General features: G+C 37.9%; 115 protein-coding genes, 4 pseudogenes, 1 riboswitch and 1 other annotated feature (2 of these 121 cut by a window edge). Of the genes and pseudogenes, 99 read left to right on the top strand and 20 right to left on the bottom strand.

Features of this window, described 5'->3' with window-relative positions:
* Positions 1–665: the end of a S8 family serine peptidase gene (locus tag NST21_RS19970; protein ID WP_340890864.1), read on the top strand. 1,210 nt of this gene lie to the left of the window's left edge; 665 of the gene's 1,875 nt are visible here — the last part of the coding sequence; the start codon falls outside the window, past its left edge; the stop codon is at positions 663–665.
* A gap of 435 nt (positions 666–1,100) precedes the next feature.
* On the opposite strand, the gene NST21_RS19965 is transcribed toward NST21_RS19970, so the two are convergent.
* On the bottom strand, positions 1,101–1,706 hold the full coding sequence (locus NST21_RS19965) for a polysaccharide deacetylase family protein (protein WP_340890863.1): 606 nt from the start codon (positions 1,704–1,706) through the stop codon (positions 1,101–1,103).
* 546 nt (positions 1,707–2,252) lie between these two features.
* On the opposite strand from NST21_RS19965, the pseudogene NST21_RS28930 reads away from it, so the two are divergent.
* Positions 2,253–2,357: pseudogene (locus NST21_RS28930) on the top strand (hypothetical protein); the annotation flags it as partial.
* A 183-nt stretch (positions 2,358–2,540) separates the two neighbouring features.
* Here the strand turns inward: NST21_RS28930 and NST21_RS19960 are convergent.
* The 3 genes from NST21_RS19960 to NST21_RS19950 all read right to left on the bottom strand — a co-directional run bounded on the left by NST21_RS19960 (position 2,541) and on the right by NST21_RS19950 (position 4,580).
* On the bottom strand, positions 2,541–2,732 hold the full coding sequence (locus NST21_RS19960; RefSeq protein ID WP_244923511.1) for a hypothetical protein: 192 nt from the start codon (positions 2,730–2,732) through the stop codon (positions 2,541–2,543).
* On the bottom strand, positions 2,732–2,923 hold the full coding sequence (locus NST21_RS19955) for a hypothetical protein (RefSeq protein WP_340450892.1): 192 nt from the start codon (positions 2,921–2,923) through the stop codon (positions 2,732–2,734). Before NST21_RS19955 ends, NST21_RS19960 begins: the two co-directional genes overlap by 1 nt.
* Positions 2,924–3,404: 481 nt before the next feature.
* On the bottom strand, positions 3,405–4,580 hold the full coding sequence (locus NST21_RS19950; protein ID WP_340890859.1) for an MFS transporter: 1,176 nt from the start codon (positions 4,578–4,580) through the stop codon (positions 3,405–3,407).
* A gap of 833 nt (positions 4,581–5,413) precedes the next feature.
* Between NST21_RS19950 and NST21_RS19945 the strand changes: the two genes are divergently transcribed.
* The gene (locus tag NST21_RS19945) at positions 5,414–5,638 is read left to right on the top strand and encodes a hypothetical protein (RefSeq protein ID WP_340890857.1); all 225 of its coding nucleotides are present in this window, start codon (positions 5,414–5,416) and stop codon (positions 5,636–5,638) included.
* Between the two features lie 125 nt (positions 5,639–5,763).
* A pseudogene (locus NST21_RS28925) lies at positions 5,764–5,910 on the top strand (Ig-like domain-containing protein); the annotation flags it as partial.
* 494 nt (positions 5,911–6,404) lie between these two features.
* On the opposite strand, the pseudogene NST21_RS19940 reads toward NST21_RS28925, so the two are convergent.
* Positions 6,405–6,617 (bottom strand): annotated as a pseudogene (locus NST21_RS19940) (hypothetical protein); the annotation flags it as partial.
* Positions 6,618–6,851: 234 nt separating this feature from the next.
* Here NST21_RS19940 and NST21_RS19935 point away from each other — a divergent pair.
* The 5 genes and pseudogenes from NST21_RS19935 to NST21_RS19915 form a co-directional block, all read left to right on the top strand.
* Positions 6,852–7,022 (top strand): annotated as a pseudogene (locus NST21_RS19935) (UTP--glucose-1-phosphate uridylyltransferase); the annotation flags it as partial.
* A 233-nt stretch (positions 7,023–7,255) separates the two neighbouring features.
* Positions 7,256–8,752, top strand: coding sequence for a right-handed parallel beta-helix repeat-containing protein (locus NST21_RS19930; RefSeq protein ID WP_340890856.1), 1,497 nt, complete (start codon positions 7,256–7,258; stop codon positions 8,750–8,752).
* Positions 8,753–8,980: 228 nt separating this feature from the next.
* Positions 8,981–10,131, top strand: a protein-coding gene (locus NST21_RS19925; protein ID WP_445670477.1) for an IS3 family transposase whose coding sequence is annotated in 2 segments (ribosomal slippage) — positions 8,981–9,230 and positions 9,230–10,131 — 1,152 coding nt in all. Because the reading frame shifts where the segments join, the coding sequence is not laid out codon by codon here.
* Positions 10,132–10,650: 519 nt separating this feature from the next.
* Positions 10,651–10,803, top strand: coding sequence for a hypothetical protein (locus tag NST21_RS19920; RefSeq protein WP_340890855.1), 153 nt, complete (start codon positions 10,651–10,653; stop codon positions 10,801–10,803).
* A 417-nt stretch (positions 10,804–11,220) separates the two neighbouring features.
* The gene (locus NST21_RS19915; protein ID WP_340890853.1) at positions 11,221–12,060 is read left to right on the top strand and encodes an SGNH/GDSL hydrolase family protein; all 840 of its coding nucleotides are present in this window, start codon (positions 11,221–11,223) and stop codon (positions 12,058–12,060) included.
* Positions 12,061–12,212: 152 nt separating this feature from the next.
* Here the strand turns inward: NST21_RS19915 and NST21_RS19910 are convergent, their stop codons facing one another.
* Positions 12,213–12,524 (bottom strand): helix-turn-helix domain-containing protein, encoded by a 312-nt coding sequence (locus tag NST21_RS19910; protein WP_340890852.1) that lies wholly within the window; start codon positions 12,522–12,524, stop codon positions 12,213–12,215.
* A gap of 500 nt (positions 12,525–13,024) precedes the next feature.
* Here NST21_RS19910 and NST21_RS19905 point away from each other — a divergent pair, with 500 nt between their 5' ends.
* From NST21_RS19905 to NST21_RS19770, 29 genes are all read left to right on the top strand, one after another.
* A complete protein-coding gene (locus tag NST21_RS19905) occupies positions 13,025–13,705 on the top strand; it encodes a YveK family protein (RefSeq protein WP_340890851.1) in 681 nt (226 codons plus the stop codon).
* A 37-nt stretch (positions 13,706–13,742) separates the two neighbouring features.
* Positions 13,743–14,420, top strand: coding sequence for a CpsD/CapB family tyrosine-protein kinase (locus tag NST21_RS19900; protein WP_340890850.1), 678 nt, complete (start codon positions 13,743–13,745; stop codon positions 14,418–14,420).
* 136 nt (positions 14,421–14,556) lie between these two features.
* Positions 14,557–15,321, top strand: a complete 765-nt coding sequence (locus NST21_RS19895; RefSeq protein WP_340890848.1) for a tyrosine-protein phosphatase — start codon at positions 14,557–14,559, stop codon at positions 15,319–15,321.
* A 416-nt stretch (positions 15,322–15,737) separates the two neighbouring features.
* Positions 15,738–17,558, top strand: a complete 1,821-nt coding sequence (locus NST21_RS19890) for a polysaccharide biosynthesis protein (protein ID WP_340890847.1) — start codon at positions 15,738–15,740, stop codon at positions 17,556–17,558.
* A gap of 18 nt (positions 17,559–17,576) precedes the next feature.
* A complete protein-coding gene (gene galU, locus NST21_RS19885; RefSeq protein ID WP_340890846.1) occupies positions 17,577–18,470 on the top strand; it encodes a UTP--glucose-1-phosphate uridylyltransferase GalU in 894 nt (297 codons plus the stop codon).
* A gap of 194 nt (positions 18,471–18,664) precedes the next feature.
* Positions 18,665–19,780 carry a DegT/DnrJ/EryC1/StrS family aminotransferase gene (locus NST21_RS19880; RefSeq protein ID WP_340890844.1) on the top strand — a complete coding sequence of 372 codons (1,116 nt, stop codon included), beginning with the start codon at positions 18,665–18,667 and terminating at the stop codon, positions 19,778–19,780.
* The gene (locus tag NST21_RS19875; protein WP_340890842.1) at positions 19,780–20,424 is read left to right on the top strand and encodes a sugar transferase; all 645 of its coding nucleotides are present in this window, start codon (positions 19,780–19,782) and stop codon (positions 20,422–20,424) included. The genes NST21_RS19880 and NST21_RS19875 overlap by 1 nt, the downstream gene beginning before the upstream one ends.
* A complete protein-coding gene (locus tag NST21_RS19870; RefSeq protein ID WP_340890840.1) occupies positions 20,421–21,065 on the top strand; it encodes an acetyltransferase in 645 nt (214 codons plus the stop codon). The genes NST21_RS19875 and NST21_RS19870 overlap by 4 nt, the downstream gene beginning before the upstream one ends.
* A complete protein-coding gene (locus NST21_RS19865) occupies positions 21,040–22,131 on the top strand; it encodes a glycosyltransferase family 4 protein (RefSeq protein ID WP_340890839.1) in 1,092 nt (363 codons plus the stop codon). Before NST21_RS19870 ends, NST21_RS19865 begins: the two co-directional genes overlap by 26 nt.
* Before the next feature lie 6 nt (positions 22,132–22,137).
* A complete protein-coding gene (locus tag NST21_RS19860; protein WP_340890838.1) occupies positions 22,138–23,034 on the top strand; it encodes an ATP-grasp fold amidoligase family protein in 897 nt (298 codons plus the stop codon).
* Between the two features lie 14 nt (positions 23,035–23,048).
* Positions 23,049–23,930, top strand: coding sequence for a glycosyltransferase family A protein (locus NST21_RS19855; protein ID WP_340890837.1), 882 nt, complete (start codon positions 23,049–23,051; stop codon positions 23,928–23,930).
* Positions 23,931–24,203: 273 nt separating this feature from the next.
* On the top strand, positions 24,204–25,289 hold the full coding sequence (locus NST21_RS19850) for an EpsG family protein (protein ID WP_340890836.1): 1,086 nt from the start codon (positions 24,204–24,206) through the stop codon (positions 25,287–25,289).
* Between the two features lie 190 nt (positions 25,290–25,479).
* Complete coding sequence (locus NST21_RS19845) at positions 25,480–27,000, top strand: lipopolysaccharide biosynthesis protein (RefSeq protein ID WP_340890834.1); 1,521 nt, start codon at positions 25,480–25,482, stop codon at positions 26,998–27,000.
* Between the two features lie 69 nt (positions 27,001–27,069).
* Positions 27,070–28,446 carry a UDP-glucose dehydrogenase family protein gene (locus NST21_RS19840; RefSeq protein WP_340890832.1) on the top strand — a complete coding sequence of 459 codons (1,377 nt, stop codon included), beginning with the start codon at positions 27,070–27,072 and terminating at the stop codon, positions 28,444–28,446.
* Complete coding sequence (locus NST21_RS19835) at positions 28,421–29,449, top strand: GDP-mannose 4,6-dehydratase (protein ID WP_340890831.1); 1,029 nt, start codon at positions 28,421–28,423, stop codon at positions 29,447–29,449. Before NST21_RS19840 ends, NST21_RS19835 begins: the two co-directional genes overlap by 26 nt.
* 906 nt (positions 29,450–30,355) lie before the next feature.
* Positions 30,356–31,576 (top strand): nucleotidyltransferase domain-containing protein, encoded by a 1,221-nt coding sequence (locus NST21_RS19830; RefSeq protein ID WP_340890830.1) that lies wholly within the window; start codon positions 30,356–30,358, stop codon positions 31,574–31,576.
* 645 nt (positions 31,577–32,221) lie between these two features.
* A complete protein-coding gene (locus NST21_RS28920) occupies positions 32,222–32,383 on the top strand; it encodes a transposase (protein ID WP_445670532.1) in 162 nt (53 codons plus the stop codon).
* A gap of 846 nt (positions 32,384–33,229) precedes the next feature.
* The gene (locus NST21_RS19825) at positions 33,230–35,170 is read left to right on the top strand and encodes a lasso peptide isopeptide bond-forming cyclase (RefSeq protein ID WP_340890829.1); all 1,941 of its coding nucleotides are present in this window, start codon (positions 33,230–33,232) and stop codon (positions 35,168–35,170) included.
* Between the two features lie 16 nt (positions 35,171–35,186).
* A complete protein-coding gene (locus NST21_RS19820; protein WP_340890828.1) occupies positions 35,187–35,318 on the top strand; it encodes a paeninodin family lasso peptide in 132 nt (43 codons plus the stop codon).
* A 140-nt stretch (positions 35,319–35,458) separates the two neighbouring features.
* The gene (locus NST21_RS19815; protein ID WP_340890827.1) at positions 35,459–36,397 is read left to right on the top strand and encodes an HPr kinase/phosphorylase; all 939 of its coding nucleotides are present in this window, start codon (positions 35,459–35,461) and stop codon (positions 36,395–36,397) included.
* Positions 36,390–36,695, top strand: coding sequence for a lasso peptide biosynthesis PqqD family chaperone (locus NST21_RS19810; protein ID WP_340890825.1), 306 nt, complete (start codon positions 36,390–36,392; stop codon positions 36,693–36,695). Before NST21_RS19815 ends, NST21_RS19810 begins: the two co-directional genes overlap by 8 nt.
* Before the next feature lie 31 nt (positions 36,696–36,726).
* Entirely contained in the window at positions 36,727–37,209 is a 483-nt protein-coding gene (locus NST21_RS19805; protein ID WP_340890824.1) for a lasso peptide biosynthesis B2 protein, read from the top strand.
* A 277-nt stretch (positions 37,210–37,486) separates the two neighbouring features.
* Positions 37,487–39,286 (top strand): ABC transporter ATP-binding protein, encoded by a 1,800-nt coding sequence (locus NST21_RS19800; protein ID WP_340890823.1) that lies wholly within the window; start codon positions 37,487–37,489, stop codon positions 39,284–39,286.
* Positions 39,287–40,048: 762 nt separating this feature from the next.
* Positions 40,049–40,216 (top strand): hypothetical protein, encoded by a 168-nt coding sequence (locus NST21_RS19795; RefSeq protein WP_340890822.1) that lies wholly within the window; start codon positions 40,049–40,051, stop codon positions 40,214–40,216.
* A gap of 519 nt (positions 40,217–40,735) precedes the next feature.
* Positions 40,736–40,817: riboswitch (cyclic di-GMP riboswitch) on the top strand.
* A gap of 20 nt (positions 40,818–40,837) precedes the next feature.
* Positions 40,838–40,969: an anti-repressor SinI family protein gene (locus tag NST21_RS19790; RefSeq protein ID WP_340890821.1), complete on the top strand. Its 132-nt coding sequence runs from the start codon at positions 40,838–40,840 to the stop codon at positions 40,967–40,969.
* 749 nt (positions 40,970–41,718) lie between these two features.
* Positions 41,719–41,856: a hypothetical protein gene (locus tag NST21_RS19785; protein WP_328114487.1), complete on the top strand. Its 138-nt coding sequence runs from the start codon at positions 41,719–41,721 to the stop codon at positions 41,854–41,856.
* 312 nt (positions 41,857–42,168) lie between these two features.
* Positions 42,169–42,300 carry a hypothetical protein gene (locus NST21_RS19780; RefSeq protein ID WP_328114488.1) on the top strand — a complete coding sequence of 44 codons (132 nt, stop codon included), beginning with the start codon at positions 42,169–42,171 and terminating at the stop codon, positions 42,298–42,300.
* Complete coding sequence (locus NST21_RS19775; protein WP_340890818.1) at positions 42,297–42,788, top strand: VanZ family protein; 492 nt, start codon at positions 42,297–42,299, stop codon at positions 42,786–42,788. The genes NST21_RS19780 and NST21_RS19775 overlap by 4 nt, the downstream gene beginning before the upstream one ends.
* Before the next feature lie 158 nt (positions 42,789–42,946).
* A complete protein-coding gene (locus NST21_RS19770; RefSeq protein ID WP_340890817.1) occupies positions 42,947–43,429 on the top strand; it encodes a hypothetical protein in 483 nt (160 codons plus the stop codon).
* A gap of 430 nt (positions 43,430–43,859) precedes the next feature.
* On the opposite strand, the gene tagU is transcribed toward NST21_RS19770, so the two are convergent.
* Positions 43,860–44,789, bottom strand: a complete 930-nt coding sequence (gene tagU / locus NST21_RS19765) for a polyisoprenyl-teichoic acid--peptidoglycan teichoic acid transferase TagU (RefSeq protein ID WP_340890816.1) — start codon at positions 44,787–44,789, stop codon at positions 43,860–43,862.
* Positions 44,790–44,943: 154 nt separating this feature from the next.
* Between tagU and NST21_RS19760 the strand changes: the two genes are divergently transcribed.
* From NST21_RS19760 to NST21_RS19750, 3 genes are read left to right on the top strand one after another with little or no spacing between them, the layout of a single operon-like run.
* Complete coding sequence (locus NST21_RS19760) at positions 44,944–45,729, top strand: hypothetical protein (protein WP_340890814.1); 786 nt, start codon at positions 44,944–44,946, stop codon at positions 45,727–45,729.
* 3 nt (positions 45,730–45,732) lie between these two features.
* Positions 45,733–46,110 carry a GntR family transcriptional regulator gene (locus NST21_RS19755; protein ID WP_053347067.1) on the top strand — a complete coding sequence of 126 codons (378 nt, stop codon included), beginning with the start codon at positions 45,733–45,735 and terminating at the stop codon, positions 46,108–46,110.
* A complete protein-coding gene (locus NST21_RS19750; protein WP_340892593.1) occupies positions 46,110–46,799 on the top strand; it encodes an ABC transporter ATP-binding protein in 690 nt (229 codons plus the stop codon). Before NST21_RS19755 ends, NST21_RS19750 begins: the two co-directional genes overlap by 1 nt.
* 87 nt (positions 46,800–46,886) lie before the next feature.
* On the opposite strand, the gene NST21_RS19745 is transcribed toward NST21_RS19750, so the two are convergent.
* Positions 46,887–47,258: a hypothetical protein gene (locus NST21_RS19745; RefSeq protein WP_340890811.1), complete on the bottom strand. Its 372-nt coding sequence runs from the start codon at positions 47,256–47,258 to the stop codon at positions 46,887–46,889.
* A 394-nt stretch (positions 47,259–47,652) separates the two neighbouring features.
* On the opposite strand from NST21_RS19745, the gene NST21_RS19740 reads away from it, so the two are divergent.
* Both NST21_RS19740 and NST21_RS19735 read left to right on the top strand, forming a co-directional pair.
* Positions 47,653–49,590, top strand: coding sequence for a hypothetical protein (locus NST21_RS19740; RefSeq protein WP_340890809.1), 1,938 nt, complete (start codon positions 47,653–47,655; stop codon positions 49,588–49,590).
* A gap of 459 nt (positions 49,591–50,049) precedes the next feature.
* Complete coding sequence (locus NST21_RS19735) at positions 50,050–50,697, top strand: DUF2642 domain-containing protein (RefSeq protein WP_340890808.1); 648 nt, start codon at positions 50,050–50,052, stop codon at positions 50,695–50,697.
* Between the two features lie 29 nt (positions 50,698–50,726).
* On the opposite strand, the gene NST21_RS19730 is transcribed toward NST21_RS19735, so the two are convergent.
* The 3 genes from NST21_RS19730 to NST21_RS19720 form a co-directional block, all read right to left on the bottom strand.
* Positions 50,727–51,998: a replication-associated recombination protein A gene (locus NST21_RS19730; protein ID WP_053347063.1), complete on the bottom strand. Its 1,272-nt coding sequence runs from the start codon at positions 51,996–51,998 to the stop codon at positions 50,727–50,729.
* A gap of 330 nt (positions 51,999–52,328) precedes the next feature.
* On the bottom strand, positions 52,329–53,309 hold the full coding sequence (locus NST21_RS19725) for a nuclease-related domain-containing protein (protein WP_340890806.1): 981 nt from the start codon (positions 53,307–53,309) through the stop codon (positions 52,329–52,331).
* Between the two features lie 123 nt (positions 53,310–53,432).
* Complete coding sequence (locus NST21_RS19720; RefSeq protein ID WP_340890805.1) at positions 53,433–53,624, bottom strand: hypothetical protein; 192 nt, start codon at positions 53,622–53,624, stop codon at positions 53,433–53,435.
* A 408-nt stretch (positions 53,625–54,032) separates the two neighbouring features.
* Between NST21_RS19720 and cymR the strand changes: the two genes are divergently transcribed.
* The 14 genes from cymR (at position 54,033) to NST21_RS19650 (ending at position 67,594) form a co-directional block, all read left to right on the top strand.
* Entirely contained in the window at positions 54,033–54,452 is a 420-nt protein-coding gene (gene cymR, locus NST21_RS19715) for a cysteine metabolism transcriptional regulator CymR (protein WP_340890804.1), read from the top strand.
* Positions 54,453–54,512: 60 nt separating this feature from the next.
* Positions 54,513–55,658: a cysteine desulfurase family protein gene (locus tag NST21_RS19710; RefSeq protein WP_340890803.1), complete on the top strand. Its 1,146-nt coding sequence runs from the start codon at positions 54,513–54,515 to the stop codon at positions 55,656–55,658.
* 29 nt (positions 55,659–55,687) lie between these two features.
* The gene (gene mnmA / locus NST21_RS19705; RefSeq protein ID WP_340890801.1) at positions 55,688–56,803 is read left to right on the top strand and encodes a tRNA 2-thiouridine(34) synthase MnmA; all 1,116 of its coding nucleotides are present in this window, start codon (positions 55,688–55,690) and stop codon (positions 56,801–56,803) included.
* A gap of 123 nt (positions 56,804–56,926) precedes the next feature.
* On the top strand, positions 56,927–57,592 hold the full coding sequence (locus NST21_RS19700) for a tetratricopeptide repeat protein (protein ID WP_056528508.1): 666 nt from the start codon (positions 56,927–56,929) through the stop codon (positions 57,590–57,592).
* 36 nt (positions 57,593–57,628) lie between these two features.
* Positions 57,629–60,037 (top strand): SF1B family DNA helicase RecD2, encoded by a 2,409-nt coding sequence (gene recD2 / locus NST21_RS19695; RefSeq protein WP_057219079.1) that lies wholly within the window; start codon positions 57,629–57,631, stop codon positions 60,035–60,037.
* Positions 60,038–60,154: 117 nt separating this feature from the next.
* A complete protein-coding gene (locus NST21_RS19690; RefSeq protein WP_056528511.1) occupies positions 60,155–60,721 on the top strand; it encodes a LemA family protein in 567 nt (188 codons plus the stop codon).
* Positions 60,721–61,488 carry a TPM domain-containing protein gene (locus tag NST21_RS19685; RefSeq protein WP_328114501.1) on the top strand — a complete coding sequence of 256 codons (768 nt, stop codon included), beginning with the start codon at positions 60,721–60,723 and terminating at the stop codon, positions 61,486–61,488. The genes NST21_RS19690 and NST21_RS19685 overlap by 1 nt, the downstream gene beginning before the upstream one ends.
* Before the next feature lie 142 nt (positions 61,489–61,630).
* Complete coding sequence (locus tag NST21_RS19680; protein ID WP_056528520.1) at positions 61,631–62,089, top strand: PRC-barrel domain-containing protein; 459 nt, start codon at positions 61,631–61,633, stop codon at positions 62,087–62,089.
* Positions 62,079–62,294, top strand: a complete 216-nt coding sequence (locus tag NST21_RS19675; protein ID WP_053348138.1) for a hypothetical protein — start codon at positions 62,079–62,081, stop codon at positions 62,292–62,294. Before NST21_RS19680 ends, NST21_RS19675 begins: the two co-directional genes overlap by 11 nt.
* A 216-nt stretch (positions 62,295–62,510) precedes the next feature.
* On the top strand, positions 62,511–63,587 hold the full coding sequence (locus NST21_RS19670) for an AI-2E family transporter (protein WP_340890799.1): 1,077 nt from the start codon (positions 62,511–62,513) through the stop codon (positions 63,585–63,587).
* 29 nt (positions 63,588–63,616) lie between these two features.
* Positions 63,617–63,835, top strand: a binding site (T-box leader).
* Between the two features lie 59 nt (positions 63,836–63,894).
* Complete coding sequence (gene alaS, locus NST21_RS19665) at positions 63,895–66,531, top strand: alanine--tRNA ligase (protein WP_056528526.1); 2,637 nt, start codon at positions 63,895–63,897, stop codon at positions 66,529–66,531.
* Between the two features lie 66 nt (positions 66,532–66,597).
* A complete protein-coding gene (locus NST21_RS19660; RefSeq protein ID WP_034311358.1) occupies positions 66,598–66,867 on the top strand; it encodes an IreB family regulatory phosphoprotein in 270 nt (89 codons plus the stop codon).
* Positions 66,867–67,292 (top strand): Holliday junction resolvase RuvX, encoded by a 426-nt coding sequence (gene ruvX / locus NST21_RS19655; protein ID WP_053347052.1) that lies wholly within the window; start codon positions 66,867–66,869, stop codon positions 67,290–67,292. The genes NST21_RS19660 and ruvX overlap by 1 nt, the downstream gene beginning before the upstream one ends.
* A gap of 11 nt (positions 67,293–67,303) precedes the next feature.
* Positions 67,304–67,594: a DUF1292 domain-containing protein gene (locus NST21_RS19650; RefSeq protein WP_053347051.1), complete on the top strand. Its 291-nt coding sequence runs from the start codon at positions 67,304–67,306 to the stop codon at positions 67,592–67,594.
* Between the two features lie 60 nt (positions 67,595–67,654).
* Here the strand turns inward: NST21_RS19650 and NST21_RS19645 are convergent, their stop codons facing one another.
* Positions 67,655–67,810: a hypothetical protein gene (locus tag NST21_RS19645; protein WP_201223604.1), complete on the bottom strand. Its 156-nt coding sequence runs from the start codon at positions 67,808–67,810 to the stop codon at positions 67,655–67,657.
* Between the two features lie 339 nt (positions 67,811–68,149).
* Here NST21_RS19645 and mltG point away from each other — a divergent pair, with 339 nt between their 5' ends.
* The 8 genes from mltG (at position 68,150) to NST21_RS19605 (ending at position 76,648) form a co-directional block, all read left to right on the top strand.
* On the top strand, positions 68,150–69,292 hold the full coding sequence (gene mltG / locus NST21_RS19640; RefSeq protein WP_340890798.1) for an endolytic transglycosylase MltG: 1,143 nt from the start codon (positions 68,150–68,152) through the stop codon (positions 69,290–69,292).
* 290 nt (positions 69,293–69,582) lie between these two features.
* The gene (locus NST21_RS19635; RefSeq protein WP_201185907.1) at positions 69,583–70,248 is read left to right on the top strand and encodes an O-methyltransferase; all 666 of its coding nucleotides are present in this window, start codon (positions 69,583–69,585) and stop codon (positions 70,246–70,248) included.
* Entirely contained in the window at positions 70,235–71,164 is a 930-nt protein-coding gene (locus NST21_RS19630) for a peptidase U32 family protein (protein WP_053347048.1), read from the top strand. Before NST21_RS19635 ends, NST21_RS19630 begins: the two co-directional genes overlap by 14 nt.
* 32 nt (positions 71,165–71,196) lie before the next feature.
* The gene (locus NST21_RS19625) at positions 71,197–72,468 is read left to right on the top strand and encodes a peptidase U32 family protein (RefSeq protein WP_340890797.1); all 1,272 of its coding nucleotides are present in this window, start codon (positions 71,197–71,199) and stop codon (positions 72,466–72,468) included.
* Between the two features lies 1 nt (position 72,469).
* On the top strand, positions 72,470–73,108 hold the full coding sequence (udk, locus tag NST21_RS19620; protein WP_340890795.1) for a uridine kinase: 639 nt from the start codon (positions 72,470–72,472) through the stop codon (positions 73,106–73,108).
* Positions 73,109–73,415: 307 nt separating this feature from the next.
* Positions 73,416–73,892, top strand: a complete 477-nt coding sequence (gene greA / locus NST21_RS19615; protein WP_056528546.1) for a transcription elongation factor GreA — start codon at positions 73,416–73,418, stop codon at positions 73,890–73,892.
* A 161-nt stretch (positions 73,893–74,053) separates the two neighbouring features.
* On the top strand, positions 74,054–75,793 hold the full coding sequence (locus tag NST21_RS19610; RefSeq protein ID WP_340890794.1) for a peptidoglycan D,D-transpeptidase FtsI family protein: 1,740 nt from the start codon (positions 74,054–74,056) through the stop codon (positions 75,791–75,793).
* 99 nt (positions 75,794–75,892) lie between these two features.
* Positions 75,893–76,648 (top strand): YrrS family protein, encoded by a 756-nt coding sequence (locus NST21_RS19605; RefSeq protein WP_340890793.1) that lies wholly within the window; start codon positions 75,893–75,895, stop codon positions 76,646–76,648.
* Between the two features lie 82 nt (positions 76,649–76,730).
* On the opposite strand, the gene NST21_RS19600 is transcribed toward NST21_RS19605, so the two are convergent.
* Positions 76,731–76,943: a DUF2536 family protein gene (locus tag NST21_RS19600; RefSeq protein WP_053347042.1), complete on the bottom strand. Its 213-nt coding sequence runs from the start codon at positions 76,941–76,943 to the stop codon at positions 76,731–76,733.
* A gap of 159 nt (positions 76,944–77,102) precedes the next feature.
* Here NST21_RS19600 and NST21_RS19595 point away from each other — a divergent pair, with 159 nt between their 5' ends.
* The 6 genes from NST21_RS19595 to NST21_RS19570 all read left to right on the top strand — a co-directional run bounded on the left by NST21_RS19595 (position 77,103) and on the right by NST21_RS19570 (position 81,645).
* Entirely contained in the window at positions 77,103–77,741 is a 639-nt protein-coding gene (locus NST21_RS19595; RefSeq protein WP_340890792.1) for a class I SAM-dependent methyltransferase, read from the top strand.
* A gap of 16 nt (positions 77,742–77,757) precedes the next feature.
* On the top strand, positions 77,758–78,453 hold the full coding sequence (gene mtnN, locus NST21_RS19590; protein ID WP_053347040.1) for a 5'-methylthioadenosine/S-adenosylhomocysteine nucleosidase: 696 nt from the start codon (positions 77,758–77,760) through the stop codon (positions 78,451–78,453).
* 93 nt (positions 78,454–78,546) lie between these two features.
* The gene (locus NST21_RS19585; RefSeq protein WP_340890790.1) at positions 78,547–79,470 is read left to right on the top strand and encodes a PLP-dependent cysteine synthase family protein; all 924 of its coding nucleotides are present in this window, start codon (positions 78,547–78,549) and stop codon (positions 79,468–79,470) included.
* A 1-nt stretch (position 79,471) separates the two neighbouring features.
* The gene (locus NST21_RS19580) at positions 79,472–80,608 is read left to right on the top strand and encodes a bifunctional cystathionine gamma-lyase/homocysteine desulfhydrase (RefSeq protein WP_057218756.1); all 1,137 of its coding nucleotides are present in this window, start codon (positions 79,472–79,474) and stop codon (positions 80,606–80,608) included.
* 114 nt (positions 80,609–80,722) lie between these two features.
* A complete protein-coding gene (locus NST21_RS19575; RefSeq protein WP_053347037.1) occupies positions 80,723–80,989 on the top strand; it encodes a YrhC family protein in 267 nt (88 codons plus the stop codon).
* 515 nt (positions 80,990–81,504) lie between these two features.
* Positions 81,505–81,645 (top strand): YrzI family small protein, encoded by a 141-nt coding sequence (locus tag NST21_RS19570; RefSeq protein ID WP_116820737.1) that lies wholly within the window; start codon positions 81,505–81,507, stop codon positions 81,643–81,645.
* Positions 81,646–82,052: 407 nt separating this feature from the next.
* Here the strand turns inward: NST21_RS19570 and NST21_RS19565 are convergent, their stop codons facing one another.
* Positions 82,053–82,238 (bottom strand): hypothetical protein, encoded by a 186-nt coding sequence (locus NST21_RS19565; protein ID WP_340890788.1) that lies wholly within the window; start codon positions 82,236–82,238, stop codon positions 82,053–82,055.
* A 192-nt stretch (positions 82,239–82,430) separates the two neighbouring features.
* On the opposite strand from NST21_RS19565, the gene sigK reads away from it, so the two are divergent.
* Both sigK and NST21_RS19555 read left to right on the top strand, forming a co-directional pair.
* Positions 82,431–83,153: an RNA polymerase sporulation sigma factor SigK gene (sigK, locus tag NST21_RS19560; RefSeq protein ID WP_053347035.1), complete on the top strand. Its 723-nt coding sequence runs from the start codon at positions 82,431–82,433 to the stop codon at positions 83,151–83,153.
* A 661-nt stretch (positions 83,154–83,814) separates the two neighbouring features.
* Entirely contained in the window at positions 83,815–85,605 is a 1,791-nt protein-coding gene (locus NST21_RS19555; protein ID WP_340890787.1) for a M3 family oligoendopeptidase, read from the top strand.
* Positions 85,606–85,669: 64 nt separating this feature from the next.
* Here NST21_RS19555 and pssA read toward each other — a convergent pair whose 3' ends face one another.
* Positions 85,670–86,209: a CDP-diacylglycerol--serine O-phosphatidyltransferase gene (gene pssA, locus NST21_RS19550; protein WP_056528566.1), complete on the bottom strand. Its 540-nt coding sequence runs from the start codon at positions 86,207–86,209 to the stop codon at positions 85,670–85,672.
* 135 nt (positions 86,210–86,344) lie between these two features.
* Between pssA and NST21_RS19545 the strand changes: the two genes are divergently transcribed.
* A complete protein-coding gene (locus tag NST21_RS19545; protein WP_340890785.1) occupies positions 86,345–87,130 on the top strand; it encodes a phosphatidylserine decarboxylase in 786 nt (261 codons plus the stop codon).
* A gap of 57 nt (positions 87,131–87,187) precedes the next feature.
* Here the strand turns inward: NST21_RS19545 and NST21_RS19540 are convergent, their stop codons facing one another.
* Positions 87,188–87,328, bottom strand: coding sequence for a sporulation histidine kinase inhibitor Sda (locus NST21_RS19540; protein WP_082527682.1), 141 nt, complete (start codon positions 87,326–87,328; stop codon positions 87,188–87,190).
* 464 nt (positions 87,329–87,792) lie between these two features.
* Here NST21_RS19540 and NST21_RS19535 point away from each other — a divergent pair, with 464 nt between their 5' ends.
* Genes NST21_RS19535 through NST21_RS19500 form a run of 8 tightly spaced genes read left to right on the top strand, consistent with a single transcriptional unit; the run spans position 87,793 to position 92,805 of the window.
* Entirely contained in the window at positions 87,793–88,314 is a 522-nt protein-coding gene (locus NST21_RS19535; RefSeq protein WP_056528576.1) for a YqeG family HAD IIIA-type phosphatase, read from the top strand.
* Positions 88,311–89,420: a ribosome biogenesis GTPase YqeH gene (gene yqeH / locus NST21_RS19530; protein WP_376102761.1), complete on the top strand. Its 1,110-nt coding sequence runs from the start codon at positions 88,311–88,313 to the stop codon at positions 89,418–89,420. Before NST21_RS19535 ends, yqeH begins: the two co-directional genes overlap by 4 nt.
* Before the next feature lie 19 nt (positions 89,421–89,439).
* Entirely contained in the window at positions 89,440–90,282 is an 843-nt protein-coding gene (gene aroE, locus NST21_RS19525; RefSeq protein ID WP_098177874.1) for a shikimate dehydrogenase, read from the top strand.
* Positions 90,276–90,566, top strand: a complete 291-nt coding sequence (yhbY, locus tag NST21_RS19520) for a ribosome assembly RNA-binding protein YhbY (protein ID WP_053347027.1) — start codon at positions 90,276–90,278, stop codon at positions 90,564–90,566. Before aroE ends, yhbY begins: the two co-directional genes overlap by 7 nt.
* Positions 90,567–90,577: 11 nt before the next feature.
* Entirely contained in the window at positions 90,578–91,147 is a 570-nt protein-coding gene (locus tag NST21_RS19515; RefSeq protein WP_098177875.1) for a nicotinate-nucleotide adenylyltransferase, read from the top strand.
* Positions 91,137–91,709, top strand: coding sequence for a bis(5'-nucleosyl)-tetraphosphatase (symmetrical) YqeK (yqeK, locus tag NST21_RS19510; protein WP_340890782.1), 573 nt, complete (start codon positions 91,137–91,139; stop codon positions 91,707–91,709). Before NST21_RS19515 ends, yqeK begins: the two co-directional genes overlap by 11 nt.
* On the top strand, positions 91,709–92,065 hold the full coding sequence (gene rsfS, locus NST21_RS19505; RefSeq protein ID WP_053347024.1) for a ribosome silencing factor: 357 nt from the start codon (positions 91,709–91,711) through the stop codon (positions 92,063–92,065). The genes yqeK and rsfS overlap by 1 nt, the downstream gene beginning before the upstream one ends.
* Complete coding sequence (locus tag NST21_RS19500) at positions 92,062–92,805, top strand: class I SAM-dependent DNA methyltransferase (RefSeq protein ID WP_056528588.1); 744 nt, start codon at positions 92,062–92,064, stop codon at positions 92,803–92,805. The genes rsfS and NST21_RS19500 overlap by 4 nt, the downstream gene beginning before the upstream one ends.
* A 102-nt stretch (positions 92,806–92,907) precedes the next feature.
* On the opposite strand, the gene comER is transcribed toward NST21_RS19500, so the two are convergent.
* Positions 92,908–93,738 carry a late competence protein ComER gene (gene comER / locus NST21_RS19495; protein WP_223305467.1) on the bottom strand — a complete coding sequence of 277 codons (831 nt, stop codon included), beginning with the start codon at positions 93,736–93,738 and terminating at the stop codon, positions 92,908–92,910.
* Between the two features lie 105 nt (positions 93,739–93,843).
* On the opposite strand from comER, the gene NST21_RS19490 reads away from it, so the two are divergent.
* From NST21_RS19490 to NST21_RS19480, 3 genes are all read left to right on the top strand, one after another.
* Entirely contained in the window at positions 93,844–94,485 is a 642-nt protein-coding gene (locus NST21_RS19490; RefSeq protein ID WP_340890778.1) for a helix-hairpin-helix domain-containing protein, read from the top strand.
* 83 nt (positions 94,486–94,568) lie between these two features.
* On the top strand, positions 94,569–95,129 hold the full coding sequence (locus NST21_RS19485) for a ComE operon protein 2 (protein ID WP_053347022.1): 561 nt from the start codon (positions 94,569–94,571) through the stop codon (positions 95,127–95,129).
* 17 nt (positions 95,130–95,146) lie between these two features.
* The gene (locus NST21_RS19480; RefSeq protein WP_340890775.1) at positions 95,147–97,453 is read left to right on the top strand and encodes a DNA internalization-related competence protein ComEC/Rec2; all 2,307 of its coding nucleotides are present in this window, start codon (positions 95,147–95,149) and stop codon (positions 97,451–97,453) included.
* Positions 97,454–97,530: 77 nt separating this feature from the next.
* On the opposite strand, the gene NST21_RS19475 is transcribed toward NST21_RS19480, so the two are convergent.
* Positions 97,531–97,665 (bottom strand): YqzM family protein, encoded by a 135-nt coding sequence (locus tag NST21_RS19475; RefSeq protein ID WP_081108861.1) that lies wholly within the window; start codon positions 97,663–97,665, stop codon positions 97,531–97,533.
* Between the two features lie 343 nt (positions 97,666–98,008).
* Here NST21_RS19475 and holA point away from each other — a divergent pair, with 343 nt between their 5' ends.
* Positions 98,009–99,022, top strand: a complete 1,014-nt coding sequence (gene holA, locus NST21_RS19470) for a DNA polymerase III subunit delta (RefSeq protein ID WP_340890773.1) — start codon at positions 98,009–98,011, stop codon at positions 99,020–99,022.
* 81 nt (positions 99,023–99,103) lie between these two features.
* Here the strand turns inward: holA and rpsT are convergent, their stop codons facing one another.
* A complete protein-coding gene (rpsT, locus tag NST21_RS19465) occupies positions 99,104–99,370 on the bottom strand; it encodes a 30S ribosomal protein S20 (RefSeq protein ID WP_034308554.1) in 267 nt (88 codons plus the stop codon).
* Positions 99,371–99,645: 275 nt separating this feature from the next.
* On the opposite strand from rpsT, the gene gpr reads away from it, so the two are divergent.
* The 13 genes from gpr to deoC all read left to right on the top strand — a co-directional run bounded on the left by gpr (position 99,646) and on the right by deoC (position 114,849).
* On the top strand, positions 99,646–100,764 hold the full coding sequence (gpr, locus tag NST21_RS19460) for a GPR endopeptidase (protein WP_340890770.1): 1,119 nt from the start codon (positions 99,646–99,648) through the stop codon (positions 100,762–100,764).
* An 85-nt stretch (positions 100,765–100,849) separates the two neighbouring features.
* Complete coding sequence (spoIIP, locus tag NST21_RS19455; RefSeq protein ID WP_056528608.1) at positions 100,850–102,049, top strand: stage II sporulation protein P; 1,200 nt, start codon at positions 100,850–100,852, stop codon at positions 102,047–102,049.
* Between the two features lie 20 nt (positions 102,050–102,069).
* A complete protein-coding gene (locus NST21_RS19450) occupies positions 102,070–102,393 on the top strand; it encodes a YqxA family protein (protein WP_056528609.1) in 324 nt (107 codons plus the stop codon).
* A 181-nt stretch (positions 102,394–102,574) separates the two neighbouring features.
* The gene (gene lepA, locus NST21_RS19445) at positions 102,575–104,410 is read left to right on the top strand and encodes a translation elongation factor 4 (RefSeq protein WP_056528610.1); all 1,836 of its coding nucleotides are present in this window, start codon (positions 102,575–102,577) and stop codon (positions 104,408–104,410) included.
* A 79-nt stretch (positions 104,411–104,489) separates the two neighbouring features.
* The gene (gene hemW, locus NST21_RS19440; RefSeq protein WP_057218741.1) at positions 104,490–105,641 is read left to right on the top strand and encodes a radical SAM family heme chaperone HemW; all 1,152 of its coding nucleotides are present in this window, start codon (positions 104,490–104,492) and stop codon (positions 105,639–105,641) included.
* 125 nt (positions 105,642–105,766) lie between these two features.
* Positions 105,767–106,795 carry a heat-inducible transcriptional repressor HrcA gene (gene hrcA / locus NST21_RS19435; protein WP_053347014.1) on the top strand — a complete coding sequence of 343 codons (1,029 nt, stop codon included), beginning with the start codon at positions 105,767–105,769 and terminating at the stop codon, positions 106,793–106,795.
* 99 nt (positions 106,796–106,894) lie between these two features.
* Positions 106,895–107,491 (top strand): nucleotide exchange factor GrpE, encoded by a 597-nt coding sequence (grpE, locus tag NST21_RS19430; protein WP_053347013.1) that lies wholly within the window; start codon positions 106,895–106,897, stop codon positions 107,489–107,491.
* A gap of 38 nt (positions 107,492–107,529) precedes the next feature.
* Entirely contained in the window at positions 107,530–109,365 is a 1,836-nt protein-coding gene (gene dnaK, locus NST21_RS19425; RefSeq protein WP_053347012.1) for a molecular chaperone DnaK, read from the top strand.
* Positions 109,366–109,691: 326 nt separating this feature from the next.
* Positions 109,692–110,810 (top strand): molecular chaperone DnaJ, encoded by a 1,119-nt coding sequence (dnaJ, locus tag NST21_RS19420; RefSeq protein ID WP_340890766.1) that lies wholly within the window; start codon positions 109,692–109,694, stop codon positions 110,808–110,810.
* A 32-nt stretch (positions 110,811–110,842) separates the two neighbouring features.
* Positions 110,843–111,784 carry a 50S ribosomal protein L11 methyltransferase gene (prmA, locus tag NST21_RS19415; RefSeq protein WP_340890763.1) on the top strand — a complete coding sequence of 314 codons (942 nt, stop codon included), beginning with the start codon at positions 110,843–110,845 and terminating at the stop codon, positions 111,782–111,784.
* A gap of 144 nt (positions 111,785–111,928) precedes the next feature.
* Complete coding sequence (locus tag NST21_RS19410) at positions 111,929–112,681, top strand: 16S rRNA (uracil(1498)-N(3))-methyltransferase (RefSeq protein ID WP_340890759.1); 753 nt, start codon at positions 111,929–111,931, stop codon at positions 112,679–112,681.
* A 6-nt stretch (positions 112,682–112,687) separates the two neighbouring features.
* Complete coding sequence (mtaB, locus tag NST21_RS19405; protein WP_056528620.1) at positions 112,688–114,025, top strand: tRNA (N(6)-L-threonylcarbamoyladenosine(37)-C(2))-methylthiotransferase MtaB; 1,338 nt, start codon at positions 112,688–112,690, stop codon at positions 114,023–114,025.
* Between the two features lie 152 nt (positions 114,026–114,177).
* Positions 114,178–114,849: a deoxyribose-phosphate aldolase gene (deoC, locus tag NST21_RS19400; protein ID WP_340890755.1), complete on the top strand. Its 672-nt coding sequence runs from the start codon at positions 114,178–114,180 to the stop codon at positions 114,847–114,849.
* Between the two features lie 29 nt (positions 114,850–114,878).
* On the opposite strand, the gene NST21_RS19395 is transcribed toward deoC, so the two are convergent.
* Positions 114,879–115,343, bottom strand: the end of a protein-coding gene (locus NST21_RS19395; protein ID WP_340890753.1) for a Na/Pi symporter. 468 nt of this gene lie beyond the right edge of the window; only the last 465 of its 933 coding nucleotides appear in the window; the start codon falls outside the window, past its right edge; its stop codon occupies positions 114,879–114,881.

Raw genomic sequence — 115,343 nt, 5'->3', positions numbered from 1 at the left:
CCATTTATACCAATGAAAAAACACTCGCCACAGTGAAGATTAACGGGGAAAAGACGTTTTCAGCGACTATCGCTAAACAGACAGCTGGCACGAATATCTATACTAGAGTTGTCGATAATGCGGGAAATAAAAGTGTTCCTGTTTTAGTTAAGGTAGAAGATAAAACAGCACCTACGAAACCGACTGTGAATAGTGTCGGTGACAATACGACAAAAGTAACTGGCAAAGCGGAAGCAGGCTCTACTGTTACTGTCAAAATGGGCAGCACTGTGCTTGGAAAAGCAAAGTCCAATAGCTCAGGGAATTTCACTGTTACGATGACGAAAAAACAAAAGGCCGGTAAAGTTCTATCCGTAACAGCAACCGACAAGGCAGGAAATACGAGTTCGGTCAAAACAGTTACCGTCGCAGACAAAACAGCACCAAGTATACCTTCAGTCAATACAGTAACAACAAAAGCGACAAAAGTAACCGGTAAAGCAGAAGCCAACTCCACTGTATACGTAAAAGCATCTAAGAAAGTCATCGGCTCTGCCAAAGCAACGAGTAAAGGCACATTCTCGATCAAAATCTCTAAGCAAAAAGCCGGGAAAAACCTATATATCTATGCCAAAGATAAAGCGAAAAACGTAAGTCCGTCAAAGAAAGTTACTGTAAAAAAGTGATCAGAACATGAATATGAAAAGCCTCTGAGCGATTATCGGAGGCTTTTTTTATGTAGCTGGTAGTTTTCTAGTGAATTATACTTTGAGAGTGGGGTGGAAGTAGGGGTATAGGAACTATCTCTTCATTGCATGAAAAAAGCCGCCCAAATGGATCGGCCTAACTTCCTTAATCTATCAGGAAGTTTGTGTTATTTAAATCAACCAGTTTAAATTTATGGTAAGCTATTTTTCTTTGAAATTCAGAAATCTGCTACCCTAGGTCGCTAAATACCTTTTGTTAGCCCTCACATATAACATCAATGTATGTTAGTGTTCCATTCTTTTGGTATCCTAAAATCTTTTATCTTCCCAAAAATTCATGACAATATGGTTTTTTGGATTGTAAACCTCTACCTTATACCCTTGTGCTCTTAGATAGTCAATAATCTCCGGAAGCTATTGTGCGGTTCCTTTTGAATCGTGGAAAAGAATGACGATTGGACCTTTTTTTCCTTTCAAACCTGCTTTAACGTTAGACGTTATCTTGCTAGGGTTTGTTTTATTATACTTCCAATCTAGTGTATCAATATTCCAATCCCACATTTTGAACCCCTTTTTGGCTAAGTTATCTCGAAACGGTTTTGTCATATAGGGTTTGCTACCGTATGGAACTCTAGTCAGCTTACTGTCAAACTTTGAAACCTTTAATAACGTTTGTCTTGTCTTCTCCATTTCGATTGCGACATTACTTGAACTCCCTCTATATAATTTTTTTGCATCATGGGAAACACTATGTAACCCAGGATAATTTCCCTCTTTAATCATTCGATTTACGGTTTTTGGATTACGTTTAATATTTCCTTCAATCATAAAAAAGGTCGCTTTTGCTTTTTTCTTTTTTAAGATATCTAAAATTGTTGGCGTGTACTGATTCGGACCATCGTCAAACGTTAAATAGACAACCTTACTTGTTTTATCTTCTGCTGCAGATGCAGAAGAAAAACCCCCAATACTACATACAAGTACGAGTAAAAGAAATAATAGGCTAACTTTTTTTAACACTCACATCATTCCCCCTAAAAAACTCCTAGTATATTAGCCCATAATATTACTCAAGGTTGTAAATGTGCGTCTTAAAAAATATAAAAATTATTGATCCTTCTCAGCATGTTACATACAAATGAAATTCAATATGTCTACAGTAATAAAGTCAAACAATAAAGATAAATTCTCTATGTTAATAATAAATAAGTTGCACTTTATTAAATGTAAATTTGAAACTATTTTATCTCCTCTAAATTTAATAAAATAACATTATAGTTAAATATTACCATATAGTATAATCCGATTTAGTGTTAAGAGCAAGTGGCAGAAAAATAATAGGGTGGAGTTTAATAAACTTCTTGAGAATCTCCAAACTGGGGATACTTTGGTAGTTAGAAAGAATTAGTAAGGAATACGAACAATGAATTGCTTAACCAAAAGGAGGTATAGTCTTGTTGTCATAATTATGGTTGATGATAAGGAAGGGATCTCTACATTCTATAAGTAGGTTAATAATGACTGTACTGCATAGCAGAATTTGAAATCCGTGATCCAATAGTCGATGTCATCGGCTCTGCCAAAGCAACGAGTAAAGGCACATTCACAGTCAAAATTCCTAAACAAAAAGCCGGAAAAAACTTGTATATCTATGCCGATTTTTTTATGTAGCTGGGAGTGTTCTATTGAAGTAAACATTGAGAGTGGGGTGGAAGTGGGGTAGACTGATGAAGTTGTTTTTTTATTATTTGCAACCATATTAGTTGTGGTTGTGTTAAGGCAAGTCGAAACATGAATAAAAAGCCTCCGAGAATCATTCGGTTGCTTAAAAAAAGCCTATACTTTTATATACCATTACTCTTTATTTTCATACATCATTTCAGTACTTCGACTGTAAAGTTCAATAATATTACCGATTGGATCTTCACAATAAATTAAGTAATAAGGATTGTTCTTCCATATATCAGATATTTCACTAGTATAACTGAGATTGATAGCTGTCGGTGAATTAGAGTTGTCGCGAAGTTTCTTCCTATACGAAACCATTAAATTTCACCTTCTTCAATCATCCTATTATACTCCATTTTACTTATTAGCCCTTTTCCATTACACGTAAGACAGTCCGTATATATATCATATGCACCTGTTCCGTCACAGACGTGACATTTATTATGAGTTACTGGTATTTCCTTTTGTATGATTGAAAATAATTTTACAATATACTTCGAAAAATTCATCCCAAGAACCCCCTTTTTTTCAATCATACTACTAAAAGCCACGAAACGAACAAGGATTCCGACAAAATTACGAAATACACATAGATTCATTACAAACTTTACATAGAATCAAAAAAAACTTTACCTGATACGATTCATGGCTTAGTTTATTAAGATGTAAGTAGGGTGAGAGGAACTATCTCTTTATTGCATGAAAAAAGCCGCCCAAATGGAACGGCCTAAACTTCCTTTTAAACTTTCAGGAAGTGTGTCTGCATGCATAATTTAATTCACCCAGTTTAAGTTTATGGTAAGATATTTTTCTTTGAAATTCACATTTCATTTTATGATTTAAACAATCCTTAAAAAGGATTTCATAGTAGCGTATATTAAATGTATGCCATAACTTTTTCATGCGAATTCCCCCCAAATTGTACCCTACAAATATTATCGGTTAATGTGGAAAGATTTTTAGATTTTAGAAATGATCCATAGAATTACTTCATTTTTTTTTCAAAATCCATAGGTAAGCCAAAATGGAGATCAGAACTGAGATTGCTGCCATTATGTAAATACTTCTATACCCAAACAGATAGCCGATTTGTCCGAAGAGGATGGCACCGAAACCGATTCCGAGATCAAAGAAGGAATAGAAAGTGGCATTGGCCATGCCTTTTCGATTTCGAGCCGCGTGTTCAAGTGACCAGGCTTGAAGAGCCGGTTGGACAGCACCAAATCCAATGCCATAAAAAATAGCAGCAATATACAAAATCATGTTACTTGGCATCCAGGCAAGCAGTAGCATCGCCGCTACGATAAAAAGGGTAGATGGAATGAAGACGGCTTGATGTCCTCTTTGATCATAGATTTTGCCAGCGAACATTCGTGTGAAAATAAGAGCTAATGCGTATAGAAAAAAGTAAACTTGAATACCTGTCAGGCCTTTTTCCATTGTATAAAGCGGTAAGAAGGTGGCAATCCCACCAAAAGATACCGTAATGAAAAAAACAAGAACGGACGGCGCAACAGCGCTTTTTTCATAAATGTCAAACCTATTAGTTTTAGTGGGAGCAGAAGGTTGTTCTACTTTCTTATAGGAAATAGTCGATGCCATGATCCAAGCGGCTAGACTTAATGCACCGCAAAACAGAAACAACTGTTGAAACGTTAACACATCCGCTAAGAAAAGTCCAAATGAAGGTCCAAAAGCCATCGCCAAATTTCCCGATAAAGTGAAGTATCCCATTCCCTCACCACGACGCTTTGCTGGGATAAGATCGGAGGCAATCGTACCTGAAGCGGTGGTCGTATATCCCCAGCCAATCCCTTGGACAACCCTCATTGCACATAGAAGGAAAATACTCATCATAAATCCAAACGAGCCAATCGCAACAGCCAAAAAGGCTAGACCGAACAGGAAAACAAAACGTCTTCCTTTTGTTTCCAAGGCCTGTCCAGCAAAGGGGCGGACAATCAGAGCAGAAAATAGAAACATGCCAGCAACCAACCCAATATACCGTTCATTTCCACCAAGCTCTTTTACAAAAAGCGGGAGGGTAGGGGAAGTCATCTGAAAGGATAAAAAAACAAAGAAGTTAGCTAAGAAAATCATAATAAAATCACGCGTCCAGATTTTATTAGAAACCGGAAGTTCTTCTTTTAACAAGGGTACACCCATAATAGTTATTCTCCTTAATTGATAGTAATTATCATTCTCATTTTACTAAAGTTATAGAGAACAATCTATAAAAATTAGAAATACAAAATATCTGATCACTATGAATCTAAGTAATATTGACTAATATTTAGTTTGTAAAATTATTACAGAAACAAAAAATTAGGATGGAGGTCACTTTATATTCAGAATATACTTAATTAAATTTGTAAAAATTAATAAAGATGTTATATTTAGGTAAATAAATAAGAGAATAGACCGACGAGAGGAATGGGTTTTTTAGGTGATAGATAATAGCTCTATATCTTACCTTATATGAAGGTGCTAAGAGGAGACAAAAAGTATAGCCATAGCGAAGCTCGCTGTTTCAGAAGGAATTTGACCATTATTGCCACGCCTCTTCATAGAAATGGTCTCTTTGAAAATACGAAAACGGAAATTTAGGAAAAAGTGGCTGCACTAAATGAAGTGTTGAAAGTGGAATCTATTGACTTGAACGCTTTAGTGAATCAGGAAACAAGAATTCACAGGGGTTTATTAGCGGATTATTATTGGATTGTCATAAGATCATGTTCCTGCCTATACAGAATCCTTATGTAGAGTGGGAGTTCCTTTGCATACCAAGGGAACAAACGTAGTTGTAAGTGTTATCTTTATCGTGCAGCTCTAATGGAGACCAATAATTCTCCTTAGAAAGTAGGGTAACTTTGTAAGAAATTAGGTAGTGTTGTTAAGAGTTCGTATCATTAATGTGAAATTTTAATTAAGGACCTTTTATTTTCCATTTATTAATGTATATTATGATGGGTAAATGAGAGAGATTAAAGGAGTTAATTATGGGTACAGAGATATTAATGGAGAAGGTAGAAGATACTCTTAATAGTAGAAAGAAACCTATGGTTGTTAAACTAAATTCTGAACAACTTGACGATTTTATACAAAAATTCCCAGATGCCGGAGAGTTTTTTGGTTTAACCTATCACATTCATGATGATAAGACGGTCACTTTTAACTATAATTCAGATGGAAGAGTTCTAGAAGTATTGAATTTGGTTAAGTGATTGTACTTTAGAGTATCCGGCAGAAATGCTGGATTTTTTTGATCCTAAATATAGGTATATTAATGAGGTTTTGTGATTATCAAAGTCGAGTGATGTAGAAGGAAGATAAAACAGCTCCTACGAAACCGAATATAAATGCAGTCAGTGACAATACAACAAAAGTAACTGGCAAAGCGGAAGCGGGCTCTACAATTACTGTCAAAATGGGCAGGACTGAGCTCGGAAAAGCAAAATCCAATAGCTCAGGGAAGTTCACCGTTACGATGACGTAAAACAAAAGGCCGGTAAAGTTCTATTCGTAACAGCAACCGACAAGGCAAGAAATACGAGCTCGGTCAAAACGGTCACCGACGCAGACAAAACAGCACAAATAAACCGGTAGTCAACGACAAAAGTAACCGGCAAAGCAGATGCCAACTCCACTGTATAAGTACAATCATCTGGAAATCTCATCGGCTCTGCTAAAGCCACGAGTAAAGGAAAACTCACGGTCAAAATTTCTAGGTGAAAAGTCGGAAAAAACCTGTATATCTATGCCAAGGATAAAGAGAAAAATGTAAGTGGGTCATAGAAAATTACTGTTAAAAAGTGACCAGAACACAACTGTTAAATATGTGAAGCCTCTGAGTGAATTCGGAGGTTTTTTTTGTAAAGTTGCAAGTATTCAGGTGAAATTATACTTTGAGAGCGGTGTGGAAGTGGGGAAGAAGAATGAAGAAAAATGATGAAGTGTTTCTTTATTATTTGCAACCATATTAGGACGGTGTTAAGACATGTCGAAACATGAATAAAAAACCTCCGAGAATTCATTCGGTAGCTTATAAATACTTCTATAGCCAAACAAATAGCCGATTTGTCCGAAGAGGATGGCACCGAAACCGATTCCAGGATCAAAGAAGGAATAAAAAGTGGTATTGGCCATGCCTTTTCGATTTCGAGCCGCTTGTTGAAGAGACCACGCTTGAAGAGCCGGTTGAACACCTGTATGAAATATGGGTCAGACTTAAGTCGAAGAAAATAGATTTGGTTCGATATGATATTTCTCTTTATAGAGAAAGTGGAGCTTTGCGTTCAAAGAAACCAGCTTACCAGGGAATACCGCATAAAAATATTAAGTATATTTAGAAAAAAAAAATACTTTGGACCTTTACTATATCAACAAGAATTTTATTGAATATAAATAGTATATGAACGTTCCTAGGGGGGCGGGGTGGTGAAAAAAGCTAGGAAAGTAATCAAACCTTCTGCTGGATTAGGGACAAGAATTGTTGATAAACCGACGATTCAATTTATTGTGGAAGAAGCGGTTACTTCAGGAGTAGAAGATATCATTATTGTCACAGATAAGGGGAAGCGTAATTTTCATAATTACATTACACCCGCAGATAAATTTATATGGAATGACTTTGGTACATCATATAATACCAATTTATCAAAAGTGCTTATCAGTAAATTTATTATAGCGTGGAAAAAGAGATATAGGAATTTGCCGGGCTCAGCAGCTGCTCACGCTGTGAGCTTTGGTTATCAAGCATCAACGTTAGAAGTTGTTAGTTCATTAGCACTTTTTGAAAATAGGTTAATATTAAATTCTAGAAATAATAAAAGGACTAAATTATGATGATGAATAATTTTGAAATAAATGTAGTTTCTCCAATTAAATTCGGGGCAATTGGAGATTCCATTACGGATGACACCCGGGCTTTCCAAGATGCTATAAACTTTGCTCAAGATACAGGAGCGACATTGGATGGCTTTGGTAAAACTTATCTTGTTTCTGATGCTATGGGAAAAATACCATCGAGTGCAGGTTCAACAAGAATAGATTATGGTTTGTATATTAATAAATCTTTAACGATTAAAAATGCGAAATTCAAACTCAAAGATAATTGTAAGGATTTCACAACAGTCCTAAATATATACTCCCCTAAAGATTCATTTGTTAATATTGAGAATGTTACTATTAACGGAAACAAAGAAAATCAAATGCATACCTCTGCTCGAGAAGCTGGAGGCATGCACGGTATTCGTATTTATGGAAATACATTATTAGCAGAAACCGGTTACATTCATATAAATAAGTGTTCAATAAATAACTGTCAGTCAGATGGTTTATTATTTAGGGCAGTCTCCCCACAAAGAGCAGTCATAGAAAACTGTTCATTTATAATGAATACAAGAAATGGTATGACAGATAATGCGTTGGACAATGTAAATATTAAGAATTGTATTTTTTCTGATACCAAAGGAACTTACCCTGAAAGTGGTTATCATTGTGAACCTGATGATAACCAAATATTCAGTTGTAGGGTTATTGAAGGATGTATTACTAAAAACAATGTTACTGGATTTCGCTTTGATATAAGACCTGGAAACTGTGATGGTATTACGATAAAAGATTGCTACAGCTCAGATAATGAGGGTATTTCTTTCATTACTGAATCCACAGAAACTAACCCGCGTTTTTTCAGAAATATAACAATTGATAATTGCAACATGAAACAAATAATATTTTCTCACAACACAGCTACGTCAGGGGCTGGCATTGGTGGTTACAACAACATAAGAATTTCTAATTGTACTTTAAGTAATATTATTGGTATTACATTTAAATCATCAGATGCTGGTACAGGAGAGCAAATAAGTGTAGATAATTGCTATGGAACTGTAATGTTTGTGGGAAGATTTCAAGGGGTGAATATAAAGAATCTAACAAGTAAACTAACGGACAACACTCAAAGGGGTGTGAATGGGCTTTATATAACTACTATGAAAGACTTAGTTATTGATTCGTGTAATTTCGAAAATATTAACAGTATAAGTGTGTCAATTGATTTAAGAAATGGAAATTATGAAAACATTAAAATAAAGAATTGTTCTTTTAAAACAGACGGATATAGTATATTTGCAAAAGGAGATAAAATTTTTATAGACGGCAATACTTTTTACGCTAGAGGTTCGTGGAATTATTGCACAAGGGGTGAAAATACAACAAATGTAATTTATTCTAATAATATTCATGTAAATAAACAAGTGGATGGAACAATCCCATCTGGAGCTTATGTTGACAATCTTCCACTAGAAACCATCAAAACAAACAATATAACTGTATAAAAGTATGGGACTAGGAGTATGCTGTATAGAACTCAAATGGTGAAATTTTTTATAAAACGATAATTGTAACTGAACTTAATAAAAAATGTTTGTGAAATGAGATTAGAAAATACCCTATTTACTGGTACTTTCAACCTCCCCCTTTCACAAACGTTTTGGAGTTAGTATAGTTTCATGGACACATTTTAGTTAAGTCCTTACAATGATTTTTGAGAGGATGTGTCCGTCTTGGAACGTAAAAATACAGGTAAAAAATATAATAATGAATTCAAGAAGACTATTGTAGATCTTTATCACTCGGGTAATTCGGTCAAAGAATTAAGCGGCGAATATGGCGTATCAGAAGTTACCATTTATAAATGGGTTAAAGAATTTACTCCTATCGGTTTAGAGGAAGAGTCCATGACTCCAAAGGAATTAGCCGCCATACAGAAGGAAAACCTTCGGTTAAAGCAAGAAGTTGAAATCTTAAAAAAGGCTATGGCCATATTCGCGAAAAAGTAACCGAGACAGATCTTACCGAATTTATTGAGGAACACAAGAAACAATATCCCGTACAGAAGATGTGTGAAATACTAGAAATCCCAAGAAGCAGCCATTATCAGTCCCTTCAAATAGTCGTATCAAATCGCGAACAGGAAAACCAAGAACTCACGAAGGAAATTCATCTGATTTACCTGGAAAGCAAGGGACGATATGGGGCTCCAAAGATTCATGAAAGCTTATTAACCAAAGGGTTTTCCCTAAGTCTAAAGCGTGTTCAACGTTTAATGAGCAAGGCAAGAATTCGTTCTATTACTAAGAAAAAATACCGTCCCTATCCATCTAAAGAAAAGGTTATTCAATTGGATAATTTGCTAAAACGAGACTTCACTACTCAGACCATTAATGAGAAATGGGTAGCAGATATTACGTATATCCACACGTTAAAAGACGGATGGTGTTATTTAGCTTCGGTATTGGACCTTCATTCTAAGAAAATAGTAGGGTATTCATTTTCTCGTTCAATGACGACAGAACTGGTCATAAAAGCTTTCAATAACGCACACATTTCACAAAAGCCCTCGGAGGGCTTAGTTCTTCATACAGATCTTGGCTCACAATATACAAGCAGTGAGTTTACTCAACATATCCAAAACCATCATATTAAGCAATCCTTTAGTCAGAAAGGTTGCCCGTACGATAATGCCTGTATTGAATCCTTTCATGCCCTATTAAAAAAGGAAGAAGTCAACCACGTACAATATCTAGACTATCAAACAGCTAAATTAGCGATGTTCCAATTTATTGAAGGTTGGTATAACCGAAAAAGAATTCACAGCAGCCTAGGCTATCAAACCCCACAAGCCATTGAAGATCGAATTAGGAATACAGCTTAAGATTTAACTTTTTAGTGTCCAAAATATTGACTCAAATCCAGTTTCTTCTTTTTTGTTCAACATAAGTCGTTCTTAAAAAATTCTATTTTTCAGGTATAATTATATCAATGATTTAACATCTCCTCTTTTATAACTAACTATGTTGTAAAGTCGCCCTAACGTTAGTATTGTATAAAGTTAAAGTACGATTTAACCGGATGGGAATACTTCCATCTAAAAACGAATCTCCATAAGTAGCTAGTCCTCAAATAATATATAATCAAGAATTTTAACTATTCATGTTAAATCTCCTAATAATAAATCTTCTATTACAACCTGTTTCTCCCTTACAGTAAAAGAAATAAACTTTTATATTTTTTCCAAAAATGATATTTAAACTCATTACATTTTCTGAATCATCTCTATATCAATAAACTTGTTAAAGAAGATACATCCATATTAATTTAATTATATATAGTATAAATTCAAAATTAAGTATCTATTATATTCTATTCAATTCTATTAAGAAGGTATCTTATAATGAAAATTAAAGAAGGTAATAATAGAAATATAATGCAAAAGGAAGAAGATTCTCTAAGTAGTAGGAAGAAACCGATGGTTGTTAAATTAAACTCAGAACAACTGGATGAATTTATAAAAAGATTTCCAGATGCCGGAGAGTTTTTTGTTTAACCAATCACATTCATGATGATAAGATGGTCACTTTTAACTATAATTCAGGTGGTAGACTTCTAGAAGTATTGAATTTGGTTAAGTGATTGGCACCTAGTTCTTTAGATACCCAGCAGAAAATGCTGTTTTTTTTTGCGGAAATATAGGAATGCTAATGAGTTCCTGTGTTTCACAAAGTCGAGTTATGTCGGAATTATTTGGAAAATCATCCTTTATTGCTGTTATTTTGATAGGTATAATTAATAAGAGAAAAACAAATAGAAATAGAAATAGAAATAGAAATAGAAATAGAAATAGAAATAGAAAATCAGGAGTTGCTGCGTAAAGAATAGTTTGCTTTTGAAGACTACTCATAGAGAGCATTCTAATGATAAGACTTCAACGTCAGTCCTTAACGTTCAAAATTTGGAGGTAAAGATGAAGAAATATGGTTTAGTATTTATGGCTGGAATTTGTTTAGTAGTATTGGTTTTTGGTCATCTTCATTGGAAAAACATGAGTCAGGCAGCGGGTATAGAGGGTAAAAAAGCTGAAGAAAGAATAAAAGAAAAGGAAAAAGAAGAAAGGGAAGCTTTGATACAAAGTCTAAAACCAGAAAATAATAAACAGCAGTCACTAATAGATTACCTGCATTACAAGTCGCTTACACAAGATAAGGTTATTGTATCCCTTATGGGCAGTAATGGTACTTCAGGAACTGGTGCAAGGAATTCTTCTAATAGTTGGGCAGGACGCTTAGAGAAGAGTTTACGTTCTGAAAGGGATGAATTAGAAACATTAGGTTTTATCAATCATGGCCAAGAGGGGTATTCAACAAAGGATTTGTTAGAAGGTAAAAAAATTGATGGGGTCATTCATGATAATCCTGATCTGGTTATATTTGAAAACCCCTTGATTAACAATCAATATCAATCCATTAGTTTGGAACAGACGGAAAAAGATTTAAAAAACATCATGTCAAAATTACAAAAAGAGCTACCAAATGCAAAGATTCTAATTATTTCACCGAATCCAGTGGCCAATAGTAAATCAGAGAATAGCTTAGAGCTGAATTATTTGGATTATATTAAAGTTTCTGAAGGGGTTATTAAAAAAAATAAATGGACTTATATGAATAGCATGGAAGGGATTGAAAAAAAACTAAAAGAAGAGAATATGAGATTGGCTGATATATTAACAAATGATAATATCCATCCCAATGATCAAGGGCATTACATATGGTTCGAGGTGTTGTACGAATTTTTTAAGGGGGAGTAGTGTCAAAAATAGTCTTCTAATAGGGAGTAATGAGGGAAAAAGTGGTTATAACCACTTTTCCCTCTCTAGAAATAGTTTGAATTATGAATCCTAAGTGGGATTTTCAATATTATTAATTCAAAAAGAGAGACCCTATCATAATTTCTCCATGTTTAACGAACAGTACATTTCCTAACCTCGATAAATTCGCGCATTTCCTCTTTCGATATTCCTGAACCCATAATATCTTTCATGATTTCCTTCCACTCGTCATCCATGCAGTGGTCTACTTGTTCATAGAGTAGGGCATCAACAGTTATACAAAGGATACTTGCGATTTTTTCCAAAACTAAAATAGTAGGGTTTGTTTGAAGGTTTCTTTCCAGTGAGCTTATATAAGATTTTGCCACTCCAGATTTTGTTGAGAGTTCACTAATTGACATTTTTTTTTCTTCTCTAAGCATTTTAACACGGTAACCTATCATGTATATCACACCTACCCATTGATATGTATTATTAATTATTTAATATTTTCAAAAAAACACTTTAATAGTTACTAAGCTTTATTGTTAACTATCACCACTTTAAGTTTACACAGTTTTTCTCTATTTTTAATGATAAATAGGCACTAAAATACTTGACCCAATCATATGTATAAACAGATTTTCTTGCTTATATAGGCATTTAGTTAGGTTTTGCTTTTCATAATTATTTCTAATATCATTAGTTCTCAAGGTAGATGTAGTGTTTACTAATATTTACTGAATACCCGCCTAGGCGGGGTTTTTATATGAAATCGCTAAATTGACACAAATTATTGTAATTGTTTCGTTCGTAATACTATTAATAATTTTTGAAAGCATTTTTTCATTGAAAAAGTATTCAATCAATGTAAATTTCATGTAAATTTCCTAGAAAAAACATAAATATAGGTAATATTATGGTATAATGCAATAGGTCATTTTTAATATTTTGGGAGGATAATATGGAAGAAACTATTAGTATTAAAGATATTTTTCAAACATTAAAGAAACGTTGGAAGTTAATAACGTTACTAACATTAATCGCCGCGTTGATTAGTGGTGCAATATCTTATTTTTTATTAACACCTGTTTACCAATCATCCACACAGATTTTAGTTAATCAGAAACAATCGGGGAATCAACTTGACTCTAATCAAATACGATCTAATATTGACATGATTAATACATACAGTGTGATCATAAAAAGTCCTGCAATCTTAGAGAAGGTTATTGATGATCTTGATCTTCCACAAAGCGTGGATCAACTTAGTCAAAAAATTATGATTAACAGCCAAGAAAATTCTCAAGTCTTCTCTTTAACGGTTCAAGATAGTGATCCATCGAAGGCAGTCGAAATTGCAAACGCAGTGTCTGGAACATTTCAAAAGGAAATCAAAGATATAATGAATGTCGACAATGTTAGCATACTTGCGAAGGCAGAAGTAAAGGAAAATCCTACACCAGTAAAACCATCTCCATTATTGAATATTGCTATTGCGGTGGTAGTTGGGTTGATGGCTGGAATTGGCTTGGCATTTCTATTAGAGTACATGGACAATACGATTAAAGACGAGAAGGATATTGAGACACTCCTTGACTTGCCATTACTTGGATCAATTCAAAAAATATCGCAACATAAATAAAGAACCATTCAGTGACATTAAGAAAGGAAGTGGGATTTTGAGAAGTAAAGATGAAAAACAAGTGAATTTAATTGCGCAGACTAATCCAAAATCGCCTATTACTGAACAATATCGATTAATTAGGACAAACATACAATTCTCTTCAGTGGATAAAGAAATCAAAACTATTGTGGTTACTTCCGCGGAGCCTAATGATGGGAAATCGACTACAGCATCCAACCTAGCGATTGTGCTGGCTCAAGAAGAGAAAAAGATATTACTTGTGGATGCGGATTTAAGGAAACCATCGGTTCATTATGCTTTTAACCTTAGTAATATACATGGACTTACTAGCGTATTGACAAAGAAAATGGACTTAAGAAAAACTATCTCGAATTCAAATGTTTCAAATTTAGACATTTTAACAAGTGGACCGATACCACCTAATCCTTCAGAGTTATTAAATTCCAAAGCGATAGAAACAGCTATTAATGAACTAAAGGGTATCTATGATTATATCATTTTTGATACACCGCCAGTTCTTGTAGTCACTGACTCTCAAATTGTAGCTAATAAATGTGATGGCGTGATCATGGTAGTGGCAAGCGGCAAGACAAACAAACAAAGTGCAGTAAAAGCAAAAGAACTTTTAGGAAAAACTAATACAGCATTACTTGGAGTCGTTTTGAATGGAATTGAATCAAATACCAGCAATTATTATTACTATCAATCCTAAATAAAATATTTTTCGACAAATTAATACCCTATTTACTAGCTGTTTTTTATGCTAATATTAACAGGGTATTAATTCCTATATGATTGCTAAGTGATTATGCCTATTATCCCGTTTGTATAAAGGAAGTGTATGAAATTTGATTGACTTACATTGCCACATTCTCCCTGGAGTTGATGATGGATCCCCGGATATGCAGAAAAGTATGGCCATGGCAAAGGAAGCGGTAGAAGCAGGGATAACCGATTTATTTGCCACACCACATCACTTAAATGAGAGATATGTAAATGTGAAGGATAACATTATTGATCGTGTATTTGAGTTAAATGAGTGCTTACAACAAGAGAATATTCCTCTTTCTGTTCATCCTGGACAAGAATTGAGAATACATAGAGAATTATTTGTTTCCCTTGAAAAGGGAGAAGTACTAACGCTTGATAATACCGACAAGTATTTATTGCTAGAACTCCCGTCAGGACATGTACCCACATACACACAAGAACTGATCTATGAGCTTGTGTTAAAAGGGATTACACCAATTATTGTACATCCTGAGAGAAATAAGGAATTGTTAAAGAATCATAATCTATTATTTAAATTGGTTCATGAAGGTGCCTTAACTCAACTTACTTCTGGTAGTATTATCGGTCTCTTTGGTAAAAATATTAAGTCATTTTCAAAAAAAATTATTGAACATAATTTGGCTCATTTTATTGCAACAGATGCCCATAATATTGCCTCTAGGGGATTCACTTTACAAGAGGCTTATGGAACAATCACAAAAATATATGGAATTGAGCGTGCACTTTATTTCAAAGAAAATGCTGAACTGCTTGTCCAGGGGCAAAGTCCTTCTATTGAAAAACCAGTACCGTTTAAAAAGAAAATCTTAGGAATCTTTTAGAATTATAGTTAATCAGGAAACGCTTTCATAATTATAATATAACCTTCGAATATGTGTAAAGTTTTGTAGGGGTATTTAGAAAAAATAATGGATTTGGTGTAGATGGATTTATCCAAAATCCATAAGGAAGCACTACGTTACATAAGACAAGATGCTCCTTAAGTCTTATTACACCAATTAAATACGACACTGAGAAATACTCTTGACTATTAAGAAAAGAAGCTCCACAAAAGTGTAACGTTGCACTTTGAGAGTCATGATAATGGTAGAACGAAATTTAATCTAATTATTAAATGAAATAAGTACCTTTTTTATTAAAAAGAAAGGGCTTGAGAGCATTAGAGGATAGTGCTCTATACTGAATTTAAATGTGATGATTATGAATACATTATTAAAAGTAAAAGGGGGAAATTTGGTTGGCCTACCGAAATCGACTAACACTACTGGCGCTTTTAGATTCCTTAATTGTATTATCGGCCATTTATGTAAGTTATTTAGTACTACATCCATATTTAGAAATATTTAAGTTAACAGCACTCTTAGTCAGCTCAGTCTCTCTATTAATTAGTCATCATATTTTTGCTTCTATTTATAAGTTGTATAAAAGGGCATGGGAGTATGCAAGTATCGGAGAGTTAATATCCATAGTAAAAGCTGTAACCTTATCAGTTATCACTACAGTCATAATCCAGGTTGTGGTTTTTCAGGATGTGTATGTAAGAGCTATGGCATTAACTTGGATGATGCATGTCATCCTTATTGGTGGTTCCCGTTTTTCGTGGAGAATGCTGCGTGACCGCTTAGTAAATAATCAAATGGAAATCAAAAATACATTGGTTATTGGAGCGGGATCGGCAGGAACCATGGTTGTTCGTCAACTTCTTAATAATCATGATACTGCGCTTAAACCAGTAGCTTTCATTGATGATGATCCGAAAAAAGACAAATTAGACATCTTAGGAATACCTGTTGTGGGCAACTCTAAACATATTCCTGAAATGGTTGAAAAATATCGCATTGATAATATTGTTATTGCGATACCTTCATTAAGTAAAAAAGAATTAAAGGTCATCTTTGATGAATGTGTGAAAACAAATGCCAAAACACAGATCATGCCGATGATTGAAGATATTATGTTAGGAAAAGTAGCTGTTAATCAATTTAAAGAAGTGGAAGTAGAAGATTTATTAGGAAGAGAACCCATTGAGTTAGATATTAATAGTATCTCGAAATACGTAACCGGCAAGACCATTTTAGTAACGGGGGCTGGGGGATCAATTGGTTCAGAGATTTGTCGTCAAATATGCAGATTCTCTCCTGGAACTCTTATTCTACTAGGACATGGAGAAAATAGTATTTATCAAATTGATATGGAACTGAAAAAGTTATATGCAGATCATATCGAGATAATACCTGTAATTGCAGATATTCAGGACCGAGAAAGAATTTTTGAAGTGATGGGCACCCACCGACCTGATGTTGTTTACCATGCGGCTGCACACAAACATGTTCCACTAATGGAATACAATCCACGTGAGTCGGTTAAGAATAACATTTTTGGTACAAAGAATGTTGCAGAGGCGGCAGATACGTTTGGTGTAGGGGCGTTTGTCATGATTTCATCTGATAAAGCCGTTAACCCAACAAACGTTATGGGATCGACAAAACGGATTGCCGAAATGATCATACAGCAGTTAGCTAAAAATAGCACAACAAAGTTTGTTGCCGTTCGCTTCGGAAATGTCTTAGGAAGCAGAGGTAGTGTAATTCCTTTATTTAAGAAACAAATTCAAGCTGGTGGACCAGTAACAGTCACCCATCCAGATATGACCAGGTATTTTATGACTATACCGGAAGCATCTAGGTTGGTTGTTCAAGCTAGTTCTTTAGCACGTGGTGGAGAGATTTTCGTACTTGATATGGGTGAACCAGTTAAAATCGTAGATTTAGCGACAAATCTTATACAACTTTCGGGTTATACAGTTGAGGAAATTGGAATTGAATTTTCTGGAATCAGACCGGGTGAGAAGATGTATGAAGAACTATTAGGGGAGAAAGAGGTTCATAGTGAAGCTGTGTTCCCTAAGATCTTTATTGGGAAAGCGGTCTTGGAACAGGAAGAGGAAATACAGTATCTTTTAAGCTCACATGATACTCTATCTTCAATAGAACTTAAAGAATTCGTTATAAATTTAGCTAATAGGAGAAAGAACAATATTTTTTCAGTAGTGAAATAGATTTAAGGAGGAATTTGATTGAAGAAAGTCAGAAAAGCTATAATTCCTGCAGCAGGTTTGGGTACTCGGTTTTTGCCTGCCACAAAAGCGATGCCAAAAGAGATGCTACCAATTGTTGATAAACCAACGATTCAGTACATCGTGGAAGAAGCTGTTGCATCAGGAATAGAAGATATAATAATCGTAACTGGAAAAGGCAAACGTGCAATTGAAGATCATTTTGATTTCGCTCCTGAACTTGAACAAAATCTAATGGAAAAAGGAAAGTCAGAATTGCTCGATAAGGTACAGTACTCTACTAACCTTGCTAATATCCATTACATTAGACAAAAGGAGCCTAAAGGATTAGGTCATGCTGTATGGTGTGCACGTAAATTTATTGGGGACGAGCCATTTGCTGTACTTTTAGGTGATGATATTGTACAGAGTGAGACTCCATGCTTAAAGCAGCTGATTAATCAGTATGAAGAAACAAATCATTCTATAATTGGAGTTCAAACTGTACCTAATGGAGAAACGAATCGCTATGGAATAATAGACCCTGCTTTTCAAGATGGCCGACTTTACCAAGTTGAAAACTTTGTAGAAAAACCAGCATTAGGAACAGCCCCTTCTAATTTAGCAATAATGGGACGATATATTCTTACTCCTGAAATCTTCAGTTTTCTTGATCAACAGGAAGCTGGTGCAGGAGGAGAAATTCAGTTAACAGATGCGATACAAAAGTTAAACCAGATACAACAAGTTTTTGCTTATGATTTTGAGGGAAAACGATATGATGTTGGGGAGAAGTTGGGGTTTGTAAAAACGACGTTAGAGTTTGCTTTGCAGAACGAAGAAATAAAAGATGAGTTAGTAGAGTTCTTAGAACAAATGATTAATAGCATTTCTTCGCAAAAAATCAATGCATAGGAATCAATGTTTTTCATTAACCACGAATTATAGTTAACCAAGGGAGGGTTTGTCTTTCCTCGTTTGTTGTTTTATCTGCAATATTCCTTGGATACATATTTTGAATGGAAAGAGTTGATATTCAAATTAAGTACTAAGTGATTAAAAATAATCTACATATAGAGTGACTTAATGTAGGAAGGAAGTTTTAGATAATGAGAGATAGATTATTCCTCTCATCGCCACATATGAGTGATGAAGGTTATGAAATGGAATATATAAAGGAAGCTTTTGATACGAATTGGATTGCTCCTCTCGGGGAAAACGTGAATCAATTTGAAATAGAACTGGCAACTAAGGTAGGGAGTGAAGCCGCTGCAGCCTTATCTTCGGGAACAGCTGCGATTCATTTGGCTCTTAAAGCAGCAGGAGTTGAAGAAGGGGATATTGTGTTTTGTCCGACACTGACATTCTCAGCAACGGCCAACCCGATAATCTATCAAAATGCGATTCCTGTTTTTATAGATAGTGATTACGAGACTTGGAATATGTGTCCTAAAGCTTTGGAAGAAGCTTTTGAGAAATATCCTAATGTGAAAGCCGTAATTGTAGTCCATCTTTATGGACTTTCTGCAGATATGGAAAAGATTATGGAGATATGCAAGAGGTATAAGGTAGCGGTAATTGAGGATGCTGCTGAAAGCTTAGGTACTTATTATAAAGGAAGACATACAGGAACATTTGGTGATTATGGTATTTTCTCTTTTAATGGAAATAAGATTATTACTACTTCTGGTGGTGGGATGCTAGTTTCTAATAATGAAGAACGTATTGCGAAGTCAAGGTTTTGGGCGACTCAGAGTAGAGACCAAGCAAGGCACTATCAACATAGCGAATTAGGATTTAATTACCGGATGAGCAATGTAGTTGCTGGGATTGGTAGAGGTCAGCTTAAGGTATTAGATCAGAGAGTTGAGAAGAAGAATTATATCTTTGATTTTTATAAAAGAGAACTGAGTGAACTTGACGGTGTAGAGTTCATGCCTAGCAATGAGTGGAACAAACCGAATTACTGGTTAAGTTCTATGACTTTGAATGGTATGGTTAGACCGATAGATATTATGGAAGCTCTTGAAAAAGAGAACATAGAGTCAAGACCAATTTGGAAGCCGATGCATATGCAGCCGTTTTTTGAGAAGTATGACTTTGTTGGAACGAATGTTTCGGAGAATCTGTTTGAGAATGGTGTTTGTTTGCCATCTGATACGAAGTTAACGGATGAGGATTTGGAGAGAGTTGTAGAAATCATTAAAGGATTGTGGGTAAGGTAATGAAACCTTCTAAAGGTGGTATTTATAGAAGATTGATAAAAAGATCGATGGATTTCATACTATCTTTGATAGCTATTGTAATCCTCAGTCCCATACTTGTTGTTGTTGCGTTACTTGTAAGAGTTAAGCTGGGTAGTCCAGTGTTGTTTAAACAAAATAGACCAGGGCTGAATGGGAATATTTTTATGATGTATAAGTTTAGAACAATGACGGATGAAAGAGATGAAAATGGAGAGTTACTTCCTGATAGTGTTAGGTTGACGAAGTTTGGAAGGCTACTACGTTCTACATCCCTCGATGAACTTCCAGAACTTTTTAATATTCTAAAAGGGGATATGTCCATTATAGGACCTAGACCATTGTTGGTACAGTATCTGCCACTTTACAATGAGTATCAAAAGCGTCGCCATGAGGTTAGACCTGGATTGTCTGGTTTGGCACAGGTTAGCGGTAGAAATTCTATTAGTTGGGAAGGTAAATTTCATCTCGATGTAGAGTATGTTGATAATGTAAGCTTTATTAGGGATTGGAAGATTATTATTCTAACTATAAAAAAGGTTTTTGTCAGGGAAGGGATTAATTCAGAAGTTGCTGCAACAATGGAGCCTTTCAAGGGGACTAATCAGGAAAGAAGAGAGCTATGAAAAACAAACTTCTCATAATCGGTGCCAGTGGGCATGGGAAAGTGGCGGCTGACATTGCTTTGAAAATGAAAAAATGGGTGAGTATTGCTTTTTTAGATGATGACGCAAGTATCAAATCTTCAATGGGGATAGAAGTCATTGGGAAATCAGCCGAGGCATTTACAAATATTCAAGACTACGACATCTTTGTAGGTATAGGTAATAATTCTACAAGAGAAAAGATCCAGAAGAAGCTTGAAGCTGAAGGTGCAAGCATACCTTCTTTGATTCACCCCAGCGCTGTTATTGGAGAACAAGTTGAGTTGGAATCCGGAACAGTAGTAATGGCTGGAGTTGTGATTAACTGCTGCACCAAAATTGGAAAAGGGTGCATTATTAATACAGGGGCTACGATAGATCATGACAATTCAATTGAAGATTATGTTCATATATCACCAGGTTCTCACTTAGCTGGTACGGTTAAAGTTGGGCAAGGGTCGTGGTTAGGTATTGGTAGTGTAGTAAGCAATAACATTAACATCACTAGCAGTTGCAATGTGGGTGCAGGTGCTGTTGTGGTTAAGGATATAACTGAATCTGGAATCTATATAGGGATTCCAGCTAGGAGAGTTAATAATGGCAAAGATTCTAATATTGGCTAATAACGATGTGGGATTATATAAATTTAGAAAAGAACTCATAGAGGAATTAGTTAAGGATAATGAAGTGCATGTATCTCTACCTAATGGAGATTTTATACCTAAGCTAAAAGAGTTGGGATGTAAATTTATTGAAACACCAATTAGCAGGAGAGGCACTAATCCGATAACTGATTTGAAATTATTAATAAATTACAGAAGAATTATTAAGGATATCAAGCCCGATCTAGTTTTAACATATACGATTAAACCAAACGTTTACGGTGGTTTGGCTTGTAGAATGAGTAATGTACCTTGTATCGCTAATATTACAGGACTAGGAACCGCAGTTGAAAATGGTGGGGTATTGCAAAAAGTTACTTTATTTTTGTATAAGGTATCTTTAAAAAAAGCAAAATGTGTTTTTTTTCAGAATAAAGAGAATGAAGAGTTTATTATAAAGAAGAAGATTATTAGTGGAAATCATAGAATAATACCAGGATCCGGTGTTAATCTGGATTATTACTCTCTATTAGACTATCCATCAGATGAAACAATCAATTTTCTATTTATTGCTCGTGTAATGAAAGAAAAAGGGATCGATCAATATTTAGAAGCCGCTGATTATATTAAGGTAAAGTATCCAAATACAGTGTTTCATATCCTAGGTTTTTGTGAAGATGCTTATGAAGATAAACTGAAAGAAATGCAAGCCAAAGATATTATCAAATATCATGGTATGCAAAGTGATGTTAGAAGATTTCACAAAATCTCTCACTGTACAATTCATCCCACATATTACCCGGAAGGAATGTCAAATGTATTACTGGAAAGTGCTGCTTCTGGTAGGCCAGTTATAACTACCAATAGGAGTGGTTGTCGCGAGATAGTTGACAATGATGTAAATGGGTACATTGTTTTGCAGCAAAATAGCAAAGACCTGATAGAGAAGATTGATAAATTCTTAAGCTTAGATTATAAAACTAAAAGGCAGATGGGGTTAGCAGGTAGAAAGAAAGTAGTGAATGAGTTTGATAGGAAAATTGTAGTGTATTCCTATTTAGAAGAGATTGAGAAAGCCTTGAGGTGACAAAGAGTGGATTATAAGAAAATTATTAAGAATAAAGAATTACGATTTAAGATATTACATTATTTGAAGTTTGTACCAGATTCTTTGATGCTTAAGCTACAATATAGAATGAAAATGGGTAGAAAGCTAAATTGGAAGGATCCGCAACGGTGGACAGAAAAGCTGCAGTGGTACAAGAAATATTACAGAACGCCCCTAATGACGCAATGTGCAGATAAGCTTGAGGTTCGTGAATATATTAAGTCTAAAGGTTTAGAGGGTATATTAAATAAGTTATATGCTGTATATGATAGTGCTGATCAGTTTAATTTAGATTTGTTACCACAAAAGTTTGTTATAAAAACTACTAATGGCAGTGGTACAAACATTTTGTGTAAGGATAAATCTCAATTGCTCCTAGATAAGGTCAAACAATCTCTAAATGATTGGATGTATCGGGATAATTTTTCAGTAGGTCGTGAATGGTCTTATAAAGATATCGTACCAAAAGTAATTGTGGAAGAATATCTAGAAGATAAAAGTAATCCTTTTGATGGTATTAATGATTATAAATTCATTTGTTTCAATGGAAAGGCAAAATACATTGTACTTGATGTCGATAGGAATATAGATCATAAAAGAAATATTTATGACGCGGATTGGAATTTTATTGATGTTAGTACAGACTACCCTAATTTTGGTGACACTGTTCCAATGCCGGAAGGGCTTGATGAAATGTTAAGAGTTGCTAATATACTGGCAGCAGATTTCCCGTTTGTCCGAGTGGATTTGTATTGGGTTAATGGCACAGTTTATTTCGGGGAATTAACATTTTATCCATGGACGGGATATGTTCAATTTGATCCTGATGAGTTTGATTTTATTTTAGGGGGAGAATTTCAGTTACCGATTAGAAAATCATAAGGTGGGGATTTATAATGCGAACAAAAGAAATAGTTAGTGTGGTAACACCAACTTATAATAGAGCATATATTTTGAATAAGTGCTACGAATCATTGAAAATACAGACATCTAAAAGCTTTGTTTGGATGATTGTTGATGATGGTTCTACGGATAACACTGAAGAACTCGTAAACAAGTGGTTAAATGAAGGAATATTAGATATCCATTATTTCAAAAAAAAAAATGGTGGGAAGGCTTCTGCGCTTAATCTAGCTTTGGATAAAGTAGAATCAGAGTACTTTGTTTGTTTAGATTCTGATGACACTTTTGCATTTAATGCAATTGAGTTAGCCTTGAATCAATTACAGCAAATAAAACAAAATAAAAAATACTGTGGCATTTTAGCTCTAAGGACTGCTCCAAATGGAGAAGTATTAGGAGGTAAACAAATACCTGATGGAATAAAAGAAACAACTCTAAGCGATATAAGTAATAAATTTAAAATGCGTTCAGAACTTATTTGTTTTTATAAAACGGGAGTGATTAGCCAACATCGTTTTCCCGAAATCCAAGGGGAAAATTTCATCTCTCCAGCATATATAGAACATGAATTAGGAAAAATGTATAAATTTTTAGTTTCTCGAAATACTTTTTGTTATTGCGAGTATTTACCTGATGGATTAACAAAAAACAAACGAAATGTAATTAAGAAAAATCCAAAAGGATACACTTTGGTTAAACGTCAATCTTTTGAACTAGCTGAGGATTTTAAAGCAAAGAGTAAACACTGTGTAATGTATATATCTGGTTGTATTTTAAGTAGAGATAAGGATTGGTTAAGAAAATCGCCACACAAAATAATGACAATTGTGTACTTCCCTTTAGGATGGCTAGTATATAAATTGCGTTACCGCTAAGTAATTTGGTCTTTATAATTATTTTAGAAAAGATAGGTTATAAATTTTTGAAAAATTACATGTGATAGGCCATGGGACTTTGAAAAATTCATAGGATGTAGTTTATGAAAAGATATTAAAATAGAGCATTGAAGAGGTATTTAGCAATTCAATAAAATCAAAAAATATTAAGAAATTAAGAAAAGAAGTCATTACCTGAATGGGTTAAATTACTCTATAAGTAGCATTTGGAAAAAATTGTTTTACTGTAGATGATATAGTAAGGATGATCTAATGGTTTATTATTTATATATAGCATTTTGGGTTAGTGTTGGCCAATTAGTTCCGAAATCAGTTTTAGGAACTAAAAATATTTCTTTTTGCTACTTATGGTTGATGTTTGCCCTTATGGCTACGGTTGTTTTTCTCAACCCAATTACGGGCGATATGGAACTTTATTTGGATGTATTGGATATTAATAGTAATTTAAATTGGTTTGGGGCAATATCGAATGTTCGATGGGAGCCAGGGTTTGTTTCTTACCAATGGTTGTTAGCACAATTTACTACGTCACACATTGTATTTATTGGAATTTCAATGTTTGTCATGTGGGCAATACTAATTAGTGCATTAAAAAAGGTGGTAGCAGTTAAATATTTGCCACTTCTTATGTTTGGGTATTTAAGTCTTTTTTGTTTTTACAATTTTTCTATGAACGTGGTACGCCAAGGGTTTGCAGCACCACTAATAATTCTTATGCTTGTATATTTAGGAAACAATAAATACAGAAAGGCAATTGTGATTTTTTTGACAGCCCTGACATTCCACCAATCTTCTATTATTGCTGGCCCTTTGTTGGTCATAAAAAGATTAAATGTTTCAGTTAGATTTCTTTGTGTTATTTTTGCGGTTAGCTCTTTATTAATGATAACTGGACTTAACCAGAGACTAATGTCAGACGTAGCAGTAGTCTTTGGAGGTGGTTTAGGAGATGCGGTAATTAGTTATTCATCTGAGGCTATCTTATCCAGATACGGCTCCTCTAACCGTATCGACTTCCTCATTTTTACATCTACTTGGATTCTTTGGGGTCTATGGTTTCGTAGTCGTTATTTGAGTAGTGATGAGTTTTACGTCTGGTTGCTCAAATGCTATATCGCATTAAGTAGTGTGTATATACTATTTGGTTTTATAGGTTATTCGGATAGACTGGCGGCATATGCTTGGTTTTTGATTCCAATCTTAATGTTCTATCCAGCTATTAAAATGCAATCAAAATACCGAAAACATTGGATATTGGTTTGTATGATCATAAGTGTAGTTTTATTTATGTATTTCGATGTATTTTCGTTATATAAGCCTCTCAAATTGTTTTATTGATATAATTGATTTCAATTAAAATTAAAGTTATTTATAGATATGTATCTTTGCTAGAATCCATTGCAAATAGTTAAATCGATTGAGGCAAATCCTTGTGCCTTTTTATTTGTAAAGCATAGCATAATTTTATACCGCTTCTTTACTTTTACTTGGAGCAGTAGTAGTGGCAGGGTTTATATAGGAGGCAATAATGCGAAGCAAAAAGGCTTTATTAAATATTTCTTATTCTTTTTTGTTGCAACTAGTTACTATTGTTTCTAGTTTCATAATCCCAATATATATAATTGGAACATTCGGATCAAATGTAAATGGTGTTATTGTCTCGATAACTCAATTTCTTAGCTATATTACACTTTTAGAATCAGGAGTTGGAGGTGTTGTTCGAGCTGCATTATATAAACCATTAGCAAATAAAGATGTCATTCAAATTAGCAGAATTATTAAAGCTTCGGAAAAATTCTTTAAGGTAATAGCCTATCTTTTTATAGGTTATATTCTTATTATTGCTTTTCTTTTTCCAAGTATCGTTACCAGTGAGTTTGAGGGTATTTACCTTACTATATTAGTTCTAATAATAGGTACAAGCACATTTATACAGTATTATTTTGGTATTACTTATAGTGTGTTATTACAAGCAGACCAGAGTTTATATATCACCTCATTTTTTCAAATTATTACTTTAATTGTAAATACTATAATTACTGTAGTTTTGATTAATATGGGTTTTGGTATTCACATTGTAATGCTTGGTAGTGCAGCTATATTTGTGTTGAGACCAATTCTATTACAAATATATGTTAAGAGAAGATATAAATTGATCTCTAATTGCGAAGCGGATAGTACTTCAATCCAACAGAGATGGGATGGCCTAGGACATCATATTGCCTTTTTTTTGCATAGAAATACAGCTGTAGTAGTATTGACCTTTTTCACAAATATAAGAGAAGTTTCGGTGTACTCTGTTTATTATATGGTAGTTGTAGGAATACAAAAACTTGTTAATACTTTCACGTCTGGTGTAGAAGCAATGTTTGGAGATATGATTGCAAAAGGAGAAAAAACTGCACTACAAAGAAATTTCAGATTATTCGAGTTTGTATCATATACAGCTACAACCGTACTATTTACTAGTACTGCGTTATTGATATTACCATTTGTTCAAATTTATACAGATGGCATAACAGATGCTGATTATTATAGGCCGTTATTTGCCTATGTATTAGTTGCGGCAGAGGCTATTTATTGTATTAGATTACCTTATCATGCAGTTGTACTAGCAGCAGGTCATTTTAAGCAAACCAAAAAGGGTGCTTACACAGAAGCAATAATTAATATTGTTTTATCAATAATACTAGTTAACTTCATGGGTATTTTGGGAGCTGCTATAGCAACATTTGTTGCTATGATATATAGAACTGTCCAGTATGCTGTCTATTTATCCAAAAACATTTTACAAAGGGACATTTTTGTATTTATTAAAAGAATTCTTGTAAGCTTAATAGCCGTGTTAATGACTGTTTTGTTTATAAAATTAGTACCTATTATCGAAATCAACACATATGTAGATTGGGTTGTATATGCAATAAGCATTACAATTATATCATTAACAATTAATATATTTTTAAGTTTAATATTTTATACAGAAGATATTAGGCGGATTATGGGTTTGGTTAAAAGATTTACTACTAAGAAGAAAAATAAGTATAAGTAATTTTTTAAAAAAATTGTGTAATTAACTAAAATACAATTTCAAATAAGCGAGCGCAAAGGACGGTTTTATATGTATAAAATAGCAGTAGCAGGAACAGGCTATGTCGGCTTAGTGGCAGGTGTATGTTTTGCCGAAGTCGGTCATCAAGTAACCTGTGTTGATATAGATGAAAATAAAGTAAACGTAATGAAGTCAGGGATTTCTCCTATCTATGAAGCTGATTTGGAACAATTAATGCAGAAGAATTATGCAGCTGGAAGAATTGATTATACTACGGATTATAAATCAGCTTATAAAGATGCAGATGCAATATTTATTGGCGTCGGTACTCCAGAGCAGCCAGATGGGTCTGCTAACCTTTCCTTTATCGCAACGGTTGCAAGGCAAATTGCTGAATCGGTAGAAAAGGACTGCCTTGTAGTTGTGAAGTCAACAGTCCCGGTTGGCACGAATGATAAAGTAGATCAGTTTATTCAAGACTTTTTAGTTAATGATGTAAAAGTAGAAGTTGTATCGAACCCAGAATTCTTGGCACAAGGTTCTGCTGTCCATGATACGCTACATGCCGAAAGGATTATTATCGGAACAGAAAGTAAATGGGCTGAAGAACGGATGCAGAATATTTATGAGCCATTTCATTTACCTGTTGTTTCAGTTAATAGAAGATCCGCAGAAATGATCAAGTATGCATCAAATGATTTTCTTGCCCTTAAAATCTCTTATATGAATGATATTGCAAATCTTTGTGAACTGGTTGGTGCGGATGTTCAAGATGTTGCTAGAGGGATGAGCTTCGACAATCGTATTGGAAGCAAGTTTTTAAATGCTGGTATTGGTTATGGCGGTTCATGTTTTCCTAAGGATACTAAAGCGTTGGAGTATCTGGCAAGACAAAACGGTTATGAGCTAAAAACTGTCAAAGCAGCCATTGATGTAAACAAAGACCAAAAGACGATGTTATATAAAAAGGCTAGTAAAAGACTCATTACTTTTAACGGTCTTAAGGTAGCTGTACTAGGATTGACATTTAAGCCTGGTACTGACGATTTAAGAGAAGCTGCATCTCTTGAGAACGTGCCTTTATTATTAGAACAAGGTGCAGATATTTATGCGTATGATCCTGTTGGAGCGGAGAACTTTGCTAGGGTGCATCCAGAAGGTAAGAATGGCAAAGGCAGTATAACATATGTCGCGAATATAGAGCATGCTTTAGAAGGGGCAAATGTCTGCTTTGTCTTTACGGAATGGGGAGAAGTGAAGGCATTAACGCCTGAAACGTATAAGAAGTTGATGAGAACGCCTTTAGTATATGACGGAAGAAATGTTTATCGTGTTGAAGAGATGCAAGATGCAGGGGTAGAGTATCATTCTATTGGAAGAAAACCTGCAACTAGAGAAGGTAAAAAGGAGTCTAAGAACCTTGAATTACAAATCCCTAGATCATAATAAAACATATCTTATCACTGGTGTAGCAGGTTTCATTGGATTTTTCTTATCTAGGAAACTATTAGAACAGGGCTGTAGAGTAATCGGTGTTGATAATATAAATGATTACTATGACGTGAATCTTAAATATACTCGTTTGGGGCAACTGGAACCTTATGATAAATTTACCTTTATTAAAGGAGATATTTCAGATAAGACGATGATCACCAGTATCTTTGAAGAGCACAAGCCTAATATTGTGATAAATCTAGCTGCCCAAGCTGGAGTACGATACTCAATAGAGAATCCAGATGTGTATATTCAAAGCAATATCATCGGTTTTTATAACATCCTTGAAGCATGCAGACATAATCCAGTAGATCATCTTGTATACGCATCATCCAGTTCAGTTTATGGAGCCAATAAAAAAGTTCCATTTGAAGAAACAGATTTTGTAGACAACCCTGTATCACTTTATGCATCTACTAAGAAATCCAATGAATTGATGGCTCATACATATAGTCATCTATATAATATCCCTGCTACCGGGCTTCGATTCTTTACGGTTTATGGCCCTATGGGACGACCGGATATGGCCTACTTTGGATTTACTGATAAGTATTTTGCCGATGAGCCAATTAAAATCTTTAATAATGGTGATTTTGAAAATGACTTATATAGAGACTTCACCTACATTGATGACATTGTGGAAGGTATTGAGCGGCTTCTTTCCAATCCTTCAGTTGGAGATAATACTGTTCCTCACAAAGTATTTAACATTGGAAATAACAATCCTGAAAAGTTGATGTTTTTTATTGAAACTTTGGAGAAATGTTTGAGTAATGCTATTGGCAGAGAGGTAGTATTTGAAAAGGTTTTCGAGCCTATCAAGCCAGGAGATGTACCTGCTACTTATGCTTCGACTGAATTATTGCAGAAGGCTGTGGCTTTTAAACCAGAGACTTCGATAGAAGAAGGCTTACAGAATTTCGCGGATTGGTATGTGGAGTATTATAGGTTATAAGTAAAACGACTGAAGAAGCTTAGTATTTAATTAGAAAGATGTGACGGATGGACAGGCAATGAAAAACATCTTTGAATTTCGGGTGCCTGTCTATTAGAAATTACTCGAAAGATTAAAAGAGACAGAGAGTCATTGAAAAGCTCTTTGTCTTTTTTGAACACTTTCTTTTGGCCGTGATATCTAGCTCTTTACGGATATCTGGTTTAAAGTGATACAAAGTTGGCTCATGTTTTCTTTGGAAGTAATTATTCTTAAGATACAGAAGAGTTCTTTCCATTTTTCCTTTGGTTTGTAGGCGATGAAGTTTACATGCTATTGGGACATTTCATTAATAAGCTAGAAAATTACGAATATCTTCTAAGATTCATAACGACTATTTTCATATTGTCATAGAGAATTTGTTCCGGCAGTCCATTAAAGTAGGAAAGGGGCATTCATATGGCATTTGTTTTTAATTCCACGTGGATTAACTTGAAACTATTATGAATGCATTTTTCAAGAGTGACATACACCTCATACATGCCTACATCCGCTCAATCCATCTGAGCTTGATTTACTGGTGGTGTTTCAAATCTTACTGTGGCTTGTTTTTTTGGGAGAACCCAATAGTGTTTAACATACTCTCGAAGAATTGTTGTTTTCCTATTTTAACCCAGGGGTAGGAATTTCTTCAAAAAGGATCATACAACTCGCCGTTCCTTCTTGAAATCTTTGAAGAACATATGGCTTAAATACATCTAATCTACTCTCCCTAATTTTCCGCAAATTGATTGAGGTACTTGATCTAAGGGTTTTTTAGGTTGAGTTAGTTGTATTACCATAAGAGGACTACACATTGATAATTTACTTTTATTAGGACTTTACATTTTTTTTGTGCTTGATAATAAAAAATTCTAAGGAGAAATAATGAATATAAATTACAGTTTGGATTTGTCTACAATATCTAGGGAGTTAAGATTATTACTTGAAATTATGAAGAGGGAACATGAGGACAGTATATGGACGCTAAAAAAAGAATTGGTAAAAGATATTGATTGGGAGTTATTCCTTAAATTAGCAAATCATCATCGTATTTACCCAATAATTTATTTAAAGATAAAAATGATTGATGGAAATATGATACCAACACGTGTTATCGAAATTTTGCATCAAAAATATAAAGAAAATACATATCATATGCTCCGATTAGCGGCAGAAATGGAAATTGTGAGTAAAATATTTACCGAAAATCATATTCGTCTTCTTTTCTTAAAGGGACCAGTTATTGCTCAAGATATGTACGGAGATATATCGTTAAGAACTTCAAAGGATTTAGATATTTTAGTACCAATAAACGACATAAGTAAGGCAGAAGAGCTTCTTTTGAAGTATGGATACATGAGAGAGGAATCTTCAATGGCATTTGACAATTGGAGATGGATGACACATCACGTAACATACTTCCATCCTCAAAAAAAAGTTCAGATTGAAATACATTGGAGACTTCACCCTCCTCCTGGGAAAGAACCAAGTTTTGATGAATTGTGGGAACGAAAAAGGGTCAGTACACTAACTACCTATCCAGTCAATTTTTTTGGTAAAGAGGATTTGTTTATTTACCTTGTGGATCATGGCGCAAGGCATGGTTGGTTTCGGCTTCGGTGGTTAGTTGATATTGATAAAATAATAAGAAAAAGAAATGATAAAGAAAATATTAATTTACTTCTAAAAAAATATCTACATTACAATAATATAGGACAAGCATTTATTTTAGCTAATAAGTTATTGAATACCCCAATCCCTGAAGAGATGAAATCAATATCAACAGGAAAACGTACAAGTAAACTAGCTCAATTTTCTATTTTTTATATAGTGAAAAAGGGTGATTTAGAAATAAACCAATATAATGATAAATCGTTAAATTATAGTAATAATTTAATGAAGTTAAATTTGCAAAAGTCGTTAGTAAATCGTTATTTGTTTTCAATGAAATCGAATCTGCAGAAGATATTTTTCGTTTTACAATTACTTTATCCAAGCCATGAGGATTCAGTAATATTAAAGTTGCCTAAACCACTTTATTTTTTATACTTTCCATTACGCCCTTTTTTATGGGCTTGGAGAAAGACGAGGAAACAGAGTGTATAAAAATGAAGGGTGACAAATAATTGAATTTATTTTATGGATTTTTCTCTTGTAAGAGTTTAGACTTTCTTTGCATAATTTTGTATTTGCAGCTTGCTATTGCTTGAGTTCTAACTCTATTTTGATATTATTTATCCCGAATTTTCAATTAATATACAATCTTTTTAATTGAGTGAATCACCCACATATTAAATGTGGGTTTTTACACTTGTCAGCGTTGGCGCTAAAATGATATCTCCGTAATTATGTTTTCTACCAGCCCCCAATAATATTCTTCTAAAAAAATTTAGGGTGTCCGTTTTAGATAACTTGCTATTTATGATTTTACCAAAATTACTGAAGAACATAAGCGTTGATGTTTGACATCTGATTATAGTTTCTCATCGGTTTTACCTGAGTCTTATCTGCTTTTATAATAGCTATTTTCCTTTTTGGTCTTATTAAAGGGCTTCACATAAGTATTTTCTCTATCTTTCAAATGCTAATATCAATCATACTGCGTCCATATTTCACGTATTGTATAAATTCCGTGTTTCTGACTGTGGAGAAATTTATGAAGACTTCAAATTGGTTTATAGTGGTGAGAATCTTGAGGTGGGAGAAAAAGCCCTTCTAACTAATGTTGACAATTGGGAATAAATATAAAAAGTGACGAAATTATTACAGCAAAACCCCAATATCTTACATTTTATAGTTTCTAAATCGATTTGGAGAAGCATCTATTCCACTAATTTAATTGAATCTATTAATAAGCAGATTAAGAAATATAGTAAACGCAATAAACAATTCCCAAACGAAGAATCCCTTTAATGATTCCCAGTCTCCCAGTATGAGAACTATAACCAACTTACATGTTGCCATTTAGGGTTTGATCAAGCTCTATCAGACCTGACTGAGATGTTGAAAAATTAAATGAACGACTACAAGAAAATATCTTTATTTTTTTGATGGTACTTTAAACAATGACATGGTTATTGAAAACTTAGTTTAAATGATATTGACTGTTGTTTCAGGTTTAATAAGTCTTTTAATAAGATTTGATGATGTCAGGATTGGATTACAAATAAAGAATATTGACCTTTTTATGAAGGGAAAAGGAAGAAGAACATGTATGAATGATTGGTATTCTAATATATATTCAAAGAAGATAACAAGGACTAGTATAGGCTTTTTAAATATAGATTAAAAGTTATTGACATGGGCATAAATAGGTGGTAATTTTAGCTTATGTAATTCGTTATTAAGAACAACAAGTTCTTAAAATAGTACGGTAATATTGTTTATTCTTACGTTGAGGGAGATACGCTCATCTAAAGATTTTGAACACAAATAACTCAAAGGTGGTTGCCTGAGTCGATAAAGAAAGGGTGAATTCTAATGCCTCTATTTCAAATGAGAGAAATATGGACACCCTTAAAGTTAGTAGGGGTTAAGTTTTTTAGGTCAGATGATAGAAGTATTTTCATCAAGGTTTTTAATAAACATCGAAGGAAGATAAAGTAATAGTGAATGGTGATGTACTTTGAACTGTACATTTTTTTCAAATTTAATGGAATGAAAATACTAGTCACTATGAGTATAGAAAACTAGAATGAGTAGAATATATTAGTACTCTATGAAATTTATATACATAACAAAGTAAGCAGGGGGAAAACCATGAGTGCTATAACCGGTATTTATCATTTGAATGAAGAGCCTGTTAATCTCCAGCAGTGTCGTATATTGATGTCAGGATTACAAAAATATCCTGCTGATTCTATCCAAATATGGCATTCAGATAAGGTTTTTCTCGGTTGTCACGCTCAATGGATTACTCCTGAATCTGTAGGTGAACAGCTCCCGTTTTACGATTTTGAAAGGCGATGTACAATCACTGCTGATGCTATTATTGATAATCGTGAAGATTTATTTCAGATGTTACAAGTTAAACCATTAGATCAAAAAGGCATGACTGATAGCGAACTGATTCTCCTTTCTTACTATAAGTGGGAGGAAGATGCACCTAAGTTCTTAGTAGGGGATTTTGCTTTTGTGATTTGGGACGAAAAGAGACAGAAGATGTTTGGGGCAAGAGATTTCTCAGGCAGCAGGACGCTTTATTATCACCAAAGTCATCAGAAATTTGCATTTTGTACAACTATTGATCCGCTTTTGTCACTACCATTTATCGAAAAAAAATTAAATGAGCAGTGGTTGTCTGAATATTTGGCGATATCCGGAATGATAGATGCGGTAGATTCTACAATAACGCCTTATAAAAATATATATCAGATACCACCATCTCATAGCATAACAATTGAGAAAAATAAGCTGACTCTAAAAAGATATTCCTATTTAACTCAAGGGAAAAGACTAAAGCTGAAGTCAAATGAAGAATATATCGAAGCATTTCAAAGTGTCTTTCAGGAGGCTGTAACCTCTCGATTAAGGACACATCGAAAAGTTGGAGCGCAATTGAGTGGAGGCTTAGATTCAGGAGCTGTTGTGGGCTTTGCTGTAAAGAAGCTACAAAGTGAAAACAATAAACTGCATACATATAGTTATATTCCTCCCGAAGATTTTAAAGACTTTACTCCTAAAAACTTATTAGCAGATGAGCGGCCTTTCATTAAATCTACAGTAAATCATGTTGGTGGTATTACAGATCATTACTGTGACTTTAAGGGAAAAGACTCCTATTCTGAAATTGAAGATTTTCTTGACATCATGGAAATGCCATATAAGTTTTTTGAAAATTCCTTTTGGTTGAAGGGGATGTTTGAAAAGGCAAATGAGGAAGACATAGGGGTATTACTTAATGGTGATAGAGGGAATTTTTCAATTTCATGGGGGTTCCCTTTAGAGTATTACTCTCTCCTTTTAAAAAGATTAAAATGGATTCGCCTTTATCAGGAGTTGGACCAATATAGGAGAAATGTTGGTGGATCTAGATTACGTAAAGTGAAAACTATTGCGAGGATTGGATTTCCAATTATTGATCGTGTCTTTCCAGAAGGTGTTCCATATAAAATTCCTACTTTAATAAATCCTGGCTTCGCAGAAAAGACGGGCGTATATGAAAAATTCAAAGAACACGGTATTGATCAAACAGGATGGTATTCAAATTCTGACATATTTAATGAAAGAAAAAAGCACTTTGAAGATGTCTTCCAGTGGAATGCAGGGAGTACACTTTCCGCAAAGCTTTCCTTACGATATAAGTTGTGGAAACGAGATCCAACCAATGATATACGTGTAATTCGTTTTTGTTTATCTCTCCCAGAAAATCAATATGTACAAAATGGTGTGGATCGTGCACTTGTTCGAAATGCAACAGTAAATTACTTACCTGATAAAGTCAGATTAAACCAGCGATACAGGGGTGTCCAAGGAGCTGACTGGGTTCACCGTATGCTTCCTAAATGGGGACAATTAATAGAGGAGATAGAGCAGCTTAGCACAGATAAAGAAGCTCTAGAATATCTAGATGGTCAAGCGATAAACAAAGCGCTAATCAAGATTAAAGAAGGCGCTAGGCCAGAATTTGCTCCTGATCCTGAATATAAGTTTCTAATGCGCAGTTTAATCGTGTATCGATTTTTAAAACAGTTTAATTAAAAGGAGGTGAATACATATGAAAAAGGAATGGAAAAAACCTGAATTAGAAGTTCTTGATGTTAATAAAACAATGCTTGGAACAGATGGTGATTACACGGATGCCTCATTTCCAGCAGGCACTAATAAAGGGGATATAACTTTTAGTTAATTTCTCCCTTACGTACATGTAGATTGCAAAGTTAAAGACCTGAGCCCCTATTTATCGAGTTAATAGGGGTCTGTCTTGAAAATTCATTTAGTAATTTATTACTTCCTTAGATGAAATCGTTAATATTTGGGGGTATTTATATGATCGGTATTGAAAAAAAGACTGTTTATGAAGCTTTTGGTTTAACAGTTTCAAGTGAAATCCCTCTACCGGAATTACTTCATATTAATATAGAGGGTGATATAACGGATATTGTTATTGAAAAAGCCGACCTCTATCCATTATGGAACGAGCATTCGGATCCTAATGAAGATTTTGTCATTAATAAAGATTGGATTATGTTCCATGTGTCAGGAACAGCCATTTTTTTGATACAAAGCGGAAATAGAATAGTAGTTTCACCATTTAATGGGGCTTATGATGATGAAATTCGACTGTATATCCTCGGTACTTGTATGGGAGCAATATTGATGCAAAGAAAGATTCTTCCTTTACATGGAAGTGCTGTAGCCATAGATGGAAAGGCATATGCGATTGTTGGTGATTCTGGTGCTGGGAAATCTACTCTTGCTTCAGCGTTATTAAAAAAAGGCTATCAGCTCATAAGTGATGATGTCATACCAGTAACACTTACTAATGAAAATGTACCATTTGTAACACCTTCCTATCCTCAACAGAAATTATGGTTGGAAAGCTTAAATCATTTTGAAATGGATTCAACTAATTATCAATCACTCACTGTTAGAGAAAATAAATTCGCTATCCCTGTTCAAAATCAGTTTGTTACCGATCGACTCCCACTTGCTGGTGTATTTGAATTGGTCAAGGGAGATAATGACGAGATTGAAGTGAAACCTATAGAACATCTCCAAAGATTTTATAAGTTGTACTATCATACATATCGTAATTCTTTTATTCAACAGTCTGGATTAATGGACTGGCATTTTAATATCTCCGCTAAAATGATCAAAAAAATTGATTTTTATCAATTACGTCGACCTACAAACCGTTTCACCGCTCCAGACCTATCGGATTTAATAGTAAACATGCTAAAAATGGAGGAAATAGTACATGATTAAAAACCATAGAGTTTCTGAGAAACATTTATATAGCCAAAGTCCAGGAAACATTGTTAGTGATATGGATGGAGAAAAAGTGATGTTAAGCGTTCACAAAGGTAAGTATTATAATTTAGGGGAATTGGGTGGAGAAATATGGGAGCTAATGAAGGAGCCCATTACGATTCATGAGTTAGTTACAAAATTACTGTCTCAATATGATGTAACTCAAACCGAGTGTGAAGAACAAGTCACTGCTTTTTTAAGTCAATTGTTAGAGCAAGACTTAGTTAATATTAAAGAAAGCATTAATTCCTAGTATCATGAAATTTTAGCTCTAGGAGGAAATAATGAATATTACAAAGAAAGCTCATACTTTTCTTCGATTGAACTTTAAAACAAAACTGCTGCTTATTGAGGCCTTTTTACATTTAGGTAGAGCCCGTTATCTTAAGAGTATCTCATTTTCAAAAGTTGCTCCTTTACTAGGTGAACAAATGAAAGAGACATCATATACCTCCAATTCATCGAATAAAGAGGTATTAGCTAGTATATCGCGAGCCATTCGAATTATGAGTCGTTATACTTTTTGGGAAAGCCAATGCCTAGTAAAGGCAATGGCTGGCATGAAAATGCTGGAGAAAAGAAATATTGAGAGTACTCTTTATTTAGGGACAGCTAAAGATGAGAATGGAGAACTCATTGCACACGCTTGGCTACGTAGCGGTCCTTTTTATATAACCGGTGCTGATGTGATGGATAGATTCACGGTTGTTTCGAAGTTCGCTAAAAAGAACAGTGTTGAAAAGCTGGAAGAACAAGAATCTAGTTAACGTTCTCGATACCTATAATAACAGGGGGAACGTTAAACACGTTTTCCTCTAGAAAAGGTTCTTTATAATAGAAAGTATATATAGAAACAAATCCCTATTTCTACGAATCACCAACCCCATTCTTATTCTATTATATCCATTAGGTAGAAGTTTGTTATAAACCTACAATGTGCCCCAATACCTTTCCTTCAAATGTCGTAACTCAGCAATATTGTAAAATGCTATGTAGACATTCGGGATAAAAAAGAAACAAGCTCTGTGATAGGAGGATATGATTTTGAAGCATCTCTTGCATTTTACCAAGCGGATACATGATTATTCCGGGAAAATTCTATATATCAATCTTATTTGTATGATTTTAATAGGTTTTTTAGAGGGTGTAGGAATTTTCTTATTAATCCCGTTGATTGGATTGACCGGCATTTTAGATATTAGTACAGAGGAGGTTCCTTTTTTAAGTTGGGTTAATGAATTATTCATAGGAATTCCTGAAACGATTAGTCTTATATTGATACTGGGAGTTTATGTGTTATTAATGGTGGGACAAAGTATTTTTAAGCGGAATCAAACAATACTAGGTGTGAAAATCCAACAAGGTTTTATTAGACATTTAAGAGATGAGACCTATGGAAATTTGCTGCAAGTAAATTGGGGATTTTACCTGAAAAAGAGGAAAACTGATATCATCAACATCATGACAAATGAAACCTTTAATGTGAGTGCGGGTATTAATTTATTCTTACAGTTCTTATCTTCTCTTATTTTTACTTTCATTCAAATCGTTATAGCACTTTATCTATCTGTTACAATGACTAGTTTTATCATAGTTTTTGGATTGATCCTAATCTTCTTTTCCAGGAAATTCATCAAAAAGTCTCAGACTTTAGGAAAAGAAACCTTTCAACTAACACAAACATATTTAGCGGGTATTACTGATCACCTTAATGGAATGAAGGATATCAAAAGTAATTCATTAGAAGATTCTCATTTAAGTTGGTTTCTTTCCTTAACTGAAAAAATGGAAAAAAACAGAATTAAGTTAACTACATTAAATACTACTTCTCAAATGATCTTCAAAATTGTTTCATCATTTTTAATTGCGATTTTTGTCTTTTTTTCAATAAAAATGTTCATGGCCCAGCCAGCACAATTAATGTTGATAATGGTTATTTTTTCAAGGTTATGGCCAAGGTTTACAAGTATCCAATCTAATTTAGAGCAAATAGGATCTACTCTTCCATCTTTTAAAGCATTGTTAGATTTACAAAATGAATGTAGAGAAGCAAGAGAGTCATATGATTCAGATTATAAAAATATTAAGTCTATTGAAATTAAACATGGGCTAGATTGTCGTCATGTTTATTTTAGATATAATCAAAATGAAAGTACGTATGCACTTAAAAATATAAATGTACACATACCTTCTAACCGTATGACGGCTATAGTAGGACGATCAGGGGCGGGAAAAAGTACTTTAATTGATATTTTAATGGGATTAAATCAACCTGATCGGGGCGAGGTCAGTATAGATGATATCCCACTTACTAGTGATCACTTATTATCACTAAGGAAATCGATTAGCTATATACCGCAGGATCCATTTCTATTTAATGCAACTATACGGGAAAATTTGATGATTATTGACCCTAATGCAAGCGATGAATCCATTTGGGAGTCTTTGGAGTTCGCTGCTGCTGATGATTTCGTCAGTAAGCTTCCACAAGGTCTTGATACACTCATTGGTGATCGAGGAGTTCGACTGTCAGGAGGAGAAAGGCAGCGACTTGTACTGGCTCGAGCCATATTACGTAAACCATCTATCCTTGTCTTAGATGAGGCAACAAGTGCATTAGATACGGAAAATGAAGCGAAGATCCAAGCCGCTATCGAAAGATTAAAAGGAACCATGACCATTATTGTAATTGCTCATCGGTTATCGACGATTCGTAATGCGGATCAAGTATTGGTTATGGATCAGGGAGAAATCATTCAAGTCGGTGAATATAACCAACTAGCGAGTGAAAAAAGAGGGATGTTTAGCAATTTACTAGGTATCCAAATAGAATCAAGTATGTGATTCTCTAATTATTTGCCGACCTTTCTTTATAACATTGGGTAGACACAATATGAAAATGAAATTAATTAACATTACAATAAAAAATGGTATTTCAAGCATTTTTTATTGATATAAATAACGAAAGTTTCGTTGTTGTTATGAAGTAACCAGCTTTTTTCTTATGAATAGGTTAAACGTCAGGGTTATATGACATAACAATGCATAAGTTAAAAAAGAATAGAAATAAAAAAATGAATTTCTATTATGTGGATTAATCAATCAAATAATGGGTATTGTTAAAAGTAATTAAAGAAAGAGTAACTATTAAAAGCTATGACTCATATCTAGAGAGCGGTTGTTCTATTGACTGGGTTAATTAAGAAAGGATGAATTTTTTTATTAATGCCTTTATACCAAATGAGAGAAATATGGACACCCTTAAAATTAGTTGGAGTTAAGTTTTTTAAATCTGATGATAATAGTATTTTCATCAAGGTTTTTAACCAACATCGAAGAAGGTTAAAGTAATATGTTTTGATATTATGAGAGAACTGAACTAGAAAAGTCATCATATCAATGGAAAATATAAGAATATGTGTACATGGGGAAGGCTGTTAATCAGCCTTCTTTTTTTATGAACTGTTTTCTAATCAACTACAAACTGTTTCTATTCCTTTTGGTTTAAATTGGTGTTTTAAAACAAGAACAAGGTCACAATAATAAAAAATCATATAAATGAGGGATATTTTATTATGAATCTAGCAATTTTGTTAGGGGTCTATTGTGGAGAACATTATTCAGTTTACCATTGTGGTTGTCATTTTTTGGTTGGAGAAAATTTATAAAGAGTATTATAAAATAAAAGAGTTTGAGATAGACAATGATAGAGGAAATAATACATATTCTGCTTTAGAATTAAAGCCCTGCAATGCACAAGGTAACCATCAGTAAATTGTTTCGGGTATAAACAAATGACTAGCGGGTTAGGTTGGTAGCTCTAAAAACAGTTCATTGGCAGCAGGTAAGGATAGGAAGACTTTCATGGGTGATTAAGCATCTAGGATGTTTAATAATGTTTATAACTCAATAATAGTAGTTTTTTATACGTATAAATAAAGACTAGAGAATATAGAACTTAAGATTTATAAGAAGAGGTTTTGAATTACTTACTAATTAAAACTTTATCGAATAATGTTATAAAGTAATTAATAGTTATCTATTAACAATTGTTAACTTATTAAGTATAATTAATCTCAATATAGTAATTGAAAAGTAAGGGAGCAAAACCACAGGTCATGGATGACTGGGTTACCTCAAAAAGGATGAAATGAATTTATGCCATTAATTCAAATAAGAGAAATCTGGACACCAATTAAATTAATTGGAGTTAAGCTTTATAAATAGATAATGGAAGTGTCTTTATCATGGTTTAACCACCATTGTAAGGAGATTATGTAAAATGTTCAATACTCTTGAGAAACGCAAACCTATTGAAAAGTAGGGACGCAAAATTACAGGTCTAAGGCTATGCTAAGACGGCTGTGTTACCACAAATAAGGTGAAAAAGAAGATATGCAGAAAAAAATTGATGCAGAATGGGTTAATTTAATTTTGGAAGCAAAAAGTTTAGGGGTTTCCATTCAAGAAGTGAGAGCTTTTATTCAGAACGAACAGAAATTGATTAATCAGCCCCACAAGAATTAGAATTAGAATTAGATAAGCAAAAAAATATATATACTTTGGAGGGCTGTTATTCAGCCTTTTTTTTATGAACTGGATTCTACTGTTTTCTTTCGTTATAACTTAAAAGCTTGCGGATGAAGCGATCTGTTATCAACCAAATTAGTCATTTGCGTGAGCTGATACCTAAGAGTTTCTTATAGATTAGCACAATATATTGTTAGTTCCCTATAGTATTGTTCGGAAATTGTAAGTACCAATATATCTATAGAATATTCGGATATAATTAGATATTTTTCCTGACTAGAATGTTCCGGCTCTAAGACCTTTCAACAAGTAGTAAAATATTTAATAAAAAATTTTAAGTATATAGTACTATTGTAAGCGTTTTCTTATTGGATTAATATGAAGAAGGTAGTAAGTACAAAGAAGCGGTATTATTTAAGTACAGTAAATGGTTTAAACAAATTGCAGCCCTAAAAACAGTTCTTTAGCAAAAGATACAGATAGAAAACTTTTTAGTGGTGAATGAAACCTTGGTAAGTTTAATAGGGTAATTGGTATACTGGAATATTTTGAATAAATGTATTTTGTATGATTTATAGTAAACTATATAGTAGGAACAAATATTCATTTATAAAATGCGACCAATCAAAAAAATAGTGAATAAAACAGTTAATATTTTTGTGTATTTGACGATACTATAATAAAGCTAAAAGGACTTCGCAGAAGGCGATGTCAAGCTGCCATCAAAATACGAGGAGAATAATTTGATGACAAAAAATAAATATATTACGTTCGAGGAAGTTTATGAAAAGAAAGAAAGAAGCAAGAAAATTTTTATTGGGTCTTATATTACTATTATTTTAATCTTGATTTCTTTATTGACTTTTTTTCTCGGTCAATCGTAACGGGTGGTTATCAAAAAGGGCTGAGAAATCAGTCTTTTTTTGTTTAGTTTTCTTATGGTCTTTTACACATAATGAACTACAAATATTCAACTGATGATATTAATAATCCGTCAATTATGAACTTTTTGTGATCATATCTTTTAATATTTCTTTAAAAATTCTGATTTTACCCTTTTTGGATTTATTCCGCTTGCTAATACATTTTTTATATGTGATTATCAATTAAAAGAGCTATATTCCTTATTTTAGAAAAATAGGTTTAGTACAACTGTTTTACATAGTGGCTCTATTCAAATTGGAGTGGATATTCTAATGAATTTTATTGATATATTAATAGATACGTATACAAAGGGCGAGTTTCAGCAGGATGTTACAGTAAATGATCTTGTGGAAGATCTTAAGGAAAAACTAAGCGGTATCATTGAGGAACATGATAGAATATGATCCGTAGGTTCCGTAAGTGGTTAATCCCAGCTTTGTTCGTTTTATGGGCCATGTTAATATTCTTTTTTTCCTCACAGACGTATGATGAGCAAAGGATTTCTCCATTTTTAGGACAGTTAAATACTCCGTTTTTGTATGAAAAACTCGGTGGTATTTCATTTATGTATGGTGGGCTTGAGGTGAGTGTTCATACAGCTGGAGTGGCTGGATTTCTGGAGTTTTTTATTCGAAAGGGTGCCCATCTTATTATCTTTTTTGTGTTCGGCTTTTTGACGATTAGTGTTTGGCGCACTTTTGTAAAAAACAGCATAATTTCGTTTTCAGGTTCTCTTTTGTGTGTCCTTTTTTATGCTAGTGCGGACGAACTGCATCAAACATTCACAGGTGGACGTACCCCCTTGTGGCAGGATGTTATGCTTGATACATTTGGTGGATTACTAGGTATTCTATGCTTTCTTATAATAAATCGACGGCGAAAGCGTCATTGAATGATTTCCCCTTTATACTTCAACTCCTTATAAATAAGAAATCTCCCATGAAACCGTACCGATACATATACCTTAAGAAGTATGTCTAACAACATGCTTCTTTTTTATCGTTTATCTCATATATATTATAGCAATGACCTTTGTGAAGGTGATGAAAGATGAAAAGACAAAATAAGAGTCCAAAAGGAATATTGGCAAGTATGCTCCTAGTTTTAGCTGTAGGAGGTTGTATCATTTTTCTTTGGCCGAGTGGCTCTGTACGCTTGGTGGAGGATTTTTATGAGTATGAGAGTGGGGCGGAGTTCGGGAAGTCATGGGATTTATTAAGTTCTGAAATGAAGCTGCGGTTCCCAAATCGAGGCGATTATGTGCAAAATCGGACCCATGTTTTTATGCAGCATATGGAAGTGGAAACCTTTCAGTATGATGTAGGTCGATCTAAGAAAGTGAAGAACTGGAGCCTGGCTAAGGATGGAAAAGTGCATAAAACTGCCTATATGATTCCTGTAACACAGGTCTTCGATTCTCGCTTTGGCGTGTTTACAATAGAACAGGATTGCTATGTGGTAAAGGAAAAAGGCGAATGGCGTTTGTTATGGGATTACGTTTTGAATAAATTCCTCTCCTTTTTCGAGGTTTAAGATTCCTTTAATTATTGAAAATGGAGAGGGTATATACCTAGGAAATCAACAGTTTTCCTTCTCATGAAACATATTTCATTTTAGAGCGATCACTGATAGCTTTCAGAATAAACATTTTGTCCTGTTTGCTTAGCATTGTCCAACTACCTGCCTTGATTTTCATACAATTCACTCCTTTTATGATATAGAATATGAAGGATATTTAACATAATTTCGTGTCCAAAGAATAATAGTGTCTAGTGATAAAAATGGCTCAAGTGGAAGAAAGGAATATTCAACTCATACTAGATTATACCGTCTTTTTGCGCCTAATAAACAACAAAGATTCCAACAAATCTCTACAATTGATGTCCGTTTTTTGTCAGAATATTGGACGAAGAAAATGAAAAAGCTGTCTGGATGCGGGTCCAGACAGCTTTTTTATTTTTTATTATTTTATGGCTAAATGTTCTTTTAATTCGGTTTGAACTTTTTCTTGTTCTTCTTCCGACACAATATAATAGTAGATTCCGTCGATTTTCGTTCCAGTGCCATTAATGGATGATTCGGAAATGTCTTTGCTTGCGGCCCGGTAGTTCTTTTGGATGTCCATCATGTCATCAAACGTCAAATTTGTCTGAATATTTTTACTTAGTGCACCGAAAACTTCATCGTATTTCGTCAACGATGAAATGCTTGCGCCTTCTTTGATAACAGCCTCGATAATGGAACGTTGTCTGGATTGACGGCCAAAATCACCATTCGGATCATCATGTCTCATTCGTGCATAACTTAGCGCATCTTTCCCATTAAGGGTAAGCGTACCTTTTGCGAAATGAACACCATCAGAACTGAAGTCCAAATTATTTTGCACAGTCACACCGCCGACTGCGTCAACGATATCCTTAAAGCCTTCCATATTGATCTTCATATAGTAGTCAATCGGGATATCGAGGAAGTTCTCGACAGTATCCATCGACATTTCCGCGCCGCCAAATGCAAACGCGTGGTTGATTTTATCCTGTGTACCGTGTCCGACAATCTCGGTGCGTGTATCACGCGGGATGCTCAGCATTTTAACCGATTTCTTTTGTGGATTAACGGTTAAGACGATCATTGTATCAGAACGGCCTCTGTCGCCATCTCGTTCATCGACACCGAGCATGAGTATAGAAAAGGGCTCCTGATCTGATAGGGCAAGGTCCTTAGTTCGTTTATCCGTGTTACGGTCTATGGGCGTATGCATCGTTTCTACAGTTTTTGTTAGGGAATTCCATACGGAGAAGGCAAAGGCTCCACCGCCTAATATAATAAGAAGGACGACAATTCCGACTACTTTCAGCCATGTCCGTTTCTTTTTCTTCTTTTTTTCGTTTCTCATATCTTACTTCCTTCCTCGTTTTGTAATCACTTAGTCTATTATATTTAATTTCAGTTTAAAAGAATAGTTTATTTTGTTATTTTATAATACCTTTGACAATTTTTGGTGTTATTGTGTACTATGTAACTAACACAGTGGTAAAGGGGTTGAGAAGTTGAATTCATTTAAAGGTTTAATGAAAAAGGAGTGGCTGATTGGGAAAAATGCTCTGCTCTGGCTGTTGGTTGTACAGGGGGGGTTAGTGTTTATTTCTTTTTTAGTATCCAGGTATTGGGAAGTTGCAGGTCTTTTTTATATGTGCACATGGTTGATCATTATGATGCATCCGCTTATCATGATTCTGCTCATTTTAGGCTGCTTGAGTTCTGATGGGAAGACGCAGTTGTGGATTTATAATCCCCAGTCTGCGGGAATGCTGCTAGGCTGTAAGTTATTAATTAGTATGGTATTTCAAATGGTTTCGATTATTTTTTCCTCCTGTCTTGTTTTTGTGGCATCGACGATACCGGTGAGTTATTTTCAGGCAGACTTTCAGGTGGAAAATAGCTTGGGAATAATGGGCTTACTTAAGGTAGACGCGTTTATGTTAACGGTTAGTATCGTAATTGCCGTGTTTTTACTGTTTTTATGGGTGGTATATCATGCGCTCGCCCGGATTCATTCTATTAAAAATCTTCGTTGGCTGCTTGTTTCTGCTCTTTGTATAGGGATGATTATGCTTCGGGATAGGATTGTGAATACGGTCTTTTATCAGAAGCTTGATGACATGTGGGTTATCAAGACGATAAGCGAAACTTCGATGACCATGACTGATTTCAAGCTGGGGTTTTATTTTAAAGCAGGGGATACTTCACTTTTGGCAAGCGGGTTGGATGTTATTGGAGTAGTGTTATTGTTTCTCGCTTCATGTTGGCTGCTAGACCGAAAGATTGAGGTGTGATTGATGTCAGAGGATTTTCATGCATCAAAACCAATTTATTTACAAGTAGCCGATCGAATTTGTTATTCGATTGTGCGTGGCGAGATAAAAAGCGGTGAAAAACTGCCATCTGTTCGCGAAATGGCTGTTGAGATGGGGGTTAATCCGAATACGATTCAGCGTACCTACGCCGAGATTGAGAGGGATGGAATTGTGGAGACGAGAAGGGGGCAAGGTACATTCGTTAAAAATGATCCGGCGTTGATTGCTTCACTGCGTACCCGGATTCAAACAGAAGTTATTGAAACGTTCGTTGAAAACATGAAAGAAATCGGCTTGTCCAGAACAGAAATGTTGGCAGCGGTACAGCAATTTTTGATGAAGCAGGGGGAAGCAGAATGATAATTGAACTGCGTGAAATAACGAAAAAGTATGGAAGCGTCGTTGCCCTGGATAATGTTTCGCTCACGTTTGAAGTGGGGAAGATTTACGGGGTGTTAGGAGCGAATGGAAGCGGTAAGTCGACCTTGCTCAAGCTGATTGCTGGTCTGGCGAAACCGGATCATGGTGTTGTGACGGTCGAAGGAGTGGCGGTGAGCAGGAGGATTGCCTCGGCAGTCTCTTATTTAACTGAGATTGATTTTTTCTATCCTAATTTTACGGTGGCTCAGTATATTGATTATCATGCATCGCAGTTTGCTGATTTTAATCGGGATAAGGCAATCGAAATGCTGGCATTCATGAAGTTGGATGTCCGGAAGAAGGTACGCTCGCTGTCGAAAGGTAATCGGGGGCGGCTTAAATTAGTGCTCGCTCTGTCACGGGAGGCTCCGGTCGTGCTATTAGATGAACCATTTTCAGGGTTGGATGTTATGGTCCGCGAGTCGATTGTACGTAGTTTGCTGTCTTATATCGATTTTGAAAAGCGAACGGTTATCATCACGACTCATGAAATCGAGGAAATCGAGAAAATTCTAGATGAAGTCATTCTGATTAAGGATGGGAAGATCATGGCCAAGGAAAATGTCGAGGACCTCCGCGAAAGTAGTGGGAAATCGGTGGTCGGGTGGCTGAAGGGACATCATAGGTAAAATAATAATGTAGCTTCGGAAAAGATTCCGAGGTTATTTTTTTGTTTGCAAGGAGAAGGCCTTTGAATCTAATTAAAATAGATTACTTTAAAATGGGCGGTAAAACAAAGTCCCTATTAGAAAGAAGGCGCATATATATGCAGTACGGATATCATTAAAGTATAAATAACTATTGGAGGCTAAAGGAAAAATGGCAATTTCAAATGAAAGTAATTCAACTGAAAACACATTAAACGAGAGTAGTTCGACTGAAAGCTCATCAAACGAGAGTAGTTCGACTGAAAGCTCATCAAACGAGAGTAGTTCGACTGAAAGCTCATCCGATGAAGGGTGATTCTCGAGAAAATTCTTGATGAAGTCATTCTGATTAAGGATGGCCAGATCATCGCCAAGGAAAATGTCGAGGACCTCCGCGAAAGTAGTGGAAAATCGGTGGTCGGGTGGCTGAAGGGACATCATAGGTAAATTGTATGACTCCAAATTAGTATTTGGAGTTTTTTTTATTGTGAAAAAACGTATTGGTTACTATAAAGGGGAAAAGAGTGACATCTTCCATTAAGCAACTCGGTAAAAAATCAGGAAAGGTCTATATGACAGTTACAAGATCCGGGCAAAAGGAAAGTGCCCGTGTGCTAATTTCATATATGAAGGGAAAATAATCAAGTAGCTTCGGAAAAGTTTCCGAGGTTATTTTTTTGTTTGTAAGGAGAAAAGCCTTTGAATCTAATTAAAATTGAGTCAAGGATTTACTTTAAAATGGGTGATTAGCAAAGTCCCTATTAGAAAGAAGGCGCATATATATGCAGTACGGATATCATTAAAGTATAAATAACTATTGGAGGCTAAAGGAAAAATGGCAGAGACTGTTAGTTTACCGTACCTTGAAGCTTTGAAAGGTAAATTTGTGAAGGTGTTCAAAGGCGGGCCAGATTCTAGAGAAGGCAAGCTATTAGAAGTGAAGGACGATTATATTGTTCTTCAAACAGAAGATAATCAATTAGTTTATTATGCCAATCAGTATTTGAAAATGGTAATCGGGCAAGCGAAAAAATCAGGTGTTGATGTATTACCGGTAGATGAAGCGCGTGTTTTTCCAAATACTTATTTGGGATTATTGGAAACACTTGTCGCTAGCTCCATTAAAGTGAATGGTGGAGGGCCGGAATCAAAGATTGGCCGGGTTCTAGATGCAAAAGAGGAGTTTTTAGTGTTATCCACCGAGAAGGACGGGCTTGTCGTATTCCCGTTTTCAAACGTTAAAAATGTAACCATCTTGGAAAGCCAATCTAATGATGATTTATCTGAGGTTACCTTTTCGGGTGCAATTACACTTAATGACGTCCTATCCTTGCTTATCCACAACTGGGTTTCGATTAATACCGGCGGACCTGAAAAGGTGGGCGGTGTACTGGTTGAAGTGGCTGACGAGCACGTCATTGTTGTCAAAAATGAAGAAATATTTTATGTTACAACCGAACAAATCAAAGTTTTGTCCTTAGCAAAGGATGAGGATGAAAATAGTTCAAATACAGGATCATCAGAAAACAGTAATTCAAATCAGAACTCATCAGAAAACAGTAATTCAAATAAGGGCTCATCAGAGAACAATAATTCAACAGAGAGCTCATCATACGAAAGTGGTACAGCTGAAAGCTCATCATACGAAAGTGATACAACAGAAAGCTCATCATACGAAACTGATACAACAGAAAGCTCATCATACGAAAGTGATACAACAGAGAGCTCATCATACGAAAGTGATACAACAGAGAGCTCATCATACGAAAGTGATACAACAGAGAGCTCATCATACGAAAGTGATACAACAGAGAGCTCATCATACGAAAGTGATACAACAGAGAGCTCATCATACGAAAGTGATACAACAGAAAGCTCATCAGAAGAAGGTAATACAACAGAAAGCTCATCAGAAGAAGGTAATACAACAGAAAGCTCATCAGAAGAAGTCAATACAACAGAAAGCTCATCAGAAGAAGTCAATACAACAGAAAGCTCATCAGAAGAAGGAAATACAACAGAAAGCTCATCAGAAGAAAGCAATACAACAGAAAGCTCATCAGAAGAAGTCAATACAACAGAAAGCTCATCAGAAGAAGGAAATACAACAGAAAGCTCATCAGAAGAAAGCAATACAACAGAAAGCTCATCAGAAGAAAGCAATACAACAGAAAGCTCATCGGAAGAAAGTAATTCAACTGAAAGCTCATCAGAAGAAGTCAATACAACAGAAAGCTCATCGGATGAAAGTAATTCAACAGAAAGCTCATCAGAAGAAAGCAATACAACAGAAAGCTCATCAGAAGAAGGCAATACAACAGAAAGCTCATCGGATGAAAGTAATTCAACTGAAAGCTCATCAGAAGAAGGCAATACAACAGAAAGCTCATCAGAAGAAGGCAATACAACAGAAAGCTCATCAGAAGAAAGTAGTTCAACAGAAAGCTCATCGGAAGAAGGAAATACAACAGAAAGCTCATCGGATGAAAGTAGTTCAACAGAAAGCTCATCAGATGAAAGTAGTTCAACAGAAAGCTCATCAGAAGAAGGCAATTCAACTGAATGCCTTATCGAGGGGTTTGGTACAATTGAATTCTCCACAGAAGAAAGTAATTTAAATGAAAGTCCAGCTGAGGGTGAAGAGAGTGTAGATCCTGAGGGTGAAGAGAATGTCAGACCTGAGGGTCGTCGTCGTCGTGTAAATATATTTAAGCAAATGTGGCTTGAAAATATGATTAAAGCATCGAAGGGTATCTATAAAGAAGAAGATTGACCATACAGGTACAGCAACCAACAAAGTTGTTGTGCCTTCTTATGAAAAGTGGACATGCCGCTAGTGCTCGTAATGGAAAATGTATTCTATTACTCTTAAAAGTGTAATCCTTTTACTGGATACGAGGAGTGATTTTACTGCGGCTTAAAGCGCGTCGATAGCAGTCCACAATGGTCTAAATTTAAATGATGTAAAAGTTATCGAGATAGAATTGAGAGATTGAAATGTTGTTTCTCACTGATGAAACCCTAACATCGTGTGGACTAATTTCCGGGAAAAATTGGCCAAGCAAGGCGATTCAAATGTAATTTAGCTAAGTGTTCCGGTTACAAAATAAGAAAGGCTTAGTCTTAGCGTTTAACTGACAGTTTTACATCCTGCCTGTGGATGATTTGGACAAAATGGCTTATTGGTGGGATTTGAGTTTTTTAAACAATAAAATAGAAAGGTGGTCACAACTTGTTATCTAAAAATATTGGTCAGTATATTGAACTAGAACTCTCTGGAAATATTCAAGTAGTTGGGATTTTAATAGAAGCAAGTTCGGACATTATTGTCCTGTATACGGGAAAAGTGTACCGCTACATTCCATTAAGGCACATTAAAAATTTTTCCTTTCCAATAACGGATGAGGAGATTGAGAAGGGGGTAGATCCAGAAATCAGTGAGACGTCGTTCCGCAAATTGTTGATGAACGCGAAGGGCATGTTTGTTGAAATTTTACTCGCTAAAACAAATCCGGTCTATGGCTATATCGTGGGCATTATGAATAACTACTTCGTCTTTTATTCACCTGTTTTTAAAACGATGTTCATCTCGATGGATCATTTGAAGTGGCTTACAGTTTGTGATGAAGAAAAAGGGCTGTACGGCTTGAACAAAAGTGAACAACTTCTTCAGGTCTCTACTTTAAGCTGGGCACGGACATTAGAGGAACAGTTAAAAAAGTTAACTAATAAACTGGTCGTGCTCAATTTAGGTAGGCATCCGATGGATATTGGGAAAATCAATCATCTGCAAGACAGCATCATTGAGATGGTGAATGCTCAAGGTGATACGTTTTTTGTCAATATGAGACATGTGAAAAGCTTTCATTTTCCACAATGAAAAAACTCCGGGTCTGGTGTGATCCGGAGTTATTTCTTTTTCTCAATATTTTCATAGACCGAGGCAAGGGCTTGTTCAAATTTCCCGCTCTTTTTCGGTTTATAATATTTTTTGTTGCGCAGTTTGTTCGGTAAGTATTGCTGCTTCACCCAGCCATTTTCGTAGTCATGCGGATATAGATAGTCGATGCCTCGGCCGAGATCTTTTGCCCCTTTGTAATGGGCATCCTTAAGATGGTCAGGCACGTCACCGCTATGGCCGCTGCGAATATCAGATAAGGCCGCGTCAATAGCGATATAGGCTGTGTTTGATTTCGGTGATAAGCACAGCTCGACAACTGAGTTGGCCAGTGGAATCCGGGCTTCTGGAAAACCGAGCCGTTCAGCGGCTTCAACTGCAGCGAGGGCTCGCGGGCCAGCCTGCGGATTAGCAAGACCAATGTCCTCGTAAGCAATGACGACCAAACGGCGGGCAATGCTGACAAGGTCGCCGGCTTCCACCAAACGCCCTAAATAATGAAGGGCAGCATTCACATCGCTGCCACGGATTGATTTTTGGAAAGCGGACAGGACGTCATAGTGAGCATCTCCATCCTTGTCATGTGAAAAGCTTTTTTTCTGCATGCATTCCTCGGCAATTTGTAAATCTATAATAATCGTTTCAGACTCGTCAGGTTCGGTGGAAATAACAGCGAGCTCTAGGGCGTTCAGAGCGCTGCGGACATCTCCGTTCGAAGCGGTCGCAAAATGCGTAAGGGCATCAAAGCCGACCTCTGTTTTATATTGACCAAGTCCACGCTCTTCATCATGAAGTGCACGTTCCAGGGCTTTTGTGATATCGCTGATTTCCAATGATTTGAGCTCGAAAATCTGGCACCGGCTGCGGATTGCCGGATTGATTGCATGATAAGGATTACTAGTCGTCGCGCCAATTAAGGTAATCATCCCATTTTCGAGATAAGGCAATAGGAAATCCTGTTTCGCTTTATCAAGGCGATGGACCTCGTCAAGCAGCAAAATCACTTTACCAGACATCTTCGCTTCGGCTGCGACAATCTCCATATCTTTCTTGTTATTGGTTACCGCGTTTAGCGTCCGGAACGCAAACTTCGTGCTTCCGGCAATCGCACTAGCAATCGATGTCTTACCAATTCCAGGTGGACCATACAGAATCATTGAAGATAACTGCTTGGCTTTGACCATCCTTGCGATAATCTTTCCTTCACCGACCAGATGCTCCTGCCCAATGATTTCATCAATCGACCGAGGCCGCATCCGGAAAGCAAGCGGTTTAATATTCATTGCGCACCTCTCCTTTTTATATAAGGTATCACAAATAAAGGGTAAAATGCTCTGATTATGCTGTGAATGCAGTTGAATTAGTATTTAAATCGACCTTCAGTCAGAGAATTCGTCCGTGGGTCGAAATAAATCGACCTTCAGTGAATGAATTCGTCCGTGGGCCGGAATAAATCGACCTTCAGGAAGTTAATTCGTCCGTGGGTCGGAATAAATCGACCTTCAGTGAGAAAATTCGTCCGTGGGTCAAACTAAATCGACCTTCAGGAAGTTAATTCGTCCGTGGGTCAAACTAATTCGTCCTTCAAGAAAATAATCCGTCCTTCACACCAATTATTTCGTCCTATCCTCAATAATCGAACGTAAAGAGTAAACTCTTCCTTTGGTGTGGCCAGAATGATTTAACTTTAATGAAGTTAATAACTTTTTTGCGCTGGATGGAGATTTGAGTTGGAGGAATTGCCGGAATTCGCTGTTGGTAATGGTAGGTTTAACGAGGCATACATAATCCTGAAGAGCAGAGATGTGGGCATCATGGGAAGAATGCAAACATATGCGGCAAATCCACTTTCTTAATCGCCTCTCCATAGAAAATGCATAGCATTTATGGCAATACACTCCTGTTTGAAGGGCGTTAATAGGAATTCCATAACTTTCTAAAAGCTTTGGAATATAAGGTGTATGTTCGTCGAGCAATAAAGTAGATATTCTCTTCATATCTCTAGTTGAAAGGATTTTCTTTTTATACTTTTTTTTGAATTCTCCAATTTTTATAAGAATACTATCTTTACGTATCACTTTTCTATTAATATCTCTATTCTCAGCTCGTATTATAGTTGACGAATTGGCACTGACGACTAATGTTTCTACTGGAATGTTGATGATTTTTTTTGATTTTAACCATTCTAACAGCTGTTGGCGCTGCCGGTTCACTTGCAGAATTGGATCATCAAAAGCTTCCGTTTTTCCATCTGTATTTGTGCGGATAAGTTGATTGAATGTGTTGTCGAAATAGATTTCACCAGCCATGTTTTTCACTTCAATAATTAATAGAAAATAAGAAGTGAGAATAAGGATGTCCATTTGGAAGGGGAAGGGTGATCCGATTAAACGGAGGTCATGAAAGAGTAGATACTCTTTTTCAGGAAGGGCATTTAGAGTAGATAAGACTCTATATTCTCCACTATATCCAGCTTTGATTTTTTTGATATCTAAGTTTAATATCGGTTGCCTAGCATGATCAGGTGGTAAGCGCCTCATTAGAGCTTCTATCATATGTACTTTTAAAGGTATCTCGTATTCTTTAATAATCATGTAACCACTCCTTATCGATATATTAATAGAAATATTCTCTATTAATGATAGGTTTCCTGTATTTTTAGTAAAAGTAAATGTGTCAAAGAACAGAACTTTCGTTTTAAAAAATGTACGTTGGTTTTACAAAGAAGTTAATTCGTCCGTCAGCGGAATAATTCGTCCTTGAGAGAAGATAATTCGTCCGTCAAGAGGAACAATACGTCCTTGAGAGAAGTTAATTCGTCCGTCAGCGGCACAATCGTCCTTGAGAGAAGATAATTCGTCCGTCAAGCGGAATAATTCGTCCTTGAGAGAAGTTAGTTCGTCCGTCAATAGGAATAATTCGTCCTTGAGAGAAGTTAATTCGTCCGTCAAGAGGAACAATTCGTCCATGAGAGAAGATAATTCGTCCGTCAGCGGAATAATTCGTCCTTGAGAGAAGATAATTCGTCCGTCAGCGGAACAATTCGTCCTTGAGAGGAGTTAATTCGTCCGTCAGCGGAATAATTCGTCCTAGAGAGAAGATAATTCGTCCGTCAGCGGAACAATTCGTCCATGAGAGAAGTTAATTCGTCCGTCAAGCGGAATAATTCGTCCTTGAGCAATATATTCTTGCTCTTTTCCTACCTCTCCAATTAGGATAATTTGACAAATGAAGGGCGGGTGAATGCATTTCTAGTGGGAATATGCTATAATTTCAACAGAATTTATAAACGGATAAATAATATGAGGTGTATATTAATGAAGATATCTACTAAAGGCCGCTATGGTTTAACGATCATGATTGAGCTTGCTAAACATTATGGAGAAGGTCCGAAAAGTTTGAAATCGATTGCTCAGACGCATAGTTTGTCAGAGCATTACTTGGAGCAGCTAATTGCGCCACTTCGTAATGCAGGATTGGTGAAGAGTGTTCGTGGTGCATATGGTGGGTATGTCCTATCAAAAGATCCTCAGGAGATTACTTCTGGTGATATCATTCGCGTATTGGAAGGACCGATTACTCCGGTTGAGGGAATTGAGGATGAAGAGCCGGTAAAACGTCAGCTTTGGATTCGGATTCGTGATGCTGTGAAGGATGTATTGGATAATACTACGCTGATGGATTTGGCGAACTACAAGGATACTGGTGAAATCAATTCTTATATGTATTATATTTAAGTGATTAGCAACGCGCCTATTATATAGGCGCTTGCGTTTTTTAATGGAGGCGACAAAAAAGTGAACAGAATATATTTAGATCATGCTGCGACTTCACCGATGCATTCGAATGTGATTGATAAGATGATGACAGTCATGAGTCATGACTTTGGTAATCCGTCGAGTATTCATGCGTTCGGGCGGGAAGCGCGCCATGTTTTAGATGAAGCGCGTTTAAGTATTGCCACAAGTATCGGTGCCGGGCGGAATGAAATTATTTTTACGAGCGGTGGAACAGAAGCAGATAATACGGCGATCATTGGGGTTGCGAATGCGTATAAAGAAAAAGGAAAGCATATCATTACGACAGAGATTGAGCATCATGCAGTATTGCATACATGCCAATTCCTTGAGAAGTCTGGCTTTGAGGTCACATATTTACCTGTGAATGAAGCGGGGCTTATTTCGATTGCCGATTTAAAAGCGGCATTGCGGGACGATACAATTTTGGTTTCGGTTATGTTCGGCAATAACGAAGTTGGGACAATCCAGCCGATTGCTGAAATCGGGCAATTGCTTAAAGATCATCAAGCCTTTTTCCATACTGATGCGGTACAGGCATATGGACTGATCCATATTGATGTCCGCGAGTTGGGTGTGGATTTGCTGAGTGTATCAGCGCATAAAATCAACGGACCAAAAGGAGTCGGCTTTTTATATATGCGCGAAGGGTTAAAGCTGAATCCCCATTTATATGGTGGAGAACAGGAGCGTAAACGCCGGGCTGGTACGGAAAGTGTGCCGGCAATTGCTGGTTTTGCCGAAGCGGTTTTGATTGCTAAAAGTATGATGGATAAGAAAACGGAGCAATACTTGCAATTTAAAGACGTATTGCTTGCCGTCTTTGACGAGGCGAATGTACAATATGAAATTAACGGATCTATGGAGCAGTCGCTGCCACATGTGCTGAATGTTAGTTTTCCGGGTACGAATGTTGAATCGATGCTCGTTAATCTGGACTTAGCCGGTGTTGCGGTATCAAGTGGATCTGCTTGTACAGCTGGGTCAATTGAACCGTCGCATGTGCTCGTAGCGATGTTTGGAAAAGGTTCGGAGCGGACGAAGAATTCGATTCGTTTCAGCTTCGGTCTGAACAACACCGAACAGGAAGTTAGGCAGGCTGCTGAAACAACCGTGAAGATCGTTAAAAGATTGGTACAACAATAATTTTTTCTTTAAATAAATGAGGTGACAGAATGAATAAAGCACCACAAGACACCCGTGTCGTCGTTGGGATGTCAGGAGGCGTCGATTCTTCTGTGTCAGCCCTGCTATTGAAAAATCAAGGCTACGACGTAGTTGGGATTTTCATGAAAAACTGGGACGATACAGATGAAAACGGAGTCTGTACAGCAACGGAAGATTACAATGATGTGATTGCCGTTTGTAATCAAATCGGTATCCCTTATTATGCAGTCAACTTTGAAAAGCAATATTGGGATAAGGTTTTTACGTATTTCTTGGATGAGTACAAAGCAGGCCGTACGCCGAATCCGGACGTAATGTGTAACAAGGAAATTAAGTTCAAGGCATTCCTTGAGCATGCGGTAAGCCTTGGTGCTGACTATGTAGCGACAGGTCATTACGCACAGGTTGAATACAGAGATGGCGAATATAAAATGCTTCGCGGTGTCGATAATAATAAAGATCAAACGTACTTCTTGAACCAGCTTACTCAAGCACAGTTGGAAAAAGTCATGTTCCCACTTGGTCACATTGATAAGAAGGAAGTTCGTGAAATTGCGAAAGAAGCGGGTCTTGCAACGGCAACGAAAAAAGATTCAACCGGTATTTGTTTTATCGGGGAACGCAATTTCAAAGAATTTTTAAGCAATTATCTTCCAGCACAACCAGGTGATATGGTTACGATGGAAGGCAAGGTAATGGGTAAGCATGACGGTTTGATGTATTACACAATCGGGCAACGTCACGGTCTTGGTATTGGCGGCAGCGGCGAGCCTTGGTTCGTTGCGGGAAAAGACTTGAAGCGCAATGTTTTATATGTGTGTCAAGGCTTTGATAACGATGTGCTTTATTCCAATTCCCTGAATGCTGTGAATGTCAGTTGGGTAGCGGAACATAAACCTGCAGCGGAATTTACGTGTACGGCAAAATTCCGGTACCGTCAAGAGGATAGCGGCGTTACGGTGAAAGTATTGGAAAGTGGCGATGTCGAAGTCATATTTGACGAGCCAATCCGCGCGATTACACCTGGACAAGCAGTCGTTTTCTATGATGGCGACGTATGCCTAGGTGGCGGTACGATTGATGAAGTATTTAAAAAAGGTGAAAAACTGACTTACGTAGGGTAAAATAATCATGTCCCCAGCTGTGTTTGCGGTTGGGGACTTCTTTTGGATTGTGAACGGCATCGTCTGAATTACACTGCTAGCTTATGCTATACTTTTTAATATAAAAATGGAGCGTGAATGATCATGGATAAAAATCAACAAGGTATTGAGTTTATGCAACAAGGAAAATACGAAGAAGCGGCTAAAGTTTTTAATGAGGCTATAGAAGAAAACCCGAAGGAGCCGGTTGCATACATAAACTTTGGAAATGTACTTACAGCTGTCGGTGAAACGGAAAAAGCCATCAAGTTTTATAAAAAGGCGATTGAGCTTGATGAAAATGCAGCAGCAGCTTATTATTCGCTAGGGAACTTATACTACGAATCAGATGCTAAATTAGTCGAAGCGAAAGATATGTTTGAAAAAGCAATCCGTTTGGGTCTTGAGAACAGCGATGCTTACTTTATGCTTGGATTGACGTTGATGGCGTTAGATCAACCGAAATTGGCTATGCCTTATTTACAGAGAACGGTGGAATTGAGTCCTGAGGATGTGGATGCAAGGTTCCAATATGCGCTTTGCCTAGCAAATGCGGAACTGTATGATGAATTGATCAATCAATTGAATTTAGTGGTTGAACAGGATCCAGGCCATGCGGATGCTTATTATAATTTAGGGGTTGCGTTTGCAGGGTACCGTGAAGATCCGCAAGCTGCGATAACATATTTTGAAAAAGCATTGGAAGCACAGCCAGACCATATGTTGGCGGCACACGGTAAGAAATTGATGGAAGAAATGAATGCTGAATAAATAGACGACATATGTATGGAAGGGTGGGGAGAAGCGTTGAGCCAGCAAGATTCGATGGATTTGTTTGCAGAAGAGAAAATGTTTATGAAAGGAAGTCATTTAGTGACGATCTTTCATAATGAAGAAAATATGTACTCGGTTGTAAGAATCCGTGTGAATGAAACGAATTTGAACTATGACGAGAAGGAAGCGGTCGTCACGGGTTATTTTCCGAGGATGCATGAGGATGAGACGTATATTTTTTATGGAGCAATGAAAGAGCACCAACGTTTTGGTCTTCAATTTCATGTCGAGCATTTTCGAAAGGATTTGCCCCAATCCAAGGAAGGAATCGTCAGTTATTTATCTGGTGAACTGTTCAAAGGTATTGGGAAAAAAACAGCAGAAAGCATTGTCGAAACACTCGGGGAGAAGGCAATTTCTAAAATTCTGGCTCAGCCTTCCATACTTGATGATATTCCGAAGCTATCCGGGGAAAAGGCGAAGAGTCTCTATGATACTTTAGTCGAACATCAAGGTCTGGAACAGGTAATGATTGCTCTTAATCAATATGGCTTTGGCCCACAGCTGTCTATGAAGATTTATCAAATGTATAAGCATGATACAATCACCATGGTTCAGGGGAATCCATATAAGCTTGTGGAGGATATCGAAGGAATTGGTTTTGGGCGAGCGGATGAGCTTGGGCATCAGCTCGGCATTTCCGGTAACCATCCTGATCGTATCAAGGCTGCGTGCCTATATACACTAGAATCACAATGTCTGCAGGATGGAAATATCTACATAGAAGCTGAGCAGCTGTTGGAAGCTGTCAAGCGGCTGCTTGAGGAAAATAAGCGCGATCGAATTGAGTTCACAAACATTTCCTCGGAAATAATCGAATTAACGGAGGCGGGGAAAATCGTTGTCGAAGATCAACGAATTTACCTGCCATCCCTTTACTATTCTGAAAAGGGAATTGTTATGAACATCAAGCGGATGCTAGCACAAACCGAGTATGAAGACCAGTTCCCAGAATCGGAATTTTTACTGGCACTTGGTAAGCTGGAAGAGCGTCTAAATGTTTCCTATGCCTCAGCCCAAAAAGAGGCGATACAAACAGCCCTGCAGTCGCCTATGTTGATTCTGACGGGTGGACCTGGTACGGGGAAGACAACGGTTATCAAAGGGATTGTCGAGTTATATGCCGAACTTCATGGTGTATCTATGGACATTAACGATTATAAAAAAGAGGGCAGCGATCCGTTCCCATTTGTGCTTGCGGCACCTACTGGACGTGCAGCGAAACGCATGGCTGAATCGACGGGGCTTCCCGCTGTTACGATTCACCGCTTGCTCGGATGGAACGGAAGTGAAGGCTTTTCCCATGATGAAGATAATCAGTTAGAAGGCCGCATTGTCATTATTGATGAGGTTTCTATGGTGGATACGTGGTTAGCTCATCAATTATTTAAAGCCTTGCCGGAAAATTGCCAAGTGATTTTAGTTGGTGATGAAGATCAGCTGCCTTCAGTCGGACCGGGACAGGTGCTAAAGGATTTGCTTGCTTCGAATTGTGTGCCGACTGTCAGTCTTGAGCATATTTATCGTCAAGCGGATGGTTCATCAATCATTGAACTGGCCCATGATATAAAAAAAGGCCGGCTTCCAAATGATGTTACGAAGCAGCAGGAAGATCGATCGTTCATTCGCTGTAAGACTGACCAAATCGCTCAGGTTATTGAGAAAGTTGTTGCGAATGCCAGGACGAAGGGTTTCACTGCCAAAGATATTCAAGTGCTGGCCCCAATGTATAGAGGACCTGCCGGGATTGATGCGTTGAATAAAATGCTACAAGAAGTGTTTAATAGCAATGTGAATGAAAAGCGGCGGGAAATCAAGTTTGGAGACGTGATCTACCGAACGGGAGACAAAGTGCTTCAACTGGTTAACCAGCCGGAAGAAGGCGTCTTTAACGGTGATATGGGTGAAATCGTGTCAATTTTGTTTGCGAAGGAAAATACTGATCATGTCGATAAGATCATTATATCGTTTGAAGGCATTGAAGTAACTTACACGAAGCAGGATTTGAACCAGATTACCCACGCGTATTGCTGTTCAATTCATAAATCGCAGGGAAGCGAGTTTCCCATTGTGATTTTGCCTGTTGTAAAAAGTTATTATCGGATGCTCCGACGTAATCTATTGTATACAGCGATTACCCGAAGCAAGAATTTCTTGATACTTTGTGGTGAAGAAGATGCTTTCCGTTTAGGTATCGAGCGCAATGATGAAATGCGCCGGAAAACTACATTACTTGAAAAACTTCGTGAAACTTTGAATGATGAAGAAATGCCAGCTGAATCTGCAGAGTTGCCAATGCAAGAGGAAAGTTATTTTGACATACTGATGCATGAAGATCCGATGATTGGGATGGGCAATGTCACACCTTATGATTTTATGTAGGTGGAGATTAATGTCTAGTTCTTTACCTGGTTTGGATAAATTTTGTTTAAAATTCATAGTTTTAGTGGAACTAATATAGAATATAGTTTATATGCAGAAAGAGTAAGGAGGATTTGGATGAAAAAGGGATGGATTATAGGATTAGTTGTTGTCGTGTTAATTGTCATATATGGGGTTTCTTCTTACAATGGTCTTGTAAGTGCCAATGAAGACGTCGACAATAAGTGGTCACAGGTAGATAACCAATTAAAACGTAGAGCAGATTTGATTCCGAATCTTGTGGAAACGGTAAAAGGTTATGCATCGCACGAAACTGAAGCCATTAAAGCGGTCAGTGATGCACGTTCAAAGTTGGCAGGTGCTAATTCAACGGAAGATGCCATTGATGCAGATCAAGAACTGAGTGGGGCGTTAAGCCGCCTTTTAGTGGTCGTCGAGAACTATCCGGATTTGAAAGCCAATGAGAACTTTAAGGGCCTTATGGATAGTTTAGAAGGAACAGAAAATAGATTGACCGTCGCAAGAAAAGACTATAATGACGAAGTAACCACGTATAACAAGACCATTAAACGCTTTCCAAAGAATATGATGGCTAGCGCATTTGGGTTCGATGTAAAACCATATTTTGAAGTGACTGATCAAGAAAAAGAAACGCCGAAAGTTGATTTCGGGAGCGATAAATAATGAAAAAACTCGCTGTGTTTGCGCTATTTTTTATTTTCACTTTCAATTTAGCAAACGTAGTCGCAGCAGAACCTAACATTCCAAAACCTGTTGGAGATATTTATGTCCAGGATTTTGCTGGAGTCCTCGATGATCAGGAAAAATCAGAGCTTATAGAACTGGGAAAACGATTAGATGATGCTACAAAAGCACAAATCTCTGTTTTGACCGTTGACTCAATGGAAGGCTCTGAAATAGAGGAATACTCGGTCGAAGCATTTAGGAAATTCAAGCTCGGGGATGCAGAGCTAAATAACGGAGTCCTCATAGTTCTGGCCGAAGAGGAGCAGAAAATCCGGATTGAAGTGGGTTACGGGTTAGAAGGTGCCATTACTGATATAAAATCAGGACAGATTTTGGACAATGTGGCAATCCCTCAGCTGAAAGAAGGTAATTACAATCTTGCTCTGACTGAAACCTATAAGGCTGTTTATAACGAGGTCACCGAGGAATATAATTTAGGTGACGAGTTTTATCAAGATCTTTCCGTTCAGACAGATACAGGAACTTTTAAGCCATCAGGTTTACAGATTTTTCTCATCATCGTTGTGGTCATCATTTTGTTCATCCTCGATGCCAAATTGTTTAAAGGATTTTTCCTTCAAATTATCATCAATATCCTCTTGATGTTCATTAGTCGCGGAGGCGGAGGCGGCAGTGGTGGCGGTGGCTCACGAGGCGGTGGCGGAGGAAGCTCCGGTGGCGGAGGTTCTAGCCGTGGATGGTAAGGTAGATTTGACCGGGAAACCGGTCTTTTTTTATGCCTGAAACTTTACGTTTTCTAAGATGATTCAACAATGGAAAACCTTTCAGCACATCTATTTACGAGATGAAAGAAATAATAAAAATGTTCGGAAAGGCGGGATGACCTTGCGGACGTTTTCTGTATTGAAAGGAATGCCGGTTTTTACTATCAAAGGAGAAAGAATCGGCACGGTCCATGATTTATCTATTTCTGAAGCGGGTCAGGTAACAGGTTTGGTCATTCATCAACAAGCATTGTTTAAGAGATCTTTTCATTTGACTCTGGACGATATTTCTTCATATGGTCCGGATGGGATTGTCATCATACAACAGGAGTCAACCCCAAAGAAGGTGCCTGATGATTCCATCTGGCTAACAAAGGATGAAGTATTGGGACGAATGCTTCTTTCAGAAATGGGCGAGGAGCTCGGTTTACTGCAGGATGTATATTTCAGGGAAAAAATGGGCACGATTATAGCGTATGAAACAACGGATGGTTTTTTCTCGGAGACGACAGTGATTGAATCTAAACAGCCGCCTACATTAGGGAAGGATACCATCATTGTTTCAGTTTATGAACAGTGAGGTGTCCATTTTGGAAATAAATTGTCCGAATTGCCGCAGTAAAGATGTTGGGAAGATTGGTGTAAATCAATACTATTGTTGGAATTGTTTTATTGAAATGACCATTTCTGAGGGAATCATTAATACGCACCAGGTCGAAGAAGATGGAAGTTTAAGCTCATTAGACGACTTGTTTGAGGAAAATGACCGCCGCTTCAGCATGTAATTAACGGAAGAGGTGCTTGCAATGGCTAGACGTTCACGTAATGGTCTTATGAACATGATGAACACAAAAATGATTAACCGAAGTATCAAAAAAATACGCAAAAGAATAAAATCATTACTTTAAAGGGAATGGGTGTCCTGATGCTAAGGGCACTCTTTTTTATGTATGAAAACCTCTCACCTTTCGAAGAATAAACGAGCGGGAGGTGTAGATTTTGTGAGTATTCGTCTCAAGTGGTTTTATAGGCTTGGTTTTTTATTGCTCTTATTTTTTGTTATATATATTTTTATGAAACTGAAGCCTATGTGGGGACCGGCTGTAACTATAAGTGTAACAGTACTGCTGCCTTTTCTCATTGGTGCATTCATCAGTTATTTATTGCACCCTGTTGTGGAATTTTTAAATAAGAAAGGTATGCATCGCTGGCTTTCGATTACAATCATTTACTTGCTGTTTTTTGGAGGCATTGGATTTGCGGTTTATAAAGGCATTCCAGTAATGGTTAGTCAGGTGCGTGAGCTGTCAGAAAGTGTTCCTGAGCTGGTCGAGCAGTATCAAGGCAGGGTAGACAGGCTCAATCATCAAACGGCGGCCTGGCCGTTCGGGATACATGAAAGGTTTGAAGAAGGGGTCGTTCTTTTCGAAGGCTGGCTGAAAGGTATGCCGGAAAAAGCGATGGAGTATGCGATGAAGCTGTTAGATTTCGTTGTTCTGATTGCGCTTATTCCATTCATTGCTTTTTATATCCTGAAAGACTTTGCTGCGTTAAAAAAAATGGCCTGGTATATGACCCCGAAAAAATGGCGCAAGCAGGGACGTGCATTCGTACGGGATGTTGACGCTTCCCTAGGTGGGTATATCCGCGGGCAAATTATCGTCTGTGTTGCAATTGGAGTGATCTCATCCATTCTTTTTTGGATAGTCGGAATGCAATATCCGTTGTTGTTAGGAGCGATTATCGGAATAACCAATGTCATACCGTATTTTGGACCGATTATCGGGGCCATTCCTGCGGTTATAATTGCCGCCACAATATCTGTGAAAATGGTGATGATTATCATAGTCATCGTGCTTGTGCTTCAATTTCTTGAGGGGAATATTCTGTCACCTCTTATTGTCGGGAAAAGCCTCCATATGCATCCACTTTTCATCATGCTTGCATTGGTAGCTGGAGGTGAAATAGGCGGGATTACGGGAATGGTACTTTCAATCCCTATCTTGGCTGTACTGAAAGTTTTTGTGCTTCATGCCCGTGTTCACTTCAGAAAGAAGCCGCCCCTTATTGACAAATAAAAGTCTTGTGAATATAATCCATTACATAAGATAATTCGTTGAAGGATGAAGTATGCTGAAGTCCATCTAAAAGAGAGGGGTCCCCCTGGCTGAAAGGGACTGCAAGGTGAAGAGCAGCAGAAAGCTAGTCCGGAGAGCAGCTAATACCTGCCGTCATGCCGCGTTAAGGCTTTTATGAAGGTGATGGACGAAGGCTTTTTCTACGTCCATAATCAGGGTGGTACCGCGAGTTAACTCTCGTCCCTGTTTTTGGGATGGGAGTTTTTTGTGTGCTCAAAATTACATAATTTTAAAGGAGGATATATAGATGAAGTATTTAACTGGTGCTCAAATCCGCCAAATGTATTTAGATTTTTTTAGTGAAAAAGGCCATAACATTGAACCAAGTGCGTCATTGGTTCCTCATGAAGATCCATCATTGCTATGGATCAACTCTGGGGTAGCAACGTTAAAGAAATATTTTGACGGACGGGTGATTCCTGAAAATCCAAGGATTACAAATGCACAAAAGGCAATTCGTACAAACGATATTGAAAACGTGGGGAAAACTGCGCGTCATCATACGTTTTTCGAAATGCTTGGTAACTTCTCAATTGGTGAATACTTCAAAGAAGAAGCAATCACATGGGCATGGGAATTTTTGACCGACGAAAAATGGATTGGTTTTGACAAAGAGAAATTAGCGGTGACAATCCACCCGGAAGATGACGAGGCATTTGAGCTTTGGAATAAAAAAATCGGTGTTCCTGCTGAAAGAATCATCCGTTTGGAAGAAAATTTCTGGGATATCGGTGAAGGTCCAAGTGGCCCGAATACGGAGATTTTCTATGACCGTGGCCCAGAATATGGTGATGACCCGAATGATCCAGAACTATATCCAGGTGGCGAAAATGAACGGCATTTAGAGGTGTGGAACCTTGTGTTCTCTCAATTTAACCATAATCCGGACGGTTCTTACACACCGCTTCCGAAGAAAAATATTGATACAGGCATGGGTCTAGAGCGTATGGCTTCAGTCGTGCAAAATGTGGCGACAAACTATGATACAGACCTGTTCATCCCAATTATTAGAGCTGTTGAAGAAATTTCTGATGTGAAATATGGTGTCGATGTAGAAAAAGATGTGGCATTTAAAGTCATTGCCGACCATATACGTACAGTAGCATTTGCTGTTGGAGACGGAGCACTTCCATCCAATGAAGGTCGCGGCTATGTGCTACGTCGTTTACTTCGTAGAGCGGTTCGTTATGCGAAGCAAATCAACATTAACCGTCCATTCATGTTCGAGCTTGTGACAGTGGTTGGTGAAATCATGAAAGATTTCTACCCAGAAGTTCTCGTTAATAAAGAATTCATTGCGAAAGTAATCAAGAATGAAGAAGAACGGTTCCATGAAACGCTTCATGATGGACTAGCTATTCTTTCTGAAGTCATCAAAAAAGAAAAAGAAAAAGGCGGCACAGTCATTCCAGGTAGCGATGCATTCCGTTTGTATGACACATACGGCTTCCCAATCGAATTAACGGAAGAATATGCGGAAGAAGAAGGCATGACGATTGATCAATCTGGCTTCGAAAAAGAAATGGAAGCACAGCGTGAACGTGCTCGCTCTGCGCGTCAAGATGTGGATTCCATGCAGATTCAAGGTGGAGTATTAGGCGACATTAAAGTTGAAAGTGAATTTGTCGGATATGATCAGGTGGCAGTTGATGCAAAAGTTGCGGCAATCGTGAAAAATGGCGAGCTTGTAACAGAAGCGCAAGAAGGCGAAGAAGTTCAGGTGATTCTGAACCAAACACCTTTCTATGCAGAAAGCGGCGGACAAATAGCTGATAAAGGAACGATGGCTAGTGAATCCGTTAAAGTGAATGTACATGATGTTCAAAAAGCACCAAATGGCCAAAACCTGCACCGTGTAACTGTTGTAGCCGGCACTTTGACTACAGACACTGAAATTGTTGCTGCGGTAGATCAAGAAAACCGCATCCATATTACGAAAAATCATACGGCGACACATCTTTTACATCAAGCTTTGAAAGATGTACTTGGAACACATGTTAACCAAGCTGGTTCACTGGTACAAGCTGAGCGTCTTCGTTTTGACTTCTCTCACTTCGGTCAGATTACAGCAGAAGAGATTGAACAGATTGAAACGATTGTAAATGAAAAAATTTGGCAAAGCTTACAAGTGAATACGGATTATAAAAACATTGAAGAAGCAAAAGCAATGGGCGCGATGGCCTTGTTCGGCGAAAAATACGGCAAGATAGTCCGTGTCGTTCAAATTGGCGATTATAGTCTTGAGCTTTGCGGCGGTGTTCACGTCCCGAATACAGCGGTAATCGGCTTGTTCAAAATTGTTTCTGAAAGCGGCATCGGTGCGGGTACACGCAGGATCGAAGCAGTAACAGGAGCAGGAGCATACAAATTGATGACTGACCAAATCGGTGTATTAAAAGACGCAGCTGCTAAATTGAAAACAAACTTGAAAGATGTACCTTCAAGAATTGAAACAGTTTTAGCGGAAGTGAAAGATCTTCATCGTGAAAATGAAAGCTTGACTGCAAAATTAAGTAATATTGAAGCAGGAAGCCTTGTTTCTAACGTAAAAGAAATTAATGGTGTACAAGTATTAGTGGCAAAAGTTCAAGCTACTGACATGAATAATCTACGTGCTATGGCAGATGATTTGAAACAAAAGCTTGATTCTGTCATTATCGTATTAGGATCGGCTCAAGGCGATAAAGTCAATTTGATTGCCGGAGTTACGAAGGATTATATCGAACGCGGTTTCCATGCCGGTAAATTAATTAAAGAAGTCGCATCTCGTTGCGGTGGAGGCGGCGGCGGCCGTCCAGATATGGCACAAGCCGGTGGAAAAGACCCAGAAAAATTAGATGCAGCACTTAATTTTGTTGAAGAATGGGTCTTAACGATTTCATAATCAATGAAAAGTGTTGTACAATGAAGATAATAATGGATTCTGGACGCTGAGGAGAGGTGCATGATAATGAGTTCCTTTGATAAAACGATGAAATTTAATTTTCCCGAAGAACCATTCGAAAGAGATGTACAGGAAGTATTGTCTCAAGTTTATGTTGCACTTCAGGAAAAAGGTTATAACCCGATTAACCAGATTGTCGGTTATCTATTATCTGGTGACCCGGCCTACATCCCGCGCCATATGGATGCTCGAAACATTATTCGTAAGCTTGAACGCGATGAGATCATTGAAGAATTGGTTAAATCGTATCTTAAGAACCATCGAGAGGAATACTAATGCGCACAATGGGACTTGATTTAGGTTCAAAGACTATCGGCGTTGCCGTGAGTGACGCGATGGGTTGGACTGCACAAGGATTGGAAACAATCAAAATTAACGAAGCTGGAAATGACTTCGGCTTTAAACGTCTCAATGAAATAATAAAAGAACATGAAGTTTCTAAAATTGTCCTCGGTTTACCCAAAAATATGAACGGAACCGTTGGACCGCGCGGTGAGATCAGCCAAGATTTCGCCAAACGTTTAGAAAACAAATTCAAGCTGCCGGTGTTTCTCTGGGATGAACGGTTGACAACGATGGCGGCTGAACGTGTTCTTCTTGAGGCGGACGTGAGCCGAAGCAAACGTAAGAAAGTCATTGATAAAATGGCAGCTGTCATGATTCTACAAGGTTTCTTAGACAGACAAACAAATTCAATATGAGGTGAATACAAATGGAACACGGCGAAAACAACATTACAGTAGTAGATGAAAACGGAAACGAGCAGCTTTGCGAAATCCTGTTCACATTCGATTCTGATAAATTTAACAAATCTTATGTACTTTACTATCCGATGTCTGCTGAAGATGACGAGGAAGAAATTGAAATCCACGCTTCATCATTCACACCAAGCGAAGATAATAAAGATGGTGAACTTGCACCAATCGAAACAGAAGAAGAGTGGGATCTAGTCGAAGAAATGTTAAACACATTCCTTGACCAAGAAGAAGCTGAAGAAGAATAATATATATAAAAACTGACCTTAAACCAAGGTCAGTTTTTTTCATTATGTACCAAAAAATCCTTATCTTTTCTCCACAAACAAAAGAATAAAAGTGGCGAGTGGACCTAAAAATAATGATAATATGAACCAATTCAAAGCCGTTCTATTTTTACCTTGAGCAAGCCCGGCATTAATGAGTGCTAGTGTCCCCCAACCAACAAAATAAGAATTATCCAACTCCTTCACACCTTTCTTTATCTAAAATTAATAGTAGCATAACCACATAAATATTCTTTTTATTTTATCAGATGTCTGAAACACCACTCGTATTCGAAGAAAATCTCATGAAAGTCTATTACAGCTGATTACTAAAAAATATCACTAATTCCCTATTAAATAACACCTGTATATTGACAAAACTAGTGCGATTTTGCCATAAATAGAGTATTAACGAATGTAGTTTTGCAAAAAACATGTATTTATTTGTTGGTTTTAGTATAATATTCGAAGCAAAGTCTAATTAGAGAAAGCATCTTCTAGGAATCATTATGTAGTTGGTGTGAGTTTGCAGGGGGAATGAAAATGGATGAAAAAGATCATAATTTATCAAAAAAGGAACATATTCGAATGAAATTGTTAGAACAGCAAGGAGAAGCAAGGCTTGTTCGTAAAATTATCATGATTACGATAGCTTCGCTAATTTTATTAATCGGGATAGTTGGTCTTGTGGGCTTTTTATATATCAACTCAGCCATGAAGCCAGTTGATCCTGACGATGACACGATTAAGAAAGTGAAGATTCCAATCGGTTCTACCGTGAATGGAATTTCAACATTGCTTGAAGAGCAGGGGATAATCAAGGACGCCCGTGTATTCAAATATTATATTAAATTCCGTAATGAATCCGGTTTTCAGGCAGGGGAGTATAAATTATCACCATCCATGCCAATTCAAGATATTGTGACTAGCATCAAAACCGGGAAACTTATGAAAGAAGCGACCATGAAAATAACGATTCCAGAAGGAAAGCAGCTAATTCAGATTGCTGATATCATTGCCGTGAAGACGGATCAAGATCCGAAAGAAATTTTCAAGAAATTGAATAGTGAGAAATTCGTTAATTCCATGCAAGAGAGATTTCCGGAGCTGTTAACGTCGGAGATTGAGAATAAAAATGTTTTGTATCCGCTTGAAGGGTATCTATTCCCAGCGACCTATGACTTTTATGAGGAAAAACCGTCTTTAGAAGCAGTAGTAATTGAGATGCTGAAGAAAACGGAAGAGACCTTGCAGGCATATGAAACTCAGATGAACAAAAAAGATTATTCTGTTCACAAGATGTTGACATTTGCTTCGCTTGTTGAAGAAGAGGCAACTGCCCAGGTAGACCGTGGGAAAATTGCTTCCGTCTTCTATAATCGTATCAAGAAAGATATGCCGCTACAAACGGATCCGACCGTTTTGTATGCAAAAGGTTCACATAAAAGTAAGGTGCTATACAAAGACCTTGAGGTGAAGTCTCCGTATAATACGTATAAGAATAAGGGGTTGCCGCCGGGTCCGATTGCCAATGCCGGAACGACATCGATTGATGCGGTGTTGAAGCCTGAGAAGACAGATTTCTTATACTTCTTGGCAACACCTGAAGGAGAAGTTCTTTATTCGAAAACGTTGGATGATCACAATATTAAAAAGGCAGAACATATTACCAATAAATAATAGCTGATAGCTAAAGCGACTAGGGGGGAGGGATATTACTTTCCCCTTGTTTTTATGATAGAATAGTAAAAGTGAAATTTCAGATCCGATTTTTATCGATGACTGTAACTCGGCGATTGCCGGGTTTTATTTTGAAAGATAAGGAAATATAGATCGTCAAGCATACTGGTTTCAGCATGTTGTGTAAAGATGATGGCACTTGAAAGGTACTGATTATCTTTCGGTCCAGCCCATCTTCTGCTTGAACCAACCAAAGCGCTTTCGTTTTTCTTATTATTGGAGGAAATGTCTTGAACGGAAAAATAGAACAATATCTTCATTCCTTAATCCCGGAACGTACGGGTTTAATTAAGGAGTTAGAGGATTTTGCACTGGAAAATAATGTGCCGATCATGGAGCCGGAAGGTATAGAGGTGCTACTCCAGATTTTGAGGCTTCATCAACCGCAGGCGATATTGGAAGTTGGTTCAGCGATTGGCTATTCGGCTATAAGAATGGCTGAAACCTTGCCAGAAGCACGTATCGTCACACTTGAACGGAATGAAGCTCGAATTCAACAAGCGAGAGCTAATTTTGCTAAGGCTGACCTTTTGGAACGGATTACCCTCATTGAAGGGGATGCCCTTGAAGCAGGGCCGCTAGTAAAAGAACATGGTCCGTTTGATATCATCTTTGTTGATGCAGCTAAAGGGCAGTACAAGCGCTTCTTTGAGCTGTTTGAGCCATTCCTGAAGGATGCTGGCATTATTATTACTGATAATGTATTATTTAAAGGCTTGGTTGCTGAAAACATAGAAGAAATGGAAATGACGAGACGAAAACGTGCTCTTATAAAAAAAATTAGAGACTTTAACAATTGGTTACACAACCATCCACATTACGATACAGTAATTCTGCCGATTGGTGATGGTGTGGCCATAAGTAAACATAGAGGTGACAAAAATGAAAAAGCCTGAATTACTCGTGACTCCGACAAGTGTCACTCATATTACAGCGCTTATCGATGCGGGTGCTGATGCATTCGTTATCGGGGAACAACGTTATGCGCTTCGTCTAGCAGGGGAGTTCAAACGTGAGGACGTTAAGAAAGCAATTGAACTTGCACATGCAGCAGGTAAAAAAGTATACGTGTCTATGAATGCTATTTTTCATAATGAAAAAGTGGACGAGCTTGAAGAATATGTCGTTTTCCTTAAGGAAGCAGGGGCAGACAGGATTATCTTCGGAGATCCTGCTGTCCTGATGGCCGTTCGAGCTGTAGCGCCGGATATGCCGTTGCACTGGAATACAGAGATGACGGTAACGAACTGGTACACGTGTAATTATTGGGGGAAACGCGGTGCTGTCCGTGCCTTGGCTGCTCGTGAAATAAGTTTGGACGAAATTGTTGAAATGAAGGAAAATGCCGAAGTCGAGATTGAAGTGCAGGTCCATGGCATGACGTGCATGTTCCAATCGAAGCGCTCGCTGCTAGGTAACTATTTCGAATACCAAGGCAAAGCGTTAGAAGTGGAAAATCGGAAGGAACAAAAAAGTATGTTCCTGCATGACAAGGAACGTGAAAATAAATATCCGATTTATGAAGACGAAAATGGAACGCATATCATGAGTCCGAACGATATGTGCATGATTGATGAACTTCAGGAATTAATTGAAGCGGATATTGATTCTTTGAAAATTGAAGGGGTGTTACAAACGCCTGAGTATATTGTAGAAATAACAAAATTATATCGTGAAGCGATTGATGTATGTGTAGAAGATACGGACCGTTATGATGATATGAAAACAGAACTATATGAAAAAGTTAAAGCGATTCAGCCGGAAAACCGTGAGTTGGATACAGGATTCTTCTTTAAAGAATCGGTTTATTAAAGAAAAGGGTAAGAGAAAGAGGAGGAATAGCCTTGAATGCTATTGCTAATAAAATTTCCAAAATAGTTGATGGAAAGAGAGTCATTGTTAAAAAACCAGAATTGCTGGCTCCCGCTGGCAACCTGGAAAAATTAAAAATAGCTGTCCATTATGGCGCAGATGCCGTGTTTATTGGCGGACAGGAATACGGACTTCGTTCAAATGCGGGTAACTTCACTTTTGAGGAAATGAAGGAAGGCGTCGAATTCGCTAAAAAATATGGTGCTAAAGTATATGTGACTACGAATATCTTCGCTCATAATGAAAATATCGATGGACTTGAAGAATATCTGGAAGGCCTTCAGGAAGCCGGAGTTCATGGAATTATCGTTGCTGATCCATTAATCATTGAAACTTGTAAGCGGGTTGCTCCTAACGTTGAGATCCATTTAAGCACACAGCAGTCGTTGTCGAATTGGAAGGCTGTTCAGTACTGGAAAGAGGAAGGTCTGGAGCGTGTTGTTTTAGCACGTGAGACAAGTGCTGAGGAAATCCGTGAAATGAAAGAGAAAGTCGATATTGAGATCGAAGCGTTCGTTCACGGTGCAATGTGTATTGCCTATTCTGGACGCTGTACCCTTTCAAACCATATGACTGCACGTGATTCGAACCGAGGTGGCTGTTGCCAGTCTTGCCGTTGGGATTATGATTTATATGAATTAAATCAAGACGGGGAAAAAGCTTTATTTGATAAAGAAGATGCACCATTCGCAATGAGTCCGAAAGACTTGAAATTGATTGAATCTTTGCCTGGCATGATTGAAATCGGCATTGATAGCTTAAAAGTCGAAGGCCGGATGAAGTCCATTCATTATATCGCTACAGTAGTCAGTGTCTACCGTAAAGTGATTGATGCGTATTGTGCCGATCCGGATAATTTCAAGATTAAGCAAGAATGGTTGGAAGAGTTGGACAAATGTGCGAACCGCGAGACAGCATCAGCGTTCATGGAGGGAGAAATTCCTGGGTATAAACAGCAAATGTTCGGGAATCATACCGTAAAGACTCGCTTCGACTTCGCTGGACAGGTACTTGATTACAATGAGGAAACTCAAATCGTCACCCTGCAGCAGCGTAACTTCTTCAAGCCTGGTGATGAAGTGGAATTTTTCGGACCGGAAATCGAAAACTTCACTCAAAAAATTGGAACGATCTGGGATGAGTCAGGTAATGAGTTGGACGCAGCACGCCATCCGCTTCAAATTGTCCGCATTCAAGTAGATAAGCAAGTATATGTGAACAATATGATGCGGAAGGAGAATTAACATGACAGGGAAAAAACCAGTAGTTATCGGAGTTACCGGCGGATCAGGGTCAGGTAAAACAAGTGTTACCCGTTCAATTTTTGAATTCTTTCAAGGGCATTCAATCTTGATGATCGAACAAGATTATTATTATAAAGATCAGAGCCATCTGCCGTTTGAAGAACGATTGAAAACAAATTATGATCATCCGCTCGCATTTGATAATGATTTGTTAATCGAGCATCTTAATGCGTTGCTACGCAATGAAACGATAGAAAAGCCTGTTTATGATTATTCGATTCATACACGTTCAGATGAAGTCATCACCGTTGAACCACAGGATGTTATCATTCTTGAGGGGATTCTGGTGCTGGAAGATGAACGCCTTCGAAATTTGATGGATATGAAGCTCTATGTAGATACTGATGCAGACTTGCGGATACTTCGCCGAATGACGCGCGATATTAAAGAACGCGGCCGTTCCATAGATTCTGTCATCGATCAATACATCAGTGTCGTTCGCCCGATGCACAATCAGTTCATCGAACCGACAAAACGTTACGCCGACATTATCATTCCTGAAGGTGGTCAAAACCATGTGGCGATTGACCTTATGGTGACAAAAATTCAAACAATCCTTGAACAAAAGTCTTTTTTGTAATAACATAGCATAAATAATGATAGGTGCCATTTTCCTTCGTTTTTTATAAAAATCCCATTTATTTATTGGGAAAGACTGGACAAATGTTGGAAAACGCAATACTCTATTCTTGATACAGAACGAACCGGCTGTTCAATGCAGTCGGTTTATATACTAAGGAACAGTTTGTTTCTTAGTATCAAAGCGCGTGCTTTATTAAAGGCGTGCACTTATAAATCTGATTCAAGTTTTAGGGTTAAGAACTATATAGTACATAAACTTGTCACAGCGAATGCTTGCTGTAAAGAATTTGAAGGAGTGAAGGGTTTTGGCAATTGAAAAAGAATATCCAATGACTAAAGAAGGTAAGTTAAAGCTTGAACAGGAACTGGAACAATTAAAAACAGTTAAACGAAAAGAAGTTGTAGAGAGAATTAAAATCGCCCGCAGTTTTGGAGATCTTTCTGAGAACTCAGAGTACGATTCCGCAAAAGAAGAGCAGGCATTTGTTGAAGGGCGTATTACTACAATCGAAAACATGATTCGTAATGCAAAAATCATTGAAGGCAATGATTCGAATACAGATACAGTTTCACTTGGAAAGTCTGTAACGTTTGTAGAACTTCCGAACGGTGACGAAGAAACCTATTCTATCGTGGGTAGCGTTGAAGCGGACCCATTCGAAGGGAAAATTTCAAATGATTCACCAATTGCCAAAAGCTTAATTGGAAAAAGAGTCGGCGACAAGGTTTCGATTATGACACCTGGCGGCGAAATGAGCGTCAAAATCGTGTCTATTAGCTAATGACCTTTAAAGAGGATGCCCCTTAGGGCATCCTCTTTTTGTCGGTTTCATGTTAGTCTCTCTATAAGTTGAATGAAAGTAGAAAAGCAAGCTACTTTAAATTTGTTCATAATTGTTTAAAAATTCACACCTCGTCAACAATGGTTACGAGGTGTATTTTTATGAAAAAGAAACGAATGAGGATGCTGGCTATTGTATTGGCTACTTTGATGCTAATGCTTATAGGCAGGCTTGCCTACATCCAACTTGTATCGACAGAATCTTTCTCTAAACATGATGTGAATTTAATAGAAGCAAGTGTAAACCAGCGGTCGCAGATTTTAAAGATTGATGATGGGCGGGGGAAGTTTTATGACAGAAATGGAGAGCCGCTTGCCCATGAAGAGATTCCAACCCTTGTGCTGTTTCCATTTTTGAACAAAATGACATGGCCTATAGATGAAATTGCCTCGATTATCGGCAGACCGGAATCGGAGTTGAAAAGGGCAATTGCGGAATCGGATGAACCATTTGTTTTTGGCGGAGATAAACCGATTGAGTTAACGGCCAGCCAATCGAAGGCTATCAATGAAATGAAGATCCCTGGGGTTTTTGCTGTGAAAGAAAAGCTATATCACGATCAAACTCCGGCAGCGCAATTGATTGGCACGACGAATATATCAGATGCCGAAAAGAAAAAGCGTTACCCGGATATGGAACTAGCTGCCGAAACGAAGATCGGCAATACCGGACTGCAAAGAACCTTTGACGAATTCTTGCTTTCAGCAGGAGAATCAAAGCTCGTTTTTCATGTAGATGCCACTGGCGGTCCAATGTTCGGTGTGGATGTAAAATACGTAGAACCTGCAAACCCGCTCTACCCAGTGAAGGTTGTAACAACGATTGATAAAGAAATCCAGGAAAAAGCGGAGAAGCTTGTTGACGAACGCGGAATAAAAAAAGGGGGTCTCGTACTGATTGATATAGAAAAAAGTGAGATCGTAGCCATGGTATCACGTCCAGCACTTGATATAAAGGATCCGAATGGCGAAGGAGCCATCAATATGATGCTAACTCAAAAAACGCCAGGCTCCGTTTTCAAAACGGTCACAGCTGCAGCAGCAATTGATTATGAAGCAGCTAGTCCTACAAGAACATTCAATTGTAATTTGACGATTAACGGAAAAACAGATAAACAGAGGGATCTGGGCATGCTTAATTTTGAAAATAGCTTTGCTCAAAGCTGTAATAGGACATTTGCTGAGTTGTCACAGGAAATCGCTGTGAAAGACCCTGATTATCTTGATAAATATGCGAAAATGTTAGGCTTAATCGGCGAATCAGGATGGCAGGGGGATGTGTATCATACAGCAGTTACTCAACTGTATCATGAACAACAAGGAAAGGTCTGGCATGATGACGATTTAAAAAAGGACCCTAAATTGATTGCCCAAACAGCAATTGGTCAGAAGGATGTCCAAACGACACCGCTTGCAATAGCCAACATGATGGCGACGATTGCCCGTGGCGGTAAGAAAGAACAAGTTAAAGCCGTGTCAAAGGTTGAATTTAACAATAGTACGACCGTTGTAAGCTTTCCAAATCAAAGTATGGATGGAAATTCCCTTTCTCCCTATACAACAATGAAGCTGCAGCATCTCTTACGGAAAGTCGTAACCGAAGAGAAAGGGACTGGTGCTTCCTTGAAGGATTTGCCTGTAGAGGTCGCAGGCAAGTCTGGAACAGCACAGACGAAAACTGAAAAAGGGGAGCTCAATAAATGGTTTGCAGGCTATTTCCCCTATAAAAATCCTAAATATGCATTGGTTACAGTCAGTTTTGAAACGAAAGAAGATAGTGCCAGCATGACGCCTCTTTTTTCAGATATTGTAAAAGTTATGTACTCCAAGGACCAGGACTAGTGCAAGAATTGACGAAAAGTCTAGGAAAGCCTTCCCTTCTATCTCTAGCCAAATCATGTTAAAATGAGGCAGTACGAAATGGTAAGGGAGGAATGGACCTTGGGCTCAAGATTCAATCAGAGAGATCAAAAAAGAAAAGTAAATAAAATATATAATATCGCAATCACCGTTGTCTCGATTCTTATTGTCATTGTCGCCGTCTCTATTTTCTTAAGTGATGATGGCACTGATACAGAAAAAGCTACAACTGAACCAAAGCAGACCGTTGAAAAAGATGCGAAGAAGAAAGTGGATAAACCTGCTGGCAAAGAAGAAGATACTGATTTGACTAAGGAAGATGAAGACGAGGATAGCAAAGCAACTGAAGAAGGTACAGAAGAAAATACTGAAGATGGCACTGATACAGACGCAGACACAAACACAGACACAAACACAGACACAAACACAGACACAAACACAGACACAAATCCAGATACAGACACAGATAAAGCAGAGGACGCTGAGCTTGTCGAAGTGGAAGGAAGCGGAGATGGCAATGTCGCGACAACATACAAGAGCGAGAGCTGGAAACCAGTTGGCACAGAGCAATCCGGTGAACACACAACAAGCTTTCAAAAGAACTCTGTTGATTGGAATGAAATGAGTAAAGCGATTGCTCATGGAGCAGGTATTGACCAAGGTAACATGAAACTGTGGTGGCTTCAAAACGGCGGATCACCTAACACTGCAATCGGTACCGTATCAGAAGGGGACAACCCTAAAACCTTCCGCGTTTATATTGAATGGGTAGACGGATCAGGTTGGAAGCCCGTTAAGGTTGAAGAATTGAAGACGAACGATAAGAAATATAAGTAAGAGTTTATATGAATATATCTTCAAAATGAAAAACCCCCGAAAAGAATGTCTCTTTTCGGGGGTTTTTCATTGATAATAAAGATTACTTTTTGGCTTTAAAGTGAACGACTGCACTGTAAAATCTTCTGCCCTCTTCACTGACATACATTTGGTGCGATACGGAGTGGACTTGAAGCATGATCGCTTTATTGATTTCGATTTGTGACTGGATTTTTTCTTCTAGGTTCTTGATGCTTTCTGCTTCAAAAAATTCAATTTTATCTTCGAATAAGTTTAAGTCGAGTTGAAAATTCATTTCTGTATTCCTCCAACGTTTTAATAGTGTTAGTTTAACACCAAATGAATTGAATCTGAACTTGAATGATAGATTTGCCTAAAAAATAAGAACTGTTCTTAGATTCATTTCATATTATGCTTATAGGTTTTATTATCTTATTATAAAAAGGTGATTAAAATGGGCAGAGAATTTGTAGAGTTATTTGAGGAATGGTCGAAATCGTATGATGATACCGTCGGTGGACACGATATTGAATATCAAGAGGTTTTTAAACATTATGACAACATATTAGACAGCGTCACGAGTCGGGCTCATGGTCATGTGCTGGAGTTTGGGGTAGGGACCGGGAATTTAACGGCAAGGCTGCTGAAGAAAGGTCTTATGGTGTCTGGAATTGAGCCGTCACCAGCAATGAGGGAAATAGCGATTAGCAAGTTAAGGGGAAAAACAGAAATTATCGATGGTGATTTTATGGATTTTCCGGAGCCTAAACAAGTAGATTCGATTGTGAGTACGTATGCTTTTCACCATTTAACCGATGAAGAAAAAGAAAAAGCTATAGCGAACTATGGAAAGTTACTGAATACAGGTGGTAAAATAGTGTTTGCGGATACAATGTATCAATCGAGAGACGCGCATGAACAAGCGATTCAAGATGCAAAGCATGCAGGCTTTCATAATTTGGCAAACGATTTGCAAACGGAATATTATACGACCATTCCTTTTTTAGAAAAAGCACTTGAAACACATGGATTTAAAGTGAACTTTGAGCGCTGCAATCAATTTGTCTGGATTATGGAGGCTGAAAAATTATAGGAAGAGGTTTTTACTAATGAAGGTAGCCATAATCGGAGCAATGGAAGAAGAAGTTACGATTTTACGTGATAAATTGGAAGGTTTGGAGCAGGTTACGATTGCCGGATCCGAATTCAACACAGGGACACTGAACGGCATTGAGGTCATTTTACTTAAATCGGGAATCGGTAAAGTGAATGCTGCAATGTCCACAACGATTCTTTTAGAAAAATTCAAACCGGATGCGGTCATTAATACAGGATCTGCTGGAGGTTATCATCCAGCGCTTAATGTAGGGGATGTGGTCATTTCAACAGAAGTGCGCCACCATGATGTTGACGTGACAATCTTTGGCTATGAATACGGTCAAGTACCGCAATTGCCAGCAGCATTTATCCCGGACGAGAAGCTTTTTGCTATCGCAGAAGAAGCGGCGAAAGAAATTGAAGATATTCAAGTGGCGAAAGGTTTGATCGTGACGGGAGATTCTTTCATGAATGATCCTGTTCGGGTTGAATTCGTCAGAGGGAAATTTACAGATTTATACGCGGTGGAAATGGAAGCGGCAGCTATTGCTCAGGTAGCACACCAATTCCAAACACCGTTTGTTATCATTCGTTCCCTTTCAGATATCGCTGGCAAGGAGTCGAATATTTCCTTTGATAAGTTCTTAGAAACGGCGGCGCTTCATTCATCCGCTCTGATTTTAAAAATGGTTGAAAAAATGAAATAAATGTTAGCGATCAGCGGAAGCTATTCCGTTGATCATTTCTTTATATGTATAACCAACTAAATTGGTAGGTAAACTCTGAAAGGATGTCCAAATATGAAGGTCTTTCAAAACATTCATGATTTGATTGGCGAGACGCCCCTTATGGAAATCACCCATTTCCCCCTTCCAAATGAAGTCCGGATTTTTGCGAAGCTGGAATTCTTTAACCCTGGGGGCAGTGTGAAGGATCGGCTTGGTCAGGAACTTTTAACGCAAGCGTTTCTGTCAGGAAGAGTAAAGGAGGGCGGAACCATCATCGAGCCGACAGCTGGAAATACTGGGATTGGATTGGCTCTGGCGGCGATTAACCGTGGCGTGGATGTAATATTTTGTGTACCGGAGAAATTTAGTATCGAGAAACAGGAATTGATGCGAGCCCTTGGTGCAAAAGTGATTCAGACCCCGACAGAGGAAGGAATGACAGGAGCGATTGCTAAGGCAAAGGCGTTGCTGGCCGAAATTCCGGATGCCTATTGTCCTCAGCAGTTTGCCAACCCATCTAATCCGGATGCGTATTATAAAACGCTAGGACCGGAAATTTGGGAGCAGCTGGATGGCAATGTGGATGTGTTTGTTGCCGGTGCCGGGACGGGAGGGACCTTCATGGGGACATCACGTTATTTAAAAGAAAAAAATCCAGCGGTCAAAACCGTTATTGTTGAACCAGAGGGATCAATTTTAAGCGGAGGCAAAGCTGGGCCTCATAAAACAGAAGGGATCGGCATGGAATTTTTACCTCCCTATATGGATGAAACGTATTTTGACCAGATTCATACGATAAGCGATAGTGATGCGTTTCAGATGGTGAAGGAATTGGCAATCAAAGAAGGCCTGCTTGTTGGGAGTTCTTCCGGTTCGGCGTTTGCTGCGGCAATGATAGAAGCGGAAGAGGCTGCTCAAGGGACAAATATTGTCGTGATTTTTCCGGATTCTAGTGAACGTTACTTAAGCAAAAAAATTTATCAGGGAGGCTTGTGAAATGAGGAAAAAAACACAATTAATTCATGGCGGCATTTTTGGTGATGAAAAAACAGGTGCAGTTTCGGTGCCGATCTATCAGGTAAGCACCTTCAAGCAGGATGGTCCAGGAGATCATCGAGGCTATGAGTATTCCCGTACCGGTAACCCAACCCGCCATGCTCTGGAGGAATTAATCAAGGAGCTTGAAGAAGGGAAAAGAGGATTCGCCTTCGGTTCAGGAATGGCAGCTATGACGGCGGTCATGATGTTGCTCAATCAAGGTGATCATGTATTGCTGACCGATGACGTATATGGAGGTTCTTTTCGGATCATGACAAAAGTGCTGAACCGGTTCGGCATAGAGGCGACCTTCGTCAATACGAGTGATATTCACACTATCGAAAAAGAAATCAAGTCTAATACAAAAGCATTGTTCATTGAATCACCTACGAATCCATTATTGAAAATTACTGATCTTGAATCGGTATCTAAAATAGCTAATGCAAACGGCTTGCTTACTATTGTGGATAATACGTTCAGTACGCCATACTGGCAAAATCCACTTAACCTTGGAGCAGATATCGTACTTCATAGCGCGACGAAGTACCTTGGGGGGCACAGCGATGTTGTAGCGGGTCTTGTCGTGGTGAATGATGAAAAACTTGGTAATGACCTTCATTTCATCCAAAACTCTACAGGGGGCGTGCTAGGGCCTCAAGATTCATGGCTGCTGATGCGTGGCATGAAAACGCTTGGCATCCGGATGGAAGAGCATGAAAAAAACACTTCTCAAATCGTTCGTTTCTTAACCGAGCATAAAGGAGTTTCAAAAATCTATTATCCAGGTCTTGAAAACCATCCAAACCATGACATTGCCAAAAAACAATCACGTGGCTTTGGCGGTATGGTTTCATTCGATGTCGGCAGTGCAGAAAAGGCCGAACGTGTGCTGGAGAAAGTAAAATACTTTACCCTTGCTGAAAGCCTTGGTGCAGTGGAGAGCTTAATCTCGGTTCCAGCTTTGATGACGCATGCCTCTATTCCGGCAGATCGCCGTGCTGAACTTGGAATCACCGATGGATTAATTCGTATTTCCGTAGGTCTTGAAGATGCGGAAGACCTAGTGGAAGACTTGGAACAGGCGCTAAGAGGTTAAACGGACAGTATCATCTTCTCGGCTTACTGCCATTATTTACACCGTATCATTTGGAATAAATATGGTAGAATGAGATGTCGATTACTTACTAGCTTGAAAGAAGGTGGAAATGGCATGAAAAATCGTAAAAAACAAACGGCTGCAGTTCTACGATCAAAAAAGACGGATTTTAAACAATTTGCGATTACCTTGCTATGTGTGGGCTCGTTCTTTTATTTAGGAACCATACTCCCTTCTGTTGAAAAAACGATGGTTTCCACGAATGTCTATATGGGAGCCACAATTTTGTTCCTCGGTATGTCTATTCTATTTTTCAGATTATCTAATAAATATAAAAAGATTTTGGCAGAAATGGATGACCATGACTCTTTAAAACAATAAAAGCAAGCCTGATTCTTCGTAGATGTTGACGGAGAATCAGGCTTTTTTGTTTTTCAAACATCTAGAGGAAATCAATAACAGGATAGGACTGCTTTTTCATACTTATTTCCTCCCTTACCTGTGAATTTCTAATGAAAATAGGAAAAAAGAAAGAACTTTCAAAAAAATAGGCAAAAGCCGTTTACAAAAACGTTATTTATGGATATACTTACCAGGTAATAAAAAATATTCCAAAGGAGGTCGATGAAAATGAAATTGTATCTACAAGGATCCATCACTAATCAGATTGGCTTGACTGTTTCAAATAACAATCACATACTATTCGACCTGTGCCAAGCGGAATATTTCTAAAGCAATTTTGGCTTTATTAATCATTCAAACATAGCGGCCGCAGGGAGAATTCTTTTATCCTGCGGTCTTTTTATATTCTCTTAAAAATCCCGCAGGAGGAAGTAACTTTCTGCGGCCTTTTTATGCTTTTTTTGGTAAGCCGCTCCCTTAAAGGAGGTGATATTATGACACTGAATATGCTATTTTTTACAATCACAATTAAAATGAAAAAAATGACTGCTGAAGAATGTTTGCAACAGGAGAGAATTCACAAGCTTCGTGAAGAGCACTTAAACAATGCAATGAAGCATCGTCCTTTTTTCTAAGACTTGATATGTACGGTTATCCGTTAGGATTTATAAATTTTAGGAAAGGTGGAGGTAAATATGATTAAATTGGTTTATATAAAAGGAGATAAGTATTGTTATTGGAATGAGAAGGATACCGGCTAATGGATTCGTTTACCTTTCACAGTATTGCCATGGTTTGTATGTAAATTGTTCAAATAAGCAACGGTTAAGAGCAGCGGAAACATGATAAATTGAAGATAAGATTAGATATGGGGAGTGATTCTTGATGTTCTCAATGGTAATGATCCTTATTTTTACTACTGTTATCGGAACTGTAATCGCTGTAAATGTTTCCGTCGATGCCGATCAGCCGCTTCACAGTTTGAAGTAATAATGTAAAGTAGAAAACTCGGCATTTCAGCCGAGTTTTTTATATGCTTTTATCAGCAGCAAGGACCGAGTCCACCGTCTCCAAACCCACATCCCGGGAGCCACCAAAAGCCGAATATGAGCAATAAAATCAAGAGGACAATAAATAGGCCATACCCAAACCCGTAACATCCTCCTCCATAACAAGGTGCTGGACCCGGATAACCATAGTTATACCCGTATGGTCCATAGTTATACATAGTAAAAACCCCCTCTCCCTAAAAATTCACTATCATTATATGAATGTTTGTATTTGTCCGATTGGGATTTCAACCATTCTTGTTTTAGACATTTTTTTACTTTCATGATTTCTTTTAGTGGTACAGACACGAACAAGCCCACTGTTGCATAGTTATGAATAGGGAAACCAAAGAAACGGGAGGATGAGACCAATGCCCGGAATACTTACAGCTGTAGGCTATATTATCAAAGAATTTTACTTATTAGTTTCCTATGTAAAAAACAACGCTTTTCCCCAGCCCTTGTCATCCCAGGACGAAAAGAAATACCTGAAGCTCATGGGTGAGGGTGATGGTGATGCCCGTAACATTCTTATCGAGCATAACCTCAGGCTTGTTGCCCATATCGTCAAGAAATTCGAGAATACAGGCGAAGATACAGAGGATCTGATTTCGATTGGGACAATAGGCTTGATAAAAGCCATTGAAAGTTATTCCGATGGAAAGGGTACGAAGCTGGCCACATATGCAGCACGTTGTATCGAGAACGAGATCCTGATGCATTTACGAGCAACAAAAAAAACGAAAAAGGATATTTCATTACATGACCCGATTGGTCAGGATAAAGAAGGAAACGAAATCAGTTTAATTGATGTGTTGAAATCAGAATCAGAAGATGTCATTGATACGATTCAGCTCAATATGGAAATTGAAAAGGTGAAAAAGTATATTGATATTTTGGATGAACGGGAAAAGGAAGTCATTGTTGGCCGGTTCGGACTAGATTTAAAAAAGGAAAAAACCCAGCGGGAAATTGCTAAAGAACTTGGGATTTCCCGTAGCTATGTATCACGTATTGAAAAACGTGCCTTGATGAAGATGTTCCATGAGTTTTATCGAGCGGAAAAAGAGAAAGAAAAGAAAGCAAAAGGATAAAAATCATTTTTTAAAGCAAAAAGAGTGCGGGTCAAACTTCCCGCACTCTTTTTGTTTTAATATTTATTTCTGAATAGTTCTGCAAAGGCATGATAAATCTCAATACCTTGGGAAAGGAACAGACGTGAAGCAGTTAAAGAAAAGACACCAATCATTATTAGGCGGAACCACATGTTCATCACTCCTCGATTTTATTTTTTTATAAAATCTTAGAGTTTGTGGTTACGTAATTCGCCTGGAAAAAGACTGGGCTGAGAAATCTCCGTCGAAGATTTGAGTGAAAATAAAGAAAATTAAAAATACAAAATTCGAAAGTAAGAAAAAGGATAACGTCCTGCCAGGAACCTAAGAAAGGTATGAACGGGAGCTTTTTCTCGGCCTTATCCCAGTGATGAACATCAGTGTGTTCTTCAAGGTTTAATGGCTGTGTGTGATGTTGAAGAGGTATATGCAGTGTCCAAAGAAGCAGGGTAATGGCTGACAGCTGGATAAATAGTTTCATGTAAACCTTCCCCTTTCCTAAGGATATAACCATCATAACATGCTTTTAATTATGGATATAGAAAAATGTTTTGAAAAATTACTGAAAATTCTTTTTAGTTAGAAAAATATAGGTAAAACCTCTATAATAGGTATATTGATAAAAGGGGGCAAACAGAAAATGGAATATTCTTTAACATGGGATTTGGATATCTTTTTTAAAGGAGGAAGCTCTTCTAAGGAATTCCTGCTTTTTTTAGATGAAATCAATCAAGAGGTTCAAGAATTTGATCGTCTTGTAAGCAAGATAAATTCAGAAGAAAATGATGAAATCAGTTTGATCCAGGCATTTGATCTTTATAAAAATTTAAATATGAAATCGAGACAGGCTAGCGCCTTTATAGGATGCCTGGAAGCTCAAAATGCACAGGATAAAAAGGCAGGTCAACTGCGAATAAAACAAATGAAGAGTGTGGCGTCACTAAAAACGGTGGTAAGTAAACTGGATGAAAAGCTAGTGGAGCTTGATGAGGTGTTTTTTCAGAGTATCCTCAATAAAGAGCCGTTGAATGAACTGAAATATGTATTGAATGAACGTAGAGAAAGAGCGAAGGAAAGGCTTTCTGTTAAGGAAGAGTCACTAATCACCCAGCTATCCATGGACGGGTTTGAAGGCTGGAGCCAAATGTATGATACAATTGTGGGCTCGATGACCATCCCTTTTAAGGGTGAAGCACTTTCTGTTGGTCAGGCGGCTAATAAATTTTCTGATCCGGATAAAAACGTCCGGAATGAATTGTTTACTGCTTGGGAACAGGCTTGGGATGAAAAAAGTGATCTTTTTGCCCGGACTTTGAATCATTTAGCAGGCTTTCGTCTCAGTGTGAATGAAAAAAGAGGCTGGGATGATATTTTGAAGGAGCCGCTAGAAATCGGCAGGATGAAGAAAGAAACCCTCGAGAGCATGTGGACCGTAATTGCTGAACATAAGGAGCCGCTAGTGAAGTTTTTACATAGGAAGGCGGAATTACTTGATTTGGAGAAATTAAGTTGGGCTGATTTGGATGCTCCTCTCGCTGTTACAGCAGAGTCAAAGGTAATGGATTATCAAGAAGGTGCAGATTTTATCGTGCAGCAATTTTCTAAATTTGGAACTCAGTTAGCGAACTTCACTCAAAAAGCATTTGAAGACAGCTGGATTGAAGCAGAAGACAGACCAGGAAAGAAGCCAGGCGGTTTCTGCACAAGTTTCCCTTTGGATAAGCAATCCCGGATTTTTATGACGTATTCGGGCACCCCTTCGAATGTGTCGACATTGGCTCATGAATTGGGGCATGCTTTCCATTCATATGCGATGAGGGATATCCATCCATTGAATCGATCATATGCAATGAACGTGGCAGAAACAGCCTCTACGTTTGCAGAGATGGTCGTTTCGGATGCAGCAGTGAAAGAAGCGACAAATGAGGAAGAAAAGCTGATTCTTTTAGAAGATAAAATTCAACGCTCTGTGTCATTGTTGATGAATATCCATGCTCGTTTCTTATTTGAGACAAGATTTTACGATGAGAGAAAACAGGGATATGTCAGTGCCGACCGCTTAAATGAACTAATGGTTGAAGCGCAAAAAGAAGCCTATGGTGATGCGCTAAGTGAGTATAATCCAACGTTTTGGGCTTCAAAGCTTCATTTCTATATAACAGGTGTACCGTTTTATAATTTCCCATACACATTCGGATTCTTGTTCTCATTAGGCATTTACGCGAATGCGCTTAAAGAACCTTCTGGGTTTGAAGAAAAATATATTGCTTTACTAAAGGACACCGGTTCCATGAAGGTCGAGGACTTGGCAGAGAAACATTTAGGCGTGGATTTAACTACCCGTGATTTTTGGGAAGAAGCGGTTACTGCCTGTCTGGAGGATGTCGAAGAGTTCATGCGTTTGACCGATCCTCTAGTTCAAAAAGCATAAACTTGGTCTTGTTAAAATAAGAACAAAAAAGCGGATGTCCGGTTTAGGACATCCGCTTTCCCATTTACACTTTTTTCAGTTTAAATGGACTGACCATAAGTAATGATAATATAATCATGAGGGATAAGAAAAAGACCGGGTGGAGATAAGGAATGGCTAAATAACTAACGGTGGCTAAACAGCCTGCAACGGTAATCGGAACGCCGGTAAAATATCCATTGCTTTCACTGATGTTAAAACGGGCTAGACGAAATGCGCCACAGCCGATGTAAAAAACCGTAAATAGTGTGCCTGGAGCTCCGAATTCTATTAAAATTCCTTGGTATAATAATAGAGCTGGTGCAACGCCGAAAGAAATAATATCGCACATGGAATCAAGTTGCTTACCTAATTCCGATTCAATGTTAAACTTCCTGGCAACCATACCGTCAAAGCGATCTGCAAGGGCAGCTAGGAAAATTAAAAGCAAGCTTAAATTCAATTGGCCGTGCATCACGGCAATTATTGCAAATCCACCAAGGGATAAATTCATTAAAGTAAGTATATTTGCTGTTTGGGCTTTCACTTTTTTAATGGTTTGATCTAGGGCGTGTAATAAAAACATCTTTTCACTCCTTTCAAATAAAACAAATAAAAACAAAATATAGTAAACATAAGTATTTATTATATAATAATATTTTATTTAACACAATTTATGCAAGGGGTTTTAGAATTATTTTACAATTTGGAGTGGTTTTGTTTGTATCAATCTTTTTATCGTATTCTTATTGAACTGACGAATGGAAGGTTTTCGTCAGGTATATTAAAGCATTTTAGCCAATCTCGTTGGAGTAAGCCGTTGATTTTATTTTATGTAAAAACTTTTAACCTTAATCAACAAGAATTTGGTAAGGACCTAAAAACTTACAACAATCTGCATGAGTTATTTACAAGACACTTAAAGCGGGAGGCAAGGCCAATTACGGCGGAATCTTCTGCAGTAGCATGTCCTGTAGATGGTGTGCTCGAGGATGCAGGGGAAATTCGAGCGGATAAAAAAATTGTAGTAAAAGGAAAAGTATATTCGATAGAGGAAATGCTAGGGGATGCGCTTTTTTTAGAAAAGTACCTAGGTGGTAAATATCTCGTGTTATACTTAAGCCCGAGTCATTATCATAGGATTCATGCGCCTATTTCGGGTTCTGTGGTAAAACGTTGGACGCTTGGAAAGAAGTCTTACCCTGTTAATAAATGGGGAATGAAATATGGAAAAGAGCCATTATCGAAAAATTATCGTACAATAACAGAGCTTCAAAATGAGGCGGGATGTTTAGCAATGGTGAAAGTCGGTGCCATGTATATTAATTCCATCGTTATTACTGATGAATCGAATCACTTAGAAAAAGGACAGGAATTTTCTTATTTCAGTTTTGGTTCAACAGTCGTGATGCTTTTTGAGAAAAACAGTTATCAACTCGATGAAAACTTATCTATTCCCGCTGATGTCCGTGTCGGTGAAAAGATTGGGTACATGAGAGTGGTTTAATAATCATCAAATAAAAATAAGAAGGCTGACATGTTTTGTCAGCCTATGTATTTCATTTTATAATATTGATCGGATTTTATGTGTCAAAGATCTTCGATGAATTTCCGTTTCTATGAGGCGGATGAAATCGGTACTTAACTTTAAATATTGCGCTTTAAAATAGGATTCCAGCAACAGATCATCAGATAGTTTTTGCATCAGAACGCCATTTACGGCTGCTCACCTCCAGTAGGGATTGCGAGGAATATTTTTGTAATTACTTGCATATATTAGTAGGTCATCCATGATGTACCCCTACTGTATCAGAAATAAACCTAGAGAACAATCGTTCTGTTATCCACAGTTGAAAGTGGATAACCTGTGGTTAAGTTGTTTACAAGGTGAACGAATAGATACACAACAGTATGGAAAATGTTAGTAAAGTTATCCACAGGTCAGGTTAATGAAATTTTTGTCGAATTCTTTTAGTAATAATTAGTTCTTTCGTCTGTTCAGACAGTTGGATTTTCTAGTCTTTTCGAAAAATGCCTTTCCATATTAGAAAACTTACATTATGATGATTTTTTACCGATAGCCCTTCGTTCCTAATTTTTTTTGAAAGTAAGCCAAAAATTCGATATGATGGAGACGGTAAATTTTATGAAAATTATAGAGGTGTCAATATGCTTAAATTATTTTTGCCGAGTGAACATGTTAAAAGCATTTTTAATATAGATCCTCAAGATTTGAAAAAAAGAGGGATTAAGGGAGTTATTACTGATTTAGACAATACACTCGTTGAATGGGACAGGCCGACCGCTACCCCTGATTTAATCAAATGGTTTGACAATATGCGGGACCATGGGATTTTAGTGACGATTGTGTCCAATAATAATGAAAAACGGGTACGTGCTTTTTCCGATCCGCTTCATATTCCATTTATTTTTCAGGCTAGAAAGCCGATGGCGAAAGCTTTCCATAAAGCCCGTAAGACGATGGGATTGAAGGTAGAGGAAACAGTGGTAATCGGCGATCAGTTATTGACGGATGTATTGGGCGGAAATAGAGGTGGGTTTCATACCATCCTAGTGGTCCCTGTCGCACAGACTGACGAATTCAGAACGAAAATCAATCGTTATTTTGAAAGAAAGATTATGGCGTTTTTTAAACGAAAAGGAATGATAGAATGGGAGGATCACAATTGAACAATCATCAAGAATTAGTGTGCATCGGCTGCGGCGTTAAGGTCCAGACGGAAGATCCGAAGGAATTAGGCTTTGCGCCTAAATCAGCACTTGAAAAAGAGAGCATTGTTTGTCAGCGTTGCTTTAAACTGAAACATTATAACGAAGTTCAGGATGTTTCCTTAACAGACGATGACTTCTTGAAAATCTTGAATAAAGTAGGCGAAACCGATTCATTAATCGTCAAAATCGTCGATATTTTTGATTTCAATGGAAGCTGGCTGCCGGGCCTTCATCGCTTTGTAGGCAGAAATGATGTTCTTTTAATTGGTAATAAGGTGGACTTACTGCCCAAATCAGTAAAGCCGAACAAATTGATTAATTGGATGAAACAATCTTCGAAGGAACTGGGATTGAATCCGGTTGATGTTCTCCTTGTCAGTGCCGAAAAAGGAAAGCATATTCTTGAAGCTGCTGATGCGATTGAACGGTATCGTCAGGATAAAGATGTCTATGTTGTTGGCTGTACGAATGTTGGTAAATCGACTTTCATCAACCGTCTTATTAAAGAAGTGAGTGGTGAAGGGGATATCATCACGACTTCTCATTTTCCAGGCACAACTTTGGATATGATTGAAATTCCTCTAGATGATGGACAGGCCTTGATCGATACACCAGGAATCATTAATCATCATCAAATGGCTCATTATGTAGATAAACGTGATTTCAAGGTGATTATGCCGAAGAAGGAAATCAAGCCGAGAGTGTATCAGCTGAATGAAGAGCAAACGCTATTTTTCGGCGGTTTGGCTCGGTTGGACTATGTTTCGGGTGGCAGACGCTCGCTGACTTGCTATCTTTCGAATGAGTTAAATATCCACCGGACAAAACTGGAAAAAGCGGATGAATTATATAAAAATCATGCAGGAGAATTGCTGACGCCTCCGCGTCCTGAACAGATGGAAGAATTTCCGAAGCTTGTTCCTCATGAATTCTCCTTAAAAGATGGTAAAATGGATATTGTGTTTTCAGGCCTTGGCTGGGTAACTGTCAATGAACCAGGTGCGAAGATCGTTGCGCACGTTCCAAAAGGTGTGAACGTCATAGTTCGTAAATCATTAATCTAAATATAGGGGTCGTCTGTCTATGAATAAGATATATGGGGTAATAGGAGATCCAATTGCGCATTCGATGTCTCCGGACATTCATAATGATGCATTTGAAAAAGAAAATATAGAAGCGGTTTATCACCATTTTCATGTAAAACCAGAGAGCTTGATTGAAGCGGTACAGGGTATGAAAGCCCTTGGTGTAGCAGGGTTTAACATCACGATTCCTCATAAAACTACGGTCATCCCACTTCTTGATGAAGTAGATGAGCTGGCCCTTGCAATTGGGGCGGTTAATACAGTTATTAACGAAAATGGACGATTTATAGGGTATAATACAGACGGAATAGGATTTTATAAATCTTTATGCGATGAAATATCAGGTGACATTAAGGCTAAAAAAACGTTAGTGATCGGAGCGGGCGGTGCTGCACGTGCGATTTATTTTACACTTGTAAAAGAAGGTGTAAAGCACGTTGATATTGCAAACCGGACAATGGAAACAGCAGCCCACCTTGTTTCTGATTGCCCATATGATAAAGAATCAAAGGCGCTCACGATTGCCGAAGCGGAAGAAAGCTTATCACAATATGATTTAATCATCCAAACAACTTCTTCTGGAATGAGTCCGCACATTGAACATTCTCCGTTGAAGTTGGACCAATTGAAGGCTGATGCATTTGTCAGTGACATCATCTATAACCCTTTGCAAACGAAATTACTTCGTGAAGCGAGGGAAAAAGGGGCGGAAACGCAAAATGGTGTTGGTATGTTTGTCTACCAGGGTGCGCTCGCTTTTGAGATATGGACGGGCATCATGCCTAATACAGCAAGAATGACAGATATTGTCTCGAACAAACTAGGAGGTAACACATGTTAACAGGTAAACAGAAAAGATTTTTACGATCAAAGGCCCATCACCTAAATCCAATTTTTCAAGTTGGAAAAGGCGGGGTTAATGATAATCTCATTAAACAAATTGGTGAGGCGCTAGAAGTACGCGAACTAATCAAGGTTAGCATATTGCAAAACTGTGAAGAAGACCGTAATGATGTGGGTCTTGCATTATCAAAAGGGGCAAGAGCAGAATTGGTTCAAATTATCGGTAACACAATTGTGTTATATAAAGAATCAAAAGAAAACAAACAACTTAAACTACCTTAAGGAACCTATCTATGAAAAAAATTGGAATTCTTGGCGGTACATTTAATCCTCCTCATATCGGTCATTTAATTATAGCTAATGAAGTGCTGGATGCTCTAGAGTTAGATGAAATTAGATTCATGCCAAATCATGTTCCTCCTCATAAGGAAAAAACGGAGGAAGTAACCGATATGGACAGGTTGGCTATGTTGGAAAATGCCATAGCTGGAAACCCATCTTTTTATATTGAGGATATTGAAATAGAAAGAAAAGGCACATCCTATACGTATGATACGATTAAATTGCTAAAAGAACGCGAACCAAGCAATGAATTTTATTTTATAATAGGTGCAGATATGATTGAGTATTTACCTAATTGGCACCGGATCGACGAGCTTATGCACCTAGTCAATTTTGTCGGAGTGAAACGTCCCGGCTATAATGAAAAGACAGAATATCCAATCACGATGGTGAAGGTTCCACAAATGTTCATTTCTTCCTCTATGATACGAAGGAAATTGCGAACAGGAAAAACCGTGAAATATTTAATAGCAGATCCAGTGGTGAAGTATATTAAAGGGAATGGTTTATATGAATCGTGAGAAAGCATTAGCGCTCGTCAAAGAACAAATAACCGAGCGCAGGTATATTCATACGTTGGGCGTGGTCGAGTCAGCAATAGAACTTGCCGAACTGTATGGTGCAGATGTCAAAAAAGCGGAACTAGCAGCTATTTTCCACGATTACGCAAAATTTCGTCCAAAAGAGGAAATGGAGCAAATAATAATCTCTGAAAAAATGGCGCAAGATTTACTTGAATTCAATATGGAACTGTGGCATGCTCCTGTAGGGGCTTATCTGGTAGAAAAAGAAGCCGGTATCACTGACCGTGAAATATTGGATGCGATTGCCTATCACACATCAGGCAGGGTCGGTATGAGCCTTTTGGATAAGGTCGTATATCTTGCTGACTATATTGAGCCTGGGCGTTCTTTTCCTGGAGTCGACGAAGTAAGGCAGACAGCAAAGGAAAACTTGGATCGTGCTGTCATTCAAGCTTTAAGGAATACAGTTGTATTTTTAATGAAAAGAAATCAGGCAATTTACCCTGATACATTTAAGACATATAATGATTTAATCATGAATTTGAAGGAGAAGATGTAATGACTGAACGTGAACTTCTTGTAATTGCAGCAAAAGCGGCGGACGATAAAAGAGCGGAGGATATCGTTGCTCTAAATATGCAAGGTATTTCTTTGGTGGCGGATTACTTTTTAATCTGTCATGGTAATTCTGAAAAACAAGTACAAGCTATAGCTCGAGAAATGAAGAGCAAAGCAGACGAATCAGGGATCAATGTAAAACGCCTTGAAGGTTTTGAGGAAGCGAAATGGGTACTTGTTGATCTTGGAGATGTTGTAGCCCACATTTTCCATAAGGATGAAAGAAATTATTATAACCTTGAACGTTTATGGGGAGATGCACCTTTTGAAGATCTAGAGAGTGAATTGACTCCATGACTTACGAACGCTTTGCCTATGTATACGATGAATTGATGAAGGACGCTCCCTATGAAAAATGGCTGATGATCCTGACGGCGAAGCTGGAACAGTACGGAATTGGTGGAAGGAAAGTCCTGGACTTAGCATGCGGCACAGGGGAAATAACAGTAGAACTAGCGCAGCATGGATTTGATGTCTCTGGTGTAGATTTGTCTGATGAAATGTTGATGGTTGCCAATGAAAAAGCGGCGAAGCTAGGGTTATCGATTCCCTTTTTTCAGCAGAATATGGCAGAACTCGAAGGGCTTGGTCTATATGACTGTGTCACGATTTTTTGTGATTCGTTGAACTATCTACGTGAGGAAGCGGATATTGCAAAAACGTTCTCCAGGGTGCATGAACATCTGAAGGATGGCGGATTATTTTTGTTTGATGTTCATACTATTTATAAGATGGAAGAAATCTTTCACAATAATACGTTTGCCGTCAATGATGAAGAGGTCTCCTATATTTGGGATTGCTTCCCGGGTGAAGAAGCATACAGTGTTGAACATGATTTAAGTTTTTTCGTGAGGGACAATGATAGTGGCTTGTACGACCGTTTTGATGAGTTGCATTATCAGCGTACCTATCCGGTTGAGCAATATAAAAAATGGTTGCAACAAGCAGGTTTTGAAGTTTCTGAACTTCTGGCGGACCTTGAAGAAGCACCGGTCGGTAAAGAAACCGAAAGAATCTTATTTGTAGCCAGAAAATAAATCAAGGGGTCAGGCCTCCTATCGTACACCACTGTGCGAAAGGAGGCCTGACCCTTTATTTTTTTATATTTTTAGAAGGAGAATAGATTTCGGATGCGAATATTAATAAGGATGGCCAAATTGTTTTTCAACCTCGTGAAGATCTTCTGCGAATTTTTCGTGTGTCGCTTGAAACAGATGATGAAACATTTCTCCGGTTTCAGCTTCTAAAACCTTAATTCCTTCCCCTGTGATCCCACCTTTTACGCAAACCTTTTCCTGTAAGGTCGGTAATGTGTAAACTCCCTTACCAAGCAATTCACCTAACCCAATCAGCATGTTCTCGGTCAAAGTCGTTGCGGTTTCTTTATCTATCTTCGTTGTTTGACATGCGGCTTCAATAAAAGCTTGTGCTAAAAAGCTAAAGAAGGCAGGTCCGCAGCTTACAATGTCGGAAGCTACCCGGGTGATATCATTTTCAATGATGACCGGTGCCGATATGGCAGATGCCAGATTAAATAAGGATTGCTGTGTCTCTTTGCTGCACCCTTTGCTGAAGCTCAGTAACGATACCCCTGATCCCACACGGTTCGTTATGCTTGGGATAAAACGGGCGCATGGAGCATTCACTTCTGATTCAAGCTGTGCCACTGAAAGCGGGCTTGTAATGGAGATAAGTAGTTGTTCTCTTTTTATATGGTGTTTGATGCCCTGTAAAAGGCTGTGAATTTGTAATGGTTTTACGCAGAGAAAAATAAAGTCTGCCTGTTGGACGATCTCGGCGGCGCTTTTCGCTACCTCGATACCGGGATGCTTTTCTTTCAGCACCAATGCTTTGGAGAGCGTTCTATTTGTAATGAGTAGATCAGCCGGATTTAGTATTTTAGCCTCCAGCCACGCTTCGATTAAAATCGTTCCCATATTGCCTGTTCCAATTACACCGATTTTCTTCAATACTTTCAACTCCTCTCACTAAAAGCGAATCTCCTAAAAACACTATGTATTTTTAATCTGTCCTATGACAATGTAATGTTCGAAATCAAAGAAGGAGGCTAAGAAATGGATAAAATATTAAAAAAGAAAATGGCGATGATTGCCGCTGCAGTAGCTACTGGGGCGGTAGGAGTTTACTTTTTCTTTCAACCTGGGAAGGAACTGGTTGAAACAGAAGATATCTTTGCAGTATCAGCAAACGATGGCATTGATGAAATGACAACTGAAACGGAGGCAGAACCTCTTATCATTAAAGTCGATGTAAAGGGAGCGGTACAAGCACCTGGTATATTTACTGCGGAGGCAGGTGACAGGGTGATTGATTTGATTTCGAAAGCGGGAAGTTTCACAGACAAGGCCGATAAGGATAAAGTGAATTTTGCCCAACTTGTTGAGGACCAAATGGTCATTTACGTACCCAAAATAGGTGAAGAGGGCATAGAAATTCCCGAGAATGCATCAGCCGCCTCGAGCGGAACTGTGGCTACTGGAGGGGCATCTGAGAGTTCAAGGGGCCAGGTTAACTTGAACACAGCCACAAAGGAGGATTTAGAAACCTTGTCTGGGATTGGCACATCAAAAGCAACGGCCATCCTTGAATACAGAGATACGATAGGGAAATTCAAGCAGATAGATGAATTGAAGAATGTATCAGGGATCGGTGATAAAACGTTTGAAAAATTAAAGGATTCTATTTCCGTAAAATGATTGATTGAATTCTCTACACAAATGGACAGGAAGAAGGTAAAATTGAAGAAAATCAATTTTATTAAGTAAAAGGGGACCACAACATGAACAGGATTAGCTGGGATCAATATTTCATGGCTCAAAGCCATTTATTAGCTTTAAGAAGCACATGTACACGACTAACTGTAGGCGCAACAATCGTTAGGGATAACCGGATTATTGCGGGAGGCTACAATGGTTCGATTGCCGGGGGAACGCACTGTATTGATGATGGTTGTTATGTAATAGATAATCATTGTATTAGAACGATACATGCTGAAATGAATGCACTTTTACAATGTGCCAAATTCGGTGTGCCGACGGCAGAGGCGGAAATATATGTGACGCATTTTCCATGCCTGCAATGCTGTAAATCACTCATTCAAGCTGGAATCAAAGCTGTTTATTATGCAGAGGATTATAAAAACCATCCATATGCAATTGAATTGTTTGAGCAGGCTGGGGTTAAAACGGAAAAGGTTGAAGCAAGAGGAGCCATCGATGTATACGGAAAAGAAAAACAGGACTTTGTACGTTCGTTGCTAGGTCAACTAGAACAATCCGGTTTAGAGAAAGAAGCTGTGCTGGAGCTAGAAAAGGAGGCAAAACTGTTATTTAACAAATAATTAGACAGGGGGTTGGCATGGCAAGACAACTTCTCTTTTTAGCCGTTTCGGCCACGTTTGGCGTTTCGGCCCATTCATTTTTTAGTGTAAGACTTTTAATCGTTTTCCTTATTTTCCTCTGTTTTATTTATTATTCGAGTGCGGGTGAAGGGAAGACCCTTATACTTCATGTGGTGATTATGGGGATTTTTTTAGGGTCCGCTACTGCCTCCGAACATCGAAACATCTCTTCTTATCAGGGAACGGAAAGTCGTTTTGTTATTACATTTACAGACCAACCGAAAATAGATGGAAATCTATTAAAAGGTTTCATCATCAGTGAACAAGGTGAACGGCTGATGCTTCGATATAAAGTAGCCTCCGAACAAGAAAAGGAAAAGCTGAATCAGTATCTTCGCATCGGTTTATCTTGTCCGGCCGAGGGAGATCTGCAGGTTCCTGACAAACACCGTAATGAAAACAGCTTCGATTATCAACGTTATCTCCTCCAGCAAAACACTCATTGGATATTTAAAGCGAGTTCTATTTCTTTTTCGAAATGCAAAAAGGTTGGAAATTCGATTGTCGTTTCAATTCGAAATTTGCGGATGAAAGGAATTTCGTATATAAAAAAACACTTCCCAGAAGAATCGAGCGGATTTGTCACAGCCCTTATTTTCGGTGATCAGACGGATATCGATGAAGGGGATCTTACTAACTATCAGCGTCTAGGTCTTGTTCATTTACTGGCGATTTCGGGACTTCATGTCAGTTTTTTAACGGGGATGTTGTTTTATCTTGGTATCCGCTTCGGAGTTACTCGCGAAAGAATGATGATTGCCATCCTTATCTTTCTTCCGATTTACATGATACTTTCAGGAGCAAGCCCGTCAGTGATGAGATCATGTTTGATGGCTATGGTATTCTTTTTGCTCATGCTTTTCAAGAAACGAATTTCAGCAGGTGCCACAATCGGTGCGGTCTATATGACGCTGCTATTTTTTCAGCCACTTATGCTCTATAATATTGGGTTTCAGCTTTCTTTCGCTGTCACCTTTTCAATCATTATGTCTTCGAAAATCATTTTGCAGTACCCACAAAAGACACTACAACTTTTCATTGTCAGCTCAATCTGCCAATTGGCAGCCCTTCCGATTTTACTTTTTCACTTTTATGAAGTATCTTTCCTTGGTGTGCTTCTAAATGTACTGTATGTACCTCTTTATTCCATCATTTTGCTGCCTTTTTCACTAATCACCCTCTTTATCCATCTGTTACTTCCTGTTTTAGGTCAACCCCTTATTTCGTTATTAAACTTCACCTTCCTGCTCAGTAATAAGGTCGCCGATGCTGCATCGAATCTTCCTCTTGCCTCCATTCCGTTTGGAAAGCCACTTTTCATTATGATGTTGTTGCTTGTTGTTGCAGTTTTAGGACTGTTCCTGACTTGGGAGAAATCTTTTAGTAAATGTAAAATCTGGTGTGGAATAATGATTTTACTTTTACTTTTTCAATACAATCTACAAAAGCTATCTCCATTCGGTGAAGTACAGGTAATTGATGTTGGACAGGGTGATTCAATTTTAATTACTCTTCCGTTTAACCGAGGAAATTACTTGATTGATACGGGGGGACAAATTACGTTTCCTATGGAAATGTGGAAAAAAAAGCGAAAGACTTATAATACGGCTGATGATATCATTATCCCGCTGCTGAAAAGTAAGGGCATTCACCATTTGGACAAGCTGATTTTAACGCATGCCGATGCTGATCATATAGGAAGTGCAAAAGAACTCATTGAAAATTTCAAAGTTAAGGAGATAGTTATTGGAGGTTGGAGTGAGGACGATTATCGAGATAAAGACTTTGTTTCCATTGCAAGAGATAAGAGGGTAAAAGTGACAGTCGTACAAAGGGGCGAACATTGGAAAGTTGGGGAAGCTGAGTTTTTCGTTCTAGATCCACATAAAAAAGAAGAAAATAAGAATGATTCGTCCATTGTTTTATATACAGAGTTAGGGGGATTGTCCTGGGTATTTACCGGAGATATGGGGGAAGAGGGGGAAAAAGAATTGATGGATACTTACCCACAGTTGCGGGCGCATATTTTGAAGGTCGGTCATCACGGCAGTAAGACTTCTTCCTCGAAGCCTTTTCTCGAACAATTGCAGCCAAAAGCAGCGCTTATTTCAGTTGGAAAGGAGAATAGGTACGGTCACCCACATGAACAAGTTATTGAGGCCTTGAAAGAATATAATATTTATTTGTTTAGGACGGATGAAGATGGTTCTATTATTTACAAGTATTACAAAAGTGAAGGAACCTTTCGGAAGACTATTCCATAGTATGTAGAAATCAAAAAGAAAGAGACTGCATCAGCAGCCTCCTTCAGGGAAAAATAAGTGCATTTTGAAAAATGAAATCAGGATCCGACTGCTTTAATGACGACAGCAATGGTGAACATGGCAGCGAAAAATACAAAAGAACCGATGAATCCCATAGCGGAATCAGCGACGTCATCAGTCTTTGATTGAACATTCTTTTCGAATTCGTTCATTGTTTACCCCTCCTATTTCTGCTAATAGTATAAAACATTACCAAAAAAAAATCTACAGGCCACATTTCTTCATTTCCTTTACTGACAAGAGTTGTCACAAATAGTTTGAAATTTTGAGGTCAAAATAAAGGTACAAACAAAGCAAGCGAAAAAGAAAAGTTCACTTTTTTGTTCTACATGAATACTTTACCCGCTTTCAAGGGAGTTTACCCGGGCCTTTCTTGAAAGTGTTCATATAGATCCGGAATTAGTCCTTTAGAGGGCTAGTTCCCTTTATAGCTTGTCAAATGGTTCATCCACCTATACCATTAGAGAAGAATACATAAAAAAGAGGCGGATTCTATTGGTATTAGACGTATGGAAAAGTATTAAAAAAGGGCAATTTGCGCCTGTATATTTGTTATATGGAACAGAAGCTTATTTAATTAATGAAACAAAGCAGCTTTTGATTGAGCATGTCCTTCACGAAGATGAAATGGATTTTAACTTTTCTCAATTTGATTTAGAAGAGACGCCGATTGAAACAGCGCTTGAGGACGTTGAAACTCTTCCTTTTATCGGGGAAAAACGCCTTGTTTTCATGCAAAATCCATTTTTTTTGACAGCTGAAAAAACGAAATCGAAAGTTGAACATAATGTAAAAAGACTGGAAGCGTATTTGGCTGACCCAGTTCCTTATTCTATTGTTGTACTGACAGCTCCTTATGAAAAACTGGACGAACGGAAAAAGATTACCAAAGAACTGAAGCGTAATGCGGTTCTCGTTGAAGCGAAAAAGCTTGGCGATCATGAATTAAAGGCATGGGTTAAGGAGCGTGTTGCAGCTTATTCTGTCCAAATAGATGAACAAGCCACAGAACTTTTGCTCGAACTTGCAGGAACGAATCTGATGATGTTGACAAATGAACTTGATAAAATGGCACTTTATGTAGAAGCTGACAAACGGATTACCGTTGAGGTTGTTGAAAAGTTAGTCGCTAAATCTCTAGAACAGAATATCTTCACACTTGTTGATCATGTTTTGCAGCGAAAAATGGAAAGTGCTATGACGATTTTTCACGATCTTCTTCGGCAGAATGAAGAGCCGATTAAAATCTTGAGTGTAATGGCCGGACAGATCCGGCTTATGTATCAAGTGAAGGAGCTTTCCCGTCAAGGGTATAGTCAGCAAAAAATTGCAGGGCAATTGAAGGTGCATCCATACCGAGTAAAGCTAGCCCTAGAAAAAACGGGGAAATTCCAGGAACGCGAGTTGTTGAGCATAATGAACGATTTAGCGGAAGCGGATTATAAGATGAAATCGGGTCAAGCCGATAAGGCGATCACACTTGAGTTGCTGCTTTTGAAAATTAGATAACAAAAAAAGGTGACAGAAATCCCTGTCACCTTTTTGGTGCGTAAAAAAAAACGATCCAGAAGGATCGTTTAATTTTTGTCATTATGCGTTAAGAGCGTTAAGTCTTTTCGCTAAACGAGATTTTTTACGGGCTGCCGCATTTTTATGGATTAATCCTTTAGATGCAGCTTTGTCTAATTTCACAGCAGCTGTTAAAAGAGCTTCTTTAGCAGCTTCAACGTTTTCACCAGCTAATGCAACTTCAGCATTTTTCACTGTAGTACGCATAGTTGATCTAACAGTAATGTTATGAACGCGTTTTTTGTCGTTGATTTTCACACGTTTAATAGCAGATTTAATGTTTGGCATTCCGTTCACCTCCTACAAAGAAATCGAGATTATATGAACTCGACTTTTCAAATCCATATCAAATAGCACAAGTGATATTCTATCAGACTGCTCATGAATATGCAATACTTCAGATTGAGAATCGAAAAGGAATTATAATTTCAGTAAATAAATTCATCTCGTCATATTTTATTGTACCAAAAAAATGAATAATAAAAAAGCTAAAACGACAGAATGTTTAAGAGAGACTATGGAAATTACTAGATTAGATACAAATCAAACATCAGGAGGCCGCTATGGAAAATCATTTGGACCTTAGTAAGTTCGGAATTCGGACAGATTTGGCGATTGAAGCAAAAGATATTGCTCTTGAAAATAAAGGTGTTGTTGAAGAAGTTGATGTTTCCCATATCGAAGGGGTCATAATAAAGGAAAAAGAAGTGGATGATCTGAAAATTTCTTTAGTCGAGGTCACGGCTGAGGGAGAAAAAGAGATTGGTAAAAAACAGGGGAGCTATTTAACCATTGAAGTTCAGGGCATCCGCCAACAGGATACGGACACACAGCAACGAGTGGAGAAGGTGTTTGCTGACGAGCTAGCCTACTTCTTAAAAAGAAATAAAGTCACGAAAGAAAGCAGTTGTTTAGTCGTCGGCCTCGGTAATTGGAATGTTACCCCGGACGCTTTGGGGCCAGCCGTGGTCGAGAACCTGGTAGTCACAAGGCATTTGTTCGAGTTGCAACCAGAGTCTGTTAAAGAAGGTTATCGGCCGGTAAGTGCGATCTCTCCAGGTGTTATGGGGATTACAGGAATCGAGACGAGCGACATTATCAAAGGAGTCATTGAAAAAAGCAATCCTGATTTTCTCATCGTCATTGATGCCTTGGCAGCCCGTTCTATTGATCGGGTAAATTCAACGATTCAAATAACTGATACAGGCATTCATCCAGGGTCAGGTGTTGGAAATAAACGAAAGGAATTGAGTCAGGAGACACTAGGGGTTCCTGTTATAGCAATTGGAATACCTACCGTCGTTGATGCTGTATCAATTACTAGCGACTCAATTGATTATATTTTGAAGCACTTTGGCAAGGAACTGAATGAGGGTGACCGCCCATCACGTTCGTTAGCCCCCGCAGGATTTAGTTTTGGGAAACGTAAAAAGCTGACTGATGAGGATATGCCAGGTGAAAAGGAACGGCAAACCTTCTTGGGCATGATTGGTGTCCTTCCGGATGAAGAAAAGCGGAAACTGATTTATGAAGTGCTATCACCGCTCGGTCAAAATTTAATGGTTACACCAAAAGAAGTCGATGTTTTCATTGAGGACATGGCCAATTTGATAGCCAATGGATTGAATGCAGCGTTGCATGGGTCAATTAATCAAGAAAATACTGGCTACTATACCCGCTAGTTCATTTTAGTGCCCAAAAATGGTGTTCTACCCTTTCTAGCAAAGTCATAGGTATTAATAGACAAGCTATAGAGAGGGTGGAAGGATGAAAAGAAGAAATTCCCCAGGGATCATAACAGCTATTCACGGTTCAACTATAGTAAAAACTTTTCTAGGTATTCTCGCCTTGCTTCTTTTTGTTTTTTCCGTCAGCGGGGTCATGACGTCTCTACGACCGGAGTATCGGATATCTTCGGATTCCGTACATACCGTAGCGAACCAATTTTCTGGGAAAATGCTGTTCTCGATGCTGGCTAATGAAAATCATTACTTTTTTAATGCCCTGCCTGAAGGTAAACAAGAATCGGTGATCACAAATCAATTGATAAAAATCTCGACTAATATTTCTATGGAGGATCCGCGAAGCTTGCTTGGTCGGGAACTTCCAGGCTTCTCGATTTTTGATAATGAAATCCTTGTCGCTGGTGAAGGAACCAATTATACCAATATGCCATATGAATCTTCGCCGCCGGTAGATGTCCTGAACGAAGAAAGGGATGCATCCCTGCAAAATCTGGATGAAATCGAAGAACCTGAAAAAGGAGTGGCTAATCAGCCAAATCAGACAACCAATGGGCGAAAAGTTGTTGAAATTTATCATAGCCATAATCGGGAGTCATATCTCCCTTATTTAAAAGGGGTTACAAATCCTAATCTCGCCTATCACTCTAAAATCAATATTACAAAACTCGGGGCACGAATGGTGGAGGACTTGGCTGATAACGGGATAGGCTCATCGCTTGATAATACGGATATTATGGGCAATTTGAATAATAAGGGATTGAATTACAACAAATCATATCAAGAGTCTCGTAAATCCGTTCAAACTGCATTGGCTACCAACAAAGATCTAGAATATATGATTGATATCCATCGTGATTCAAAACGAAAAAAACATACGACCATTAACATTAACGGTAAAGATTATGCCAAGATTGCCTTCGTCATTGGGGGAAATAACCCGAACTTTGAGAAAAATGCAGCGCTTGCCAATAAACTTCATAAAGCTCTGGAAAAAAAATACCCAGGCATTTCACGAGGGGTTATGAAACAAGGCGGAGCGGGTCATAATGGAGTATACAATCAGGATTTGTCAGGCAATGCCATGCTCATTGAAATTGGCGGTGTTGATAATACGTTTGAAGAAATGTATTTAACCGTTGATGCATTTACCGATGTTTTCAGTGAATTTTATTGGGATGCTAAAGCGGTGGATAAAACAACTGGAGAATCAGAAGCGAAGTAATTTGAAAGGAGTTCTCTAACATGGTTCGATTTTGGTTAAAATGCACGGGGATTATACTCGTATTATTTTTAGGCGTCCTTATTGGAATGCAGCAGGCGAATGACGGCATGAAAAAAATGAAGGGATATGAAGACCCCTCTTTGAATAGTGCATTTATTATCAACCAATCGGACCAAGGGGAGATGGAGGCGGATATCCTTGGTGAAAAAGTAACAAGTCATGATTTAGAGACGAAAAAAGAAAAGCTTGAAGAAATGAAGGCTTTCAACTTTTTCTCATCTCTTGGAAAGACTCTCGGCGAAACGATATCAGCGGCCTTTCAAGCGCTTATAAATATGATTTAAGCTTGCGCAAGAAAAGTCGAGTAACTCTGTCGAAAGGCTGCATCCGAGAATTCGGAATGCAGCCTTTTTTTATCCCTGGCACTACAATGATGCTTCTTTTGTAACTATTCTGTTGAATCTTGCATTTTCTATTGATATAATAAAAAATAGTGTATTGTGTCGACTAGTGGGAGTGAACGTTATGAATAGAGAAGAAAAATTAAAAAGACAATCCAAGATTCGTAACTTTTCCATCATCGCTCATATTGATCATGGTAAATCTACATTGGCGGATCGTATCATAGAAAAAACGAACGCTATGACTCAACGTGAAATGAAGAGTCAGCTGTTAGATTCCATGGATTTAGAGCGTGAGCGTGGAATTACGATTAAATTGAATGCAATTCAATTAAAATATAATGCGAAAGATGGCGAAGAATACATTTTCCATCTTATTGATACACCAGGGCACGTCGATTTTACGTATGAGGTTTCGCGAAGCCTTGCTGCGTGTGAAGGTGCAGTCCTTGTTGTCGATGCGGCGCAGGGTATTGAGGCCCAGACGCTTGCAAACGTATATTTAGCATTGGATAACAATTTGGAAATCATCCCGGTCATCAATAAAATTGACTTGCCGAGTGCTGATCCAGAACGTGTTCGTAATGAAATTGAGGAAGTAATCGGGTTGGATGCTTCTGATGCAGTTTTGGCTTCAGCTAAAGCTGGTATCGGAATCGAGGAGATTTTGGAGCAGGTCGTTGAATTAGTACCGGCACCACAAGGAGATCCTGAAGCACCGTTTAAGGCGCTTATTTTCGACTCGCTATTTGATGCATATCGGGGTGTAGTTGCCTATATCCGGGTTGTTGAAGGGTCTATTAAAGTGGGCGACAAAATTAAAATGATGTCCACAGGCAAAGAATTTGATGTCACGGAATTGGGTGTCTTTAATCCAAAAACACAACTGCTTGATGAACTAAACGTAGGTGATGTTGGTTTCCTTACAGCAGCTATTAAAAACGTTGGTGATACGACAGTTGGTGATACGATTACTAGTGCTGTGAATAGTGCGACAGAGCCGCTGCCAGGTTATCGGAAAATGAATCCGATGGTATATTGCGGTTTGTATCCGATTGACGCATCGAAATTCAATGATCTACGGGATGCATTAGAGAAATTGGAATTGAATGATTCAGCGCTGCAGTTTGAGGCGGAATCATCTCAAGCATTAGGCTTTGGTTTCCGTTGCGGTTTCCTAGGACTTCTTCATATGGAAATCATCCAAGAGCGTATTGAACGTGAATTCAAAATTGATTTAATTACTACTGCGCCAAGTGTTATTTACGATGTCGTTCAAACTGATGGAACGGTTTTGAAGGTTGATAACCCATCTAACATGCCGGATGCTCAAAAGATTGAACGTGTTGAGGAGCCATATGTAAAAGCAACAATGATGGCACCAACAGAATTTGTAGGCACAATCATGGAAATCTGTCAGAATAAACGCGGGAACTTCATTGATATGGAATATATCGATGAGACACGTGTAAGTATTCACTATGAAATACCATTGTCGGAAATCGTATATGATTTCTTTGATCAATTGAAATCAAATACAAGGGGCTATGCTTCATTTGATTATGAATTAATCGGCTACAAACCGTCCAAGCTTGTGAAGATGGATATTTTACTGAATGCTGAGACGGTCGATGCTTTAAGTTTCATCGTTCATAAGGACTTCGCTTATGAGCGTGGTAAAGTTATTGTTGAGAAATTGAAGAAATTGATTCCAAGACAACAGTTTGAAGTTCCAATTCAAGCAGCTATTGGACAAAAAATCGTGGCTCGTTCTTCTATTAGTGCAATGCGTAAAAACGTACTCGCTAAATGTTACGGTGGCGATATTTCCCGTAAACGTAAATTGCTTGAAAAACAAAAAGAAGGTAAAAAGCGGATGAAACAGGTAGGTTCTGTTGAAGTACCGCAGGAAGCTTTCATGGCTGTTTTGAAAATGGATGATACGACTCCAAAAAAATAAATGATAGATAGAAAAAAGAGGGTAGAGAAGATCTAGCCTCTTTTTCTATCGACTCAATCGATTAAAGGTTGTGAACACAATGATTAAAAGTGCCTACCTCCACATACCGTTTTGTGAACATATTTGTCACTATTGTGATTTTAATAAAGTGTTTTTGCAGGGGCAGCCAGTCGACGAATATTTACGGATGATGAAAAGAGAAATGGAAATGCAACTTGCAAAGTATCCAACAACAGGATTGGACACGGTTTTCGTCGGCGGAGGGACACCTACCTCTCTAGATGAAAAACAACTTGCATTCTTATGTGAAGCAATCAATGAAACCCTTCCATTTGATTCAAAGAAGGCTGAATATACATTCGAGGCTAATCCTGGGGATCTTTCAAAAGAAAAGCTTGAAATACTATTTCATTCCGGTGTGAATAGGCTTAGCTTTGGGGTACAAAGCTTCAATGATGAATTATTAAAGCGAATTGGTCGGACACATCGGGCATCTGAAGTATATGAAACGATTCATTTGGCTCAAGAGGTTGGCTTTACAAATATAAGTATCGACTTGATTTACGGATTGCCAGGTCAAACGATGGAAGACTTCAAGGATACGCTAGATAAGGCCCTTGCACTACAGCTTCCTCATTATTCCAGTTACTCATTAATTGTTGAGCCGAAGACGGTTTTCTATAATCAGATGAGAAGAGGGAAATTAAATCTTCCGCCTCAGGAGCTTGAGGCTTCCATGTATGAACGGCTGATGGAAGAGATGGAGAAACATGGTCTGCATCAATATGAAATCAGTAATTTTGCTCGTCCTGGATTTGAAAGCCGGCACAATTTAACATATTGGGATAATGTAGAATATTATGGGATTGGTGCGGGAGCACATGGCTATACTGGGGGAAAAAGAGTGGCCAATCATGGGCCAGTGAAAAAATACATTACGCCATTGACGGTGAACGAGTTACCTGTTTTGGAAGAACATCCTGTACCACTCCATGAAAAGATGGAAGAGGAGATGTTTTTAGGACTTAGAAAAACAGAAGGAGTTTCATTGGAAAACTTCAAAAATAAATTTTCTGTTGAAATGACGGAAATTTTCGGGAAATCGCTCGAAGAAGAATCAGCAAAGGGTCTGCTTACGATTGAAGGTGGGTTTGTCCGATTGACTGAGCAGGGGAAATTGCTTGGTAATGAAGTGTTCCAATCGTTTTTAGGTGTTGCTGATTCCGAGTGATGGAAATCTCTTGTTATTTTATCAATGAATTAGCGGTTTTCATTGTTGACATCATAAGCTTCATTTGATAATTTATTAGTATATTAGCACTCAAAGAGACAGAGTGCTAACAGAGGTGATCATACATGCTAACTGATCGTCAATTATTGATTCTGCAAGTGATAATCGAGGATTTTATCCATTCTGCCCAGCCAGTCGGGTCGCGAAGCTTGTCGAAGAAAGATGAAATTACGTTCAGCTCTGCCACAATCCGTAACGAAATGTCTGATCTTGAAGAATTGGGTTTTTTAGAAAAAACTCATACATCTTCTGGTAGAATACCTTCTGAAAAAGGGTATAGATATTATGTGGATCATTTGCTTTCTCCTCAAGCTCCGAAAAAGAATGAAATGAAATTGTTAAAATCTGTTTTTGTTGAGCGAATCTATGAGCTAGAAAAGATTGTTCAAAAGTCAGCAAAAATTCTTTCTGAACTGACGAATTATACGGCAATTGTACTAGGTCCAAAAGTCAATGAACATAAGTTGAAAAAAATTCAGATTGTTCCATTGAGTCCGGATGCTGCAATTGCAATCATTATTACTGATACAGGTCATGTGGAAAATCGAATGATTTCCTTGCCCCCTTCTTTTGATATAAATGAAATTGAAAAGATGGTGAACATTTTAAATGCCCGTTTAGTCGATGTTCCGCTTGTTGATTTAAAAGATAAGATCTATAAGGAGGTGGCTGCTCTATTAAGCCGCCACATTCATAATTATGGATCGATTGTTTCAGTTCTAGCGGATACCTTGACGGATACAAAGCCTGAAAAAATATTTTTCGGCGGGAAAACGAATATGCTAAGGCAGCCGGAGTTCCATGACATTGCAAAAGTAAGCACACTTTTATCGATGATTGAGCAGGAACAAGGGTTTTATGATCTTATTACTCAAAATCCAGCGGGCATTCACGTCAAGATTGGCCGTGAAAATCAAAATACGGTACTCGATGACTGCAGCTTAATTACCGCAACCTACTCAATCGGACAGGAACAAGTGGGCACATTAGCGATACTAGGTCCAACGAGAATGGAATATTCGAGAGTAATCAGTCTGCTTTCGTTTTTCTCGAAAGATTTAACGACTCTGATGACTAAACTGTATCAAAAATAGGAGCAAAGGTAATATTGTTAAGGTGGCGGGGATGTAAATTCCCCAGCCTGACTTATTGCTTAAGCATAAATTGTATAACCCTTTTAGGGAGGTGAGATTGTGACAGAAAATAAAAACGAAGAACAAACATTAGAAAATGAAACAATCGAGGAAAGCGCTGCAGAAGCTGTATTCGCTGAAGAGGAAATTCCAGCGGAACAAAATCAGGAGGAAACTCCGGTTGAGAAAGATGAACTTCAATTGGCTCATGAAAAGATTGCTGAGCTACAGGCTAAAATCGAAGAAATGGATAACCGTTATCTTCGTCTGCAGGCCGATTTTGATAATTCAAGACGCCGTGCCAAGCTTGATATGGAAGCGGCTCAAAAATATAGAGTTCAAAGTATTGCTGGTGATTTAGTCGAGGCTCTTGATAATTTTGAAAGAGCGACAAAAATCGAAGCTGATAATGAACAGACAAAATCCCTGCTTCAAGGGATGGAAATGGTCTACAAAGCGATTATTGATGCATTGACTAAAGAAGGCATCGAACCAATTAGTTCGGTTGGTGAAGAATTTGATCCGCGTTTACATCAAGCGGTCATGCAAGTTCAAGATGAAAACTTTGGTTCTAACATCGTTGTCGAGGAGTTCCAAAAAGGATATGTTCTTAAAGACCGAGTGCTTCGTCCTGCAATGGTAAAAGTAAACGAATAATAGAAATTACATACAATTAATTGGGAGGTAGTGAAACTATGAGCAAGATTATTGGTATTGACTTAGGTACAACAAACTCTTGTGTATCTGTACTTGAAGGCGGGGAACCAAAAGTTATCCCGAATCCAGAAGGAAACCGTACAACACCATCCGTAGTGGCATTCAAAAACGGTGAAAGACAAGTAGGGGAAGTGGCAAAACGCCAAGCAATTACAAACCCGAACACGATTATTTCTATTAAACGTCATATGGGTACTAATCATAAAGAAGTAATTGAAGGAAAAGAATACTCACCGCAGGAAGTTTCTGCAATCATCCTTCAATACTTAAAATCATACGCTGAAGAGTATCTTGGTGAAAAAGTAACAAAAGCGGTTATCACTGTACCTGCTTACTTCAATGATGCAGAACGTCAAGCAACGAAAGATGCTGGTCAAATTGCTGGACTTGAAGTAGAACGTATTATTAACGAACCGACAGCTGCAGCACTTGCATACGGTTTAGATAAAACGGATGAAGACCAAACAATTCTTGTATTCGACCTTGGTGGCGGTACATTTGACGTATCAGTCATGGAACTTGGCGATGGCGTATTCGAAGTTAAATCTACTGCTGGTGACAATCGTCTAGGTGGAGATGATTTCGACCAAGTCATCATTGATTACCTAGTAGAAGCATTCAAGAAAGAAAATGGAATCGATCTTTCTAAAGACAAAATGGCAGTTCAACGTTTGAAAGATGCAGCTGAAAAAGCGAAAAAAGATCTTTCAGGTGTAACTTCTACACAAATTTCATTGCCATTCATCACAGCTGGAGATGCTGGCCCGCTTCACTTAGACGTAACAATGACTAGAGCTAAATTCGATGAACTTTCTTCAAGTCTTGTGGAACGTACAATGGGACCTACTCGTCAAGCGATGAAAGATGCAGGTCTTTCAGCATCTGAAATCGATAAAGTCATCCTTGTTGGTGGATCTACGCGTATTCCTGCGGTTGTTGAAGCAATCAAAAAGGAAATCGGTCAAGAACCAAGCAAAGGTGTTAACCCTGATGAAGTAGTAGCTATGGGTGCTGCGATTCAAGGTGGCGTATTAACAGGGGATGTTAAAGACGTTGTTCTTTTAGACGTAACTCCACTTTCACTTGGAATTGAAACAATGGGCGGCGTGTTCACGAAATTAATCGACCGTAATACAACAATTCCAACAAGTAAATCACAAGTATTCTCAACAGCTGCTGATAATCAAACAGCTGTAGATATCCATGTTCTTCAAGGTGAACGTCCGATGTCAGCAGACAACAAAACGCTTGGTCGTTTCCAATTGAGTGACATTCCACCGGCACCGCGCGGAATTCCACAAGTCGAAGTAACTTTCGACATTGATAAAAATGGTATTGTAAACGTTCGTGCAAAAGATCTTGGCACAAACAAAGAACAAGCAATCACAATCAAATCATCTTCAGGACTTTCTGATGAAGAAATCGACCGCATGGTACGTGAAGCAGAAGAAAATGCTGATAGTGATAAACAACGTAAAGAAGAAGTTGAACTTCGTAACGAAGCAGATCAACTAGTCTTCCAAACGGAAAAAACGCTTAAAGATCTAGAAGGTAAAGTAGACGAAGCGGAAGTAACAAAAGCAAACGAAGCGAAGGATGAACTGAAAGCAGCAATCGAGAAAAATGAGCTTGAAGAAATCCGCGTGAAAAAAGATGCACTTAACGAAATCGTTCAAGCTTTGACAATGAAGCTTTATGAAGAAGCTGCAAAAGCTCAGCAAGCAGGCCAAGAGGGTGCTGGCGAAGCTGGTGCAAAAGACGATAATGTAGTTGATGCAGAATATACAGAAGTAAACGAAGAAGAGAAAAAATAAAAAAGTGACCCTGTTGGGACGCTGATATATTGGGCAGGGATTTCTGCCTGTAATTGTAGAAAAGTCAAAGTCAGGTTATCTTGGCTTTGGCTTTTTTACAATGGGTGAAATCAAAGTCCGGAAGTAATGGCAGCTGGTATTCTTTTATTCTTACAATCGCTAGTGGGGAATCATAAGACTATGGAGAAAAATAGGTGCAAATTTGAGGCAGATGTCTTCTTTTACGAAAAAGTGTTCAAGCCGTTTGTACTTTTCTAGTTGATTATTATCTTCGTTCAGTGATAATATTACCTTTATGTGAATCGAATCGGGAGTGGATTTTAGATATGAGTAAACGTGATTATTATGAGGTGTTAGGCCTTTCGAAGAGTGCTTCGAAGGATGAAATCAAAAAAGCGTATCGAAAGCTCTCCAAACAATATCATCCTGATATTAATAAAGCGGAAGATGCTGCGGATAAATTCAAGGAAATTAAGGAAGCTTACGAGGTATTAAGCGACGAGCAGAAAAAGGCTCATTATGACCAATTTGGACATACAGATCCAAATCAGGGCTTCGGTGGCCAGGACTTTGGCGGTTTCGGTGGTTTTGAAGATATTTTCAGTAGTTTCTTTGGTGGAGGCGGACGTAGAAGAGATCCTAATGCACCGCGCCAAGGGGCTGATTTACAGTATACGATGACGCTTTCTTTTGAAGAGGCTGCATTCGGAAAAGATACTGAAATCGAAATTCCGCGTGAAGAGAATTGTGATACATGTAAAGGATCGGGTGCTAAGCCTGGCACAAAAGTGGAAAACTGTTCACACTGTCATGGAACAGGTCAATTAAATGTTGAACAAAACACGGCATTCGGACGTATTGTGAACCGGAGAGCATGTCACCATTGTCAAGGAACAGGAAAAATCATTCCTAATAAATGTTCAACTTGTGGCGGCGACGGTAAAGTTCAAAAACGCAAAAAAATCCAAGTCAAGGTGCCAGCCGGAATCGATGATGGGCAGCAACTGCGTGTATCCGGTCAAGGCGAGCCTGGATTCAATGGTGGTCCAGCTGGAGACCTTTATGTAGTCTTCCATGTTCGTAGCCACGAATTCTTTGAAAGAGATGGCGATGATATTTATTGTGAAATGCCGGTTACTTTTGCTCAGGCAGCATTAGGAGATGAAATTGAAGTTCCGACTTTGCATGGTAAAGTTAAGTTGAAGATACCTGCAGGAACACAAACAAGCACGCGTTTCCGTTTAAAAGGAAAAGGGGTTCCGAATGTAAGAGGATATGGCCAAGGAGATCAGCATGTGGTCGTATTAGTGGTTACACCTAAAAAATTAAGTGAAAAACAAAAGGACCTTCTTCGTGAGTTCAACGATATCAGCGGACAATCAGGTATAGATGAACAAGAAGATGGCTTTTTCTCAAAGGTAAAGCGTGCTTTTAAAGATAGGTGAAGACAAGTAAAGAAATTGGGAGTTGGTAGATTATGAAGTGGTCTGAATTTGCAATCCATACAACAAATGAAGCGGTTGAACCTGTTTCAAATATTCTTCATGAGGCAGGTGCAAGCGGTGTTGTCATTGAGGATCCTCTTGAATTAGTCAAAGAACGTGAAAATGTTTTTGGCGAAATCTACCACCTAAACCCAGCTGATTATCCGGATGAAGGTGTGTTGATTAAGGCATATTTGCCGGTTAACAGCTTCCTTGGCGAAACTGTTGATGCTATTAAGGAATCAATTAATAATCTCCTTCTTTTTGATATCGATCTTGGGAAGAATGTTGTTTCAATTAGTGAAGTGAATGAAGAAGAATGGGCAACGGCTTGGAAAAAATATTATAATCCGGTCAAGATTTCTGAACGTTTTACCATTGTTCCTACATGGGAAGATTACACTCCTGTAAGCAGTGATGAATTAATCATTGAACTTGATCCTGGTATGGCTTTTGGAACAGGTACCCACCCGACAACGGTTATGTGTATCCAAGCACTTGAACGTACAGTTCAGCCGGGTGACTTAGTTGTTGATGTAGGAACGGGTTCCGGTGTTTTAAGTATTGCAGCGGCATTATTAGAGGCGAAACGAGTTCAGTCGCTTGATTTGGATGACGTAGCTGTACAGTCTGCTAAGCAAAATGTAGAACTTAACAACGTTCAAGACAGAGTTTCTGTTTCTCAAGGTAACTTGTTGGACGGCGTAAACGAACAAGCAGATGTCGTTGTAGCTAATATATTAGCTGAAGTCATTATGCGCTTTACAGATGATGTAGCAAAAGTGGTTAAACCTGGTGGATATTTTATAGCATCTGGGATTATCCAGCCAAAGAAACAGGATGTGAAGGATGCAATTATAGCTTCCGGATTCACAGTTGAGGAAACCATTTTGATGGAAGATTGGGTAGCAATCATCGCGAAAAGAAATGATTAAATGAAAAGTTACTCTGATTATCGTATATTTGGATAGTCAGAGTACCTTTTTTTAGCTTGAGTTTTTGCATGGCGCGCAATCGGAAAATAAGCCTCTGACTGCTAGCCTGTGAGTTTTTTTAGACTAGACGAAGTAGGTGGCAGTGTGCAACGGTATTTTCTTAACGAGGAAGACTTTAATGGTAAAACAGTGACGATATCAGGCGATGATTTTCACCATATTTCCAGGGTAATGAGAATGGAACCAGGGGAGCAAATCATCACCGTAAAGGGCAACGGAATGACTGCGGTCACGGAAATTTCTGAAATAACAAATGACGCTGTTATAGGAACCATTATTGAATGGAAGAATGAAGAAAAGGAACTTCCGATAAGAGTTACGATAGCGAGCGGTCTGCCTAAAGGGGATAAGTTAGAATATATCGTTCAAAAGGGGACGGAATTAGGTGCTGTTGAATTTATCCCTTTTATTGCTGCTCGTTCGGTGGTAAAATGGGACCACAAAAAGGTTGGTAAGAAATTGGAACGACTCCAGAAGATTTCAAAGGAAGCGGCCGAACAGTCCCACCGCACAGTTATCCCTGCCATCAAGGAACCGATGACGGCAGATCAGCTAGCTGGATATGCTTCTGGTTTCGATCATAGATTAATTGCTTTTGAAGAAGAAGCAAAGCGTGGAGAAACGTCTGTACTTGCTTCTGTTTTGAAAGATATCACTGCCGGACAATCGATTTTATTCGTGTTTGGTCCTGAAGGGGGCTTGGCAGATAAGGAAATCGAAAAATTGTCGGCTGCCGGATTTGTAGCTTGTGGTCTTGGACCTAGAATATTAAGAACTGAAACAGCACCTTTATATGCACTTTCCGCTGTTTCTTATCATGTAGAACTTTTGAGGTGATGAAAAATGGCAACGGTCGCTTTCCATACATTAGGTTGTAAAGTAAATCATTATGAAACAGAAGCTATTTGGCAATTATTTAAGACAGAGGGATATGATCGTGTTGAATTTGAAAATACATCAGATGTATACGTCATCAACACTTGCACGGTAACGAATACTGGCGATAAGAAGAGCCGTCAGGTTATCCGTCGTGCAATCCGTAAAAATCCGAATGCTGTTATTGCAGTAACGGGTTGTTACGCACAGACATCTCCTGCAGAGATCATGGCAATTCCAGGTGTAGATATTGTTGTTGGAACACAGGACAGGGTTAAATTGCTTGAATACATCGAGCAGTTCAAGGTAGAACGTGAACCGATCAATGCGGTTGGGAATATTATGAAAAATCGTGTCTACGAAGAATTGGATGTACCGGCATTTACTGATCGTACTCGTGCCTCACTTAAGATTCAGGAAGGTTGCAATAATTTCTGTACTTTCTGTATCATCCCATGGGCTCGTGGTTTAATGCGTTCCCGTGATCCAAAGGAAGTCATTCATCAAGCTGAGCAGCTTGTTGAGGCAGGATATAAAGAGCTTGTCTTGACGGGCATTCATACCGGTGGTTACGGAGATGACTTGAAGGATTATAATTTGGCGATGCTACTACGTGACTTGGAAAAAATTGATGGGCTAAAGCGGATCCGTATTTCTTCCATTGAAGCCAGTCAAATTACAGATGAAATCATTGAAGTACTGACGAATTCGAAAAAGGTAGTTCGTCATTTGCATATCCCTATCCAATCGGGTTCTGATACGGTTTTAAAACGGATGAGACGTAAATATACAATGGCTTTCTTCGGTGATCGAATTGAAAAGTTAAAAGTTGCACTGCCAGGTCTTGCTGTTACATCTGATGTAATCGTAGGCTTCCCGGGTGAAACCGAAGAAGAATTTATGGAGACGTATAATTTTATAGAAAAATATAAATTCTCCGAACTTCATGTTTTCCCGTATTCAAAACGGACAGGGACTCCTGCCGCACGCATGGAAGACCAAGTGGATGAAGATGTGAAAAACGAACGCGTTCACCGTCTAATTTCATTATCGGATCAGTTGGCAAAAGAGTACGCTTCTCGATTTGAGGGAGAAGTACTTGAAGTCATTCCTGAGACTAAGTTGGAAAATGGTCTTTATGAAGGCTACTCGGATAATTACATGAAAATAGTCTTCCCGGCTACAGAGGAAATGGTTGGTGACATTGTAAAAGTGAAAATTACAAAGTCTGGCTATCCACATAGCGAAGGACAGTTCGTGACGGTTGTGAAAGATATTCCGTTGCAGCAAGTAGCTAATATATAAGACAGCGATTTTTTCGCTGTCTTTTTTCTTTGTTTAATGTGTTTTCTTAGTACATTAGGGTAAAGACTATATATATCGTCAAAATAGAAGAACTATGGTATGATGAGAGGTACGTACAACTAGTTTTAAATTGTTTTTAAGGAGGATTATATATGTCACAAAATGTAGCAGGTTTAATTGACCACACTTTATTAAAAGCAGATGCAACGAAAGAACAAATAAAGGTATTATGTGAAGAAGCGAGAGAGTATAATTTTGCTTCAGTATGCGTAAACCCGACTTGGGTGAAGTATGCAAGTGAGCTTTTAGAAGGCTCAGAAGTAAAAGTTTGTACGGTAATTGGTTTCCCTTTAGGTGCCACTACACCAGAAACTAAAGCTTTTGAAACAAAAGACGCCATCAGTAATGGCGCACACGAAGTCGATATGGTGATCAATATCAGCGCATTAAAGGACAAGGATAATGAATTGGTAGAGCGGGATATTCGAGCTGTGGTAGCGGCATCGACAGGTAAAGCTCTGTCAAAAGTAATTATTGAAACCTCTTTACTTACTGAGGAAGAAAAAGTCCGTGCTTGCGAACTTGCCGTAAAAGCGGGAACGGATTTCGTTAAAACCTCAACTGGTTTTTCAACTGGCGGTGCAACCGTTGAAGATGTTGCGCTTATGAGAAAAACAGTAGGACCAGATATCGGCGTTAAAGCTTCAGGCGGAGTTCGTAACACGAGTGATGCTCAGAAAGTGATTGAAGCGGGTGCAACAAGAATTGGAGCGAGTGCAGGTGTCTCCATCTTAAAGGGCTTAACAGCTGACTCTGATTATTAATTTACAAGCCGCATTCTTAAGAGTGCGGCTTATTTTTTTATATGCGGACGATGGATCAATAAAATAAAGTTGGAAAATTGGCGTGCAAATGGTAAAACGATCAAGGAAGTCACGATATTGAAAATAACACTAGCATGCGCGAGTTGTGTACCCTTATCATCGGTGAAAAAAGCAGCTGTTCGTTCTAGGACGTCCACAAGAGGGAGAAAAGCTGCAACTCCGATTACATTTAACCAAATATGTGCATAAGCTGTAAAAGCAGCTTGTCTACCAGAACCGATGCTGGCCATGTAGCCGGTGATACAAGTGCCTATATTAGAGCCGAGCATCATGATAATGGCGGAAGAGACGGATAACTCCCCGCTCATTAAAAAGCTCATTGCTATTCCTATAGTCGCGGAGCTAGAGTGAATCATTGCCGTTAACAAGATACCAGCCAATAGAGCAATACTCATATGATCCTCTATGTTGCTGATTAGAGTCTGAACCGATGG

The sequence above is a fragment of the Peribacillus sp. FSL K6-1552 genome (genome assembly GCF_038005205.1).
GTDB lineage: Bacteria > Bacillota > Bacilli > Bacillales > DSM-1321 > Peribacillus > Peribacillus butanolivorans.
The sequence above is the reverse complement of the archived record's forward strand: the minus strand, read 5'-3'. Positions and strand labels throughout refer to the sequence as shown.

Bases quoted from the DNA above. Each gene is read 5' to 3' on its own strand.
- NST21_RS19850 (WP_340890836.1), top strand. From the start codon at position 24,204: ATGGTTTATTATTTATATATAGCATTTTGGGTTAGTGTTGGCCAATTA.
- NST21_RS19480 (WP_340890775.1), top strand. From the start codon at position 95,147: ATGGCAAGACAACTTCTCTTTTTAGCCGTTTCGGCCACGTTTGGCGTT.
- NST21_RS19865 (WP_340890839.1), top strand. From the start codon at position 21,040: ATGGCAAAGATTCTAATATTGGCTAATAACGATGTGGGATTATATAAA.
- NST21_RS19805 (WP_340890824.1), top strand. From the start codon at position 36,727: ATGAATATTACAAAGAAAGCTCATACTTTTCTTCGATTGAACTTTAAA.
- yhbY (WP_053347027.1), top strand. From the start codon at position 90,276: ATGTTAACAGGTAAACAGAAAAGATTTTTACGATCAAAGGCCCATCAC.
- mnmA (WP_340890801.1), top strand. From the start codon at position 55,688: ATGAATAAAGCACCACAAGACACCCGTGTCGTCGTTGGGATGTCAGGA.
- NST21_RS19725 (WP_340890806.1), bottom strand. From the start codon at position 53,309: ATGATTATTAAAGAATACGAGATACCTTTAAAAGTACATATGATAGAA.
- yqeK (WP_340890782.1), top strand. From the start codon at position 91,137: ATGAATCGTGAGAAAGCATTAGCGCTCGTCAAAGAACAAATAACCGAG.
- aroE (WP_098177874.1), top strand. From the start codon at position 89,440: ATGAATAAGATATATGGGGTAATAGGAGATCCAATTGCGCATTCGATG.
- ruvX (WP_053347052.1), top strand. From the start codon at position 66,867: ATGCGCACAATGGGACTTGATTTAGGTTCAAAGACTATCGGCGTTGCC.
- dnaK (WP_053347012.1), top strand. From the start codon at position 107,530: ATGAGCAAGATTATTGGTATTGACTTAGGTACAACAAACTCTTGTGTA.
- NST21_RS19675 (WP_053348138.1), top strand. From the start codon at position 62,079: ATGAACAGTGAGGTGTCCATTTTGGAAATAAATTGTCCGAATTGCCGC.
- NST21_RS19740 (WP_340890809.1), top strand. From the start codon at position 47,653: ATGGCAGAGACTGTTAGTTTACCGTACCTTGAAGCTTTGAAAGGTAAA.
- NST21_RS19770 (WP_340890817.1), top strand. From the start codon at position 42,947: ATGAAAAGACAAAATAAGAGTCCAAAAGGAATATTGGCAAGTATGCTC.
- NST21_RS19745 (WP_340890811.1), bottom strand. From the start codon at position 47,258: ATGATGTCCCTTCAGCCACCCGACCACCGATTTTCCACTACTTTCGCG.
- tagU (WP_340890816.1), bottom strand. From the start codon at position 44,789: ATGAGAAACGAAAAAAAGAAGAAAAAGAAACGGACATGGCTGAAAGTA.
- NST21_RS19870 (WP_340890840.1), top strand. From the start codon at position 20,421: ATGAAAAACAAACTTCTCATAATCGGTGCCAGTGGGCATGGGAAAGTG.
- NST21_RS19820 (WP_340890828.1), top strand. From the start codon at position 35,187: ATGAAAAAGGAATGGAAAAAACCTGAATTAGAAGTTCTTGATGTTAAT.
- NST21_RS19540 (WP_082527682.1), bottom strand. From the start codon at position 87,328: ATGCAAAAACTATCTGATGATCTGTTGCTGGAATCCTATTTTAAAGCG.
- NST21_RS19920 (WP_340890855.1), top strand. From the start codon at position 10,651: ATGAAAATTAAAGAAGGTAATAATAGAAATATAATGCAAAAGGAAGAA.
- NST21_RS19840 (WP_340890832.1), top strand. From the start codon at position 27,070: ATGTATAAAATAGCAGTAGCAGGAACAGGCTATGTCGGCTTAGTGGCA.
- NST21_RS19650 (WP_053347051.1), top strand. From the start codon at position 67,304: ATGGAACACGGCGAAAACAACATTACAGTAGTAGATGAAAACGGAAAC.
- NST21_RS19570 (WP_116820737.1), top strand. From the start codon at position 81,505: ATGACACTGAATATGCTATTTTTTACAATCACAATTAAAATGAAAAAA.
- NST21_RS19880 (WP_340890844.1), top strand. From the start codon at position 18,665: ATGAGAGATAGATTATTCCTCTCATCGCCACATATGAGTGATGAAGGT.
- lepA (WP_056528610.1), top strand. From the start codon at position 102,575: ATGAATAGAGAAGAAAAATTAAAAAGACAATCCAAGATTCGTAACTTT.
- hemW (WP_057218741.1), top strand. From the start codon at position 104,490: ATGATTAAAAGTGCCTACCTCCACATACCGTTTTGTGAACATATTTGT.
- NST21_RS19585 (WP_340890790.1), top strand. From the start codon at position 78,547: ATGAAGGTCTTTCAAAACATTCATGATTTGATTGGCGAGACGCCCCTT.
- NST21_RS19535 (WP_056528576.1), top strand. From the start codon at position 87,793: ATGCTTAAATTATTTTTGCCGAGTGAACATGTTAAAAGCATTTTTAAT.
- NST21_RS19955 (WP_340450892.1), bottom strand. From the start codon at position 2,923: ATGAATTTTTCGAAGTATATTGTAAAATTATTTTCAATCATACAAAAG.
- NST21_RS19810 (WP_340890825.1), top strand. From the start codon at position 36,390: ATGATTAAAAACCATAGAGTTTCTGAGAAACATTTATATAGCCAAAGT.
- NST21_RS19600 (WP_053347042.1), bottom strand. From the start codon at position 76,943: ATGAATTTTCAACTCGACTTAAACTTATTCGAAGATAAAATTGAATTT.
- mtaB (WP_056528620.1), top strand. From the start codon at position 112,688: ATGGCAACGGTCGCTTTCCATACATTAGGTTGTAAAGTAAATCATTAT.
- NST21_RS19730 (WP_053347063.1), bottom strand. From the start codon at position 51,998: ATGAATATTAAACCGCTTGCTTTCCGGATGCGGCCTCGGTCGATTGAT.
- NST21_RS19490 (WP_340890778.1), top strand. From the start codon at position 93,844: ATGGATAAAATATTAAAAAAGAAAATGGCGATGATTGCCGCTGCAGTA.
- NST21_RS19825 (WP_340890829.1), top strand. From the start codon at position 33,230: ATGAGTGCTATAACCGGTATTTATCATTTGAATGAAGAGCCTGTTAAT.
- NST21_RS19830 (WP_340890830.1), top strand. From the start codon at position 30,356: ATGAATATAAATTACAGTTTGGATTTGTCTACAATATCTAGGGAGTTA.
- dnaJ (WP_340890766.1), top strand. From the start codon at position 109,692: ATGAGTAAACGTGATTATTATGAGGTGTTAGGCCTTTCGAAGAGTGCT.
- NST21_RS19500 (WP_056528588.1), top strand. From the start codon at position 92,062: ATGACTTACGAACGCTTTGCCTATGTATACGATGAATTGATGAAGGAC.
- NST21_RS19815 (WP_340890827.1), top strand. From the start codon at position 35,459: ATGATCGGTATTGAAAAAAAGACTGTTTATGAAGCTTTTGGTTTAACA.
- NST21_RS19755 (WP_053347067.1), top strand. From the start codon at position 45,733: ATGTCAGAGGATTTTCATGCATCAAAACCAATTTATTTACAAGTAGCC.
- NST21_RS19780 (WP_328114488.1), top strand. From the start codon at position 42,169: ATGAATTTTATTGATATATTAATAGATACGTATACAAAGGGCGAGTTT.
- NST21_RS19660 (WP_034311358.1), top strand. From the start codon at position 66,598: ATGAGTTCCTTTGATAAAACGATGAAATTTAATTTTCCCGAAGAACCA.
- sigK (WP_053347035.1), top strand. From the start codon at position 82,431: ATGCCCGGAATACTTACAGCTGTAGGCTATATTATCAAAGAATTTTAC.
- NST21_RS19630 (WP_053347048.1), top strand. From the start codon at position 70,235: ATGAAAAAGCCTGAATTACTCGTGACTCCGACAAGTGTCACTCATATT.
- NST21_RS19595 (WP_340890792.1), top strand. From the start codon at position 77,103: ATGGGCAGAGAATTTGTAGAGTTATTTGAGGAATGGTCGAAATCGTAT.
- pssA (WP_056528566.1), bottom strand. From the start codon at position 86,209: ATGTTTTTATTACACGCCCTAGATCAAACCATTAAAAAAGTGAAAGCC.
- mltG (WP_340890798.1), top strand. From the start codon at position 68,150: ATGAAAATGGATGAAAAAGATCATAATTTATCAAAAAAGGAACATATT.
- NST21_RS19950 (WP_340890859.1), bottom strand. From the start codon at position 4,580: ATGGGTGTACCCTTGTTAAAAGAAGAACTTCCGGTTTCTAATAAAATC.
- NST21_RS19960 (WP_244923511.1), bottom strand. From the start codon at position 2,732: ATGGTTTCGTATAGGAAGAAACTTCGCGACAACTCTAATTCACCGACA.
- NST21_RS19475 (WP_081108861.1), bottom strand. From the start codon at position 97,665: ATGAACGAATTCGAAAAGAATGTTCAATCAAAGACTGATGACGTCGCT.
- NST21_RS19555 (WP_340890787.1), top strand. From the start codon at position 83,815: ATGGAATATTCTTTAACATGGGATTTGGATATCTTTTTTAAAGGAGGA.
- udk (WP_340890795.1), top strand. From the start codon at position 72,470: ATGACAGGGAAAAAACCAGTAGTTATCGGAGTTACCGGCGGATCAGGG.
- spoIIP (WP_056528608.1), top strand. From the start codon at position 100,850: ATGAAAAGAAGAAATTCCCCAGGGATCATAACAGCTATTCACGGTTCA.
- gpr (WP_340890770.1), top strand. From the start codon at position 99,646: ATGGAAAATCATTTGGACCTTAGTAAGTTCGGAATTCGGACAGATTTG.
- NST21_RS19875 (WP_340890842.1), top strand. From the start codon at position 19,780: ATGAAACCTTCTAAAGGTGGTATTTATAGAAGATTGATAAAAAGATCG.
- NST21_RS19775 (WP_340890818.1), top strand. From the start codon at position 42,297: ATGATCCGTAGGTTCCGTAAGTGGTTAATCCCAGCTTTGTTCGTTTTA.
- NST21_RS19610 (WP_340890794.1), top strand. From the start codon at position 74,054: ATGAAAAAGAAACGAATGAGGATGCTGGCTATTGTATTGGCTACTTTG.
- NST21_RS19790 (WP_340890821.1), top strand. From the start codon at position 40,838: ATGCAGAAAAAAATTGATGCAGAATGGGTTAATTTAATTTTGGAAGCA.
- NST21_RS19690 (WP_056528511.1), top strand. From the start codon at position 60,155: ATGAAAAAGGGATGGATTATAGGATTAGTTGTTGTCGTGTTAATTGTC.
- NST21_RS19845 (WP_340890834.1), top strand. From the start codon at position 25,480: ATGCGAAGCAAAAAGGCTTTATTAAATATTTCTTATTCTTTTTTGTTG.
- deoC (WP_340890755.1), top strand. From the start codon at position 114,178: ATGTCACAAAATGTAGCAGGTTTAATTGACCACACTTTATTAAAAGCA.
- NST21_RS19905 (WP_340890851.1), top strand. From the start codon at position 13,025: ATGGAAGAAACTATTAGTATTAAAGATATTTTTCAAACATTAAAGAAA.
- NST21_RS19515 (WP_098177875.1), top strand. From the start codon at position 90,578: ATGAAAAAAATTGGAATTCTTGGCGGTACATTTAATCCTCCTCATATC.
- NST21_RS19945 (WP_340890857.1), top strand. From the start codon at position 5,414: ATGGGTACAGAGATATTAATGGAGAAGGTAGAAGATACTCTTAATAGT.
- NST21_RS19575 (WP_053347037.1), top strand. From the start codon at position 80,723: ATGAAAAATCGTAAAAAACAAACGGCTGCAGTTCTACGATCAAAAAAG.
- NST21_RS19785 (WP_328114487.1), top strand. From the start codon at position 41,719: ATGACAAAAAATAAATATATTACGTTCGAGGAAGTTTATGAAAAGAAA.
- NST21_RS19915 (WP_340890853.1), top strand. From the start codon at position 11,221: ATGAAGAAATATGGTTTAGTATTTATGGCTGGAATTTGTTTAGTAGTA.
- alaS (WP_056528526.1), top strand. From the start codon at position 63,895: ATGAAGTATTTAACTGGTGCTCAAATCCGCCAAATGTATTTAGATTTT.
- rpsT (WP_034308554.1), bottom strand. From the start codon at position 99,370: ATGCCAAACATTAAATCTGCTATTAAACGTGTGAAAATCAACGACAAA.
- NST21_RS19685 (WP_328114501.1), top strand. From the start codon at position 60,721: ATGAAAAAACTCGCTGTGTTTGCGCTATTTTTTATTTTCACTTTCAAT.
- NST21_RS19485 (WP_053347022.1), top strand. From the start codon at position 94,569: ATGAACAGGATTAGCTGGGATCAATATTTCATGGCTCAAAGCCATTTA.
- rsfS (WP_053347024.1), top strand. From the start codon at position 91,709: ATGACTGAACGTGAACTTCTTGTAATTGCAGCAAAAGCGGCGGACGAT.
- NST21_RS19580 (WP_057218756.1), top strand. From the start codon at position 79,472: ATGAGGAAAAAAACACAATTAATTCATGGCGGCATTTTTGGTGATGAA.
- NST21_RS19910 (WP_340890852.1), bottom strand. From the start codon at position 12,524: ATGATAGGTTACCGTGTTAAAATGCTTAGAGAAGAAAAAAAAATGTCA.
- cymR (WP_340890804.1), top strand. From the start codon at position 54,033: ATGAAGATATCTACTAAAGGCCGCTATGGTTTAACGATCATGATTGAG.
- NST21_RS19930 (WP_340890856.1), top strand. From the start codon at position 7,256: ATGATGATGAATAATTTTGAAATAAATGTAGTTTCTCCAATTAAATTC.
- prmA (WP_340890763.1), top strand. From the start codon at position 110,843: ATGAAGTGGTCTGAATTTGCAATCCATACAACAAATGAAGCGGTTGAA.
- NST21_RS19855 (WP_340890837.1), top strand. From the start codon at position 23,049: ATGCGAACAAAAGAAATAGTTAGTGTGGTAACACCAACTTATAATAGA.
- NST21_RS19565 (WP_340890788.1), bottom strand. From the start codon at position 82,238: ATGTATAACTATGGACCATACGGGTATAACTATGGTTATCCGGGTCCA.
- hrcA (WP_053347014.1), top strand. From the start codon at position 105,767: ATGCTAACTGATCGTCAATTATTGATTCTGCAAGTGATAATCGAGGAT.
- NST21_RS19700 (WP_056528508.1), top strand. From the start codon at position 56,927: ATGGATAAAAATCAACAAGGTATTGAGTTTATGCAACAAGGAAAATAC.
- mtnN (WP_053347040.1), top strand. From the start codon at position 77,758: ATGAAGGTAGCCATAATCGGAGCAATGGAAGAAGAAGTTACGATTTTA.
- NST21_RS19450 (WP_056528609.1), top strand. From the start codon at position 102,070: ATGGTTCGATTTTGGTTAAAATGCACGGGGATTATACTCGTATTATTT.